This window comes from Kosakonia oryzendophytica, assembly GCF_027886705.1.
Taxonomy (GTDB): Bacteria; Pseudomonadota; Gammaproteobacteria; order Enterobacterales; family Enterobacteriaceae; genus Kosakonia; species Kosakonia oryzendophytica.
In genome coordinates this window covers 3,387,013-3,502,355 of sequence record NZ_CP115659.1, presented here as the reverse complement: position 1 = coordinate 3,502,355, position 115,343 = coordinate 3,387,013, and the positions used below count along the sequence as shown (strand labels likewise).

Sequence of the window (115,343 nt, the reverse complement as noted above, 5' to 3'; positions counted from 1 at the left end):
GTAATAGCGATGCGCTGGCACTGCAGTTGCACAGTAGTCTGCCGCTGGATTACCACAGCGTTAATCCCTACACCTTTGCCGAGCCGACATCGCCGCATATTGTCAGCGCGGATGTGGGTGAGCCGATTGAGGCAAAGGTCATGTCTGCCGGGTTACGCACGCTCTCTGAGCAGGCGGAATGGCTGCTGGTGGAAGGCGCAGGCGGTTGGTTCACGCCATTGTCCGAGACGCTGACCTTTGCCGACTGGGTCGTGCAGGAGCAATTGCCGGTGATCCTTGTGGTCGGGGTCAAACTGGGCTGCATCAATCATGCGATGCTGACAGCGCAGGCAATACGGCAGGCGGGTTTAACGCTGGCAGGCTGGATTGCGAATGGTGTGGTGAAACCGGGTAAACGCCATGCTGAATATCTGGCGACGCTTCGGCGCGTGATGCAGGCTCCGCTGATTGGCGAAATCCCCTGGTTTGCCCACGCGCCGGAAAAAGAGAGAACGGGTCATTATCTTGATCTCAGCGTGCTGAATCCGGTGTCATCCAGTGTGACAACATCCGATCGTCCAGTTGCTTAACTTCCCCTTCGGCAACGCTACGCCCCCGGTGGAGCAGACAGAAGCGATCTGCGACCCGGCGGATAAAGGCAAGTTGTTGCTCAGCCAGTAAAATAGTGATGCCGAAGTCCTGGTTAAGCCGGACGATCAAATTGCCCAGTTTATGCACAAATGCCTGGCCCAGACCGCGCGTTGGCTCATCAAGGATTAATAACCGCGGGTGCGTCACCAGCGCTCGCGCCATTGCCAGTTGCTGCTGATTATCTTCCGACAACCCCGCGCCCCGGGTCTTACGCAGCGTGTACAGTTCCGGGAAGAGATCGTAGATATCCTGACTCACCGCATTGCGTGCTGCACCTCCGGCCATCATGGCAATATGCAGGTTCTCCTCAACGGTCAGTTGCGAAAATATTCGCCGGTCTTGCGGCACATAACCCATTCCCATAGCGCAGCGATGTTCAGCCCGCACATTCAGCAGGTCTCGCGGCGGCGCGCCAGCTTCCTGCCAAATCATGCTGCCGCTCTCAACGGGTAAATAGCCGGTAATGCAGTTTATCAGCGTGGTTTTGCCCATTCCCGGCAGCCCGATGACGGATGTGCAGGCGCCGGGGGTTAAATCAAGGTCGATATTCCATAAGGTATGCTGGTTACCGTAATACTGGTTCACTGCGCGTAAGCTCAACATGGTCCGCTCCTTCTTCCGGATCTAGTGACACAGGGATAGTGCAAAAGGCTTGCCAGAACGTAAAAAAGGCTTTTTTTTCGGATACGACCGATCTCACTGGTATTTAAAATGCCGGAAAGGGAGATAGCAGGGAAAAATCCTGCACTTTGCCAGTGCTTGTAGTGACGAATGGTGGTGCAGCAAAGCTACGAAGTGTGAGAAGGATCTCATGCGGATCTCGCGCTTCGTTAGCTGATAATAATCAAAAAGAAGTGATAAAAATTTTTTAATCTCCCCGACCTGGGACGGAATGGGAATTTGGCGGAAGGCGGACTATCCGGCCTGGCGGCAGTTATCCACTATTCCTGTGGATAACCTTGTGTATTAGAGTTAGAAAACGCACGGCAAGCGAGAAGGGACGCGGCTTGCGCCTGAATTGGTGCGAAACACGGCTTTTTGTTATTCTTTTTTAATATCAATTGGTTATGTAAAATCAATGCCTGTAAGAAAAGTGTCACTGGGTGCCACAAAACTTTCACCGACTGGCTTGACAATTGTTAAAAGAGAAAAAATTCTGGGGATAACCGGAAAGGTTTGGTGTTTTATCTTGCTGACGAAGAAATTTCAGGCGCGAACCTGTGTCCTAACCCCGGGTAGAACAAATTGAGTAATCCGCTACTGTTTTTTCATCCAGTATTATGAGTTGGCAAAAGTAACCAGGGTGAGTAAAATATGTTACCTGCTCGCTCACTCCTTCATCAGGTAGCCGTCCATGAGTAAACCGTTCAAACTGAATTCCGCTTTTCGCCCTTCCGGCGATCAGCCTGAAGCTATCCGTCGCCTCAAGGAAGGCCTGGAAGACGGTCTCGCGCACCAAACGTTGCTTGGGGTAACGGGTTCAGGAAAGACGTTCACCGTCGCCAACGTCATTGCCGATTTGCAACGTCCCACTATGGTGCTGGCACCCAACAAGACGCTGGCCGCGCAGCTATACGGTGAGATGAAGGAGTTTTTTCCGGACAATGCCGTGGAGTATTTCGTCTCCTACTACGACTACTATCAGCCGGAAGCCTATGTTCCCAGCTCGGACACGTTTATCGAAAAAGACGCCTCGGTTAACGAACATATCGAGCAGATGCGCTTGTCGGCAACCAAAGCGCTGCTGGAGCGACGTGATGTGATTGTGGTGGCATCGGTATCGGCGATTTACGGTCTGGGCGACCCGGATTTGTACCTGAAAATGATGCTGCATTTGACCAAGGGGATGATTATCGATCAGCGTTCGATTCTGCGTCGCCTGGCGGAGCTGCAGTACACCCGTAACGATCAGGCTTTCCAGCGCGGTACGTTTCGCGTTCGCGGCGAGGTGATCGATATTTTCCCCGCAGAATCGGACGATCTCGCCCTGCGCGTGGAGTTGTTTGATGAAGAGGTCGAGCGTCTGTCGCTGTTTGACCCGCTCACCGGGCATGTGGAATCGACGGTGCAGCGTTTTACCATCTACCCGAAGACGCACTACGTGACGCCGCGTGAGCGCATCGTGCAGGCGATGGAAGAGATCAAAGTGGAGCTCGCCGAGCGGCGCAAGTCGCTACTGGCGAACAATAAACTTCTGGAAGAGCAGCGACTCAGCCAGCGCACGCAGTTCGATCTGGAGATGATGAACGAGCTAGGTTACTGCTCCGGGATTGAAAACTACTCCCGCTTTCTCTCCGGTCGCGGACCGGGCGAACCGCCGCCGACGTTGTTTGACTACCTGCCAGCCGACGGGTTACTGGTCATCGATGAATCCCACGTTACCATTCCGCAAATCGGCGGTATGTACCGTGGCGACAGAGCACGTAAAGAGACGCTGGTAGAGTATGGTTTCCGCCTGCCTTCTGCGCTGGATAACCGTCCGTTGAAGTTCGAAGAGTTTGAAGCGCTTGCGCCGCAGTCAATTTATGTTTCCGCAACGCCGGGCAACTACGAGCTGGAAAAATCGGGTAACGAAGTGATTGACCAGGTGGTGCGCCCAACCGGTCTGCTTGATCCGGTGATTGAAGTGCGGCCAGTAGCGACGCAGGTTGACGATTTGCTGTCGGAAATTCGTAAACGCTCGGCGATTAACGAACGCGTGCTGGTCACGACCCTGACCAAACGGATGGCGGAAGATCTCACCGAATACCTTGAAGAACACGGCGAGAAGGTGCGCTATCTGCACTCCGATATTGATACTGTCGAGCGTATGGAGATTATCCGCGACCTGCGTCTGGGCGAGTTTGATGTGCTGGTCGGCATCAACTTGCTGCGTGAGGGGCTGGATATGCCGGAAGTGTCGCTGGTGGCGATCCTGGATGCTGACAAAGAGGGTTTCCTGCGTTCTGAACGCTCGCTTATTCAGACCATCGGGCGCGCGGCGCGTAACATTAACGGCAAGGCGATTCTGTACGGCGATAAAATCACGCCGTCGATGGCGAAGGCGATAGGGGAAACCGAACGCCGCCGCGAGAAACAACAGCGCTACAACGAAGAGCACGGCATTACGCCACAGGGCCTTAACAAGAAAGTGGTGGATATTCTGGCGCTGGGCGAAGGGCTGGCGAAAACCCGGGCGAAAGGGCGTGGAAAATCCAGAACCCCTGCTCAGGTGGAAGCAGCCGAACTGGCGCTGACGCCGAAAGCGCTACAGCAGAAAATCCACGAGCTGGAAGGGCAGATGATGCAGCACGCGCAAAATCTCGAGTTCGAGGAAGCGGCAAAAGTGCGCGATCAGTTACACCAACTGCGGGATCTGTTTATTGCCGCGTCATAATTTGCACTCCGTCACACATTAAGGCGAACCGGCAGGCTCGCCTTAATGTTGACTTAATACTGCGCTGACACACTAGCTTCCGCTTTACTGGAGGAGAGTGTGATGCAACAAATGAATCTTCGTGAGTTTTTCGCCGTCGCTTTTGCGCTGGCGTTAATTATTGGTTTCAGCCACCTGTGGGTGCTGACGTATTGATCATACTCCGCGGGCTGTCGGGCGAAATTTAACCCAGGCCCGCACGCCGGACGCTGTTTTCCGGTTGTGCAAAAAGAACTGAGCCTCATGCAGTTGCGCGATGCGTGACACGATGCTCAGCCCCAGCCCGGTGCCGCCGTAGCGGCTATCCATACGCACAAAGGCTTTGCTTAGCTCGCCGCTGCGACTCTCGTCTATCCCCGGACCTTCATCCTCAACGGCCAGCACCGGCGTTGCCGCGCGCTCAATGTGGATAGAGATAGTCGAGCCAGCAGGACTGTAGCGGTGCGCATTTTCTACCAGGTTTCTCACCAGCACCCGCAACAGGGTCGCATCTCCGGAAACCGGAATGGTTTGCGCATTATCAGGTAACGCTAATTTCTGCTGCCGCCCGGCAAGCATTGTTTCCAGTTCGCTTTGAATAGGCAGCACGACGTCTTCCAGCAGCATCACCTGCTGATAGCTGCCCGCTGAAAAAGATTGCCCGACTCGTGCCAGTTGCAGCAGTTGCGCAATGTTCTCGGTCATCTGGTCAAGGCGTTGCACCAGCGGGTCGACAGGGATGCCGCTGGTTTTTGCCATCAGCTCGAGATGCAGTCGTAACCCGGCCAGCGGGGTGCGCAATTCATGAGCGACATCGGCGGTAAACAGACGTTCCCGTTCCAGCGTCAGCGTCAGACGAGAGACCAGCTCATTGATCGATGAAGTCACGGCTTCCACTTCACTGACGCTGTTATTGAGCGTAATGGGTTGCAGATTATCCGGGGTGCGTTTATTCAGCTCCTGCTGGAGCTCCGATAACGGGCTGGTGATGTTTTTGACCGCCTGCATGCAGATCAGCAACGCCAGGCCCACAATCAGCAGACTGGGCACCAACAGGCTGGCGACCGCTTCACGTACTTCATGTTCAACCTGTTTGTGATTGTTGTGGTTATGCATGGCGCTTTGCACCAGCAACTGGATCTGCTCCTCGCTTTCATGCCACAGCCAGAAGACACTGATTAACTGGCAAAACACCAGAATACCGCCAATGGTTAGCAACAACCGGCGGCGCATGCTCCAGTGCCTGAAATCGAAGATCGCCATAACTCAGTCCCGGTCCCCGGCCTGCACCAGCATATAGCCAAACCCTCTGACGGTGCGGATCCGGGACTTCCCAATTTTATCCCGCAGGTTATGTATATGGACTTCCAGCGTATTGGTCGAGGGTTCGTTATCCCAGTTGTAGATATCGTTGTAGAGGATTTCTCTGTGCACCGGGCTGTCGGCTTTTAGCATCAGACGCGACAGCAGAGCGTACTCTTTCGGTGTTAAGTCCAGCAACTGGCCGTCCCGCCATGCCTGGCGGCGGGTGACGTTCAGCGTCAGGTTGCCGTGCGTGATTTCGTTGTCACCCTCATTATGGCGACGGCGCAGCAGCGCACGGATGCGGGCATTCAGCTCATCAAGGGCGAAGGGTTTGACCAGATAATCGTCCGCACCGGTATCCAGCCCGGTAACACGATCCTCCAGCGTATCGCGTGCGGTCAGGATCAGTACCGGCTGGGTGAACTTTTCCCGACGCAGCCGGGTGAGCAAATGTAAACCGTCTTCATCCGGTAGCCCTAAATCGAGCACGATGAGACTGTAATGCCCGTTAGCCAGACACAGCGTGGCTTCATGCGCAGTAGAGACGCCATCGCAGGCGTATCCTTCACTCTGCATGGCCAGGATCAACCCCTGCAACAGCAGGGCATCGTCTTCAATTACCAGAATTTTCATTTAGCCTGCTCCCGGCATGACGTTAACAGATCGTCCTGGGCATGGTACTCCTTCGTGCTGACGCCCAGTATACCCAACAGGGTCGGGAAGAGATTATCTTGCGAGACTTCCCGCTCCCGTGCATTTTTTTGCAGACACTGACTATTTATGCCGTAACGCTGTTGATAGTCATCAGACAGCCAGATCAGCATCGGCACATGTTTTTGTGTTTCCGGTGCAATGGAATACGGCAAACCATGCAAATAAACGCCATTTTCACCCAGTGATTCCCCGTGGTCGGAGAGATATACCAAGCTGGTGGTAAATTTTTCCTGTTTTGATTGCAGCAATTTAATCGCTTTATCAACAATATAGTCGACGTACAGAATAGTATTATCGTAAGTATTGACCAGTTGCTGCTGTGAGCAGGTCTGAATTTCATTGGTGTCGCAGGTCGGCGTAAATTTACGGAACTGCTTCGGGTAGCGGTTGTAATAGGTCGGCCCATGGCTACCAATGGTGTGCAATACGATTATCCCGTCGCCCTGCAAGGCATCAATATAGTCTGCAAGACCGCGGAATAAGATCTCATCCTGGCACTCCCCTTCAATGCAAAGGTCTGACAGGTTTAATTGTGTCATATCCTGGGTCGGCACCCGCGTACATGCGCCTTTGCAACCACCGTCGTTTTCATTCCACAGCACCTTAATCCCGGCGCGCTGAATAATATCCAGCAACCCTTCCTGATGCGCGGCAAGCTGGTCGTCGTAATGGGCGCGCCCCATACCGGAAAACATGCAAGGTACGGAAATTGCCGTCGCTGTTCCGCACGAGGCGGTATTCGGGAAATAGGCGACATTGTCCTCTTTTAACAGCGGGTTAGTTTCTCGCTCGTAACCGCCCAGAGAGAAGTTCGCCGCACGGGAGGTTTCCCCCAGCACCAGAATAGTGAGGTTTTTCCGCGGGCCGTTTTGCATTTCCGGACGCTGACGTGCATCTTCGCCTATTTTCACCAGCGGTAAATTGGCGGTTTGGTTATGGGAATACCATGACAGGGATGCAGCAATGGAATTTGACGGACTCAGTGATTTCACCAGCTCTTTATTATTACGAAACAGCGAGGCGTAATCTTTATAAAACAGCAACGCCACCAGCACGATGATCAACGCAGAAATGACCACGCTGATAATGCGCAATGTGATACTGCGCAGGGCGGAACGTGCGGGCTTAATTTTTATCCACCAGGCAATGATAATCGCCAGTACGGCGGTTGATAACAACGTCAGCACCATTTTTGTCGACAGCAGCGCGAAACTTTCCGCTGGTGTGGTGTCGAGAATATTGGTGATCATCGAGCGGTCAATAATGATGCCGAATGTCGAAATAAAATATTGCGCGGCAGCGCTGACCAATACAAACAGGGTAATGATCAGGCGATCGAGGAAGACAAATGACGCCAGTGACAGCACAATATTAATCACGCTGAACGCCACCAATGGCATGGAAAGAAACACCAGCCAGTTACGTAATGAGTTAACCGGTAGCAGGGTGAAAACCTGATGATAAAAAACGACATTCAGGGCCAGTGCGATATAGAGCGCAAAGAGGATAATAAACGTGAGGCGGCTTAAGGTCGGCCGACGAAAGTGAAACATAGCTTACCTGGATCCTGCAAAGAATGTGACACAAGGATGACCGTTTTTTTTTAAGACAACCTTAAGAAATTAAGAAAGGTATCGGCAGGTCGCAAAATTAACCTGCCAGGGGGTTAGCCGAGTTGCTGCACCGCTTTTTCCAGCGCGGCGCGCAGTAGATGACGATCGTGGCGATAGGGAATATCGCTGGCTTCCAGTATGTCCTGAATGATCAGGCGATCGCTGACGTTGCTGACATCCACTTTCGGCCCAACAATAGCGGCATCAATAATTTTTCTGCCGACATACTGCTCCATAATGGCCAGTTTATCGCTCAATTTCAGGCTGGCAGCCGCCGGGCTTAACTCTTTACCCAGGTTCGCAATATAGACCACTGGCGCTGGCGTGCGGCGCAATGCTTGCGACAAATCCTCCAGCAGTAGCAACGGCAGCAAACTGGTATAAAAACTGCCTGGGCCGATTAAAATTAAATCCGCTTCGGCAATGGCCTGCACCGCTTCGCGAGTGGCATGCACGTTTGGAAACAGCATTAATTCCTGAATTGGCGCGTGCAATTGATCGATATTCACTTCGCCATAAACATGATGTCCTTCGCTGTCGGTAGCCATTAAATCGACAGGCTGTTCCGACATCGGAATTAAAAACGCGTCCACCTTTAATAAATTGCGAATTAAATTGATGGCTTCCAGAGGCCGCACGCTCAGGTGGTCCAGCGCCTTTAACATCAAATTTCCGAGGTTATGCCCGGAAAGTTCACCATTACCGCTAAAACGATACTCAAACATGGCCGACGCCACGCTCGGTTCGGTGATTAACTGGTTCAGACAGTTGCGCATATCACCCCAAGCGATCCCGCCTTCAGAGCGTCGAATACGCCCGGTTGATCCGCCGTTATCCGTGGTGGTGACAATACCGGTAAGGCGCGAGCCCAGCGAAGAGAGCGAAGACATCACACGCCCGAGACCATGCCCGCCGCCCAGCGCGACAACACGATCCAGGTCTGCAAGTGTGCGATTACGCATAGTGATTCCTTATGAAGAATTATCCCGATACGTTAGCGCAAATACCACCAAAAGACGATGCCGCGCAGAGTGGAAAATGACACATATCAAGGCAAAAACGCGATTTTCACGTACTCTGTATTGGAAATGCACGATCATGTCGCTATATATGGCTTTATATAGCGATTATCGTGATAGCGAAAGCGTGACTATCGCGCTACTATCGCCATAAGCAATGTTAGCGTGACTAACAAAATATACACTCAAGCCTTTGCGCCTAAGTCGAAAGATACGGGGCACTGGCCGTGACGGAGCCCGCAACGGTTCACGTCGCCAGGGTGCAGGAAGAAATGACTGCATCTCCCGTACTTGGAAAGGTGTAAATGACTTCACAACTTACCGATGCGTTCGCGCGTAAGTTCTATTACTTGCGTTTGTCGATCACTGATGTGTGCAATTTTCGTTGCACCTACTGTCTGCCGGACGGTTACAAGCCGGGCGGCATCAACAACAACGGCTTTCTCGGCGTTGATGAGATTCGTCGGGTCACACGCGCCTTCAGCGCCATGGGCACGGAAAAGGTGCGCCTGACTGGCGGAGAGCCGTCGCTGCGACGCGATTTCCCCGATATTATCGCCGCGGTGCGTGAAAACAGCGCTATCCGCCAGATTGCCGTCACCACCAACGGTTACCGGCTTGCCCGTGATGTCGCTCTGTGGCGCGATGCCGGGCTCACTGCCATTAACGTCAGCCTCGACAGTCTCGATGCCCGCCAGTTTCATGCCATTACCGGTCAGGATAAGTTTCAGCAGGTGATGGCCGGTATCGACGCCGCCTTCGCCGCAGGCTTTGCCAAAGTCAAAGTCAACACGGTACTGATGCGCGACGTTAACCATCACCAACTCGACACCTTTCTGGCGTGGATCAAATCGCGTCCTGTCCAGCTACGCTTTATTGAACTGATGGAGACCGGAGAGGGCAGCGAACTGTTTCGCAACCACCATATCTCTGGCATGGTGCTGCGCGATCAACTGCTGCAACGCGGTTGGATCCATCAATTGCGCCAGCGTAGCGACGGCCCGGCGCAGGTGTTTTGCCACCCGGATTACGCCGGTGAAATCGGCCTTATCATGCCTTATGAAAAAGACTTCTGCGCCAGTTGCAATCGCCTGCGTGTGTCGTCTACCGGCAAGCTGCACTTATGCCTGTTTGGCGATGGCGGCGTGAATTTACGCGACCTGTTACAAGACGATGCCCAGCAAGCAATGCTGGAACAGCGTATTGCCTCCGCACTGACGCACAAAAAGCAGACGCACTTCCTGCACCAGGGCAATACAGGCATTACGCAAAACCTTTCATACATTGGCGGGTAATCGCCGCAAGGAGAATGAGATGAGTCAGGTCAGCGCTGAGTTTATTCCAGTGAAATTGGCTATTCTGACGGTTTCTGACCGTCGCGGCGAAGAGGATGATACCTCCGGCCACTGGCTGCGCGACGCCGCGCACGAAGCTGGTCACCAAATAGTGGATAAGGCGATAGTCAAAGAGAACCGTTATGCCATTCGCGCACAGGTTTCCGCGTGGATCGCGCGCGACGACGTGCAGGTGGTATTGATCACTGGCGGTACGGGCTTCACCGACGGCGATCAGGCACCGGAAGCGTTGCTGCCGCTGTTTGACCGTGAAATCCAGGGGTTCGGCGAAGTCTTCCGTATGCTCTCCTTTGAGGAGATTGGCACTGCAACACTGCAGTCCCGTGCGGTGGCGGGCATTGCCAATAAGACGCTTATTTTTGCCATGCCCGGGTCGACCAAAGCCTGTCGTACCGCATGGGAAAACATCATTGCGCCGCAGTTGGATGCGCGTACACGTCCTTGTAATTTCCATCCCCATATTAAGAAATAAGTTATGTCACAACTGACCCATATTAATGCCGATGGCGAAGCGCATATGGTCGATGTCTCCGCGAAAGCGGAAACCGTACGCGAAGCCCGCGCTGAAGCATTTGTCACCATGTTGCCGCAAACACTGGCCATGATTATCGACGGTAGCCATCACAAAGGCGATGTGTTCGCGACCGCGCGCATTGCGGGGATCCAGGCGGCGAAACGCACCTGGGAGTTGATCCCGCTGTGCCACCCGTTGCTGCTGAGCAAAGTGGAAGTGCAGTTGCAGGCGCAGCCGGAACACAACCGTGTACGCATTGAAGCACTGTGCCGCCTGACCGGGAAAACCGGCGTGGAAATGGAAGCGCTTACCGCCGCCTCCGTTGCGGCGCTGACCATTTACGACATGTGCAAAGCCGTGCAGAAAGATATGGTGATTGGCCCTGTGCGTCTGCTGGCGAAAAGCGGCGGCAAGTCAGGGGATTTCAGGGTGGAGAGCGATGATTAAGATCCTTTTTTTCGCGCAGGTACGCGAACTGGTGGGCTGTGACAGCATGGCGTCTGATACCGTCTTTCCCACCGTCGAGGCACTGCGTCAGCATCTGGCGGCGCAAGGTGAACGCTGGGCGCTGGCGCTGGAAGAGGGCAAATTACTGGCAGCGGTCAACCAGACGCTGGTCAGTTTTGATCACCCACTGAGCAGCGGCGATGAAGTGGCATTTTTCCCACCGGTGACCGGAGGCTAAAATGAGTGAAACACGAATTTGCGTCGATCATGCCGCTTTCCATGTCGGCGATGAGTATAACTGGCTGGCGTCCCGTGATGAGGACGGTGCGGTGGTCACCTTTACCGGCAAAGTGCGTAACCACAATCTCGGCGACAGCGTTAGTGCGTTGACGCTGGAACACTATCCTGGGATGACCGAACGTTCCCTGGCGGAAATTGTCAGTGAAGCGCGCGCCCGTTGGCCGCTGGGCCGGGTAACGGTCTACCACCGCATTGGCGAGCTATGGCCGGGCGATGAAATTGTTTTTGTCGGCGTCGCCAGTGCCCATCGCAGCAGCGCGTTTGATGCCGGGCAGTTTATTATGGACTACCTGAAAACCCGCGCACCTTTCTGGAAGCGCGAAGCCACCCCGGAGGGCGAGCGCTGGGTTGAAGCACGCGACAGCGACAAGCAGGCGGCAAAGCGTTGGTAATGCATTGAACCGGGATGTGTTAATCTTATTAAGCGTTAGCCCATTATTCAGGAGTGACTATGGACCGTTATCCTCGTTCTGACTCTATCGTCCAGCAAACCCGCAGCGGGTTGCAAACCTATATGGCGCAGGTGTACGGCTGGATGACCTGCGGTCTGTTACTGACCGCGTTCGTTGCCTGGTATGCTGCCGGTAACGATGCTGTCATGGCGCTGGTGTTCTCCAGCCAGATTACCTTTTTTGGCCTGATCATCGCGCAACTGGCGTTGGTATTTGTCCTCTCCGGGCTTATTCATAAGCTGAGTGCCGGGGTGGCAACCTCGCTGTTTATGCTCTATTCGGCGTTAACCGGCCTGACACTGTCCAGCATTCTCTATATCTACACCGCGGAGTCCATCGCCGCGACCTTTGTGGTGACCGCCGGGATGTTTGGTGCCATGAGCCTGTATGGCTACACCACCAAACGTGACTTAAGCGGCTTTGGCAATATGCTGTTTATGGGCCTGATTGGTATTGTTCTCGCCTCACTCGTCAACTTCTGGCTGAAGAGCGAAGCCCTGATGTGGGCGGTGACCTACATCGGCGTGGTGATCTTTGTTGGCCTGACAGCCTATGATACGCAAAAGCTGAAAAACATCGGTCAGCAAATCGACCTCAGCGATGCTTCACAACTGCGTAAAACCGCCATTCTCGGCGCATTGACGCTGTATCTCGACTTTATCAACCTGTTCCTGATGCTGTTGCGTATTTTCGGCAACCGTCGCTAAGGCTTTTGTCGAAAGCCGGACAGGCGAAGCGCCACCAGATAGTCAAATCCCGGCTCCGGCCGGGATTTCTTTACCTGCCAGGTAGCAGGGGATCAAGGAGGATAATGATGAAACCCTTTGGCTGGATACAGCCGCCGCAGATCGCCCCGACAGAGCTGATAACGTGCGTGTGTCTGTGGCTGGCGGCGGGAATGGTATTGAGTCTTGGCGCTGCCTGGTGGGTGTTGGACGTGATGCCGGTTCGCGCATTCTCCGAACATGGCTGGCTGATTGCTGTACTGACGATCCTGTGGTTTGCGTGCGGTCTCATCCTTAATCTGTTTTTCACGCGTTTCGGTACCCGACTGGCGTTCTGCTGTTTGTGCGTGATGAGTATGCTTACTGGCTTGCTGTTTGCCAGCGTCTTCACGTTGGCCTCTCTGGCGCTGGCGTTTGCCGTGGTTGGCGGGATGTTCCTCACCAGCGCGGCGCTGACCCGTTTCACAGGGACAACGCTTCGTGGCGGTGGCTTCTATTTTGTGATGGTCCTGATCGGGCTTGCCCTTTCCGCGCTGGTCAACACTCTGCTGCACAGCAGTGTCTGGTTGTGGATCGGTAGCCTATCGCTGGTGCTGCTGTTCAGCCTGACGACAGCGTATCAAACACCGCGTATCAACGCGTCTGCCCGTGAGCTGTATCACCGCAATTTTACCACCGTACAATGCTGCGCTATTCGTGGCGCGCTGGCGGTGTACCTGGGAATGAGTGTGGCGCTGTTTGAGATCCTCAGGCTATTGGCGGAGATCCTCACGGCTCTGTCTCCCGGTAGCGGTGGGTCTTCCCGCTGATTCGCTACGGTTTCGCCAGGGTTTGCTCATTTTTCTTGCGCAGCGCTTTTGCCCGGCTCTCCAGCAGCAAATAGCACATCAGCGCCAGCAACAGCGGCAGAAAGTAGTAAAGCACGCGATACGCAAGCAGGGCGGCAATAATGGTCCCCTGAGAGACATGTTCACCCGCCAGAAGCGCAATAAAAACGGCCTCCAGCACGCCAATACCCGCCGGAATATGCACAATTACCCCGGCGATACTGCTCACCAGCAACACGCCGAGCACAAAGAAGAAATCTGCCTGCATGCCCATCAGCAACCAGATGATAGCGCCCATCGCCATCCAGTTGGCGCTGGAAATCACCATCTGCAAGACGGCAAACCGCCACGATGGCAGTACCAGTTTGTGCCCTTTGACCGTCATGTGTCGGCGTTTGGCAAAAGCGCAACTCCACACATAGAACGCAATCACCAGTAACAACACGATGCCAATAATGCGCAGCGTACGCTCATCGATATACCAGTGCGCCGGGATCTGCACTATGCCAAAGGTAAAAATCAGCCCACCGAGCAGAATGTAACCCAGCCAGTTGGTGGTAATGCTTAAGGAGAAGATACGTGTGATGGTGCTGCCTGGCAGCCCAAGCCGGGAGTAGAGCCGGTAACGCATGCCGATACCGCCCACCCAGGTACTGAGCGTCAGATTGAAGGCATAACAGATAAACGACACCAGCATGACCTGGCGTTTGGCCAGTTTGTGCCCGCACCAGGCGCGTCCCATCAGATCATAACAGCCGTAGATCAGGTAGCTGATAATCACCAGCGCGATGGCACTGAGTAACGCCGTGCGGTTGTAATCACGGATCACCGTCCAGACATCATCCCAGTTCACTTTCCGGGCATACAGCACCAGCAACACGGCAACGGCGATAAAGAACACGCCGGTGAGGATTTTTTTCGCCAGCCGCCAGCGCGGATGAGATTTCGACATCAGGGCTTCACCTCTGAGTTCTCGATCCGATCCTGGGTCTCCATTTCAGGTTGCACCGGAGCCGCTACCTGCGCCAGTTTCGGTGTGTGCGCGGGGAGCCAGCCGACCATCGCCGGAAAGTGGCGCAAAAAGTGGAATACCACCACACTTTTGGCCAGATTCCACCAGGTGCGTTTGGGCGCCATCGACTCATCCACCCGCAGGCAGTCCTGGGCAATAATGGTATGAAGATTCTCCCGCAACGTCTGGTTAAATTCACGATCGTGAATGATCAGATTGGCCTCCAGGTTCAGTGACAGACTCAACGGATCAAGATTGCTTGAGCCGACTGTGGCCCAGTGATCGTCCATTAGCGCGACTTTGCCATGCAGCGGGCGACGGCGGTATTCATAGACCTGTACGCCCCCTTTTAGCAGGTAGTTGTAAAGCAGTTCGGCGCCGACCTTGACGATCGGCATATCCGGTTCGCCCTGAACAATCAACTTCACCGAGACACCGCGCCGCGCGGCATTACGCATGGCATGCAGCAAGCGATAACCGGGAAAGAAGTAGGCATTGGCGATCACCACCTCCCGCCGGGCATTGGCCAGCATTTTCAGGTAGTGGCGTTCGATATCATCGCGGTGCTCGTCGTTATCACGCCAGACAAACAGCGCCTGCGCTTCCCCCGGTTTGCGGTTCTCTTCCGGGCGGTGACGACGGCGCCGCCACCAGCGTCTTGCCGGTGCGTTTTCCGGTAGGTTTTCCAGCTCAAACTGTAAAATGTCTTCCACTACCGGGCCTTCAACACGTACGGCGTAATCCTGCTTCGCTTCCGGGCCATAACTGGTCACATGTTCGGCGGAATAGTTAATGCCGCCAACAAACGCCACCGTGTTATCGATTACCACAATTTTGCGGTGCATGCGGCGAAACAGGTTTGTGCGCATCCCCAATAGTCGCGGGCGCGGATCGTAGTAGCGGAAAACCACTCCGGCGGAGGTTAGCTCGCCGACAAACTGTTCGCTTAAGTCCGGCGACCCATATCCATCCAGCAACACTTCAATGCTGATGCCGCGCCGCGCTGCGCGGAGCAAAGCCTGCTGCAACGCCCGGCCAACGTCATCTTCAAACCAGATAAAGGTTTCGAGGATCACCCTTTGCTGCGCCTGTGCGATAGCCTCAAACAGCGCCGGATAGTAGTTGTCTCCATTCTCCAGTAACTGGATGCGGTTTCCTTCCTGCCAGCTGCATTTCATAAATGGATCTCCGCGCTGAGAGGAGCATGATCGGAGAGATGCCGCCAGTTGCGCAGCGGCAGTGCCGTCGGTGCGCTGGCATTGGCGTTTTTGACATAGATTCTGTCGAGGCGCAGCATCGGGAAGCGCACCGGAAATGTGCGCGCCGGGCGACCATGGGCGCGGGTGAAGATCTCTTCCAGCCCGGCCTGGATTTTCAGCGGATGGTTGGCGCGAAGCCGCCAGTCATTAAAGTCACCTGCTACCACGACCGGCTCATTTTCCGGCAAGGCATTGACCCATTCCGCCAGCATGGTGAGTTGCGACTGGCGGTGCGCTTCCCGCAGACCCAGATGCACACACATGACGTGCACCGGCTGCCCGAAATCCGGCGGCACGATACGGCAGTAGAGCATGCCGCGTTTTTCGCTGCCGTCGATGGAGACATCACGATTTTCATAATGCTCAATCGGAAAGCGCGACAGCACGGCGTTACCATGATGCCCTTCCGGATAGACGGCATTGCGACCGTAAGCGTAATCGCTCCACATGGTATCGGCGAGAAATTCGTAATGGGTCGTATCCGGCCAGTTCTCCACATGCAACGGGTGCACTTCGTGCGCGCCCATCACTTCTTGCAGGCAGACAATATCGGCGCTGACCGTGCGCACGGCATCGCGAAGCTCAGGCAAAATAAAGCGCCGGTTAAACGCGGTAAAGCCTTTGTGGGTATTAATGGTGAGCACTTTCAATGAAAAATGTCGCGCTTGTTGGGTCATAACTCTCCTGCCAGCGTCACTCTCCTCAATGAAATAAATTGTAGTCCCTGTCACAAAAAAAGGCGGGGTTACGGAATTTTCCGTAAATGCGAGTACTCTTCTAACAGATAAAAATCCTTCAGGAGAGTGGCCATGAAGTGGCAACAACGCGTTCGCGTCGCGACAGGTCTGAGTTGCTGGCAGATTATGTTGCACATGCTGATTGTGGCGGTGCTGGTGATGGGCTGGATGAGCGGCGTGCTGGTGCGCGTTGGCCTGGGCTTGTGCGTGCTGTATGGTGTGACCGTGCTGCTGATGCTGTTCTTACAGCGCCACCACGACGCACGCTGGCGTGAGGCTGGCGATGTGCTGGAAGAGCTGACGACTACCTGGTATTTTGGCGCGTCGCTGATTGTCATCTGGTTACTTTCCCGCGTACTGCAAAACAACGTTCTGTTGGCTCTCGCCGGGATGGCTATCCTTGCCGGCCCGGCGGTGGTTTCGCTGTTAACGAAAGAGAGAAAACTTCCCGCTAAATCGTTCGGTTTGCCTCAAAGCGGCAATGCAGCCAATCCCCGCGAACATCGGTAACGCTGAGCAATAACGCCAATGCTGATGCGCGCCGGGTTACATAATTTTCCGTCTGAACAGCGCATACGCGACTGACCCCGTGGTCGCTGCAATCACCAGCAGCGGCCAGACGCTCTGCCAGACAATCGTGAAGCTGGCATCTTTCAAATAAATCTGTTTGGTAATGTCGGTAAAATGCCGGATGGGGTTGACCCAGGTTAAATCCTGCAACCAGACAGGCATATTTTCGACCGGCGAGACATAACCGGAGAGCAGGATCGCCGGCATCATAAAGACAAACACACCGATGAACGCCTGCTGCTGGTTGGCGCAGAGGGACGAGATCAACAGGCCGAAACCCACCAGCGACAGGCCATAAATCAACATCGTGAAATAGAACAACAGCAGTGAACCGGCGAAGGGGATGTGATACGCCAGAATCCCGACGCCGAGCACGATGCTGGCCTGAAAGGTGGCGACAATCAGCGCCGGTACGGCTTTGCCGACAAAGATTTGCCAGGTGGCCAGCGGCGAAACCAGCAGTTGATCCAGTGTGCCCTGCTCACGTTCGCGCGCCACCGACAGCGATGTCACAATCATTACGCCGATGGTGGTGATCATGGCAATCAGCGACGGCACCACAAACCATTTATAGTCGAGGTTCGGGTTATACCAGTTGCGTATCACCAGTTCACTGTTGTTGGGCTTTTTCTGCCCGCGTATCAGCTCTTGCTGGTAATCTTTGACGATTTGCTGCAGATAATTGGCCGCAATTTGCGCACTGTTGGAGTTACGTCCGTCGAGGATTAACTGCATTGGCGCGGTGACGCCGCTATCCAGGTTGCGCGAGAAATCCGCCGGGAAGCGCACCAACAACAGTGCTTGTTGCGTATCAAGCGTCGGACGGATCGCTTGCGGGTTTTTCAGCAGCAGAACATGGGTAAACGCTTTAGCACGGGCAAAACGCTGGGTTAACTCCACCGCATGTTTGCCGTTGTCTTCGTTGTAGATAGCGATGGTGGCATTCGTCACTTCCAGCGTGGCCGCGAAGGGGAACAGCAGCACCTGCAACAGCACCGGCAGCACCAGAATGGCGCGGGTTTGCGGTTCGCGCAGCAGCGACTGCAACTCTTTGCGGATTAGCGTCAATAAACGGTGAAACATGGCTTTTCCTTAATCCAGTCTGCGTTTCGTTTTCAGCCATGTCAGGCCGATAAACATCGTTGCCGAGGCCACCAAAAACAGCACATTCACCATCAGCACCACCGGGATATTGCCCGCCAGAAAGAGACTTTGCAGAGTGCTGACGAAATAGCGCGCCGGAATGATATAGGTCACCGCGCGGATCACCGCCGGCATGCTGTCGATCTGAAAAATAAAACCGGACAGCATAATCGACGGTAAAAATGCCGCATTCAGCGCCACCTGCGCCGCGTTAAACTGATTACGGGTAACGGTCGAGATCAGCAGGCCCATCCCCAGCGTACTGAGTAGAAACAGGCTGGTGATAAAAAACAGCACCACTAACGAACCGCGATAAGGCACGCCGAGAATAAAGACCGACACCAGCATGCACAGCAGCATCGCCAGCATGCCGAGAAAGTAGTAGGGGATCAGTTTGCACAGCAGCAGTTCCGCCCGCGTCACTTCCGTCGACAGCAATGCCTCCATGGTGCCACGCTCCCATTCGCGCGCCACCACCAGCGATGTCAGGATCGCGCCTATCACCGTCATGATAATGGTGACGGCCCCCGGGATAATAAAATGCTGGCTGATGGCTGCCGGGTTAAACCAGTAGCGCGTCTGAATGTCGATCAACGAGTCGAAGGTTTCGCCACGATCGTCCGCCCGTTGCTGCTGCCAGAGTTGCCAGATCCCCTGAAGATAACCCTGCACAAAGTTAGCGGTGTTCGGTTCGCTGCCGTCGGTGATCACCTGAATCGGCGCGGTATCGCCGGGGCGCGCCATCTGTGCGTCAAAATTGACCGGTACCACCACCAGGCCGCGAATACGCCCGGCCTGCATCATCTGGATCAGTTGCTGGCGGTTATCGCTGATGGTGGCATCAATAAACGGCGAGCCGGTCAGCGTATGGGTGAAATCCAGCGCCTCTTCGCTGTGCTGCTCCAGCAGCACGCCGACGCGCAGCTTGCTGGAGTCCAGGTTGATGCCGTAGCCAAAAATAAACAGCAACAACAACGGGATCACGACCGCTATCAGCCAACTGCTGGGATCGCGCACAATTTGTCGTGTCTCTTTCACGCACAGCGCGCGTACGCGCCGCCAGGATAACGCGTTAAGGCTCATTATGATGCTCCTTATCCCAGTTATGGATCAGCGTGATAAACGCCTGTTCCATGGTGGGATCGGGCGTGTCGGCGTCGGCCGTTTGCGCCTTTAGTGCGTCCGGCGTACCGCTGGCGATCAGCTTTCCGCGATACACCAGCCCAATGCGATCGCAATATTCCGCCTCATCCATAAAGTGGGTGGTGACCATCACCGTCACCCCTTTTTCCACCATGCTGTTGATATGCAGCCAGAACTCACGGCGCGTCAGCGGGTCGACCCCGGATGTCGGTTCGTCGAGAAACAAAATATCCGGCTCATGCATTAAGGAGCAGGCCAGCGCCAGGCGCTGTTTAAAACCGAGCGGCAATTCATCTGTGGCATGGTCGGCAATGCTTTTTAAACCAAATGCCTCGCTCATGCGGGTGATCTTCTCATTCTGCGCCCGCCCGCGCAGGCCATAAACGCCAGAGAAAAAGCGCAGATTTTGTTCCACCGTCAGGTTGCCGTAGAGGGAGAATTTCTGCGCCATATAGCCCAGGTGCTGGCGTGCTTTACCGGAGCTGACTTTCAGATCCATATTCAATACCAGCGCCTGGCCGTCCGTTGGCACCAGCAGGCCGCACATCATTTTAAAGGTGGTGGATTTTCCGGCACCGTTAGGGCCAAGCAGACCAAAGATTTCCCCGCGTTTTACAGCAAAGTTCACATGGTCGGTGGCGGCAAAGTCACCAAATTTTTTGGTCAGGGATTTGGCTTCGATCACCGTTTCCTGCGCATGACCTTCTACCGTATGCAGAATTGATCCGAGTGGTGATTCTGCGGTTCCCGCGCCGCCAAGCAGATCGATAAACGCATCTTCAAAGCGCGGCGCGGTCGGCGCGATGTCTAAAGGGGGCATATTTTCAGCGGCCTGGATCTGCTGCGCCTGAGCCTGTTTTTTCAGGATCATGCGCACCGAGCGCCCCTGGATCATCCCATCGCTGACCTGGGGCTGCTTCAGCAGCCGACGTAGCAACCGGCGGTTATTCTCCTGCGGGCTGGAAACCAGAAAACTGCGCCCGGCCATGGTCTGCGTCAACGCTTTCGGTTCGCCCTGGTAGAGCAATTCCCCTTCGTTCATCAGCAGCACTTCGCGGCACTGTTCGGCCTCATCAAGATAGGAGGTGCTCCAGAGAATCAACATCCCATCACCGGCCAGTTCATGCACCATTCGCCACAATTCGCGACGGGAGATCGGATCGACGCCGACGCCAGGTTCATCCAGCAACAGCACTTTCGGTTCACCGACCAGCGTACAGGCCAGCCCGAGCTTCTGTTTCATACCGCCGGAGAGCTTCCCGGCCAGCCTGTCAGTAAACGGAGCGAGGGCGGTAAATGCCAACAACCGTGAAAATGTCTGCTGCCGTTTTTCGCCGGTGACGCTGCGCAAATCAGCGTACAGATTGAGGTTCTCCATCACCGTCAAATCTTCATACAGGCCAAATTTTTGCGGCATATAGCCCAGCATGGCGTGCAGTTCACTGTCGTTGCGTATCGGGTCCAGTCCCATCACCTGCGCGTTGCCTTCATCCGCTTTCATTAAGCCTGCAAGCATGCGCATCAGCGTGGTTTTCCCGGCACCATCCGGCCCGACCAGCCCGGTGACGTAACCGGCGTTAATGGTGCAGTTGAGTTGCGCCACGGCGGGTTTATCCATGCCGGGAAAGCGTTTTACCAGCCCGTGCAGATGGATGGTCGCCTCACTCATGACGCGCCTCGTTAAAATGGATAGTGACTGGCATGCCCTGGCGCAGTGTGTCGTCGGCATCGGTGACGATAATGCGCAGGCGATAGACCAGGTCGGTACGTAAATCCGGGGTTTCAACGGTTTTGGGCGTAAATTCGGCGGTCGGGGAGACAAACCCGATTTTGCCGTGATAGGGCTTGTTTGGGCGACCGTCAGTGTACAGCGTCACCTCCTGACCGGGCTGCGCTTGTTGCAAATTACGCTCATCCACATAGGCGCGTATCCATACCGGGCGGGTTAAGGAGAGCGTCAGCACTGTTCCGCCCGCGCTGAGCATACTGCCGGGTTCCACCGCGCGGGTCAGCAGCGTGCCGTTCGCCGGGGCGATAAGCGCGGTGTCCTGCAAATCCAGTTGTGCCTGCGCCAGTGCGGCTTCTGCCTGTTCGAGGCCGGCTTTGGCCTGAGCAATTTCTTGCGGGCGGTTCCCGGCGCGATACTGGCTCAGTTTATCCTGCGCGGATTTCAGCGTGGCCTGTGCCTGATCCCGTGAGGATCGTGCATTTTCCAGGTCATTGGCCGGAATCGCATGACTTTTTATCAACCCCAACTGGCGCTGGTAGTAGTTCTGCGCGTAATCATACGCTGCACGTGCCTGATTCACGGCGGCAACAGCCTGGGCTATCTCTTCATCGCGGTAGCCCGCCGTCGCCAGCGAGTATTTCGCCTGCGCGGTGGAGACATTGGCCTGCGCTTGCAAGAGGGCATTTTCATACGGCGCTTTGTCTAGTTCACCCAGCAACTGGCCGCGTTTAATGGTGTCCCCTTCATCCACCGCCAGCGAGGCCAGTCGACCGCCCACGCGAAAGCTCAGATTGACCGTGCGGATATCAACATTGCCATACAGCGTCAGGCTGTTTTCCTGTTTGCTTTGATACCACATCCAGCCGCCGCCCAGCACGGCAAGCACTATAATCGCAACTACTATCACCACGACGGGCTTTTTCATTACTCGGGACTCCTGTGCGTTAATCCTTGCAAAATCAAATCGATATGGCAGGTGATGACCTGAAAAATCAGCGACGATTTCTCGGCATCGAATTGTGTCCATCCGGCGCGCAACAAAAAGGTTTCCCGCCCGAGACGAAACGCGAGAATTTCCCCCAGTAGCGCGTGGGTATGAATAATGGTTTGCGTATCGCCTGCGTCGAGGCCGGTATAAGCCGCAAGCAGGCGGGTCAGGTGGCTGTGTAACGGTGCAATTACCTGGTCATGCACCAGTTGATAGGCGCGGGTGGGAGAGAGCTGCTCACGGGAGATAAATTTACTCAGGTTGAGCGTTTCGTCATGCGTCAGCAGGGTGATCATACTTTTACATGCCCGGTGGATCAGTTCGCGTATGGCCTCTTTATCCGGAACGGGATGGGCGAACAACGCTTCCGCCGCCTGTGCGTGAGGGCGGAAGTTTTCATGAATAAAGTCGGCTATCCACTGTGCGCAGGCGAGGTAGAGATCGTCTTTGGAACCAAAGTAGTAGGTAATGGCGGCAATATTTTGCCCTGCCTGCGCGGCGATATCCCGGGTGGTGGCGTGTAAGCCGTATTCACCAAATTGCGCGAGTGCGGCGGCAATAAGCTGGCTTTTGGCTTGTTCACCTTTGCTGGTTGTCGGTGTCGTATTCATGGGCGCAATAATAATTAATCAATCGATTGATTAACTTTAGGGGGAGTTTTTGTGCTTGTCCAGCCTGGGCTGAACGAATCTCCCGCTGCGCTTTCTTTGTGGGATATTTTATGCGTGCGATCACAAAAGCTGATACACTCCGCCCCTTCATGGCATTGTGGTTTTTGTCATCAATCAAATTATTATCTCCTCGAAAACTACACCTGTGACAGGTCGGGGCGGTGCGGAGTTGTTATGTCATTTGATGCCCTTGGCCTGAATCCGGATATTCTGCGCGCGGTCGCAGAGCAGGGTTACCTTCAGCCAACCCCTATTCAGCAGCAGGCGATCCCGGCTGTGTTGCAAGGCCGCGACCTGATGGCCAGTGCCCAGACGGGTACCGGTAAAACCGCCGGTTTTACCCTGCCGTTGTTGCAGCGTTTGATCCAGAGCGAGCCGCACGCGAAAGGCCGTCGTCCGGTGCGTGCGCTGATCCTGACGCCGACCCGTGAACTGGCGGCACAGGTGGGTGAAAACGTTCGTGAGTACAGCAAATACCTGAATATCCGCTCTATGGTGGTGTTTGGCGGGGTCAGCATTAACCCGCAGATGATGAAGTTGCGCGGCGGCGTAGATGTGCTGGTAGCGACACCCGGGCGTCTGTTGGATCTGGAACACCAGAATGCACTGAAACTCGATAGTGTGGAAATTCTGGTGCTGGACGAAGCCGATCGCATGCTGGATATGGGCTTTATCCACGATATTCGCCGCGTACTGGCGAAGCTGCCGGCTAAACGCCAGAATCTGCTCTTTTCCGCGACCTTCTCGGATGAGATTAAACAGTTGGCGGAAAAACTGCTGCGCAACCCGCTCGAAATTGAAGTGGCGCGCCGCAACACCGCGTCTGAACAGGTGACGCAGCATGTTCATTTCGTTGATAAAAAACGCAAGCGTGAACTGCTGTCACAGATGATCGGCGAGGGTAACTGGCAGCAGGTGTTGGTCTTCACCCGCACCAAGCATGGCGCCAACCATCTGGCTGAACAACTGAACAAAGACGGCATTACCAGCGCCGCTATCCATGGCAATAAAAGTCAGGGCGCGCGTACCCGTGCGCTGGCGGATTTCAAATCCGGCGATATTCGCGTGCTGGTGGCGACCGATATTGCCGCCCGTGGTCTGGATATTGAAGAGCTGCCGCACGTGGTGAACTATGAGCTGCCCAACGTGCCGGAAGATTACGTGCACCGTATTGGCCGTACCGGCCGTGCGGCTGCAACCGGTGAAGCGTTGTCGCTGGTGTGCGTTGATGAGCATAAACTGCTGCGCGATATTGAGCGTCTGCTGAAGAAAGAGATCCCACGCATTGCATTAGCGGGCTACGATCCGGATCCGTCAATCAAAGCCGAACCCATTCAAAATGGTCGCGGCCAGGGCGGTGGTCGTCAGGGTGGTGGTCGCGGGCAGGGCGGTCGTGGTCAGTCAGCACCGCGTCGCACCGATGGCGAAGCGCAAAAACCGCGCACACCGCGCCGTAGTGAAGGCGGGGCCGCTAAGCCGGAAGGTGGGCGCCGTAGCGAAGGTGGGGCAGGTGGACGTCGTCCTGATGGTGGTGCGACCAAGCCAGCAGGTGGACGTCGCCTTGACGGCGGAGCCGCTAAACCAGCAGGTAATGCATCCCGTCGTCGTCCGCGCAAACCGTCTGCCGCGCAGTAATCGTCTGATTCTGCCGATCAGATAAACGCCATCCGGCATTCATTTGCCGGGTGGCGTCTTTGTCTTATCGGGCTTGCAAATTCGTTTTCGTCCTCTACAGAATCCCTCCGTTACTGGCGATAACCTGTTGATACCATTCAAAACTCTTCTTCTTACTGCGCTTCAGGGTGCCATTGCCGTCGTTGTCTTTATCCACATAGATAAAGCCGTAACGTTTTTTCATTTCACCGGTACCGGCGCTCACAATGTCGATGGGCCCCCACCACGTATAGCCCATGATATCGCAGCCATCTTCAATGGCTTCCGCCATCGCCTGAATATGGCGGCGGCCATAATCAATACGCGCCAGATCGTTAATTTGCCCGTCAGCATCGGGTTCATCGACGCCGCCGTAGCCGTTCTCCACAATAAACAGTGGCTTACGGTAGCGATCCGCCAGTTCGTTACAAACAATACGGAAGCCCTGCGGATCGATAGGCCAGCCCCATTCTGTTTTTTCCAGCCAGGGATTATCCAGCCCGGCCGTTCCGCCGGTATCAATGCGGAACTGCCCGCCAGTCTGATGCAGTACGCTGCGGTAGTAACTAAAGCCAAGGTAATCGGAAGGGTAATCCGCCAACAGTTGCCGATCCCCCTCGGCAATCTCCAGCGCTACCCCCAGTTCGCGGAACAGTCGCGGGGCAAAAGCCGGGTATTGACCGAACATCATCACATCAGAGAAAAACAGTGAACGACGGCGCAACTGCATCGTGGAGAAGATGTCTTCCGGGTTACAGGTGGCCGGGTAGACAGTGCTCAATGACAACATGCAGCCAATTTTCGCCCCCGGGATAATCTCATGACACAGCTTGTTCGCCAGCGCATTGGCGACAAACTGGTGATGGTTAGCCTGCCAGATAGTTTGTGCGCTGGCGTCAGCATCTACCGCGCCGGTGGCGAAGGGCATGCGGTTCATGTTGTTCAGCTCATTGAAGGTCATCCAGTATTTGACCTTGCCTTTATAGCGGCGGAAGACCGTTTCGCAGTAGCGGGCAAAGAAATCAATCAACTGACGGTTCTTCCAGCCGCCGTACTCCTGATACAGCGCCAGTGGCGTTTCGTAGTGGGAAAGCGTAATAACCGGCTCGATGCCATACTTCAGCAACTCATCAAACAGAGCGTCATAAAAAGCCAGCCCGGCTTCGTTGGGCGTGGTTTCATCACCGCGCGGAAAAATGCGCGACCAGGCAATCGAGGTACGAAAGCATTTGAACCCCATCTCTGCGAACAGCGCGATGTCTTCTTTGTAGCGATGGTAGAAATCAATCGCTTCGTGGCTGGCGTAATAGAGATTCGGGTCAATCACCGCATCATGTTTGCCGGAAGCGATACCGCCGCGCACCACGTCGGCAATCGATGGCCCTTTGCCATCCTCGTTCCATGCGCCTTCGGCCTGGTTGGCGGCAATCGCACCGCCCCATAAGAAACCTTTCGGGAAAACAGCCATTTCCGCTCCTTAATTCGTCAAATCTTCGCCGTTGGAGGCAATCAGTTTTTTATACCAGTGATAACTTTTCTTCAGCGAGCGGGCCTGGGTGCCGTTGCCCATATCATCCTGGTCCACATAGATAAACCCATAGCGTTTGGAGATTTGCGCCGTGCCGGCGCTGACCACATCAATCGGCCCCCACCAGGTATAGCCAAACAGATCAACGCCATCGCCGATGGCTTCCCGCATCTGCTCCACGTGCTGGCGCAGGTAATCGATACGGTAATCGTCATCAATCGAGCCATCCGGGTTAACTGTATCCACTGCGCCCAGCCCGTTTTCGGCAATAAACAGCGGTTTCTGGTAGCGGTCATACAGCTGGTTTAAGGCAAGACGCAACCCTTTCGGGTCAATCTGCCATCCCCACTGGCTGGTGGGGAGGTATGGGTTGCGGATGCCGCCAGTCACCATATTGCCTTCCGCTATTTCCAGTTTTTCCGGGTGCGCACTAACGGTGCTCGACATGTAGTAGCTAAAGGAGACGAAATCGACCGGGTGCTGGCGCAGGATCTCATCATCGCCGACCACTTTTTGCAGCGTAACGCCTTTCTCCGCCAGCATGCGATCGGTATAGGCCGGGTAGTAGCCGCGCGCTTGCACATCGCTAAAGAACAGCGACACGCGCTGCATCTCTTCACAGGCCTGCAAATCATCCGGATGGCAGGTGTGCGGATAGAGCATCTGGTAGCTGATCATGCAGCCGACCTGCGAGCCGGGAATAATGGCATGGCAGGCTTTGGTGGCCAGTGCGCTGGCGACAAACTGATGGTGCGCGCCCTGGTATTTATCCTGTTCGAGATGCGGATTGTCCTCTTCGATCACCCCAACGCTGACATACGGGTGATGTTTCACGCAGTTGATCTCGTTGAAGGTCATCCAGTACTTCACTTTTTTGCGGTAGCGGGTGAAGACCGTGGTGGCGAAACGCACGTAGAAATCGACCAACTGGCGATTCGGCCAGCCGCCGTAGTCGGTGACCAGCGCCAGCGGCATCTCGTAGTGCGACAGCGAGACAATCGGTTGAATACCGTGCGCCAGTAGTGTATCGAACACCTCGTCGTAGAATTTCAGTCCAGCTTCGTTCGGCGTGGTTTCATCGCCGCGCGGGAAGATGCGCGTCCAGGCAATCGACATGCGAAAGCACTTAAAACCCATTCCGGCGAACAGGGCGATATCCTCTTTAAAGTGGTGGTAAAAGTCGTTGCCTTTGCGTTTGGGGTAGTATTTTTTGCTGTCCGGATCCTGCGCTTCACGTACCTGCGCGTGGGTCATGCCCAGCCACTGATCGAGCCAGCGTTCGCGGGGCATATTGCTATCGAAGGTGTAAACATCAGAGACCGATAGCCCTTTTCCTCCCACGTTCCATGCGCCCTCCAGCTGGTTAGCGGCCGTGGCGCCGCCCCATAAAAAACCGTCCGGAAATGCTTTCGAAAATGCCATACGTCTGCTCCTTACGCCGCTGTCGCGGTCAGTGTGAGAAATGCGTCCCGGCTGGCGACATCGCCCTTTGCTTTTACCGGGCTGATATCGCCGTACTGTTCACTGTTGGTGACCACAACAATCACGCTGGGGTCGATGCCTTCGGCTTTCAGCGCCGCAAGATCAAAGCTCACCAGTAAATCGCCCACCTCGACTATCTGCCCGGCAGTGATGTGGCTGGTAAAGTGGCGTCCGCCCAGCTTGACGGTGTCGATACCGATATGGATCAGGATTTCTGCTCCGGTATCGCTTTGCAGCGCCAGCGCATGGTGGGTTTCAAACAGCGACGCCACCTTGCCGTTAACGGGCGAACGTAACTCGCCACTGGTGGGGTAAATCGCCAGGCCTTTGCCAAAAATTTCATCGGCGAAGACCGGGTCGCTGAGTGTGCTCAACGCTTTCAGTTCACCACTGACAGGGGCAAACAGCTTCTCTTCGCTGCGTGCCACCGGCATCGGGCTGATGCCGGCAACCACCGTCTCTTCAAATCCGAGGATCACCGTGACCACGGCGGCGCAGGTAAACGAGATGGCGATACTGACCAACGCCCACAGAAAAGTGGGGCCAACCAGAGCCGGAAGACCGGGCAGACCGCTGAGCGCAAAGGCATACGTTTTCACCCCCATTGCCATGGCGAAACCGCCGCCGCAGGCACCGCCAATCAAGGCGGCGGCAAAGGGGCGTTTATAACGAATATTGATGCCGTACATCGCCGGTTCGGTAATGCCCATTGCGGCGCTGAAGCTGGTGGTCAGCGCCAGCGACTTCAGTTTCCGGTCTTTGGCGCGCAGGAATACGCCAAAAGCCGCGCCAGCCTGGCCGAGGTTGGCAACATAAAAGAGGATCTTGAACGGATCGAAACCCATCTGGCTGATGTTGTTGATCATGATGGGCACCAGCACATAGTGCATGCCGGTGATAATGATCATCGACAGCGTGCCGCCCACCACCACACCTGCGACGATACCCATATTTTCCACCAGCCAGATAATGCCGCCAGACAGCGCGTTACCGGCAAAAATACCCAGCGGACCAATGGCGATAAGCGTGATGGGGGTGACAATCACCAGGCTCAGCAGCGGGACAAACATCGTTTTCAACACGCCGGGCATGATGCGGTCAATCCACTTTTCCACCCGACTAAGGAGCCAGACCGCCAGTAAAATCGGGATTACCGTAGAGGCATAATTGACCGTGGGTACCGGCAGGCTCATAAAATGCACTGGCGCGCCGGATTTAAACAACGTTTGAAGTGCAGGGTGGAAGAGGGCGGCGGCCAGCGCGACGGCAACGTACGGGTTGGTGCCGAATTTATTGGCAGCGCTGAATGCCAGCGCCAGCGGCATAAAGTAGAAAACGCCGTCGCTGATCGCCAGCAGGATCTGGTACGTTTGATTACTGGTCTCCAGCCAGTGCATGGCGACCAGCAGCGCCAGCACCCCTTTGAGAATACCGGCCCCGGCAATGGCCGGAATGATGGGCGAAAAGATGCTGGATAGTCCCTCCAGCACGACGGAAATCGGATTTCGGCGTTTGCCATGCTGCACCGCGCCGCCGGATGAGACTCCTGGCAGTTTTGCCAGCAGCGCTTCGCACAAGGGGGCAACGTCGTTGCCGATAATCAGTTGATACTGGTCGCCTGAAATATTCACGCCTATCACGCCTTCCAGCGCTTCCAGCGCCGCACGGTCAGCTTTGTCGTGATCTTTCAGTAAAAAACGCAGACGGGTGATGCAGTGAAACAGCGACAGAATATTATCCTTGCCGCCGATCCGGGTAATGATCTGCTGCGCGGTATCCTGATAGTTCATGGTCATTCCTCCAGACTGACGCCTGCATTGCAGGTGTCATAACAATTACCGGTGATAAACCGGCGCGTTGCTCTTCTGGGGTTTGCCTGATTTAACAGTAACAAGCCTGGAAAGAATATTTTTTACGACTCTGCCCGTTGCACGACGTTTTCGATATGCACGGTCAGGTAGAGCTTTTCCGAGTTGCTCATGGTGTGGTGATAATTTTTACCGACAAACTCATTAATGGCGTCAACGCACTTCAGGGTTGTCTGATAACGACGCTGCACCATGGCAAATAATTCCTCGTCGTCATTATTTAATACCACTCCATCAATCACCCGCTGGGCGAAAAACTTTAAATGGGTAATAAAGCGTTGATAATTCAGACTGTGCTCATCGAGCGGCAGACTGAAAAAGTATTTAACGATATTCTGCAACTGGTAAATAAGGCGCGTAATCTGCGTGGTTTTACCCATCGTGTCGTTCAGTCCGGCGTTCACAATATGCAGGGCGATGCTACAGGCTTCGCTATCGGGTAATAATGTACCGGTGCGGGCCACTACCATGCCCAGAGCCTGGCGGGCGATGCTATATTCTGCGGTATAGAAATGGCGCACTTCCCACTCCAGTGGATTGGGCAGCACTTCGCTGTTCTGGCTGCGTTGCAGGGCGAAATGAAGATGATCGGCCAGAGTAACGTACAGGCCTTCACTTAATTTATGCGGCAGCGTTGTGCGCGCCAGGGCGACGATATCGTCGGTCAGTTGCAGTATTTCTACCGGCACTTCGCTGATCAAATCTTTGAAGCGGGCAGAGATCTGCGAATCCTGCAGCCGGAATATTTTTTCGATGGCCTGGGTATCCACGCTGGCACCGGTGTGGGTATTAAACCCAAGACCGCGGCCGGTAAGAATAACCTCAAGCCCACGCTCATCAATGGCGCTGACAACGTTATTATTTAATATTTGTTTGACCAGCATCGCCAACTCCTGCAAACAAAAACGGGCAAAACGTAAATACAGCCGCGGACGGATTTGTCCTCATAGTCTGCATTTAGGTTTTGCCCGATATTCGGTAACAAGCGTAATGCAGGTAAAAACTAGCATCGCCCGAATAAATGATCAACGCGTCGCTCAGGGCATAGATGGCCAGATGTGCCAAATTGTGATCGGCGCTGCGAAAAATATCCTGTATTTGCAACCGGAGGGATATTTCCAGGCGACCGCTTCCGGCATTGCAAAAACCGTTACCCCCAGGGCGCTAAAAATGCCACAATAGTGGCTGTTTATACAGTATTTCAGGTTGTCGAATGGCCCTTACCGCCGCGTTAAAAGCGCAGATTGCCGCCTGGTATAAGGCGTTGCAACAACAGATTCCGGACTTTATTCCCCGCGCCCCGCAGCGGCAGATGATTGCCGATGTGGCGAAAACGCTGGCGGGTGATGAAGGGCGGCATCTGGCGATTGAAGCGCCAACCGGCGTCGGGAAGACCCTCTCTTATTTGATTCCCGGCATTGCCATTGCCCGCGAAGAGCAAAAAACGCTGGTCGTCAGCACCGCTAACGTTGCCTTGCAGGATCAAATCTTCAGCAAAGATCTGCCGCTGCTGCGCAAAATTATCCCCGACCTGCGCTTTACCGCCGCCTTCGGGCGCGGTCGCTACGTGTGCCCGCGCAATCTCGCCGCGCTGGCCAGCTCTGAGCCGAACCAGCAGGATCTGCTGGCGTTTCTGGATGATGAGCTAACGCCGGGGAATCAGGAAGAGCAGAAGCTCTGCGCGGCGCTGAAAGTGGATCTCGACAGTTATAAATGGGACGGCCTGCGCGATCATACCGACAAAGCCATAAGTGATGAGTTATGGCGGCGTCTCAGCACCGATAAAGCCAGTTGCCTTAACCGCAACTGCCACTACTACCGCGAATGCCCGTTTTTTGTCGCGCGTCGTGAAATTCAGGAAGCGGAAGTGGTGGTGGCGAACCATGCGCTGGTGATGGCAGCAATGGAGAGCGAAGCAGTACTGCCGGAGCCGAAAAATCTGCTGCTGGTTCTGGATGAAGGCCACCATTTGCCGGATGTCGCGCGGGACGCCCTGGAGATGAGCGCAGAGATTACTGCCTCCTGGTACCGCCTCCAACTCGATCTGTTCTGCAAACTGGTGGCAACCTGTCTGGAGCAGTTCCGACCAAAAACCATGCCGCCGCTGGCGATCCCGGAACGGCTGAATGCCCACTGTGAAGAGCTGTATGAACTGATCGCGTCGTTAAACAACATACTCAATCTCTATCTTCCTGCGGGTCAGGAAGCCGAACACCGTTTTGCGATGGGCGAACTGCCGGATGAGGTAATGGCTATCTGCCAGCGGCTGGCGAAGCTGACCGAGATGCTGCGCGGCCTGGCGGAGCTGTTTCTGAATGATTTAAGCGAGAAGACCGGTAGCCACGATATCGTCCGTCTGCATCGCGTGATCCTGCAAATGAACCGCGCGCTGGGCATGTTTGAAAGTCAAAGTAAGCTATGGCGGCTGGCCTCCATGACGCAAGCTTCCGGCGCGCCGGTGTCGAAGTGGGCCACGCGGGAAGTGCGCGACGGGCAACTGCATATGCTGTTTCATTGCGTTGGCATTCGCGTGAGCGATCAGTTGGAAAAGCTGCTTTGGCGCAGCATTCCGCATATTGTGGTGACCTCCGCTACTCTGCGTTCGCTGAACAGCTTTAATCGTTTGCAGGAGATGAGCGGCCTGAAAGAGAAGGCCGGAGACCGTTTTGTTACGCTGGATTCGCCGTTTAACCATGTTGAGCAGGGCAAAATCGTCATTCCGCAGATGCGTTATGAGCCGCTGATTGAAAATGAAGAGCAGCATATTGCGGAGATGGCGACCTGGTTTCGCCAGCAGGTGGAAAGTAAAGCGCATCCGGGGATGCTGGTGCTGTTCGCCAGTCAGCGGGCGATGCAGCTCTTTTTGAGTTACGTGACCGATCTGCGTTTGTTGTTACTGGTGCAAGGGGATCAGCCACGTTATCGACTGGTGGAACTGCACCGTAAACGCATTGATGGCGGTGAACACAGCGTGCTGGTCGGTTTGCAATCTTTTGCCGAGGGGCTGGATTTAAAAGGGGATTACCTGACGCAGGTGCACATTCATAAAATTGCCTTTCCGCCCATTGACAGCCCGGTGGTGATCACCGAAGGCGAATGGTTGAAAAGCCTGAATCGCTATCCGTTTGAAGTCCAGAGCCTGCCCAGTGCGTCATTCAATTTGATCCAGCAGGTGGGGCGACTGATTCGAAGCCACGGCTGCCATGGCGAAGTGGTGATTTACGACAAGCGCCTGCTGACCAAAAGCTATGGTAAACGCCTTCTCGATGCGCTGCCGGTGTTTCCTATTTCACAACCGGCGATGCCGGACGTTATAGTGAAGAAACCAGAACAAAAGCGCCGCAGGCGCCGTTAACGATGTGAGCACGCAAGGAGTTCCCATGGATTACCGCACCATCATTAAAGAGATTGGCCGGGGAAAGCATCACGCCCGAGATCTCGATGTTGACACCGCACGTGGTTTGTACACGCACATGCTGAATGGCGATGTGCCGGATCTGGAAATGGGCGGCATCCTGATTGCCCTGCGCATCAAAGGGGAAGGCGAGGCGGAAATGCGTGGCTTTTACGAAGCGATGCAGCATCACACCATCAAACTGACACCTCCGGTGGCAAAACCGATGCCGATTGTGATTCCCAGCTACAACGGCGCACGCAAACAGGCAAATTTAACGCCACTGCTGGCCATTCTGCTGACGAAGCTCGGCTTTCCGGTGCTAGTGCATGGGGTGAGCGAAGATCCCACCCGCGTGGTCACCGAAACGATTTTCACCTTGTTGGGCATCCATCCCACGCTGCACGCAGGTCAGGCGCAGGCGCGTCTGGAAGGGCATCAGCCGGTCTATGTTCCGGTGAGCACACTCTGTCCGCCGCTGGAAAAACAGCTGGCGATGCGCTGGCGTATGGGGGTACGCAACAGTGCGCACACGCTGGCGAAACTGGCGACACCGTTTGAGAAATCAGCCGCGTTGCGCTTGTCCAGTGTTTCGCACCCGGAATATATCACCCGTGTTGGCAAATTTTTTGCCGATATCGGTGGGCGCGGTTTACTGATGCACGGGACGGAAGGGGAGGTCTATGCGAATCCGCAGCGTTGCCCACAGATTACGCTGATCGATGCGCAGGGCGAGCGCGTGTTATTTACCCGCAATGATGCGCCTGAACAGGTGTCGCCTGAAGGAGTGGCAAAAGACGCTGAGAGCACTGCCCGCTGGATAGAGCGCTGCATTGCCGGGCGCGAAGCGGTGCCTGAATCATTGAAGATTCAGTTGGCTTGCTGCCTGGTCGCAACGGGTGAGGTGGAGACGCTGGAAGCGGGTCTTGCACGGGTGGCGGAAAGTTTTTAACAAAAAAAAGCCCGTCACATTCCTGGACGGGCAAACAACAGGGTAACAACAGGGTCAATGAGGGTGGAGCATCCCCAGCGGAGGGTTAGTTCGCCGGGGGGTAGAACAGGGGGTTATTTGTAGATAACCGCAGTGCCGCTCATTTTGTTATTGCCGTTAGCGGACGTAATGCTGTAGCTGGATGCACCAGCTGCTTTTGCTTTTTCAGCCAGTTTGGCTTCAAGGCCATCCAGCGTGTCAGCGTTGTTGACAGACACGACGCCGATTTTGTTCAGGTTTTCGGCCTGCGCCGGGCTGACGGATTGCGCCGCGAACGCACCAAAAGAGAGGGTGGACAGGGCGATGGCAGCAACAGCATATTTGATGGTTTTCATGGTTAATCTCTCGCAGGTTATTCTGTGTATGGGACGATGTTCCGTCGATGTGATAAGTATCACGCTTTTTCGCAAGAGATAAAATCGAAGAGAATTGACAGCCTTATTCTAAAAAATTGAATAAGAAATAATCGATTGAATTTAAAGACATTTATTGATGAAAAACCGGCGTTTTGCAGTTGAGGCGCAGGGTGAACAATTTTGCGGCACATTTTGCTACGTGGCAGGGGAAAATCTGTGGATGTAAAAGCAAGCGCTTGCGCTGGTTACAAACGTCAGGAACGGTCAACGAAGCTGGCTATCTTTCGATCCTCGGCGATTATATCCTGAAAATGTAGAGTTATGTAAATCTTTCTTCTGTTGGCAAACCACGCATAAACGCACCCCGGGGATCGCGTTGCGACGCGCTTCCGGGATCGGTTCACCGCACTCCTCGCACTCCGTCAGGCTTTCCCCTGTCGGTATGTCGCGGCGGGCGCGGGCGACCGCATCTTCAATGGTACTGTCGATCTGTTGCTGTACTGCATCGTCGTTTGCCCAGCCTGAAGCCATAATGTCGTCCTCCCTATGAGTAAGTATAGCCACTCAGGCCGGATACACGCCTTACCGGTTATCCGGGCGAATCAGATCAAAGCGCAACGCTTCACTGATGCCGTAATAGGCCGATGGGCCACCTGCGCGCAATACTGGCTGGGCTTTTGCCGTCTGGTAAATCCCCTCTTCCAGCAGTGATTCATCGATATGCACTGCGACAACCTCCCCCAGCACCAGCCAGGTATCCAGTGCCGTGCCGTTGGCAGCCGTCAGTTGAATACATTGCGACAGGCGACATTCAAAGTTAACCGGGCTCTCCGCCACGCGCGGCGCACTGACAAGGCGGCCTGTTACAGGCGTCAGACCAGCCCGGGCAAATTCATCTTCGCCATGCGGTAAAGAGGCGGATGTTTCGTTCATGCGTACGGCCAAATCGCGGGTGGTCAGATTCCAGACAAACTCTCCGGTTTCGTTGATATTGCGTACGCTATCTTTCCAGCCGCTGCTGGCGAAGCCGATGATGGGCGGACGATAATTGAAGCAGTTAAAAAAACTGTATGGTGCAAGATTACGTCGGCCCTGGCCATCCAGAGACGCTATCCAGCCAATAGGGCGGGGACCAATAATCGCATTCAGCGGGTCGTGCGGCAGGCCGTGGCCTTTCGCCGGTTCATAAAAGTACATAGTGCTTCCGGGTAATGGAAAAAGTTTCTTCAGCCTCACTTATTTACCCGGCCAACGTCAACGGGTATCTTACGCCGCTGCTAACAGGAGAATGCCATGAATGCCCAGAAGCCGGGTCTGCACCCGCGTAACCGTCACCACAGTCGCTACGATCTCGATGCGCTGTGCGCCGTAACCCCGTCATTGCGCGACTTCATCATCGCCAACCCCAACGGCGAGGCAACAATTGATTTTGCCCGGCCACAGGCGGTGAAAGCCTTAAATAAGGCGTTGCTGGCGCAATTTTATGGTGTGCGTGAGTGGGATATTCCGGACGGTTTTCTTTGCCCGCCCGTTCCCGGGCGCGCCGACTACCTGCATCATCTGGCGGATGTGCTTGCCGAAAGTCATCAAGGGCAGATCCCGACCCAGGCCAGCGTGTTGGATATTGGGACGGGGGCAAACTGCATCTACCCGCTGATTGGCGTGCATGAATACGGCTGGCGTTTTACCGGTAGCGAAACCAATGACGCCGCCCTTGCCAGCGCACAGGCGATTATTAGTGCTAATCCGGGACTTAGTCGGGCGGTGCGTTTGCGCCGCCAGAAAGATTCGACGGCGGTGCTTAGCGGTATCATTCATAAAAATGAGCAGTATGACGCCATCATTTGCAACCCGCCGTTTCACGATTCTGCGCAAAGCGCACAGGCGGGTAGCGAACGTAAACGGCGTAACCTCGGGCAGTCTGCTGAGGGTGCGCTCAACTTCGGTGGTCAGCAGCAGGAGCTCTGGTGCGAAGGCGGGGAAGTGGCTTTTATCCGCACAATGATTGCTGAAAGCCCGCAGTTCGCGCGCCAGGTGTTGTGGTTTACCTCGCTGGTGTCGCGCGGCGATAACCTGCCTGAGTTGTATCGTGCTTTGACTCAGGTCGGCGCAGTGAAAGTGATAAAAAAAGAGATGGCCCAGGGGCAAAAGCAGAGTCGCTTTATTGCCTGGACCTTCCTCGATGACAACCAGCGTCAACGCTGGGCGCAGACGCGTTTTAAAGCGTAGGTTCGACGGGCGGTTGCGGGCCAGCGGATGCGGCTGGCTGCGTGTGTGGGGTACTGCCTGGCGCAGGCAGTACCTGATAGGTTTGCACCGGCGGCCGTACATCCGCCAGATCGAAATGTTTTTTCACCATCGTGTCGAGGGCAAAACGTACTGTCCACTGTTTCAGCGGCAGCGTGGTAAAGGTCACGCGCAGGGTAAAGGCCGTATTGCTCAGCCCGACCAGCCCGGCAAATGAGGGCTCACCGATAATCAGCCCGCGAATATCTTCTTTTTCCATCAGTTCGGCAACGGCATCTTTCAGCGCCTGGTTCGCTTTGTCTGCGTCTTCATGGCGGTCAACATCATAATTCGCCACCACGGAGCCAATTCCGCGCACGAAGTTCGCGAAGGTGGTGATCGATGACCACGGAATAATATGGTATGCGCCGGTATCCTGGCGTACGCCAACGGAGCGAATTGACATCCGTTCCACGGTGCCGGTGAGCGGGCCAATGGTGACCAGATCGCCGGTGTTCATGCCATTCTCGAACTGGATAAATATCCCGGTGATAATGTCTTTCACCAGCGTTTGCGAACCAAATGAGATAGCCAGTCCCAGCGCCCCGGCACCCGCCAGCAGCGGCGCGATGTTAACGCCAATTTCCGACAGCACAATCATTACCGTAATGGTGCTGATCACGACTGCCAGCGCGTTGCGAAACAGGGTCAGCAGAGTGCGGGTACGTGCGCTGGGTAGCGGGCGTCCATGAATGTCCGAAGCCAGACGGTTTTCTATCAGGCTGGCCAGCAGCGTCCAGCCTACTGCGGAGAAGAAGAGGATCAACACAATACGGATCAGAATATCGACCGTCTTCTCCCCTGCGCCATAGGTCAGCCATTGCCAGACATCAAACAGTCCCCACGCATTGAGCAGCAGCATGATCGTGGCGCAAACCACCAAGAAGCGCGCCGTTTTCAACGTTGCGGATAACCAACCATTAAGCCGCTTTTGCAGCTCCGGATAGTTGCGTTGCACTTGCGGCGAGAGGGTGATGGTTTTATTCAGCCAGCGCGATAATACGCCAGAGATAAACGCGGCAATACTGAGGATCGCGAGACTGTTAACGGTCGCGCCCATCATAAATTTCAGGCTATTGCCGGGATCGAACAGTGAGAAGAAGAACAGCACAATAAAGTAAGCGCTGGCCAGCCAGTGCCAGATCAGCGCGAACGCGCGAATAAACAGGCTGAAAAAAGCCAGTGAGTGATCGGCCAGCACGGTGAGGTTATGCTGGATCGTCTTTTTATTATGAAAAATCAGATACAGCGCCCAGACGGTGATACACAGCATAATCACCACGTTCGCCAGTGCGCCAAATTGTACGTTCACCTGGTTTGAAATAATCGGCACTGCCACCAGTAAACCGTAACCGATCAGGCTGCTCAGCGCGCTCAGGCGCAGATGCCAGTAGCGGGCTGTCTCATCGGCAATGCGAAACGGGCGCAGTTCCGGAATGCGCGGGCAGAACACCAATCGTAATATAGCTTTAAAAAACTCAATCAGGGCAAAGGCGTTCAGGAACAGACTCTGCTGAAAAGCAATGGTGCGGTTGCCAGCATTGAGACTGGCGCTGAGCAACTGCCCGATAAACAGCGTCAGCGCCAGCAATAGCAAATCAATAATAAACGCGCCGATGATCATCGCAGGTAGCTGCAGCCAGTTGCTGCGCTCGCGATTCTTCTTGCGTCCCCATGTGCCCATCTTGCGATACAACGGAGAAACACAGGTGCGCACCAGTAACCAGAACGCGAATACCAGTACCGCCAGCAGCAGGAAATAGGTCGCTGCATGGGTAAACGTCTGCGGGTTGAAGGATTTATGCGGAGAGCCTGTGATATTGCGGTAGAGCTGTGCAAAGCGCGACGCCAGCTCGTCACCATAATAGCGGCTAATTTCCGTGACATTCTCCAGCACGGTCTTTTGCTCTTTCACCTCGGGCGGGGTGATGAGCGGCACAGGCTCCTGTGGCGGCGTTGTCGCGACTTTGCGTAACTGATCGATAAGTTCTTTGCGCGAGTCGTCATTTTCCAGCACATCTGCCAGCGCGGCATAGGCCGCTTTTTTCTGCTCGATGTTCGGTTCAGTCGTCTGGGCGGTTGATGGTGTGCTGGTTGTCGCCGTTGTCATACCGGGAATTGTCGCCGCATGAAGCGGCGCGCACAGCAGGCCAATCAGTAATAACATCCACGGCATAGGCTCCTCCGGTGAGAAAATCCCGCAAAATGATAAGTATAGATGCCGTAATGCCTCGCAGAGGAATTGGGATAAATCCAGAAAAGGGGGATAAAAAAGCCCCTCATGATGAGGGGCCGATGTTATCAGGAGACGTGTTGCAGGAACTCTTGCAGGCGTGGGCTCGGTGGATTTTCAATAAGCTGCTGCGGGTTGCCATCTTCGGCAATACGGCCTTTATCAATGAAAATCAGGCGGGAAGCCACTTTCTCGGCAAAGCCGATTTCGTGAGTGACGATCACCATGGTCATGCCTTCTTCGGCCAGATCCTGCATCACTTTCAGGACTTCGTGGCGCAGTTCCGGGTCGAGCGCAGAGGTTGGCTCATCAAACAGCATCATTTTCGGTTTTACCGCCAGCGCGCGGGCAATCGCCACGCGTTGCTGCTGGCCGCCGGACAGCTCAGACGGATAGTGGTGAGCACGCTCCGCGAGACCCACTTTTGCCAGCAGCTCTTTAGCGAGTTTTTCAGCGTCCTGTTTTGTCGCGCCGCGTACGCGCAGCGGGCCGAACATGACGTTTTCCAGCGCTGTCAGGTGCGGGAACAGATAAAACTGCTGGAACACCATGCCGGCTTCCTGGCGGATAAGACGCTCGTCTACTTTCGGATCGTTAACTTTCAAACCATCGACGATCAGTTCGCCGCTGGTGATCTCTTCGAGCTTGTTGATGCAGCGTAACAGCGTCGATTTACCGGAGCCGGAAGGCCCGATAATTACCACCACTTCACCCTGGGTAATACTCAGATCAATGTTGTGCAGCACCTGGGTCTGGCCAAAGTGCTTGGAAACGTTTTTAAATTCAATCACAGGATTTTCATCCTTCTTTCAAGACGACGCAGAATAAAGCTCAGAACCAAAGTAATGATCAGATAAACCACCGCAACGGCGCTCCAGATCTCCAGTGCGCGGAAGTTGCCGGCGATAATCTCTTGCCCCTGGCGGGTCAGTTCAGCGACGCCGATAACAATAAACAGCGAAGTATCTTTGATGCTGATGATCCACTGGTTACCCAGCGGCGGCAGCATACGGCGCAGCGCCAGCGGCAGGATCACGTGGCGAATGGTTTCACCGCGTGATAAACCCAGCGCCAGGCCCGCTTCACGGAAGCCTTTATGGATCGAGAGTACGGCGCCGCGGGTAATTTCCGCGATGTAGGCACCAGAGTTGATCATGATGGTCACGACCGCTGCGCTAAACGGGTCGATACGCAAATCGTTGAACGCCATTGGCAGGGCAAAATAGATAAACATGACCTGCACGACGATGGGCGTGCCGCGGATAACTTCAATAAATACCAGTGCGATGTGGTTGGCGATCCAGCCGCCAAAGGTGCGTGCGAAACCAGCCGCAAGGCCGATAATCAACCCGCCAATTAAGCCGAGGACCGAGATCCACAACGTCATTTTCGCCCCTTCAATCAGAAGCGGAATGGCGGGCCAGATGGCGCTCCAGTCAAACTGCATGATGTGTTCCTGTATACCGTGGTTATATCAAATGTATCAGGGGCGAAAGCCGCCCCTGAGGTGTAACACTTTAAATTTTATAATAATTATTTAGGTTCGGAACCGAACCATTTTTTGTAGATTTCGTTGTACGTGCCGTTGTCACGCAGGGTTTTCAGCGCACCGTTCACTTTTTCACGCAGGGCATCGCTGCCTTTCGGGAACGCAATACCATACTGCTGTGCTTCCAGAGACTCGCCTACCGCTTTGAACTGACCATTGCCTGCTGTTTTGATGAAGTACAGGATGTTTGGCGTATCGTGCAGTACCGCATCAGCGCGACCGGTGCCCAACTCCATATAGGCGTTATCGATGTTCGGGAACTGGCGCAGATCTTTGGTTTTGATGTTGGCTTTCGCGTAATCAACAGAACCGGTGCCGCTCTTCACAGCCAGTACTTTGCCATCAAGATCTTTCACGCTTTTTACGTCGTTGTTGTTGGCTTTGACCATTACCAGCAGACCGCTTTTATAGTAGCCGTCGGAGAATTCGATCGCTTTTTTACGCTCTTCGGTAATGGTGATGCCTGCCAGCGCCAGGTCAACGTTTTTGGTTTGCAGCGCAGGGATGATGCCGCTGAAGTCCATCGGCTTCAGTTCATAATCCAGTTTCAGCTCTTTAGCGATAGCTGCCCACAGATCCACGTCGAAACCAACGTATTTGTCACCCTGTTTGAACTCGAAGGGAACGAAGGCGGTATCGGTTGCAACAACCAGTTTTTTGTCAGCAGCCTGAGAAGAAACAGCAAAGGCGAGAGCGAGTGCAGCAAGGGAAAATTTCAATACAGACTTCATAGTTTTTCCTTTTGTATCCGGGGAGCGAGCCCCTGCGAGAATGAACGCAGTATGAAAAAATCATGCCAGGTTTACAACCTATTGTTTTGTAAAGGCGAAGCTTTACACGGTTGCACAATAAGTGTAGCAACATTGTTGTTATGCACCATTTTGAGTCACTGATTTGGTGCAATTCAGCAAGATGGCCTGTTTTGCTTCTATTTAGCGCGCAATTCGCACGTAAAACAATCTGTTGTTAACAATTTTGTGATGTGATTATTACGTAGCAGTAACTTATGGCGAGGGGGAGGGGGAAAAGTGTGCACCATAAAAGTGCAAACCCCCTCATATGAAAGCGAGGGGGCATTGATAATGCTTATGGATTATTCAATATTGGATTCGATGAACCACAGGAATTTATCCAGATCGCGTGACGCCGCGGTAAAGATATCTGCGGTGTCTTCGTCTTTTGCTTCGCTAATGGCTTTACGCACATCATTTGCCACGATGGCGTAACGGTCAGCCAGCTCTTTCAGGTGATCCTGCACGCTGTGAATATCCAGTGGGTAGCTTTTCAGCGCCGTTTTGCTGTTGATCACCTGCGTGGTACCGAGCGCTACACCGCCCAGCTGTACGGCGCGTTCCGCCATGGTGTCAAGGTGATCGACCAGCGCAGTACGGAAGCCATCCAGCATTTCATGAACGGCAATAAAATTAGCACCGCGCATATTCCAGTGGGCCTGTTTCGTGATCAGCGACAGGTCAATGAACTGGATCACCTGGCGATTCAGCAACTCAACGGTCGCTTTTTTATCGCTATCCGATACATCGTTACGGGTATAAAGCAGATTAGACGCTTTCGTTTTTACCAGTTTAGCGGTACTCATAATCTCATATCCTCTTGATGTTTGTGTCCCAGGTAATTACCGAAACTAAGTATAGCACCAGATTAAGATTTTCTGATTTGGCTGTGCCTATCGGTTCAATAGCAGAAGCTATATAGCGGATGGTTTTGTGAGGGTTTAATCTTAATTGATTGAATTTAAATAAAAATTAAATTCTATTGCAGGCTATGATGTCTCTTTAACTCTAATTAAAGAGAAATGTACATAAAGGTAAGAAATAATGTCTGTTTAACCATGCCGTTATTCAGCGTGAGGATTATCCCACGCTGAATAATAATTATTTAGCCAATATCCACTTCTTTGATTTTACCTTCCCGTCGCAGCGTGAGCGTTGATCCCATCGAGGCAATGACAATCGCCATTAGCGCCAGCACCTGCTGGGCGGTGAGCGTCTCGCCGAGGAAAATCATGCCGGACATTGCCGCCAGTGCCGGTTCCATACTCATGAGCGTACCGAAGGTGCGGGTCGGCAAACGGGTCAGGGCAATCATCTCAAGCGAGTAAGGCAGTGCGGTCGATAAAATAGCCACGGCGATACCCAGTGGTAATACCGACCAGTGCCACAGCAACTCCCCGGACTGGAATGCACCAAGGGGGACAAAAATCAGTGCAGCAATCAATGAACCCAGCGCCACGGTCGCCGGACCATGTTCTTCGCCTGCGCGCTGGCCGGAAAGAATGTACACCGCCCAACAGGCACCCGCGCCCAGCGCCAATGCGGCACCGGTCAAATCCACGTGGGAAACGTTTTCGCCCAATGGCAATAAGTACCACAGGCCGAGCACTGCCAGTACCACCCAGATAAAATCCACCGCGCGGCGGGAAGAGAATAATGCCACAGCCAGCGGGCCGGTGAACTCCAGCGCAACGGCAACACCCAGTGGTACGGTCTGAATCGAGAGATAGAACATATAGTTCATGCCGCCCAACGACAGCCCATAAAACAGCAGTGGCAGGCGCTGTTCCGGTGTGAAGCGCAGGCGCCAGGGTTTGAAAATAATCGCCAGGATGCACGTGCCCAGCGCTAGTCGCAGCGCCGTGACACCCGACGCGCCCACCAGCGGAAATAGCGATTTCGCCAGCGATGCGCCGCCCTGAATGGAGATCATCGCAATAAGAAGCACAATAACCGGTAGCCATACCGGCATGGTACGAGACAGCCCAGGCATCCTTTCTCCCGTCAATTTATGTCAATTGAAAGTAAAACAATCAGTCTACTTGAATTACCCCCGGCCGGTTGAGCGTTTGTTGAAAAAAAGCAGGGGCAATATCCGTAGAATAGAGCACATCTGGTGGTTAATTAACCTGTCCTTTTAGGAATTATCCGGATGAACGTGCCATTTGTAAGGCATCATAATGGTGTGTTATGCGGAGAAATGACTGTTTTTTGAAAGAGTTGGTCAAGGGCAGAAACGTTCTGTTACATGAAATGACGCTTTAGACATCGTTTCGCGCAAAGAGTTTCTTAACAATTTTTGATATATTAAAAACGTAGGACGTAGGATTTACTTGAAGCACATTTGAGGTGGTTATGAAAAAAATTGCATGTCTTTCAGCACTGGCCGCACTTCTGGCGGTATCCGCAGGTTCTGCAGTTGCAGCAACATCTACCGTAACCGGTGGTTATGCTCAGAGCGACGCGCAGGGCATCGCGAACAAAACTAACGGTTTCAACCTGAAATACCGTTACGAGCAAGACAACAACCCGCTGGGTGTGATCGGTTCCTTTACTTACACTGAAAAAGACCGTACCGAAGACAGCGTCTACAACAAAGCTCAGTACTACGGCATTACCGCTGGTCCGGCTTACCGCATCAACGATTGGGCAAGCATCTACGGTGTTGTCGGTGTTGGCTACGGTAAATTCCAGCAGACTGAAGCAGTGGCTAAAACCTCTGACACCAGCGATTATGGCTTCTCTTACGGCGCTGGTCTGCAGTTCAACCCGATGGAAAACGTTGCTCTGGACTTCTCCTACGAGCAGAGCCGTATCCGTAGCGTTGACGTTGGCACCTGGATTGCCGGTGTTGGTTACCGCTTCTAATCGCTTCGGCGATATAAAAAATCCGCCCATTGGGCGGATTTTTTTTGTCTGCAGTAAACGCAAAAGCTTAACGGCGACTGCGTGTTTCGAAGATATCCGTGCCCAGATGGTTGTAGTCAACTTTCTGTAACTTAAAGTTGGTAATGTAAGCCGGGCTGGCTTTTTGTTCGGAAATAAAACGGTAAGAATTTTTAATCTGCTCGGTGGAGATCCCCGTCCATTGCGAGAAGAAGCTCAAAAAGTCGTTCGCTGAGCGACGCGCTTTAATCACCCGATGCGTTTTATCATCACTGGACAGCACCATAAATGGCACCTGGAAGTTTTGCTGGAAGTGGTCGTCATGCGCCAGATACTGCACCTCTTTGCCGCGCTCTTTAAACGCCAGTCCATGATCGGAGAAGTAGACCATAGAGAAACTGTCGCCGGTATTCACCAGTTGTGAGTACAGTTTGCCGAGCAGATCATCGGTCTGGGTAATGGAGTAGAGATAGCAGGAAGTCTCTTTCGACTGCACAAACTCGTTGTATTTCCCACCAGTGCGGTCGCAGGCTTGCGGATGCGAACCCATCAGATGCAGCACAATCAGTTGCGGTTGTTTGCGGGCAGTTGAAAAGACCTGCGCGGTCATCTTCAGCAGATCTTCGTCACGGGCGTTTTTGTTTGCTTCAAAATCACCGTTTTTCAGGAATTGCACCTCATCGGCGCGTTTCGCGATGCTGGCAATGGCGGTGTCATATTCGCCAATCTGACCCTGGTTCGAGAACCACCAGGTCTGGAAACCCGCGCGGTTCGCCAGCGTAACAAAGTTATCCTGATACTGGGGCTCGCCATTCACCACGCGGTTTAATGTCAGACCGAGGGATTTTTGCGTTGAACCGCTGGCTGAGATGTAATCCATGAACAGGTTGCCATTCACCTGACTGGCGAAAGGGGTGTTGTTCCAGTGGCCGCCAAAAGCGCCCATAGCGTCACGGCGCACGCTTTCGCCAATCACCACAACATAGGTATGGTATTTCGGTTTTACCGCCAGCACATTCCAGGTGTCTTTCATGCGCGAGAGTTGCGCCATGTTCTCCTGCTCTTTCACAACTTCGTAGTTGTTTACCGCTACATCGCGCACAAAGCGCAACACCGGAACGCCGGTATCGTATAAGCGAAACTCGAAGCCATGAAAGTGGTTTTGCACCGGGCCGATAAAGTAGGAGCCGACGCAAAAAATAACGCCCATCGTGTCCCATTTCAGCCACGGTGTTGAGGGTGTGGTCACCCGGCGGCGCAGCGAAACGATACCGAGCGCGAAAATAAATACGCCAATGGCGTAGTGATACCACGGAAAGATAGTCAGAATTTCCGTCGACTCTTCCATATTGGTCGAGTGCAGCGCCAGCAGGGTATTAAAGTTTGGTGCGCCATACGCCTGGCCAAACGGGAAATAGCACGCGGCAACCAGAGAGGTAATGCCGATGAATATTTTCTGCGCGCGTGGGGCATGACGCCACAGTACCAGCAAAGCGCAGGTAAAGACGACCGCGTACAACACACTAAATTCGTAACCAAGAGCAGAATTGATCACCATTGACTGGAGAAAATAGAAACCCGTCCACGGGTTAATCGTATGACTACGGAACGTAACGGATTCTTTAAGAATTAGGCTCATTGATGACTATCGCGAAAACGCCATGTGCTCACCCTGGCGTAAGGGTCAAAACCTGCCGGACAGTGCGCGTGAAGAGGGGAGGGGGTCCGCATCTGCGAGCCGCAATTTGTGCAGGGCAGCGCAAAGATAAAGCGAGGCACTAAGAAGGTCAACACCCGCTAAGCGGTTGTTTTGAGAGAATGATTGCAAATCCAGCAAAAATACCCGGATTTTTAGATGAATTAGCCAGTATGACGGGGAATTGTGACAGAAAAATGAAGCGGCGTACCGCGACGCCGCATTAGTGTGAAGGGTTATCGTTGTTTTGCTGCGGTTTGCCGTTAATCATATCGCACAGCATATTCAACAGCATTAAACGCACTTTAAAGGGAGAGTGACTAAACACGCGCATACACCTCTTAAACTCATTCATCTTCTCCTCCTTACGTTTGTCCCCTCTCCATCCATGAAAGGTGAGTACATTACATACAGATATAGCACAGGCTATGTTGTATAGCTATGGCTATTACGTTAATTTTTTGTGCTGGTTCACGGATGGTTTACAATGGCGCTTCTCTTATATGATGCTGCACAGGCGTCACACTGTCAGAGGAAGCACAATGAATCGTCGCGCAGGTAAGCAAACAATAAAAAAAGTGACGCTGGTAAATGTTGAAGAACATGTTGAAGGCTTTCGCCAGGTACGCGAAGCGCATCGCCGTGAGCTGATTGACGACTATGTCGAACTGATTTCTGATTTGATCCGCGACGTGGGCGAAGCCCGCCAGGTGGATATGGCGGCGCGTCTTGGCGTCTCGCAGCCCACTGTCGCCAAGATGCTGAAAAGGCTGGCGACGGTGGGTCTGATTGAGCAGATTCCCTGGCGCGGCGTGTTCCTCACCCCTGAAGGGGAAAAACTGGCGCAAGAGAGCCGCGAACGCCACCAAATTGTTGAAAGTTTTTTACTGGTGCTCGGGGTTAGCCCGGAGATCGCCCGCCGCGATGCCGAAGGCATGGAACACCACGTGAGCCAGGAAACACTCGACTGTTTCCGCCGCTTTACGCTGCAACATGAGCAATCCCCTGAATGAACATGCCGTTTTTCCGCGCCCTGGCGCGTGACCGCTTTTTACACCTCTTACTCGTCATTGGCATTGCGCTCTGTTTTGCCGTTCCCTTTGCGCCAAAAAACTGGCCTGGCGCCATTGACTGGCACACGATTATCACCCTTAGCGGTTTAATGTTGCTGACCAAAGGGGTGGAGTTGAGCGGTTATTTTGATGTGATTGGGCGGCGAATGGTGCGCCGTTTTCATACGGAGCGGCGGCTGGCCATGTTTATGGTGCTGGCGGCCGCGCTGCTCTCCACCTTTCTGACCAATGATGTCGCGTTGTTTATCGTCGTCCCGCTGACCATCACGCTAAAAAAGCTGTGTGAGATCCCGGTCAACAGGCTGATCATTTTTGAAGCACTGGCGGTTAACGCCGGATCGTTGTTGACCCCGATTGGCAACCCGCAAAATATTCTGATCTGGGGCCGTTCCGGGCTCTCTTTCCCGGCCTTTATCTGGCAGATGACGCCATTGGCGCTGGCGATGATGGTGACCCTGCTGGCGCTGTGCTGGTTCTGTTTTTCCGCAAAAGCGCTGAACTACCATAGTGGCAGCAAAACGGCGGACTGGCAGCCAAAACTGGTATGGAGCTGCCTCGGTTTTTATCTCATCTTTATTACCGCACTGGAGCTGAAGCAGGAGCTGTGGGGGCTGGTGCTGGTCGCGGCAGGATTCTTGTTGCTGGCGCGCCGGGTCGTGCTAAGTGTGGACTGGACACTGCTACTGGTGTTTATCGCCATGTTTATTGATGTGCATTTGTTGATCCAGCTCCCTGCGCTGCACAGTGTGCTCACCAGCGCCAGTCAGCTTTCGTCACCGGGATTGTGGTTAACGGCGATTGGCCTGTCGCAGTTTATCAGTAACGTACCTGCCACCATTTTGCTGCTCAACTATGTGCCGCCAGACACCTTGCTGGCCTGGGCGGTGAATGTGGGTGGCTTCGGTTTATTGCCTGGATCGCTGGCCAATCTGATTGCTTTACGGATGGCAAATGACCGCCGTATTTGGTGGCGCTTCCATCTCTATTCCCTCCCTATGCTGCTGTGGGCCGCGCTGGTCGGCTACGGATTATTCTTATTCAGATAGTGCTGATTTGTCAGTTTATCCTGGCAAATGTATAGCAACCGCCTAACTTTAGGTAACGGCGCACCCCTGGCGCCGTTACCTGACAGGACTGTTGCGATACTATGGCAGAAAACACAACGCATCCTGACGCCGTTCAGGACAATGACAAAGACGATAACAACGCACGTAAACGCCCCGGAAAGAAGCCCTTGATCATTCTCGCCATTGTGGTTGGCGTCATGGTGATTGTTGCGCTGGTATGGTGGTTGTTAACCCGCAATGAAGAAACGACCGATGATGCTTTTACCGATGGCGATGCGGTAACCGTTGCGCCGAAAGTCGCGGGCTATGTCACCGAACTGCGGGTGAAAGATAATCAACGGGTGAAAAAGGGCGACCTGCTGGTGGTCATCGATCCTCGTGATGCAAAAGCCCAGCGCGACCAGGCGCAGGCGCAACTGGGTCTGGCAACGGCGCAGTTACATCAATCAGAGGCGCAACTGGCGCTGTCAAAAGTGCAGTACCCGGCGCAGCGTGATGAAGCTCGTGCTCAGGTGCTGAAAGCCAAAGCTGACCTGGCGAACGCCGAAGCGGCGTATCGTCGCCAGCGCGGCGTCGATCCCCGGGCAACTACGCAACAGAACATCGATAGCGCCAACGCCCAGTTACGCAGTGCGCAGGCGCAACTCGCCAGCGCTCAGGCACAGCTGGAAGTGGCGGAACAGGTGCAGTTGCAGATCCGCCAGCAGGAAACCAATGTCGAAGCCCGCCAGCAGCAAGTTGAACAGGCCAAAGCGCAGTTAGAAACCGCCACGCTCAATCTGTCGTGGACGGAAGTGCGCGCGCCGTTCGACGGCTTTATCACCAAACGCAATGTGCAAAACGGTACGCTGGTACAGGCAGGCACCGCGCTGTTTTCGCTGGTTTCACCAGACGTATGGGTGGTGGCGAACTTTAAAGAGTCGCAACTGGCGCGTATGCGTCCGGGTAACAAAGTGAGTGTCAAAGTGGATGCCTGGCCGGATATGGTGTTGGAGGGGCATATCGACAGCATCCAGCAGGGCAGCGGATCGAAATTCGCCGCGTTCCCGTCGGAAAACGCCACCGGTAACTTTGTCAAAATCGTGCAGCGCGTACCGGTGAAAATCGTCATTGATAAAGGACTGGATGCAAATAAACCGCTGCCGCTGGGCCTCTCCGTTGAACCGAAGGTGACGCTGGAATGACCGATCACAGCCACGATAACTGGCGACCAGCCAGCAACCCGTGGGCGGTGGCGTGGGTGGTCACCCTTGCGGTGTTTATGGAGATCCTCGACACCACTATTGTCAACGTGGCGCTGCCGCATGTTGCCGGGTCACTCTCCGCCAGCTATGACGAATCAACATGGGTGCTCACCAGTTATCTTGTGGCGAACGGCATCGTGTTGCCGATTTCGGCTTTTCTGAGCCGCGTGTTTGGTCGCAAGCAGTTCTTTCTGATCTGTATTGTGATGTTTACCCTCTGCTCGTTTCTGTGCGGGATCGCCACGGAACTGTGGCAGATCATCCTGTTTCGCATTCTGCAGGGCTTTTTTGGCGGTGGGCTGCAACCGACGCAGCAATCGGTCCTGCTGGATTATTTTAAACCGGAGGATCGCGGTAAAGCTTTCGGCCTCTCGTCTATTGCCATTATTGTCGCTCCGGTGATGGGACCGACCTTGGGCGGCTGGATCACTGACAACTACTCCTGGCGCTGGGTGTTTTTTATCAATATTCCGGTCGGCATTGTGACCGTGCTGGCGATTTATCAGTTACTGGAAGATCCACCGTGGGAACGTAAATCGAAGCAGAAACTGACCATCGACTGGCCGGGTATTGGGCTTATTGCCCTTGGGCTGGGCTGTTTGCAAGTGATGCTCGATCGCGGTGAAGATGAGGACTGGTTCAACTCTGACTTTACCCGCATCTTTGCCGTGCTGACGGCAGTCGGTATTGTCGGGGCCATTTACTGGTTGTTGTATGCCAAAAAACCGGTGGTGGATTTGCGCACAATGGCGGATAAAAACTTCGCGATCTCCAGTTTGCTGATGGCGGGTATGGCGATGATCCTCTATGGCAGTTCGGTGGTGATCCCGCAGCTGGCTCAGCAGGATCTCGGCTATACCGCGACATGGTCCGGGCTGGTGCTTTCGCCTGGCGCGGTGTTAATTGTGTTGACCATTCCGCTGGTGCTCAAGCTGATGCCAGTGGTGCAAACGCGCTGGATCATTGCTTTTGGTTTCTTTTGCCTGGCGGCTTCGTTCTGGTGGTCACGCACCTTAACGCCGGATATCGACTTCGAAACGCTGATGCTGTTTCGCAGCGCACAGTCTATTGGTCTGGGATTTTTGTTCGTGCCGCTCACGACCATTGCGTTTATTACTATCCCGCGCCAGCTCAATGCCGATGCCGCCGCGCTGTTCACGATGTTCCGCAATGTCGCAGGTTCGGTAGGCATTTCGTTGTCGACTGCAGCGATCACCGAACGCGCGCAGGCGCACAGTGCGCATTTAGCGGAACATACCTCGCCGTTTAGCGAACCCTTCCAGCAGGCATTGCGTGCGTCGGCGCAGGCTATTCACAATTTCACTGCCCTGGCGGGGGATCCCCTCTCCACGGCCAGCGGGCAGATGTACAAGGCCATGATCGCCCAGGCGCGGTTTCTGGCCTATATCGATGTCTTCACGCTGCTGAGTGTGGTGGCGCTGTTACTGATCCCCTTTTGTTTATTGCTGTCGCCGATCAAAAGCGAAGGCAGCGCAGGAGCACATTAACTATGCCGGGACGTCTTTGCGTACTCTTTCTCTCTGTCTGGCTTACAGGTTGTGCTGTAGGGCCGGATTACCAGGCCGCGAGGCCACAAACCCCGGCACGTTGGCACGATCCGGGGGATGCGTCGGTCGGCTCGCAACCCTCTGCGCAGGCAATCAATCCCCGCTGGTGGACCACGTTCCGCTCGCCACAGCTGAACAGTCTGATTGAACGGGCGATCGCCGGGAATCTGTCGCTCCAGCAGACGGTACTGCGTATTGCGGGGGCGCGTGAGCAAACTAATCAGGCTGGCGGCGCGTTTCTGCCCTCGGTCAACGGCACGCTGAAAGCCACCCGTCAGCAGTTGGGCATTGAAGGGGAGCTGAAATCCCATAATGTGGAAGGGCAATTGCAGGATGCGGACCCGGCCATTACCAGTGCATTGGGCGCATTAACCCAGCCGGTGAATCTGTACCAGGGCAGTTTTGATGCGCAGTGGGAACTGGATCTGTGGGGCAAAGTGCGCCGCCAGGTGGAAAGCGCACAGGCGCAGCAGCAACAAGCGATTGAACAACGTAATGATGCGCTGGTTTCGCTGGAGGCAGAAGTGGCGCGCACGTGGCTGCAACTGCGCGGCGCGCAACGCATTATTGCCACGCTACAAACCCAGATCGACAGTGCGCAACAAACGTTCGAACTGACCGATAACCGGCAGAAAGGCGGCCTGTCGCCGCAACTGGATGTGGAAAATGCCCGCGCTCAGGTCGGCAATCTTGAAGCGCAGCTTCCGCAATACCAGGCGCAGGAACGGCAGGCGATGAATGCGCTGGCGATCCTTCTTGGTAAACCACCTGGCGCGCTGGATAGCGAATTGCGTAACCCTCAGCCCTTACCGGCATTGCCGGACAGTGTACCGACCGGCATTCCGTCCACGCTGGCACGACGTCGTCCGGATGTGCGGGAAGCGGAAGCCAGCCTGCACGCCGCCACGGCGCAGATTGGCGTGTCGGTTGCGCAACTGTTCCCCAGCCTCAGTCTGAGCGGCCAGTTTGGCCTGCGTAATAGCGAAACCAACTGGCTGACCGACTGGAGCAGTCACTTCTACAGCTTTGGTCCGCAGGTCTCGATCCCGATTTTCCAGGGCGGTCGTCTGGTCTCCAGTGTCAAACTGGCCCGAGCGCAGCAGGGCGCGGCGGTGCTGAATTATCGTCAAACGGTGCTGACAGCGTTGGGCGATGTGGAAAACGCGCTGGTTAGCTATCGCACCGATCAGCAGCGTGAGGCCGGACTGGATAAAACCATCAGCGCGTTGCAAAACGCGTTCTCACTGGCCAGCGACAGTTATCGTCAGGGGCTCGCCAGCTTTATTGATGTGCTGGACGCTCAGCGCCAACTGGCGCAGGCCAGCCAACAGCGCGAACAGGCGCGGGTGCAGAACAGCCTTGACCTGGTGGCGCTCTACAAAGCGTTAGGTGGCGGCTGGGAACCCTATCAAAATGTGCAACTCCCTGATTATCCTGTGTTTGGCGATGCGCCTCGCGGATAATCAGAGAATTGGGCAAGAAACAGGCAGGATCCTCACATTCGCCGCCACGGGGGATTGCGTATAACTGTCTGCGTCAACTAACAGATGAGGAGACGCCAACATGCGCTACAAAAAACTGGGCAATACCGGACTGTTTGTTTCTGAATTATGCCTCGGCACCATGACCTTTGGCGGTGAAGAGGGGATGTGGGGTCAAATTGGCCAGTTGCAGCAAGCGGAAGTCGACAGGCTGCTGGGCCGCGCGCTGGATGCCGGGATTAACTTTATTGATACCGCTAACGTTTACTCGAACGGGCGTTCAGAAGAGATCACCGGGCAGGCGCTGAAGAACCTGAAAGTGCCGCGTGAAAATGTCATTGTCGCCACCAAAGTGTTCGGTGAAACGGGCACCGCCGGGGTGAACTCGCGGGGTAGCTCTCGTTATCACATTATTCACAGCGTGAAAGAGAGCCTGCGCCGTATGCAGCTGGACCATATCGATCTCTATCAGTTACACGGTTTTGACCCTGCCACGCCGATGGAGGAAACACTCGCCGCGCTGGACAATCTGGTGCAGCACGGGCATGTGCGCTATATCGGTGTGTCGAACTGGGCGGCGTGGCAAATCGCCAAAGCGCTCGGTATTTCAGAACGGTTGGGGCTGGCGCGTTTTGCCTCGCTACAGGCCTATTACACCATCGCCGGGCGCGATCTGGAGCGCGAACTGGTGCCGATGATGCAAAGCGAAGGCGTGGGGCTGATGGTCTGGAGCCCGCTGGCCGGCGGTTTACTGAGCGGCAAATACAGTCGTGATGGTCAGGGCGAAGCGGGGAGTCGCCGCCTGACGTTTGATTTCCCGCCGGTGAATAAAGACCGGGCTTTCGATTGTGTGGATGTGATGCGCACCATTGCCGACAGCAAAGGGGTATCCGTGGCGCAAATCGCACTCGCCTGGTTGCTGCACCAGCCGGTGGTGAGCAGTGTGATCATTGGCGCGAAACGTGAAGCGCAACTGGATGACAACATTGCCGCTACTGCTGTTCGCCTGAGCGACGACGAATTGCAACAGTTGGATGCTGTGAGCGCACTGCCACGCGAATACCCCGGCTGGATGCTGGAGCGTCAGGGGGAATACCGTCGTAATCAATTGAAACAACAGTAAGTTATACCCTTTACAGTCGCCCGGTGGCGCTTCGCTTACCGGGCCTGCAATTATCACTTACCGCGTCTACTCGCTGTACCCGCCCATCACGCCATTCGGCAAATCTTTCGAAAACCATCACAAAACTGCACTCTTTTTTTGCCTGCTTTTTCGCCATCGCCTATATGACTAGTCATATGAATTAAATGACTAGTCATGGAGAAAGTGCGATGAACAAAACATTACCGACCGGTTTTTTATGGGGAAACTCCGTCTCCAGCATGCAGACTGAAGGGGCATGGAATGAGGGTGGAAAGGGGATGTCGGTCTACGATATCCGCGCAGCCAGCGAATTTGCCTCCGACTGGAAAGTTGCCACTGATTCTTACCACCGGTATCGCGAAGATTTCGATCTGATGCAGGATCTGGGTATGAATTGCTACCGTTTTCAGATTTCCTGGAGTCGCGTCTGTCCGCAGGGCGATGGCGCGTTTAATGAGGAGGGCATCGCTTTTTATGATCGCTTTATTGACGATCTATTGGCGCGGGGTATTGAACCGATGGTGTGCCTTTATCACTTCGATATGCCGCTGGCGCTGGCGCAGCAGTACAACGGTTTTGTCGACCGCCGTGTGCAGGATGCCTTTGTTCGTTATGGCAAAAAGATGATCGACTGCTTCGGCAGCCGCGTGAAGTACTGGCTGACGTTTAACGAACAGAATATTTACCACATGCCGGGCGCGTTTCAGGTTGGCGGCTACCTCAAGGGGGAGAAAACCCTGAGAGAGCTGTACCAGATCCAGCACCATGTGATGATGTCGCATGTGCTGCTGACCCATTATTTGCACGACACGCAGCCCGGCAAGCTGATGGGCGGTATGCTGGCGCACCAGTTAGTCTACCCGGCGACCTGCAAACCCCGTGATGTGTTCTGCGCCATGCAATATGACGAGTTCATCAACCAAAATCTGTTACGGGTTTACGCCGGTCAGGGCTACAGCCCGGCCGTGCTGGCGGTGGTGGATCGCGAAGGTTTTCGCGATATCTACCGTGACGAAGACCTCGCGCACATCGCGCGGGTGAAAAACGATTTTATGGCCTTTAGCTATTACGCCAGCAAAACGCTGGACAGCGACGCTATTGCTCCGGGTACGCCAGTGAATGACTACCTGCAACAGGGCGATAAAGCCAACCCGTATCTTGCAGCTACAGAGTGGGGCTGGCAAATCGATCCGCTGGGTTTCCGCGCCATTATCAGCCGCTATTACAACGACTGGCGGTTGCCGGTGTTTCCCATTGAAAACGGTATCGGCGTGATTGAAGAGTGGGATGGCGTAAACCCGATTAATGACGACTACCGTATTGCCTACCACCGTGATCATCTGCAAGCGATGCAGGACGCCATCTTTGAAGACGGCGCCCAGGTCATTGGTTACCTCGGGTGGGGGCTGATCGACATTCTCAGTTCGCAGGGTGATATGCGTAAGCGCTATGGCGTGGTGTATGTGAACCGTGAAAACCACGATCTGAAAGATATGCAACGCGTACCGAAAAAGAGCTACCGCTGGTTGCAACAGGTGATCCGCAGCAACGGCCGCGATATGTAAACGTGATGGATTGAGGGAGGCATCGCAATGTCTGATACGAAAATGACGCCCAATATGCAGTCGTTTGTCGATAAGTTTGTGGATTTCTCCGCCCGCCTGGCGAATCAGGTGCACTTGCGTTCGCTGCGCGACGCGTTTGCCGCCGTGATGCCCATTTTTATCCTCGCCGGGCTGGCGGTGCTGATCAATAACGTGATCTTTCCCTGGGTGTTCGAGGGGGAAACACTGGCGCGCTTTAAGGTGTGGGGCGAAGCGGTGATCAATGGCACGCTGAATATCGCAGCGCTATTGATTGCGCCGATGACAGCCTGGTCACTGGCGCGCAATAAGAACTTCGGTAACCCGGTCTCCGCCGTGGTCATTGCGTTGTGCAGCTTTATTATCATGATGCCAATGCACCTCGACGTTGTGCCTGTGGGGGGGAAAGCCAGCGTAACTGTCAGTCAGATGCTCTCTTTCACCAATATTGGTTCCACCGGGATTTTCGCCGGGGTGATTATCGGTCTGCTGTCAACAGAGTTGTTTATCCGCGTGGCCAGCGTGAAGAAATTCACTATTTCGTTGGGGGATAATGTGCCGTCGGCAGTGGGACAATCCTTCTCGGCGCTGATCCCGACCATTATTACGTTATCTGCGTTTGCCATTGTGGCGGCGTTGCTGGCCAACCTGCTGAACACGGATTTGATCCACCTGATCACCACGCTGATTCAGCAACCGTTACGGCAAATCAACACCAGCCTGCCGGGGACGCTGTTCATCTACAGTTTCGGCAACTTTCTGTTTACGCTGGGGATCCACCAGACGGTGGTGAATGGGGTGATCCTTGAACCACTCTTATTGATCAACACCAACGAGAACATGCTGGCCTTTGCTAACGGGCAGCCCATTCCGCATATCATCAACAGCATTTTTGTGCCGACGTTCGGCATGATTGGTGGTACCGGCAGTACGATTTCGCTGCTGTTGGCGATCTTTATCTTCGCCCGACAGAAATCGGCGAAGCAGGTAGCGCGGCTCGCTATTTCTCCCGGTCTGTTCAATATTAATGAACCGGTGATTTTCGGTTTACCGATAGTGTTCAACTTGCCGCTGATGATCCCCTTCGTGCTGCTTCCGGCGATAGGCATCTGGTTTGGCTGGCTCTGCACTACGCTTGGCTGGATGTCGCGCTGCGTGGTGATGATCCCATGGACAACGCCACCCGTGCTGAGCGCCTGGCTGGCAACGGCAGGGGACTGGCGTGCGGTGGTGGTGCAGTTGCTGATCATCATCTTTGGTGTATTCTTCTACCTGCCTTTCCTCAAAATATCTGAGCGAGTGGCCTTGAGAAACAATGGGATAGACTAAAACAGCAGGAAGGGATATGGCGGCAAAATACATCACTATTGCGCGGGAAATAAAGCGCCGCATTCTCAGTCAGCAGTATTCCGCCAGTGCCCCCTTGCCGGACCAGTTTGCGCTGGCGGCCGAGTTTGCCACCAGCCGGATGACTATTCAGCAGGCGATGCGGCAGCTCATTGTAGAGGGACTGGTCTACAGCCGTCAGGGGCAGGGCACCTTTATTCGCAAAAATTTCCTGCAGCAGTCGCGCTGGGACCTGCCGGGCAGTGATTACTTTGGGGCGACCAAAACCTGGGAAAACGTCGGTGAAGTCACCAGTAAAATTATCCGCTTTGAGTTACGTTTCCCGACGGAAAAAGAGCAGGCGTCTTTGCTGCTAGGGCCGGACGACCCGGTCTATGATTTTAATCGCTTGCGTTTGCTGGAAGGTGAGCCCGTGTCGCTGGAATTTACCCTGATGCCAGTCAATCTGGTGCCGGGACTCAATCGTGGGCATCTGGAAAGCTCGGTGTTTCGTTATGTGCAGGAGGAGCTGGCGCTGAAGATCATGGGTTCATACCGCATTGTGCGGGCATTGAAACCTGGCGCGGAAGATAAGCAATATCTTAACTGCGACGACACCGATCCGGTTCTGGAAGTGGAGCAAGTGATCTATCTGGAAGATGGCACGCCGCTGGAGTACGCCCACTGTCATTATCGTTACGATCACGGCGGGGTTATTGTGGTCAATAACGGATAAAAAAAAGCGGAGCATCTTCTCCGCTTTTTTACCGGGTGTTCGCTGCGCCTTACTCTCCAGGCCGGATATGCGTCGCGCCATCCGGCCAGGCAGGCCAGCAAACCTCAGGTTAGTTCAAACGCACCGGCATACCGGAACGGTTCTGCACCGCCTGATCAACCACGTTCTGATCAACGTCAGACTGACCGGTAACGGCTTGTACGGCTTTGGTCAGCGCAATAGGCACAATCTCACCGCCGGTGAACTGCGCTTCGGTGGTGGACAGCGGGTTGTGTACTTCGATGTAGCGGCTGCCATCCGGTTCCGTCGTGGCTTTTACCGGCTCATCAATGAACTGTACGCGCGTACCGACCGGCACGTTATCGAACAGGAATTTAATGTCGTCGTTACGCAGACGCACACAACCGTGGCTTACGCGCAGGCCGATACCAAAGTTGGCGTTAGTGCCGTGGATGGCGTACAGGCGGCCGATATAGAGCGCGTACAGACCCATCGGGTTATCCGGACCGGCCGGGACAACAGGTGGTAGCGGTTGACCCATTGCAGCGTATTCTGCGTGCATTTTGGCGGTCGGCGTCCAGGTTGGGCCGTTCTTCTTACGCTCAACTTTGGTGGTCCAGGCAATCGGGGTATCTTTGCCCAACTGGCCAATACCGATTGGCAGTACGATCACCGTGTGAGTGCCTTGCGGGTAGTAGTAGAGACGCATTTCCGCGCTGTTAATGACAATCCCTTCGTGAACCGTGTCCGGCAGAATCAACTGCTGCGGAACGTTCATGACGGTACCGCCTTTCGGCAGATAAGCATCAATGCCCGGGTTGGCTTCCAGCATGTTGGACAGACCCATCTGGTATTCCGCCGCAAAATATTCCAGAGGCTGTGTATTGCCCTCCGGGATAGTCACGATCTGGTTCTGGCCAATCAGACGGCTACCATCAGTCGGCAGCGGATAAGTAACAGCAGACGCGCTTTTGCAAAATCCCACGACAGCAAAGGCCGCCGCGAAAAGGGTTGTTAATTTCATGTTCATGTTGTGCGAGATTTTTGCCACACAGGCCATTGGGTTGAGAATGCAGGAAGCGCATTATATGTGCATTCCACCGTCCAGGGAATTCAGATGTGTACGAAATCACACTTTTTTCCCTTTGGTTGCAGTTTAGCGGACAGACAGCGAACAGGAATCTCATTCGGATTTGTGGCATAATAGGGTGTTTGTCACATATTTCAGGATACTTCCGTGTTAGTCACCAGCAACGTCACCATGCAGTTCGGCAGCAAGCCGCTGTTTGAAAATATTTCCGTCAAATTTGGCGGCGGCAACCGTTACGGCCTGATCGGCGCCAACGGGAGCGGTAAATCCACCTTTATGAAAATCCTCGGCGGCGACTTAGAGCCGACACTGGGGAACGTCTCTATCGATCCTAACGAGCGCATTGGTAAGCTGCGTCAGGATCAGTTTGCCTTTGAAGCGTTCAGCGTGCTCGACACGGTTATCATGGGCCACGCTGAACTGTGGGCGGTGAAGCAGGAACGCGACCGTATTTACGGCCTCGCAGAAATGAGCGAAGAGGACGGTTACAAAGTTGCCGATCTCGAAGTGCAGTACGGCGAAATGGACGGTTACTCCGCTGAAGCGCGTGCGGGTGAGCTGCTGCTGGGCGTTGGCATCCCGGTTGAACAGCATTACGGCCCAATGAGCGAAGTCGCTCCCGGCTGGAAATTGCGTGTTCTGTTGGCGCAGGCACTGTTCGCGAACCCGGACATTCTGCTGCTCGATGAACCGACCAACAACCTGGATATCGACACCATCCGTTGGCTGGAGCAAGTGCTGAACGAGCGTGACAGCACCATGATCATCATTTCGCACGACCGTCACTTCCTCAACATGGTGTGCACGCATATGGCGGATCTCGACTACGGTGAGCTGCGCGTCTACCCGGGCAACTACGACGAGTACATGACCGCCGCGACCCAGGCGCGTGAGCGTTTGCTGGCTGATAACGCCAAGAAAAAAGCGCAGATTGCTGACCTGCAATCTTTCGTTAGCCGCTTTAGCGCTAACGCCTCTAAATCGCGTCAGGCCACCTCTCGTGCTCGCCAGATTGATAAGATCAAACTGGAAGAAGTGAAAGCCTCCAGCCGTCAGAACCCGTTCATCCGCTTTGAGCAGGACAAGAAACTGTTCCGTAATGCGCTGGAAGTGGAAGCACTTGCCAAAGGCTTTGATGACGGTCCACTGTTTAAGAACTTCAATCTGCTGCTGGAAGTGGGCGAGAAAATTGCCATTCTGGGGGCGAACGGTGTGGGTAAAACCACCATGCTGAAAACGCTGGTGGGCGAACTGCCGGCCGACAACGGCACGGTGAAATGGTCGGAAAACGCGCAGATTGGCTACTACGCGCAGGATCACGCGGAAGATTTCGACAACGATCTGAGCGTGTTTGACTGGATGAGCCAATGGAAACAGGAAGGTGACGACGAGCAAGCGGTGCGCAGCATCCTTGGTCGTTTGCTGTTCAGCCAGGACGATATCAAAAAGCCGGCGAAGGTGCTGTCCGGTGGCGAGAAAGGCCGCATGCTGTTCGGTAAGTTGATGATGCAAAAGCCGAATATTCTGGTGATGGATGAACCGACCAACCATCTGGATATGGAGTCCATCGAGTCGCTGAACATGGCGCTGGAGATGTATCAGGGCACGTTGATCTTTGTTTCTCACGATCGCGAATTCGTGAGCTCACTGGCAACGCGTGTGATTGAGATTACGCCGCAACGCGTGGTGGATTTCTCCGGGAATTATGAGGATTACCTGCGCAGTCAGGGTATCGAGTGATTTTTACCCTCACCCCGGCCCTCTCCCTGAAAGGGAGAGGGAGATAACAATCCGCTTCCCTGTGATGCTGGTGCCGGTGTTTTACCCTCGCCCCTACAGGGAGAGGGAGAGGGAGATGCCAATCCGCTTCCCTGTAATGCTGGGCCGGTGTTTTACCCTCGCCCCTATAGGGAGAGGGAGATGCCAACCCGCTTCTCTGTAATGCTGGTGCCCGTGTTTTACCCTCTCCCCGGTGATGCTGGTGCCCGTATTTTACCCTCTCCCCTATGGGGAGAGGGCAGGGTGAGGGGAAATTACGCCAGTATCCACTCGTTTGCCGCCACACCATTGACACGCAATGTGCGCTTATCACTGGCCGGCAGCGTCACTTTCAGGGCTTTCCACGCCGGGCGGTAGTCGCCGCGCGTGCGTATCCGCAGATCCACCTCGCTGCCGGTGCAGACCATTTCCCACTCCAGCCACAGCGCATTGCCATCTTTATAACCCCAGGATTCACCATCATCTTCAAACAGCAGCCCGTCGGAACGCCCCGAGCCTTTGACCGGGAACAGTTGCAGTTCACGGGTCGTGTCCGCTTGCGCATCCACGTGGGTAATGCGCGCACTCAGCGGCAAACCGGCACCGGCGCGCACCAGCAGTGGCAGGGTTTCCAGCGGAGCATTCAGCGTTATCCACTGGCCTGGCGCATACCAGGTCCCGCTGTAGAAATCATACCAACCGGTGTCATTGGCCGGCAGCCAGACACGGCGCTCGCGCTGTCCTGGCTCCACCACGCTCGCAACCAGAATGTCACGACCCAGCAGGAAGTCATCGCACTCCTCAAAGGTTTGCGCGTCATGCTCGTGATCGAGGAACGTGGGGCGCAGCATCGGTTCATCATCGGCGTGCGCTTGCCACAACAACGTATACAGGTACGGCAGCAGGCGGTAGCGTAATTCAATCGCACTGCGGATGGCCGGGGTGATGGCCGGGTACATCCACGGCTCGTTCACCGTCTGGTCGTCATTCCAGGAGTGAATGGTAAAGCGCGGATGCATCACACCGTTTTGCACCCAGCGAACAAACAGTTCTGCGTCCGGTTTATCGCCGGAGAAACCGCCCACGTCATGACCCACGTTATACAAGCCGGACAGGCTCATCCCGAGGCCCATCCGGGTGTTGTAGCGCAAGGTATCCCAGTTGGTGCGGTTGTCGCCACTCCAGGTTTGTACATAACGCTGCATCCCGGCGCAGCCGGAGCGCGAGATCAGGTACGGGCGTTTTTGCGGTGCGAAACGTTGCTGGGCTTCCATTGACGCTCGCATCATCAGCAGTGGCATCACCGGGCGAATATGTTTGATGGCGATTTCACGGCCAAATCCCTGGCAACGCGCTTCGCCGTCCCACACTTCAAACTCGTTATTGTCGTTCCAGGTAGAGTCAATACCCATTTCCAGCAATTGTGTGGTCACGCCTTCCTGCCACCAGGCTACGGTCTGCGGATTGGTGAAATCAAGATGGGAGCCTTCATCATCCCAGAAGCTTGAACGTTCTGGCGCATTGGTTTCAGAGTCGCGAATAAACAAGCCTTTTTCCGCCACCTCGTTGTAACGTGGGTGATCCTGCAACAGGCAAGGTTTGATATTCGCCGCCAGTTTCAGCCCGGCATCGTGGAATGCCTGGGTCATTACTTTCGGTTGCGGCACCTTGTCATAGTTCCAGTTAAAGACATAACGCTTACCGTTGATCGAGGTATAGCCGGAAGAGAGCTGGAACGAATCGCACGGAATGGCGTGTTCTTCGCACAGGCGAATAAAGTTCATCAGCTGGTTTTGCGCATCCGGCGCGTCAGTGTAATGCATGGTTGAACCGCTGTAGCCCAGGCTCCATTTCGGTCCGAACAGCGTTTTCCCGGTTAGACGTACAAAGGCTTTGGTGACATCCAGCGCGCGTGCGCCGGTAAACAGGTAGTAATCGATATCGCCCGCTTCCGCCTGCCAGCGGCGATAGGCAGTGTGGTAGTTATCGATCTCATTGCCCAGATCCAGCCAGCAGTTGCTGAGGTTGTCATAAAACAGGCCATAGCTGATATCGTCACGGCGGGTCAGGGTAAACGGGATATGTTTGTACAGCGGATCGGTACTGGCCGCGTTATAACCCATGGCATCAAGGTTGCGCATTTCGTAGCGCTGACCGTTACGTTGCAGGTTGCCGGCTTTTTCGCCGAGGCCATAAAAACGTTCCTCTTTTTTACGGCTCAGATAGTGCGCGACGCCATCGCCGTGCGCATTCAGCAGATAGGCGCTGGTCGGGCGATCCCCCGCCAGCCACTGCCACTCACCCGCGTCATTACGGTAGTGCCACTCCAGCCACAGCGGTTGGTGCACGGTCACCCGTAACTGCGCGCTTTGCACCGTCAGCGTATCCTGCTGCTCAGTGAGCGACCATGTAGGCAGACCGAAACCGGATAAATCCTCGCGGGAACGGCCTTCCCATGGCACATCTTCACCCGGCGCAATGCTCCAGGTTCTGTCCAGCGCCAGCTCGCCCTTACGCTTTAGCAGTACGCGGAACAGGTTCTCCTCAAGGATATACAGGCACAGCGTATGTTGCCCGTCCACCAATAGCTCAACGTGGTGAGCCGCCTGTTTTTGCAACGTCCAGTTCTTCAGGGTTTTCATATCAGACATCCACAATCATGCGCGTTTTGCGCGACGTTCAGCAATAAATGCCACCAGGAAAATAGCGCCAATCAGGTCAAAGAAACCCATAGCAATAAACAGCGGGTTAAAGCCGATTTTGTCGGCGGTAACGCCAATTAACAGCGAGAAGAGGAAGCTGGCGATCCACGCCGCGGAGCCGCGCATTCCATTCACGGTCGCCATCTGGCCTTTATCGAACGACTCCACCACCAGCGCACTTAGCATGCAGGAGATGATTTGATGACCAAAACCGCCAATCGAGATCAACACGATGGTGATGTACGGATCCCGGGTGATAGCGACAATGGCTAACGAAATCATCAGGAATGCGCCGGTGACGGAGCTGGCAACCACGGAGTTAACGCGGGTGCAGCCAAACCAGCGGGTATAGAGTTTGGTCAGGTAGCCGCTCGCTACGCTACCGAGGTCGGCGGCAAGGAACGGCAACCAGGCGAACATGGCGATCTGTTTCAGATCCATACCGTGCTCTTTTGCCAGATAGAGCGGTACCCAGAAGCTCAGCACCGCCCAGGCAGGCTCCGCCATAAACGCCGGGATGGCGATCCCGTAGAAACGTTTGTTTTTCGACACCGTTTTCAGTGCGGTCAGGAAGGGCAGCTTGACGGCTGGCGGTTCATTATCCTGCTGGATAAACGCCAGTTCATCTTTACTCAGGTTCGGATGTTTATCCGGATTGTGGTAAAACGCCCACCACAAAATGACCCACAGCAGCGCCAACACGCCGGTAAACATAAAGGCGCCCTGCCAGCCAAAAGAGGCATGAGCAAAGTAGATGATGGGCGGTGCCAGCATTGCACCGATGGAGAAACCCACCCCCGCCCAACCGGCAGCGACCGGGCGTTCGGATTTCGGGAACCATTCGCCGATGGTTTTGGCGTTCGCCGGGGTTGCCGCGGCTTCTGATGCGCCCATGGTGAAACGCAATATCGCCAGGTGCAGCCAGCTACCTGCGCCAGCATGGAAAATACAGGCCAACGCCCAGATAATGGCACACACCATAAAGCCGAGTTTCAGGCCAACCACATCAATCAGCCAGCCGCAGAGTGGCTGAAAGAGGGTGTAAGCCAACTGAAACGCACCGACAATCCACGAATATTGTTCTGTGGTAATGCCGAGGCTGGTTTTCAGTTCCGGGGCCAGAATACCCAGCGAGTTACGGGTGATATAGTTCACCGTCACGCCGAATAAAAACAGCACCAATACCCACCAGCGTAGTTTTTTGACTATCCGGCGGCTCTTGCTGGCCGCCATTTCGTTGTTGATTCCCTGGCTCATTCTTTTCTCCGCACATCGTCTTGTAGGGAAGTCGAAGCGCGCCACCCGGAATGTGTTATACCGGATTGGTTCGCGTGATGATTTTTTTCCGTTTATGTCGTTATTTCACATACAACTAGTATGGAAGTTGTACGACATGTTTACGTTAGGCGAGAAAGATCGGCAGCCATAGCGGATTTTGTGCAAGGATTCCCATTAATGATGCTTATCATGGGGCAAAATCCATTTCAGGCCATGAATATATGGGTTGTTGCCTCATGAAAATTTTCCCATTTCGGAAACGGAGCAAGATCACAGAATGGATAAAAAGCTCAAAATCAGCGAAATTGCCCACCGGACCAACCTGTCGACCAGCACCGTTTCCCGCGTGCTGGCGGGAAAGGCGAACACCAGCGAAAAAGCCAGGGCGGCAGTGCTGGCGTGTGCTCGCGAGCTGGGCGTCATGGAGGGGATTGCTGCCGGGCGTTTGCTGCTCAATAACCTGATCGTTTTCGCACCGCAACGGGCTTTTGATGAACGTTCTGACATCTTCTATTACCGCGTTATTCAGAGCATTAACAAAGCATTGGATCCCCATGAAGTGCGGCTGCGTTATTGCGCACTGGAAGAACTGGACAGCGATGCCAATGAATTCCTTGCACGTATGAATGCGCCGGAAACCCAGGCGGCGATCCTGTTAGGCATTGACGATCCGCATATTCATGAGCTGGCGGCGGATCTCGGTAAACCCTGCGTGCTGATCAATTGCCGCGACAGGCGTATGCGTCTGCCATCTATTGCACCGGATCACCAGACGATTGGTGAGTTTGCCGCGCGCTATCTTTTTGATATGGGCCATCGGGACGTGGTGAATGTCATGTGCCTGCGTCGCTATACCATGGATTTGCGCCTGGCCGGGATCAAAGCTGCCTGGCAGCAACAGAATCTGCGCTTTAACAGCAAGCGGGATCTGATCACCGTTCCGAGTTTTAGCGCCAAAGAGGCTGAGTTACGGGTGGCGGAGTGGCTGGACTCCCCGGCGAATAAGCTCACACCGACCGCGTTTCTGGTGGGCGGCGATTTTATGGCGGAAGGGACGGTGCGCGCGTTGCAGCAGAGGGGATTGCGCGAGCCGCAGGATGTGTCGGTGATGAGCATTGATGCGTTTAATCTGGCGGCCATTCAGGATGTGCCGCTCACGGCGGTACACGTACCGCGTGATGAACTGGGTATTGAAGCGGTGCACTTGCTGCAACAGCGGCTGATCCGCCCGCAAGCGCCGACCGGTTCGTTACTGCTTAACGGCCTGCTTGCGGTGCGTGAGTCGGTACGGCGGATACGCCCTGGGCAGCAACGCACCGCCGTGGAGCGCGAAGGGTTATACGACGCTTAAATGTCGATGCCCAGCGCGTGTTTACCGTGCCTGTTCAGATCGTTTAGCGTGAAGCGCCCTGACCAGTCGCTTTCGTAGTTTTCGCGAGGAAAGTCCCCCGGTGATGCGCCTTGTTCCAGGGCGACTTTCACTTTGCGTGCATAGGCGAGGTTTTTCTCGCACAGCGGCGCGGCAGGAATGTACATCACATTGCCCCAGCCCTGCTGGTTGGTGACCGGTGCGACGGCGTGGATCACATCACAATGCCACCACACCGAATCCCCGGCCTCCAGCGCAGGAATGCTGGTCAGCGCCGCGATCAGCAGCGGATGCCACTTCTCTGAAACCGGCAGAACGCGTCCCGGTGCAACACCGCACAGCTCCTCATCTGGCACATCGTCGAGCAACGGGCGCAACAGGATATACGCCATCGCTTCCGGGATCGGCACCACATGCAGCAAACCCTGTCCAGGGATCATATCCGACAATGCTGTCCAGCCCTGGAAGGTACGAAATACCGAGCATTTGGTGGTGTTATCCACGGTGTACTCTTCTACTTCGGTACGGTGCGCGGCATTCCACGGATCGTACTCCTCCGGTTTGCCACTAAACACGCTGGCGAAAACACGCTGATAGGCTGGTAACAGCCAGCGCTCCAGTGCGCCGGAATCGGTATGCGCGCCGAGACCTTTCGAGGTGGTGCCTGGTGGGCGGCGGCGGATGCGGTCCGGGTAGATCACGCTCACATCCGGATCGAACCACTGTTTTCCTTCACTTTCAAAGCGCCACAACCGGTTCAGAAACGATTGTACGGCGGCCATTTCGTCGCTCTGACGCGCCTGCATTTGTGCTTGCGACCAGTAAATGGGGTAAATTTCCGGGCGCGAAGCCTCCAGCGTGCCAAAAAAGCTGTCGCCCGGCCCTTTGTAGAGATCGTCAAAGTGGTTCTGATCAAGGTAATCGAGCATTGAGCGATCCCAGCCGAGCGCCTGTTCGCGGGGGAAATGCCCTTTAATTACCGCGCATCCACGCTGTTTAATCTGCGCCCGCTGCGCTTCGGTTACCCGCCCGTTAGCAATATCGGCGAAGGGGATCTGCGGCCAGACGGCGTCTCCCTGCGCCTTCAGGTCGTTAATCTCAGCCACGCGGGCGGCAATCCGTTCGCTCAGTTGGTTAAAGACGGCCTGTACATCACCAATCTGCGCACGCAGTTCTTGTTTCATCTGACGAATGGACGCTTGGTGATCGGTGGGCAGCGTCTCGTGGGTAAAAGTCATATGAACCTCTCAATCTTTCATTCGAAAGCCATTTAAGTTACATATGATAATTTAAGTTAAAAATAAGTTAATGCAAGTTTAAAAACTTGATGGGGAACACAAAGCGGAAAAGTGACAAGGCAGAAAAAGCCGGAACAGACGCTCCGGCAGAAGATTAGCGGTTAAACGGGGCGGTATGGTCGAGGACGGCCTGAATCACATTCAGTGCGCCCTGATGATTGTTGTCATCGGTCTGGTGGCGAGCAATGGCCTTGATCGCCTCACCGGCATTGCCCATGGCAAAGGAGAGATCGGTCATACGCAGCATCTCGGCGTCATTGCCGCTGTCGCCAATGGTCACACACTGCTGTGGTGAAATCTGCCAGCGTTTGAGCAAGCGGGTAATGCCGTTGGCTTTATGCAGTCCGGGAATAATTAAATCGACAAACCCAAAACCGCTGGTGACAGGTTTCATGATGCCATCGAGTGAGACATGCAGTTCATCAATCAACTGTGGGATTTCACTGTCCGGCAGGTTAAGTGAGAATTTAAACAACGTGTCGTCAATTTGCTGGAAGTCATGTACCGGTTTTAAACGGTAGTAGTGCTTCGACATCAAATCGACAAATTCCGCCGGGGCATTTTCGCTGACATAAGCGCTTTCCAGACCGCAGGCGACAAAGTTGAGACTCCTGTCTTTCAGCAGCTCACCAATCACCACTTGCGCCTCGTGGCGCGTCAGCTCGCCATGGAACAACTGTTGACCGTGCTCATACACCAGCGCGCCGTTTTCGGCGACAAAGGAGATGGTCTCTTTCAGCTCCGGGAAAAAGGAGATCAGCTGGTAATACTGGTTGCCACTGGCGACCACAAACTCAATACCGCGCTGCTGAAGTTGTTTGAATTGCGCCATAAAGCGTGTGCGATCGTACTGCTTGGCGTCATCAAGGAAAGTTCCGTCCATATCCGTGACGATAACTTTGACGGTCATACCTGGCTCCTGAATGTAACTACGACGAGTAACATTCTAGAGAGAATGTGAGCCGATGCACAAATTTTATTTCGAATGAAAGTGGAGGGTTAAGAAACGGGCGGGGAAGAGAGGAATGTTGCGGTAACCCTCACCCCGGCCCTCTCCCTGGAAGGGAGAGGGAGAAAACCGTTCACCCTTCGCCATGGGGAGACGACCAGAGGAAGGGGAATGCCGCACCGGCCGGTTCCCTCTCCGCTGTGAGGAGAGGGTCAGGGTGAGGGGGATATATCACAATGTATGTTCGGTGCGGGCAATGATATCGTCCTGCGCCTCCGGCGACAGGGCAGTAAAGAATGCTGAATACCCGGCCACCCGCACCACCAGATCGCGATACTGATCCGGATGTTTTTTCGCATCAATCAGCGTCTCGTGCGACACGATGTTGTACTGAATATGCCAGCCTTTATGCACCTCAAAGAACGTCCGCAGCAGCGCCATCAGTTTTTGCCGGTCGCTGTCGTTAGTCAGCGTGGCGGGGTTTAACTTCTGATTGAGCAACACACCACCAAGGATTGCGCCGACCGGCAGTTTACCCACCGAGCTGATAACCGCCGTTGGCCCAAGGTGGTCTGTGCCGGAGGCCGGGCTGGCCCCTTCCGCCAGCGGCGTTTTCGCTTTACGCCCGTCCGGTGTCGCCATGGTGGCGGCGCCAAACGGTACGTTAGCGGAGATGGAGGAGGTTCCGGCGTAATAATTACCGCCAATCGGGCCGCGACCGTAGCGCGGATTGTGATACTGCTTCAGCTCATCAATATAGGTTTGATAGGCGCGTACCAGTAACGTATCGACACTGTCATCATCGTTGCCGTATTTTGGCGCGCTGTTTATCAGTCGCTGGCGGAGTTGCTCGTGCGTCAGGCCGTCAAAGTCTTCTGCCAGCGCTTGCGCCAGTTGCTGTTGCCCGATAAGTCCCTGGTCAAAAACCAGCTTTTTCACTGCCGCCAGGCTGTTGCCGAGGTTGGCGATACCGACCTGCAAGCCGGACACCCAGTCATATTTAGCGCCCCCTTGTTTAATGCTTTTTGCCCGCTCAATGCAGTCATCTACCAGCGTGGAGCAGAGAATATCCGGGACGTTCTCTTCCAGCATGGTGTCGACCACATACTCAATTTCAATGGATTTACGCGTGTAGTAGCGGATCTGCCGATCCCAGGCGTGCATCACGTCATCAAAACCAGGGAAATTCCCTTCGGACAGCGCCTGAGTTTGCGGCAGGAACACTTTCCCGCTGGTGGCATCGCGACCGCCTTCCAGCGCTGCCAGCATCACACGGGCGAAGTTGATAAAGCTCATGCCGGTACAGCGGTAGCCCCACTTGCCGCCGACCGCGGTTTCGATACAGCCAATTGCCGCGTAGTCGTACGCATCCGCAGGTTCAACGCCGAGTTTGATAAATTCCGGGATCACGATTTCATCGTTATTAAACGCAGGCATGCCGAAACCGCAGCGGATCACCTGCACACAGGCGTCAAGAAAGTCATTGCTCATCCCGGCATGGTAACGCACGCTGAGGTTCGGTTGCGTGGAGCGCAGGCGACCGCAGGACTCAAGGATGGCGTAAGAGAGCGGGTTGACCGCATCCTGGGCTTCGCCGTTGCGCCATAGCTGACCGCCGATGGTCACATTCTGATACAGCGGGCTGCCCGCAGAGGCTTTAGAGTGCGAACCGGAGCGGATTTTGTTCACCTCCAGCAGCTTCAGCCAGCAGCTGTGCAACAACTCGATAGCCTCTTCCCGTTGCAACGACTGCTGCAACTCCACATCGCGGCGATAATAAGGGTAGAGATACTGATCCATTCGACCGAACGACACCGAGTGGCCGTTGGATTCTATCTGCAAAATCAATTGGATGAAGTAGCACAATTGCAACGCTTGCCAGAAGGTTTTCGGTGGCTCATGGGCAATCACCCGGCAGTTTTCCGCGATTGCCAGCAGTTCGTTGCGGCGCTGTTCACGCGGCTCTTCGCTGGCCATTTTACGTGCAAGGTCGGCAAAGCGTTCAATGTGCAGGCTGACCGCTTCCAGCACGATATCAATGGCTTTCAGGAACTGCTCACCGTGCAGATCCTCCAGCACCGTCAGGTTAATGCGTGTGCGGCGCTCATCGACTTGATGGCGTAGCCCGTCAAGCCCCCGTTCCAGCAGCAGCGGAAAGTTCACTGCCAGATGGGCATCGCCGGAGGTCATATTGCCTTCCGCTTTAATGATACCCGTCTCCAGCAGCGCTTTTTGTTCATCGGTAAACATGCCGTAACAGCGATCCTGCACGGTCTGGCCGCGCCACCACGGGCAAATGTCATGCAGCACGCGTTTATTCTCGTCACTGACGGCAAACCCCGCACCGGGGCGGTCCGCCAGATCATCAATCTCTTTTTCGATCCATGAAACGGTGTACTCCGGAAAGATTGGCGCGGCGCGGACTTCGCTGGCCTGGTTACCGATAATCAGCTCATCGTGTTTGATCCAGATAGTGCGCTGCGCCAGGTGGTGGGCCAGCGCCAGTGCACGGCGCACCGGGATGGGTTTATCCAGATGCTGCTGGTAGATATGGGTGTAATGGCGTGCGCGTTCGGTGCAGACCGGCGGTTTAACAATATGTACCAGCGCGGTTTTATGCGCCTTGATGCGGTCGGTCAGCGTGTTCAATTGCAGCGTAGTCATCGTTTTATCCTCGTAATGTCGCGGTCAGACCGCTCAGGCGGGCTTTGTGCTGAGCAAAGTCCAGCAATTGCGGATCATCAAGCGGCTTCTCAGGGGCCGAGTAGGGTTCGCCGAGCAGGTGATATTTATTGATGCCCAGCGTGTGATACGGTAGAAAATGGATATCGCGAACCTTTAATACCTCTGCGGCAAAGGTCGTGATAGCGCTGATGGACGCGGTATCGGCGTTGAAACCCGGGATCAGCGGTACGCGGATAATGATCTGTTTGCCCGCCTGCGCCAGGCGTTGAAGATTGTTGAGTACGCGCCTGGCACTGCCGTCGGTCCACTGGTGGAATAGCGCCTCATCCACATGTTTTAAATCCGCCAGGAAGAGGTCAACAAACGGCAGCGAAGGTTCAATATAGCGCCAGGGCACATGCAAACAGGTTTCCACCGCCGTATGGATGCCTTGCTGGTGGCTGGCCTGTAACAACGCCTGCGCCAAGTCTGGTTGCATAAACGGCTCACCGCCGGACAGGGTCAACCCGCCGCCACTGCGATCATAAAACGGCTTATCGCGCAGGACGGTTGCCATGATGTCATCAACGGATTGCTCTTCTCCGCAAACAGTCAACGCCTGGGTTGGACAGCAGTGCGTCAGGGCATCCAGGTGTGTGTCATTGAGCTTTTCCCGGTGGATCAGCATGCCATTCAGCGCCTGCTCAATTACCTGCGGGGCCGCTTGCTGGCACAGAGTGCAGCCTGCAAGGCACAACCGCGCATCAAACAGTAACTCCCGCGTGCGTGCCCGGCTTTCCGGGTTCTGGCACCAGCGGCAGCGCAACGAGCATCCTTTCAGGAACACGACCGTGCGGATGCCGGGGCCATCATGGGTGGAATAGCGCTGAATGTTGAAAATCATAACCGTCTCCATATTGCATATGAAGATTAAATTACTTTCGAATGAAAGTTATTTTGACAAAGGTCAATTCTCTGACGGGTTGCGGAGGGTGGGGTCTAAAGTATGGGAACGGTCACATTTTGGCGCTTCTGCTGGCTGTCCTGGCCAGGTTTACAGGCCGGATAGCCTCGCACCATCCGGCACTCAGGCGTTAGTCGCCACACACCTCACAGGTAGGGTTGCGCAGCAGTTTCATTTCGCGGAACTGGCAGGTCATCGCATCGTACATCACGATTTTCCCCGCCGCTGGCGTGCCATAGTGGGTCAACACTTTGATGGCTTCCATCGCCTGTAATGAACCTATGACGCCGACCAGGGGTGCCATCACGCCTGCTTCCACGCAGGTGAGGGCGTTTTCGCCAAACAGACGGCTCAGGCAGCGGTAACAGGGCGCGTTATCTTGCCAGGTAAAGACGCTGATCTGCCCTTCCATGCGGATAGCGGCACCGGAAACCAGCGGCGTTTTATGCCGGAAGCACCCCACGTTTAACTGATTGCGGATGGCGACATTATCGGTGCAATCCAGTACCAGATCATGTGCGGCAATTTGAGCAAACAGGTCCGCTTCATCCAGCAATGCATTTAACGTTGCGTAGCGCACATGCGGGTTAATACGCAGCAGCGCGTCACGGGCGGAGTCGACTTTCGCCATGCCAATGCTCGCATCGCTGTGCAGCGTCTGGCGTTGCAGATTGGAGAGCGCCACGGTGTCGAAGTCCAGTAGCGTCATCTGACCCACCCCGGCAGCGGCCAGGTACTGCGCCGCCGCGCAGCCCAGCCCGCCAAGGCCCGTCACCAGTACGCGTGCGGCTTTTAACCGCTCCTGACCGTCAAAATCAAAGCCGCGCAGAATAATCTGGCGGTTATAGCGCATCATCTCCGCATCACTGAGTTCTTCGACCATTGTCAGCCTCCGAAGAGATGATTGAACATCTCCACATCCACCCATTCACCCGCTTCAACGTTGCCGCGTTCGCGCTCCAGCACCACAAAGCAGTTACCCTGGCTGAAGGAGCTGAAAATATGCGAACCCTGATGCCCGGTACTGCGTACTTCCAGCGTGCCGTCTTCGCCACGGCTTACCACACCGCGCTGGAAGTCGAGACGCCCCGGCGATTTTTTCAGGCGTTCTGTCGCCCGGGCGCGAAAACGCAGCGGCTGCACAGGCGCAGTATCGCCACTCAGTTTTGCCAGCAAGGGCTGCACGAGTTGGTAGAAGGTAAGGGTTGCTGAAACCGGGTTGCCAGGCAGACCGCAGAACCAGCTGTGGCTGAGTTTGCCAAAGGCGAACGGTTTACCGGGTTTGATCGCCAGCTTCCAGAAGGCAATTTCACCCAGCTCATCCAGTATGGTTTTGGTGTAATCCGCTTCGCCCACGGACACGCCGCCAGAGCTGAGCACCACATCGGCCTGGCTATCGGCAGCGATAAAGGTCTCGCGCAATTTCTGCGGATCGTCAGGAATAATCCCGAGGTTAATGACCTCGTAGCCCAGTTGCGCCAGCATCAGGTGTACTGACAGGCGGTTGGTATCGTAAATTTGCCCTTCTGCCAGCGGTTGCCCTGGCCGTTGCAGCTCATCCCCGGTGGAAAAAAGTGCCACACGCACTTTACGCACGACCGGGATGTCGGCAATGCCCAGCGACGCCAGTACCGGCAGTTCGGCCGCGGTCAGTTTGGTGCCCGCAGGAAAGACGCACGCACCTTGTTGGATATCTTCACCGGCGCGGCGGATATTCTGATTTTCACGCACATTGGCGGTAAAGCGGATCCCCGCATCGCTCTGTTCCGTCTGTTCCTGCATCACCACCGCATCGCACCCGGCGGGGATTGGCGCACCGGTCATAATGCGCACGCAGGTCCCTGTCGGCCACTCGCCGTCGAAGGGCTGCCCGGCAAACGCTTTACCGGCGACCGGTAAAGGTGTTCCGCTGCGCAGGTCGGCGAGACGCACAGCGTAACCATCCATCGCTGAGTTATCAAAACCTGGTACATTCAGGGGAGAAATAATATCCTGCGCCACCACGCGACCAAAACAGGCCGTCAGCGGTAGGGTTTCGCGGTCGTTTAGCGGCGTAATGCGTGACAACATCTGAGAGAGGGCCGTATCAAGCGACATCAGGCCATGTGAGGATTCCATATTTATTATCCAGTCAACGCGTTGAAGCGCTTATTATGGCAGAAAAGGACCCGTGTCTGAATGCCTTACGCCTACCCCATTGTAATCACGTCTCTTTACATCGTTGTAACGACTTTCTATATTCAGAAATCTTCGCAGACAAAGTAAAACCGGGCGAAAACTATGGCAAAAGCAGTCATTGCAATACACGGCGGGGCCGGGGCGATCGCCCGCGCCAGGATGAGCCCGGAGAAAGAGCAGCGCTATGCGCACGTGCTTTCGTCGATCGTGGAGGTCGGGCAACGCATGCTGGAGGCCGGTGAAAGCGCACTGGATGTGGTGACCGAAGCGGTACGACTACTGGAAGAGTGCCCGCTGTTTAACGCCGGGATTGGCGCAGTCTTCACTCGTGATGAAACCCATGAACTGGACGCGTGCATTATGGACGGCAATACCTTGCTGGCGGGCGCGGTGGCGGGCGTCAGTCGTCTGCGTAACCCTATCCTTGCAGCGCGTCTGGTGATGGAGCAAAGCCCGCATGTACTGATGATTGGTGAAGGCGCTGAGCAGTTTGCCTTCTCCCACGGTATGGCCGCGGTATCGCCGAGTCTGTTTTCCACACCGGAACGTTTTGAGCAGTTACTGCAGGCACGTGATGCGGGGCTAACGACGCTTGATCATGGCTCTGCGCCGCTCGATGAAAGCAGTAAAATGGGGACTGTCGGCGCAGTGGCGCTGGACAAGCATGGCAATCTGGCGGCGGCGACTTCCACGGGCGGTATGACCAACAAACTGCCTGGGCGCGTGGGAGACAGCCCGCTCCCCGGCGCCGGGTGTTATGCCAACAACGCCAGCGTGGCGGTCTCCTGTACTGGCACGGGCGAGGTATTTATCCGTACGTTGGCGGCTTACGATATCGCCGCATTGATGGATTACGGAGGCCTTAGTCTGCACGAAGCCTGTGAAGCGGTGGTGATGGAAAAATTACCGGCGCTGGGCGGGAGTGGCGGGCTAATCGCCATCGATCGGGAAGGTAACGTCGCTTTGCCGTTTAACAGTGAGGGGATGTATCGCGCCTGGGGCTATGCGGGTGATACGCCAAGCGTAGGCATTTATCGTGAATAAGGAGTCTGGGGTGTCGCAAGGGTTTGAGGCTGAAGCAGAGGTTGTGCTTGATGTCAGCAATTTGCAGATCGGGTTTCGCGATGATAAACAAATCACCCCGGCGGTACGTCATCTCTCTTTCTCGCTGAAACGGGGCGAAACGCTGGCGATTGTCGGTGAGTCCGGTTCCGGCAAATCCGTGACTGCCTTATCGCTGTTGCGCTTGATTGAACAGGCGGGTGGCGAAGTCAGTTGCGATCACATGTACCTGACACGCCGCAACCGGCAGAAAGTGAATCTGACCACGCTCTCAGCATCGCAAATGCGCAGCGTGCGCGGGGCGGATATTGCGATGATTTTCCAGGAGCCGATGACCTCGCTCAACCCGGTGTTTCCGGTGGGTGAGCAGATTGCCGAGTCGATTCGCCTGCACCAGAAACTGGGGCGCGAAGAGGCATTAATTGAAGCGCGGCGGATGCTCGACCTGGTGCGTATTCCCGAATCACAGTCTATTCTTTCCCGTTTCCCGCACCAGCTTTCCGGCGGGATGCGCCAGCGTGTGATGATCGCAATGGCGCTGTCGTGCCGCCCGGCGGTGTTGATTGCTGATGAACCGACCACTGCGCTGGATGTCACCATCCAGGCGCAGATCCTGCAACTGATCTCTGTGTTGCAAAAAGAGATGTCGATGGGGGTGATTTTTATCACCCATGATATGGGCGTGGTGGCGGATATCGCCGACCGTGTGCTGGTGATGAACCAGGGTGAAGCGGTGGAAACCGGTAGCGTGGAACAGATTTTCCGTAATCCACAGCATCCTTATACCAAAGCGTTGTTGACTGCCGTGCCTAAACTGGGCGCGATGAATGGTCGCGATCTGCCGCGGCGCTTCCCGCTGATTTCAGCCAAAGACCCGCTGCATCAGGAAGCGGAGATCGAGCAGGATACCGTGGTGCCGGGCGAGCCCATTTTGCAGGTGCGGGATCTGGTGGCGCGCTTCCCGTTGCGCAGCGGCATTCTCAACCGCGTGAACAAAGAAGTGCATGCGGTGGAGGGGATCAGTTTTGATTTATGGCCCGGCGAAACGCTGTCGCTGGTGGGAGAGTCCGGTAGCGGCAAATCGACGACTGGGCGGGCGCTGCTGCGGCTGGTGGAGAATCAGGGCGGCTCGATTACCTTTAACGGTGAGCGCATTGATACCTTGCCTGCCGGTAAACTGCAGCGTTTACGCCGGGATATTCAGTTTATTTTCCAGGATCCGTACGCGTCGCTCGACCCGCGCCAGACGGTAGGTGATTCGATTATTGAACCGCTGAGGGTACATAACCTTCTCGGCGAAGAAGAGGGGCGAAAACGGGTCACATGGCTATTGGAACGTGTTGGGTTGAAACCGGAGCATGCGTGGCGTTATCCGCACGAATTTTCCGGTGGTCAACGCCAGCGTATTTGTATTGCGCGGGCGCTGGCGCTTAACCCGCGTGTGGTGGTGGCGGATGAAGCCGTCTCGGCACTGGACGTCTCTATCCGCGCGCAAATCATTAATCTGTTACTCGATCTGCAGCGCGAGTTGGGAATAGCATTTTTGTTTATTTCTCATGATATGGCGGTGGTGGAGCGCATTAGCCACCGGGTTGCGGTGATGTATCTCGGGCAAATCGTGGAGATTGGCCCGCGTCGTGCGGTGTTTGAGAACCCGCAGCATCCTTATACGCGTAAATTGATGTCGGCGGTTCCCGTCGCCGACCCGGCGCATCGTCATGCGCAGCGCGTGTTGTTGTCTGATGACATGCCCAGCAATATCCGCAAACGCGGCGAGTCGATGCAGCGTGTACAGCTGCAGAACGTAGGGCCGGGGCACTTTGTTGCCCGCTCCACGCCCGGCAACACGCAGTCCCGTTTTTAACTGAGCACTGGCAGGGTTTTTCTGGAGAACAACATGACACAATGCGTTTCACGTAACGGGCTGGTCGCGCTTGGTGTGATATCTATGCTGATCGCTGCCCCAGTCCTTGCCGCGAAAGACGTGGTTGTCGCCGTGGGATCCAATTTCACCACGCTCGATCCTTATGACGCGAATGACACCCTGTCACAGGCCGTGGCGAAATCCTTTTATCAGGGACTGTTTGGCCTTGATAAAGAGATGAAACTGGAGAATGTCCTGGCGAAAAGCTACACCGTCTCCGACGATGGGCTGGTGTACACCATTACGTTGCGCCAGGGGGTGAAGTTCCAGGATGGTACGGATTTCGATGCCGCCGCGGTGAAAGCGAACCTCGATCGTGCCAGCAATCCGGCGAACAGCCTGAAGCGTTACAACCTGTATAAGAACATCGACAAAACCGAGGTGGTTGATCCCTCGACGGTGAAAATCACCCTCAAACAGCCGTTCTCGGCATTTATTAATATTCTGGCGCACCCGGCGACGGCGATGATCTCTCCGGCAGCACTGAAAAAATACGGCGACGATATTGGTTTCCACCCGGTGGGCACCGGGCCGTACGCGTTTGAGGCCTGGAACCAGACCGATTATGTGAAGGTGAAGAAGTTTGCGGGCTACTGGCAAAAAGGCCTGCCGAAGCTGGATTCTATCACCTGGCGACCGGTGGTGGATAACAACACGCGTGCGGCAATGCTGCAAACCGGGGAAGCACAGTTTGCTTTCCCTATCCCTTACGAGCAGGCGGAAGTCCTCAAACGCAACAGCACGCTCGAGCTGGTCGCCAGCCCGTCGATTATGCAGCGTTACATCAGTATGAATGTGACGCAAAAACCGTTTGATAACCCGAAAGTACGCCAGGCGATTAACTATGCCATTAACCGTCAGGCGCTGGTAAAAGTGGCCTTTGCCGGGTACGCCACGCCAGCGACGGGCGTTGTACCGCCAACTATTGCCTACTCGCAGGATTACCCGGCGTGGCCCTACGATCCGGCTAAAGCGCGGGAATTGCTGAAAGAGGCGGGTTATCCGCAAGGGTTCAGCACCACCTTGTGGTCTTCGCATAATCACAGCACCGCGCAGAAGGTGCTGCAATTTACCCAGCAGCAGCTGGCGCAGGTGGGCATTAAAGTGCAGGTGACAGCGATGGATGCCGGGCAGCGTGCGGCGGAAGTGGAAGGTAAAGGGCAGAAAGAGAGCGGGGTGCGAATGTTTTACACTGGCTGGTCTGCCTCAACCGGAGAAGCAGACTGGGCATTATCGCCGCTGTTTGCCTCCTGGAACTGGCCGCCAACTCAGTTTAATACCGCTTTTTATCGTAACCCGCAGGTGGATAAAGATTTTACCGATGCGCTGAAGACAACCAGCACGGAGACAAAAGCACGTCTGTATAAACAGGCGCAGGACATTATCTGGCAGGATTCTCCGTGGGTGCCGCTGGTTGTGGAAAAACTGGTTTCGGCGCATAACAAGAAGCTGACCGGGTTCTACATCATGCCGGATACCGGGTTCAGTTTTGACGATGCTGATTTGCAACCCTAACGCATTCCCCCTTGCAGGACCGCGGGGGGCATGGAACGAGCGATGCTGAATTATATCATCAAACGCCTGCTTGGCCTGGTTCCGACATTATTGATCGTGGCTGTGCTGGTGTTTTTATTTGTGCATTTATTACCGGGCGATCCGGCGCGACTGATTGCCGGGCCGGAGGCGGACGCGCAGGTGATCGCCATGGTGCGCAGCCAACTGGGGCTTGATCAACCGTTGTGGGTGCAGTTCTGGCACTACATTACCAATGTGGTGCAGGGGGACTTCGGGATCTCAATGGCTTCCCGTCGCCCGGTGTCGGAAGAGATCGCCAGTCGCTTTATGCCCACGCTGCTGCTAACCCTTACCAGCATGGGTTGGGCGATGCTGTTTGGTCTTGGGGCGGGGATTGCTGCCGCAGTGTGGCGTAACCACTGGCCGGATCGCCTGGGTATGGCGTTGGCGGTGACCGGCATCTCCTTCCCGGCTTTTGCGCTGGGGATGGCGCTGATGCAGCTTTTCTCCGTTGAGCTGGGCTGGTTGCCGACCGTGGGGGCGGATAGCTGGCGGCACTATATTTTACCCTCTCTGACGCTGGGCGCGGCGGTCGCAGCAGTGATGGCGCGCTTTACTCGCGCGTCATTCGTTGAGGTGCTGAACGAAGACTATATGCGTACGGCCCGCGCGAAAGGCGTGAGCGAGCGCTGGGTTATCCTCAAACATGGCCTGCGCAACGCGATGATCCCGGTGGTGACGATGATGGGGCTGCAATTCGGTTTTCTGCTTGGCGGATCGATTGTGGTGGAAAAAGTCTTTAACTGGCCGGGATTAGGGCGATTGCTAGTGGACTCCGTTGAGATGCGCGACTACCCGGTAATCCAGGCGGAAGTTTTGCTCTTCTCGCTGGAGTTTATTCTTATCAACTTAGTGGTGGATGTGCTCTACGCCGCCATTAACCCTGCGATCAGGTATAAGTAAGGATGCGACTGTTAAACTGGCGTCGACAGGCGATTTTAAACGCCATGCCCGTGGTCAAACCGGGCCATGTGCGCACCCCATGGGATGAGTTCTGGCGACGTTTTCGCCGCCAGCCGCTGGCGATGACCGCCGGACTGTTTGTGCTGTTGTTGATCCTGCTGGCGATTATCGCCCCGTGGATTGTTCCGTTCGATGCGGAAAACTACTTTGATTATGACCGCCTGAATGACGGCCCGTCACTGGTGCACCTGTTTGGTGTTGATTCTCTCGGGCGTGATATTTTTAGCCGCGTACTGGTGGGGGCGCAGATTTCGCTGGCCACCGGGGTGTTTGCCGTGTTGATTGGCGCACTGATTGGCACGGTGCTGGGGCTGCTGGCGGGCTACTACGAAGGCTGGTGGGACCGAATCATCATGCGCATCTGCGATGTGCTGTTCGCTTTCCCCGGTATTCTGCTGGCGATTGCGGTGGTGGCGGTGATGGGCAGCGGAATGGCGAATGTGATTATCGCCGTGGCGGTATTCTCGGTTCCGGCGTTTGCCCGTCTGGTGCGCGGCAATACGCTGGTGCTGAAACAGCAAACCTTTATTGAATCCGCCCGCAGCATTGGTGCCAGCGATGCGGTGATCCTGTTCCACCATATTCTGCCAGGCACGGTGTCGTCGATTGTGGTCTATTTCACCATGCGTATCGGCACCTCGATTATCTCTGCCGCCAGCCTTTCGTTTCTGGGGATGGGGGCACAGCCGCCGACGCCGGAGTGGGGCGCAATGCTGAATGAAGCGCGGGCCGATATGGTGATAGCGCCGCATGTTGCGCTGTTTCCGTCACTGGCGATTTTTTTGACCGTGCTGGCGTTTAACCTGCTGGGAGATGGTTTGCGCGACGCACTGGATCCGAAGATTAAGGGATAGTGCTGGTTTCCCCTCACCCTAACCCTCTCCCCGAAGGGGCGAGGGAACCGTTCGGTGCGGTTTTGTTGATTCCCGCTTCGCTCAGTGACAACGGGAGATAGTGCTTTTCTCCCTCTCCCTCAGGGACAGAATGGAGGAGAGACAAACGCGCGGTGCGGTTTTGTTGATTCCCGCTCCGTACAGCGGCAGCAGGGGATAGTGCTTTTCTCCCTCTCTCTTTCAGGGACAGAGCGGAGGAGAGACAAACGCGTGGTGCGGTTTTGTTGATTCCCGCTCCGCACGGCGGCAACGGGAGAAAGTGCTTTTCTCCCTCTCCCTTTCAGGGAGAGAGCGGAGGAGAGACAAACGCGCGGTGCGGTTTTGTTGATTCCCGCTCCGTACAGCGGCAGCAGGAGATAGTGCTTTTCTCCCTCTCCCTTTCAGGGAGAGGGGTGGGGTGAGGGTTAAAACGATTTAAACCCGGGTGCCCCATAGATCATATTCGTCGGCGTTTTCCACTTTCACACGGACAACATCGCCCGGCTTCACAGCGGTTTCGCCGTTCAGGTAGACGGCACCGTCAATTTCCGGTGCATCTGCCATGCTGCGACCAATCGCACCTTCGTCATCCACTTCATCAATAATCACCAGGATTTCGCGACCGATTTTTTCCTGCAAACGTTCAGCAGAGATCTGCTGTTGCAGTTGCATAAAGCGGTTCCAGCGCTCTTCTTTAATCTCTTCTGGCACCTGATCCGCCAGTTCATTGGCGGTAGCGCCTTCGACCGGGCTGTATTTGAAGCAGCCGACGCGATCCAGACGTGCTTCTTTCAGGAAATCGAGCAGCATCTGGAAATCTTCTTCGGTTTCACCCGGGAAGCCGACGATAAACGTAGAACGCAAGGTCAGCTCCGGGCAGATTTCACGCCACTGCTTGATGCGCGCCAACTGCCGATCGACAGAGCCCGGGCGCTTCATCAGTTTCAGAATGCGCGGGCTGGCGTGCTGAAGCGGAATATCCAGGTACGGCAGGATTTTACCTTCGGCCATCAGCGGAATAACATCATCCACGTGCGGATAGGGGTAGACGTAGTGCAGACGCGTCCAGACGCCGAGTTTCGCCAGTTGCTCACACAGGCCGACCATGCTGGTTTTTACTGGCTCGCCGTTGTGGAAGCCCATACGGTGTTTAACGTCAACGCCGTAGGCGGAGGTGTCCTGAGAGATCACTAACAGCTCTTTCACTCCGGCATCCACCAGACGTTTGGCTTCCGCCAGTACATCGCCAATCGGGCGGCTGACCAGATCGCCGCGCATCGAGGGGATGATGCAAAAGGTGCAGCGATGGTTGCAGCCTTCGGAAATTTTAAGATAAGCGTAGTGACGCGGCGTCAATTTCACGCCCTGTTCCGGCACCAGGCTTAAGAACGGGTTGTGTTTCGGTTTCGGTACATAATGGTGAACATGGGAAAGCACCTGCTCGTAGCTGTGCGGTCCGGTGATTTCCAGCACTTTCGGGTGCACTTCGCGGATCTGATCTTCTTTTGCGCCCAGGCAGCCGGTGACGATCACTTTGCCGTTTTCGTTCAACGCTTCGCCGATGGCTTCCAGCGACTCTTGTACTGCGCTGTCGATAAAACCGCAGGTGTTGACGATCACCATATCGGCATCGTCATAGGTAGGTACAACGTCGTAGCCTTCGGTACGCAGTTCGGTAAGGATACGTTCAGAATCCACCAGGTTTTTCGGACAACCAAGAGAGACAAAGCCGATTTTCGGCTGCAGGTTCACATTGCTCATAGTTCAAAAAATAATCAGTTATAGGATGCTTAGGGCAGGGATTGTACAGGTCTCCGGGCAAAATTTATAGCGATTAAAGCGGTGCGGTGTGCTTCGGTGTGTGTCTGCAAATAGCAGTTGGCTGCATACCGTGTCAGGTTTGTTGTTTGGTATATATCAAGACAGCATCGCCTGGATGAGGTTGAGTCGAGAAAGGTAATCTCTGTTTCGGCAGCGCTGCCATAACGTTATCTCGTTCTCTATGAAAGGAATGTTAACCATGAAAACCAAATTACATGCACTCTTCCTGCTTGGTTTCCTGTCGTTTGGAAGTCAGGCCGAATCTTTCGTAATCGGCGCTAAGGCGCATTGTATTTATCCACCGCTAAGTAATGTGCAAGTTCAGGTCGGTACAGCATTGCAATTCCAGCTGGCACCTGGCACATATAAAATGTCATTGCCCTCTAATAACATGAGTTGTATGAACGGTTCGTTAGCGAATGGCTGCAACATCAGCACTATTTATTTGCAGGGAGGGCTTGGCAACGCTCGCTGGGGAACAACGCTGGGTAATACACCAATTACGGTGAATGTACCTACGCCGGCAACGTTTATGGCGTTTGTCACTGATGATAACTGCGTTGATAACACCGGATACGCCACGATTCAGGCGGATAAGATCCAGTAAAATATCAAAAAATTCTACCAACGCCGCACGTATTTAAGTGCGGCTTTTTTGTGCCTGGAGTTTAATTTAGGGTGATATTAAAATCCTATATAACCGAAGAGAGTGGTATTTTTATATTACATCGACATGCATATATGCTGTGATATTTCATTCTGTTAATATGCTTTCGCAAAGCAGGTCAGGAAAATCTCAAAATAACAAATTATTGGGGTGATGTGTGTTTATTATCTTCGGGTGGTTAAAGGAAAGTTGCAGAACTCCGTATTTTATTAACAATTATTGTTATAATTGTGGTTGTGAAAAATCATGGGGGCTCTATTCTGAGACAGAGTGGGTGACTTTTTTTTGATATTAAGACAATCCCTTTTTTAATAAAAAGAAAAGTCTTTTGCGAGCGGTGCGGAGATGAAATTAATGTCTCATATGTTAATTTTTTTCTCATGCATAAAAATAAAGAAAAGCTGGGTTCCTGGATGGAGGATCTTCAGCTGGCAAGTAAAACTGAAAATCAACGAAAATATTTAATTGAGCGAAGAAAAAATAGTATAAATGAGTAGAGGGAATGATTTATATAACCAGTGCATTATGTCGCGTGTGGCATAAATTCGAGAGTGGCATCTTGCATATCAGGAATTTCCGCTGTGGTGTAATGAACCAGACTGTATGGGAATAGTGCTGATAGTGTCGGTTTTATAACGTTTAAGCTGGCTGCCTGGTAAACGTGAAAATGAGATGTGTCGTTGCGTTTATAAAAAATCTATTTCTCCTCTTACATCGTTTTACAATTGACAGGCTGAATAATAGATGGTTGTATTGTGCAACTACCTATTCTGAACGGGTCATACCATGGCAGCACCTGAGCTTATCAACGACATCCGTGTGGCATCGCGTCAGATGGTTCGTGAACTGGGATTTATGAACAGCACGCTTGCCGCTACCGATTACTCTCCCTCGGCAGTGCATACTCTGCTGGAAGTAGGAATGCGCGGCTCCGTCACTGCTGCACAACTGGTGCAACTGCTTGGTTTGGAGAAGTCCAGTGTCAGTCGAATGCTGGCGAAACTCATTCGTGCGGGCGAATTACAGGAGGTACCGCTGGCGGAGGATGCACGGTACAAGAAGCTGGTGCTGACCGCACAGGGAAAGGAGAGTGTATCTCGCATAAACAGCTACGGTGAGACGCGTGTGCAGCAAGCGATGGAGTACCTGGATCCCGCCCGGCAAAGTATGGTAGCTAGCGGCCTCTCAGCCTATGCTTCTGCACTGGAAGCCTGCCGGAAAGGCACGCCACTTCCTCCTGGCGACAAGCCTGACATTATCACCGGTTATCTGCCGGGGATGATTGGCCGTATCAGCGAAATGCATGCGAACTACTACTCGAACCATTATGGTTTTGGGTATTTTTTTGAGAGCAAAGTGGCTTCGGGCCTGGCCGAATTTGCTGGCCGACTGGAAAGCGAGCGCAACAACATTTGGCTCGTGGTTCTGGATGGGCGGGTGATTGGATCGGTGGCTATTGATGGGGAAGACTTGGGAAATAATGAAGCACATCTGCGCTGGTTTATTCTCGATGATATATGTCGTGGTACTGGCATCGGTCGCCAGTTGCTTGCCCGCGCGATGCAGTTTTGCGATGAGCAACAATTCTCAGCAGTCCAACTCTGGACCTTTAGTGGTCTTCACGCTGCACGACGTCTTTATGAATCTTTCGGCTTCAGGCTGACCAGGGAATGGCAGGGTGAGCAGTGGGGACGTTCTATGCTCGAACAGCAGTTCACCCACGCGATGGAGAGGGGATAAGGCGTAACGTTTCATAGCCGGGCCTGGCAGAATGCTCATGCTATTAAGGTGTGGGGAGAAAAAAGGCGCAGCATCGTGCGCCTTTGTGTTTATTTTTTTACCGCAGAGAGTAACTGATTGGCTGTGTCCGTATTACGGGACTCAGAAATTTTTGTTCTGTGCGATTCTTTTGCTGCTGTCGCCCAGTCCTTTTTATTAACAGCGGCATTGAAAGCGGGGAAGGCACTTTTAAGCTTGCCGATCCCCAGATTAAATCCCATATCCACAAGGGCAGTTTTTACGCCATCAGGAAAACTATCATAGTCTGAATAGAGTCCGCGCAAACCCGCCTCTGTGGTTTGAACATCTTTGATACAGGTTTCAATAACTGCTTTATTTGTTAAATGAGCCAACGTCCAGGCTTTAGGGTTTGCTTTAATAGCATTAAATGCTGTAGTTATATCTTTATCACTCGCCGATACTTCCGTGTCTTCATCATCACCGTGCCCGTGAGTGGTATGTGTGCGGGTGAAGGGTAATGCCAGCGCTGCGGTAAGATTAACAATTAAATGTCCGATGCCAACGGTAATATTTCCTTCGCTATCCTGATACATGGCGTTTTTAAAACCCTCATGAACACTCAGGTTCGTTGTGCACATCGACATATAAGTGCCACTGTACTCTTTGGTGCTAACAACAACGATTTTAGTTTTATCGGTTACGCCCCCGACGGCATCGCGACTCCCGTCACCATTGGACGTTGTTCCTCCGGGTTTGTTATTACCATCAAAAGAACAAATTGGACCGCTCCACGTATCATGGACGGTGCAGGTATCATCATATTCAGACATGGCTGTTCCTCATTGATTTTCATTTTTTGGTGAATAATGTTTCTCTTTTATTGTCTGTCTGGATTTCTTCTGAGTGACGTGAATAACATCCCCGTACAACAGAAATTCACAGAAAGCACAATGAGGTCACTTTATTCTCAGAAGAGCTTGCAAAGAAAACGAAGTCGGTTGTAACAGCATCAGCACTTCACCAATAGAGGTTTTTTTTCGGAAAAGAGTGAGCGTGTAAGCAAACGTATTTTTTTTGTTCTGCTGGTATATTTTTTGGCTAAAAAAAGGCCACCTGAAGGTGGCCTGTATATTCCTGGTTAAATATAAGGAATCTTCTTTTTATCCTCTATTCGCACGCCGCAAACAGATGATTTATGCCGCCTTCCAGCCAGGCGGAACATTTTTTGGCGCTGTCCGGTACTTTCAACGTGACGGTCTCTTTCGTGCCTTTATACTTGCAAACAAGATAAAAAGGCACTTCGCCCGTACTGTCGTAGAAGGGGTAACCTCTTATCGTCCACACCGTATCGTCTTCGGTATCCGGGATTAATTCACCACGTTCTTCAGGAGGCCCGCTAAAAAGGCTGACATCGCTCAATCGGTGAGGTTTATTTTTAATCTGTAGTGTTGTCGGGCAGACGATTTTTTCTGCCATTGCCGTCGCTGAGAACAAAAGTATAGTGCTTAAGAGTATTGCTTTATTACACAGCATGATGGTTTTCTCTTGCATTTGTCATTCGCGAATCCTCATCAATAGTAGTTTTTTTCTATTTTTATCCTGGATGAAACATGTTGCGTGTGGCCGTTATGTGATTTACTCTTTAAGTAATATTAACTTGCCTCCAGGTGTCTCTGAATAAATTTTATTACCAATGCCATAATATATTTTTTTATTTAAGTTACCACTAATGTTCATAATTCCATCATTGTAAACACAGTTTTCTTTATTTTTAATGTCATCAAAACAGTGGTAGTCATCAATGCTACCATCGTTACTGCCTGTTGGCAGGCTTTTATATCCACCAAACCGCATGATCACTACCGTGAAACTCTCAGGGTTTTCAATAAGATGGTATTTCTCTTGAAGGTGAACTCTATTTTTCTTCCACCAATTAATTTTACCCTCATTGGTGATGGGGGCATGATCCAGATAAACTAAATGGTTGTCGACCCTGACAACCTTTGTGGGCAGAAAGAACAACCAGAGGATACAGGTTGCTAGTATAAATATGCCTGTGATTAATGTTTTTTTAAGCATTGTTTTCGCCACTTATTGTTATCCTTGCATTAAAATTAGTGAAGAAAGGTTTGTAAGAAAACTTGCAATAGCGTTGTAGGACAAACCAAATACGAAAGAAACTTATCGTATTAAATTTAAATTTGCTAATATCTTCTTGATCCAGACCAAAATGATCCTGTGCTTTGAAATGAATCGTTGCAGTATATCGATTTTCTTGGAATACAATGGATTCAATAATGATTTCAGTGCTGTTGATATCATGTACTGATATTCCTGGACCGTTTATGCAATTTTGCCAACCTACAAATTTTGGCAAATGAACTAAGGAAAATACATCAATAAAGGATTCCTTGCTTAATTGCCTGGCATTAAAATCGTGAGTGCTCAGAACATATTGTATGGCAGTTAAAATATTGCCATCAGATTTATCGTTAAGTATCATTCGATTGTAAGCCTGATCCAATTGCAAGTCCCTGTAATCGGCACCATTTTTATATTGCATGTGATTTATTAATTTAGTTATTAAACCCTGGTGTGTGCCGATAAAAGAGAAAGCTCGTGATTGATTTCTTAGTTCGTCGAAAAGTATAGCTATAACTTTTTCTTTAGAATAGGCAGGGAGATTGCGTAGAGCTGGATGATCATAAGGGGAGTGAAAAGTAGACCAATCGACTAATGATGAAACCTGATGGAGATGAAACTTTGACTTGAGAGTTTTTTCGTCCATGTCTCCACATTGCATATCATCAGCGCTATGATCATTAAAGGGTTTCTTAGTGATGAAAATCGTTAACGGTCGATCAATTCCATGCATTTTTAATCCATTCCTTTGCTATCTTCAATTCCATTGAAGATAGCATTATACAATTTTCTTAAAAAGTATGTAGGATTTTGAAAAACCTTCTTATTCAGATGGATACCAGAAATTGCGGGAATGACGACTTCACTTGTCTTCACACCAAACATCATTCAAGGAACCCAAAATCTGGCTATATTAGCTCTGTTCAAAATTATGGTGATGCTTGTTACTGGCAATTTCATACCTGTTTTACTGCACCAGCCAACGATGACGATACGATGTTGGTCAGTCTGTGACGCATTGATGAGCGTTGCATGTCAGGGACTGAAATAGCTATTCTCCCAGTCACTGAGACAACAGATGCAGCATGCAAGAAAGCCTCTGATATAGTTTTTCTCGGGACGAACATAAGCGATACTAAGCAAGACTTTTATTATCTGTGACTGTTAATTCCCAATATTTGTAACCGAGGTGAATTTTCCCTTTTCAATGAATAGAAATTCAATTTCACTTATTAGAAATAAGCTTGCTGCCATTGCAATGATATTTTGTCGTTATCGAAACTGTGAGGTGGAAGTTGATTCTCTGGGATTCATCATAATTAACAATGCTATCTCAGCTAAGAGGTGAACGGCGTTTGCTTTTGTTTTGGCATCCGATGAAGCGTTTCTCCAGCTACTTATGTCAATACCAATGAAAACGATAACCGCGCCAGCCTTAATGCTCCACCCTGGCACGCTATTCGCCTGGAACGGCAGACTTTTTTCTGAAGTCACCCGGCCACTGGCGGCATAAGCATCAGGATACGGTCGCTCCGCCAGATTAACAGGATACTTCCGCAAGTGAAGCACACTGCTATTTACCTTCCCTGATACTCTTCTGACTCTCCGCCTCGTTTCTCTCTTAAAATATTGCAATTAGCAATCATTCTCATTAATGTGCGTGACGTGTTGCCACGTTCACGGCTGGCAACGTTTTCATCGTAGGGTCATGAACACAAGGAGAGGGCGGAAATGAATCCAGGGTTATGCAACAGGGAACATCTGCGCATCGTGGTACGTCTGGCGGCGTTTTTTACCTTGCTCTTCTGCACGGTAAGCAGTTACGCCAGGCCTGATATGTCTCCGCTGGGGCCAAATATTGCCGATAAAGGGTCCGCTTTTTATCACTTCTCCGTCAGGACTTTTGATTCCACCGATGGCAAACGCCATTACAAGGTGTGGACCGGAATTCCCAATAAAGCACCGCCAGCATCGGGTTACCCGGCGGTGTATCTACTGGATGGCAATGCGGTGATGGACCGGTTGTCTGACGCATTTTTGCAGACATTATCGCAACACAATCCGCCCGTGATCGTGGCTATTGGTTATCAAACGCCTCTGCCCTTTGACCTTGAGTCCAGAACCTGGGATTACACACCTCCTGCGGAGGGAAATGAACAAGTGCTTCGCGGCAGGAAGGGGGGCGGAAGCCAGGCGTTTCGGCAGCTTATTGAGCAGACCATTGCGCCCCAGGTCGAGCAGCATACCGCTATAAATCCCCATAAACGTGCATTATGGGGGCACTCCTATGGCGGATTATTTGTGCTGGATGCGTATTTATCTTCGAGAATATTCACAGCCTACTATACCGCCGTTCCCTCAATTGACCATAACAATGTTGCGCTGCTGAATCAGATAACGCATACGGAAAAACAACGCGTCAGCCATAAACAACTCTGGTTGATGGAAGGTGATGGCGAACAGCGGGTCAGGGAGAAGGGCAATCACCTGGATGTGCTTAGCGCCATACGTGAAACGGCTTCCACGCTGCGCGATAACGGCACTGCGGCAACTTTCTTGCTGTTTCCCGGGCTGACGCATGGTGAAATGTTCACCGCCTCGTTTCAGGCCGCGCTGCAACGTATCGCCACGGAAGAGTAAACCTGCGTGCGGTAGCCAATAAACTGCCTTACCTCTGCGATAGTGCTTTTTTCGAATTATCTTATAGGCTCAATAAAAACAGCATGATAAATAACCGGGTTTTTACAGGGAGTCTGACATCGTGATCCAAATGCAGATGGTCTATGACGATGCTGCGCGCAAAAGCGGCAAAGCGACGCTTACGGTATATGGCGTCGGGAGTTTTTCTGTGTTGTCGGGCCGTGAGCAATATATCAATAATCCCAACTGCGCCTGGATTTCAAACTACGGCTCAATCCCTGTTGGTGAGTACTGGATTGTGGATATGCCCAGCGGTAGTTTTGCCAACAGTGTACTGCGTGAGTTGAAAGACTGGGTGAATAACACAGACCATTCGCAGTGGTTTGGCTTATTCAGCACGCAGACGATGAGCGACAGCGTGTTCGTTAATGGCGTCAAACGCGGTCAGTTCCGCCTCCATCCGTTACGGCCTGACGGTTCCGGCGAGTCCTGGGGCTGCATCACTTTTTACCGCGTACCGGATTTTAATGTCGTCAGAAGCGCGTTACTGCGCAGTGAAAAAGTCGCTGTACCCGGCGGCAATGGTTTACAGGCTTATGGCAAAGTGACCGTAAAAGGAACAGCGGATTATGCGAACTGCAATCTTTAAGATCCTGGCGGGGATCCTGTATGTAATTATCGCTTTCGTGATCGTGGCGAAAGTGAAACCGGTTAACGATTTCTATCTATGGTCGTCAGATAACCTTTTCGAACTGCTGTGGCGGAAGAAAATCCTCACCGGCAATTACGAGTGGGGTAACGATCCCGCCAGCACCATCATGTTGATCGTGCTGGTGGTGGTGATTGCCTGGCTGCTGGCATTGATTGTCAACACGATTCGCGCCCGCCGCGTACGCTGATTTCCGGCAAGCCTTAGCGCTTGCCACCAATAATTACATACCCCATCTTCGCTTCCTCGCACAACGGATCACCGCAGCCGCAGAGGTCAATCGCACTGTGCACCGCGTATTTATACCCGGCGAGGAAGGGGGCCATATCGATATTGCTCTCATCGTAATTCCAGTAAAACGCGATGCACCAGAAAGAGCGCATTGGCTGGTACTGCGCCAGCAATTGCAATTTGGTGTAATCCTTATTCAACACGCGCCGCAGGGTGCTCAGCTTTTTCACGCACTTTAATTCGACGTAAATATCCTGTTCGGCTTTTTTGCTCTCACGTTTTAATACCAGATCAACGGACATCACCTGCTTTTTCTCGCTACCAGGCAGCAGCAGCGAAAACTGTTTTTCCCGTTCACAGCGAAATAGTGGGTGAGACTGAAAATAGTATTGCAACTCAATTTGCAGCCACTTTTCCCAGTCATTGATCGTGCCATTGATCATTTCCATTTTATTGAGCACCTCATCGTCGGCTAAAAATGCCTCCAGTGAGGTTTCAATTTCCAAAAAATCCCGATTGTCGCCGCGCATGGAACGGTTTCCTTGTAAAAAGCATTCATCCGTTATCGACCTTTATGGCAACTTTCTTTAAACAGCCTGAAGCGGATACGTCATATCGATGCAACGAAGTTTTGCTTTGGCAAGGCCAGAGTAATGCGTGTTTTCCCGCACAAAGGTAAAGCCATGCTTTTCGTAAAATGTTCTGGCATTGGGTGTCGAGGATAAAACAAGCTGTTTAATACCGCGCTGGCGAGCTTCATTTTTAATCGCATCAATAATCAATCCTGCGAGGCCGTTACCGGTATATTCCGGCAAGGTGAAAATTGCCTCAACGCTCTCTGACGAAAGATCGAGAAAACCGGTGGCAACAATCACCCCATCCGATGTGCTCGCTACAAAAAAAGGGTTGTCCGCCATAATGCGTAAAAAATGTTCCGGCAGGGTATCTGGCGTCCATGCCTTAATCACGTCCGGGGCGTAGCTGTTTGCGCATCCGTAACGAATTGACTGGTTGCGGACATACCAGCACTGTTCTGCTTCATCCGGCTCTGCATATCTGATTTTCATATTCCCTCGCCTGTCACACCCCACTGGCCAACGATTTTATCTGGATTTACACCATCCCATTATTCCCATGACGCAAAAACGCCGGGCGCTGGTTTAAACGTTCAAACCATGCGTCGATGGCCGGTACATCCGGGTGATCAAATGGCGTCATCTTCCATCGGTTGACCGACAGACCCAGCACCACATCCGCCAGCGTAAAGGTGTTACCCGCCGCAAAAGCGCCGGTACGTTGCAACTGCTGTTCGAGAATGCCGATGCAGTGGTTCCACTCCTTAATGCCAGCGGCAATGGCCTGTTGATCGTTATAGGCCGGGTTTTTGCGTCCCAGTGCCGGGAAAACATAGCGCCAGGCGTTATTAAATTCGGTCGCCTGCCAGTCCATCCAGTGCTCGACATTGGCGCAGGCTTGCGGCTCGCCAGGTAACAGGTCGTCACGCCCGGCTTTGCGCACCAGGTAACGGCAAATGGAGTTGGATTCCCAGAGTGTAAAATCCCCGTCGATCAGTACCGGCACCATTGCGTTCGGGTTTAACGCACGAAACCAGTCGGTTTCCGTGGAGGCAAAACCGCTGCCGTAATCCTCCTGAATATAATCAAGACCCGCCTCTTCGCAGGTCCACAGGACCTTGCGCACATTAATCGATGTCGTTTTACCCAGAATCTTAAGCATGGTGCTGATACCCGTCCCGTGTGATTAATCGTTTAAAAACAATACACCAGCTATATACATTTGCACCACCGGGCGTGCAGCACCAGCGTGGTGCACTGCCTTGTGGTGGCTCACCAAAACAGGGATATCGTAGCGGTGCCTATCACTAACATCATGAGAAAAAAGGCAAAACACTCTGGCACAGGCCTTGCAGAAGTAAACAGGCAGTGCAACACACAATATGAAAAATAGCTGGCTAGGGTTCCGGTTCACCTGTGTGAATGTCTGGTCCAAGAGCTGGCGACCTCTGCGAGGTTACACGGCGGGACAAAAACCCGGGAGACAGCAGCACCATTGGGTGTCGCGCTGCCCCTAACTTTTTGTGCCAACCAGAGGTCAAGAATGAAGAAATCTTCCTTACTCCGCACGCTTGTGCTGTCGCTGGCAATGCTGGTCAGTCTCCCCACTTTCGCCGCCGTCAAAAAAGAGTTCAATGTTTGCTGGACCATCTATGCCGGATGGATGCCATGGGGCACCCTCAGCAGTAGCAAAATCATTGATAAATGGGCCAGCAAGTACGGCATCAAAATCAATGTCGTTCAGCTCAACGACTATATCGAATCCATTAACCAGTATACCGCTGGCCAGTTTGATGGCTGCACCATGACCAATATGGACGCGCTGACGATTCCGGCTGCTGGCGGGGTGGACAGCACGGCGCTGATCCTCGGCAGTTACTCCGAAGGCAATGACGGCGTCGTGATGAAAGGCGAAGGCAAGACGCTGAAGGACCTGAAAGGGATGAAGGTCTACCTGCCGGAACTCTCTGTTTCTCACTATCTGCTGGTGCGCGGGCTGGAAAAAGCCGGGCTGGCGGAAAAAGATGTGACCGTCGTGAACACCTCCGATGCCGATATTGTCTCGGCCTTCGCCACGCCGAATGTGCAGGCCGCTGTGGCCTGGAACCCGCAACTGTCGGTCATTAAAGCCACACCGAAAACCAGCGAAGTCTTTAGTTCTTCGCAGGTACCGGGCGAGCTTATCGACATGATGGTCGTTAACAGTGAAACCCTGAAAGATAACCCGGCGTTGGGTAAAGCGCTGACCGGCGCATGGTACGAAATGATGGGCCTGATGAAAGCCGGAGACACCAACGTGCTGAACGCGATGGCGGCGGCTTCCGGTACCGATCTGCCGGGTTACCAGGCGCAACTGAAAACCACCCACCTGTTCTATACCCCAGCGGATAACGTCGCCTTTGTCACCTCGGCTGAACTGGCGAAAACCATGCAGCGCGTGGCGTCGTTCTCCTTTGCTAAAGGTTTGCTGGGTGACGGCGCGCAGAGTGCGGATTTTATCGGCATGACGTTCCCCGGCAATGTCACGCAGGGCGATGCGAATAACGTGAAGCTGCGCTTTGATGACAGCTTCGTGAAAATGGCCGTTGCCGGCAAGCTGTGATAACTGACGGAGTTCGCCATGCGACAGATTAACCGCCATCCTGGTTCCGGTATGCGGATGATGCTCATCTTGCTGCCTTTCGTCCTGCTGCTGGCCGCGTATTTTATGGGCTCAGCGGTAAGGCTGGAGGCTAATCCACAGGACAAGCTGTTACCGGGCCTGCAACAGATGCTGGAGGCACTCTCACGGATGGCGTTTACCCCGGACAAACGCAGTGGTGAATACCTGTTCTGGGTGGACACGCTGGTCAGCCTGGCGCGCTTGCTGCTCGGGCTGAGTATCGCCTCGCTGCTGGGCTTGTGCATTGGCGTCACCGCAGGCGTGTTTCCGTTGTGGCGGGCATCGCTGTCGCCTTTGATGACGGTATTGTCGATGATCCCGCCGCTGGCGATATTGCCGGTGCTGTTTATCGTCTTTGGGCTGGATGAATTATCGAAAGTGATGCTGATTGTCATTGGCATCACGCCGATGCTGGCCCGCGACCTCGAACACCGCGCGTGCGAGATCCCGCCGGAGATCCTGATCAAAGCGCAAACGTTGGGGGCGAACAGCTGGACGCTGGTGCTGCGCGTGGTGCTGCCACAGTTACTGTCGCGGCTGCTGACTTCGCTGCGCCTGCTGCTCGGGTCGGCCTGGCTGTTCCTGATCTCCGCCGAAGCCATCTCATCGACTGCCGGACTGGGGTATCGCATTTTTCTTGTGCGCCGCTATATGGCGATGGACGTCATTATCCCCTATGTCCTGTGGATCACCTTGCTGGCATGGCTGATGGATCTTGCGCTGCGTCAGTTACACAAAACCTGTTTTCCCTGGGCGGAAGGGGGGAAGGCATGAGCTTTATCACCATCAACAATATCTGGCAGGAATATGGCGACCATGTGGTGCTGGAACGCCTGAATTTGCAGGTAAAAGAAGGGGAGTTCTGCTCAATGGTCGGTGCATCCGGCTGCGGCAAATCCACCTTTCTGCGTCTGTTGCTTGGGCAGGAAGCGCCGAGTCGCGGCAGCATCACGCTGGATGGCAAACCACTGACCGCAGAGCCGGACAGCAGTCGGGGCGTGGTATTTCAGCGCTACTCTGTCTTCCCACATCTGACGGTGCTGGATAACGTCACCATTGGTATCGAACTGCCGCAATCTCCGCTATTTGGCCGCCTCTTCGGGGCGAAAAAACGCGCCGCGCGTGAACAGGCGGCGCAGATGCTGGAGAAAGTCGGCCTCGGCCACGCGTTGCAAAAATACCCGGCGCAACTCTCCGGTGGGATGCAGCAACGTTTGGCCATCGCCCAGGCATTCATTATGCAACCGCGCGTTTTACTGCTGGATGAGCCGTTTGGCGCGCTTGACCCCGGCATTCGTAAAGATATGCATGCGCTGCTGTTACAGCTATGGGGCGAAACCCGCATGACCGTCTTTATGGTGACCCACGATCTGTCGGAAGGCTTCAACCTCGGCACCCGTTTGCTGGTGTTCGACAAGGTGCGTATCGATCCGCACGCCCCCCTGGCGTATGGCGCGCGCATCACTTACGACATCCCGCTCAATGAGACGCGGCTCTCCGCGCTGAGCGGCACGAGGCCCGATAACGTCTATGCATTAAGGAGTTAATTCATGACCACAAACATAACCCCTGTCACCCTGCGGGATGAGATCCTGCCGGGCGGCGGCCACCTCTCTTTTGTGCTCAAACGTGGGCAAATCCTGCGTATGACCGACATCGAAGGTGGCGCAAATGTCAGCCTGATGATGCTGAATGCCCATGAAAAAAGTGAACGTCTGAACTTACCGGACACGCTAAAAGGCCAGCACACGGCGCGCCTGACCGCCGGGCACTGTTTCTACTCCGATATGGGGCGCGTCCTGGCCGGGATCACGGCCGACACCTGCGGCTGGCACGATCCTTTTGGCGGTGTGCTGAATGCCGCCGAAGTGGCAGAAAAGTACGGACAGGGGCGCTATCAGGAGCTGCGCAACGGTTTCTTCCGTAACGGTACAGACAACCTGTTGGTCGAAATGGGCAAATGGGATCTCAACCTTGAAGATTTACTGATGGTGGTCAATTTCTTCAGCAAAGTGGCGGTGGATGACAACGGTCAGTTCAGCTTCCACCACGCACATTCGCAACCCGGCAGTTACGTTGAGTTGTTCGCACCGATGGATGTGCTGATGGTGCTGACGGCGCTGCAACACCCGATGGATCCCTCGTCAGAGTATGCGCCACGCCCGGTACGGCTGAGCTGGCGACAGGCGGAAGACCCGCAGGCGGCGATTAACGCCTTACTGACGCGCCCGGAAAACGAGCGTGCTTTCACCAATACCTACCTTTTCGCCCTGTAAGGAGTCATATGATGAGTGTCGTCAGTGAAAAACAGGTCTCACACGCCGCCTTCCGCCATGTGATCCCGGCAGGAGAACCGTATCTGTTTGAAGTGAAAAAAGGCCAGACGCTTCGTCTGCTTGATCTGGAAGGTAACCAGGCGGTGGATACGCTGTTCTATAACGCCGACAACCCCCGCGAGCGTTACGATCCGCAACGGACGCTGCGCCGCCAGAATAACGCTTACCTCACCACAGGCAGCGTGCTCTGGTCCAATATGGGCAACCCGCTGCTGACCCTTGTTGCCGATACCTGCGGTCGTCATGACACCCTTGGCGGTGCTTGCGCACAGGAGAGCAATACCGTGCGTTATGCGCTGGACAAGCGGCATATGCATAGCTGTCGCGACAATTTTCTCTGCGCCTGTCTGCACGATGGCCGCCTGCAAAAGCGCGACATTGGCGCAAACATCAACTTCTTTATGAACGTGCCGGTAACCGCGCAGGGTGGCCTGACCTTTGAGGAGGGGATTTCCGCGCCGGGCAAATACGTTGAGCTGCGCGCCGAGTGTAATGTCATTGTGCTGATCTCCAACTGTCCGCAGCTCAATAACCCCTGCAACGGCTGGAACCCGACGCCTGCCGAGGTGCTGATATGGAACTGACGCCAACCCGCTGGCAGCGCCTGCGTCTGGCGCTGTATCACCTGTTTGCTGTTCGCGCCGGGCGCATTTTGTCGTAACCGATTTTTCCCCATGGACGACCATGCGGTGAGCCGACTGTCGGCGGGACGACCCGCCACCATTGAGTCTGATCTATGTTTACGAAATTACTGATCGCGAACCGTGGGGCGATTGCCTGTCGTATTCTGCGTACGCTGCGGGCAATGAAGGTGGGCGGCGTGGCCGTCTATTCCGATGCGGATATCAGCAGCCTGCACATTCGCGAAGCCGACGAAGCGCTGAGCCTTGGCGATGGCCCGGCAGCACATACCTATCTGGTTACAGAAAAGATCATTGCTGCTGCCAAAGCCAGCGGCGCACAGGCGATCCATCCGGGGTACGGTTTTCTCTCGGAAAACGCCGCTTTCGCCGAAGCTTGCGAAGCGGCAGGGATTGCGTTTGTTGGGCCAACTCCTGAGCAACTGCGTGTTTTTGGTCTGAAACATACCGCTCGCGCACTGGCGAAAGCGCATGGTGTGCCGATGCTGGAAGGCACCGAATTGCTGGCAGACGTTGGCGAAGCGCTGCATGCCGCCAACCGTGTTGGTTATCCGGTGATGCTAAAAAGCACGGCGGGTGGTGGTGGTATCGGTATGCGCGTCTGCTATAGCGCCGCTGAATTAAGCGAGGCCTTTGATGCGGTGGTGCGACTAGGGAAAAACAACTTCAGCGATGCCGGTGTGTTTATCGAAAAATACATTGAGCGTGCGCGTCACCTGGAAGTGCAACTGTTTGGCGACGGCCATGGCGAGGTTATTGCACTGGGAGTGCGCGATTGTTCCGTGCAGCGCCGCAACCAGAAGGTGCTGGAAGAGACGCCAGCACCGAATCTGCCCGCAGGCATGGCGGAGGCGCTGTGCGCGGCCGCAATCAAACTGGGCAAAGCGGTCAGTTATCGCAGCGCTGGCACGGTGGAGTTTGTCTACGACAGCGACGCGCAACGCTTTTACTTTCTTGAGGTAAACACCCGCCTGCAGGTTGAACATGGCGTGACTGAACAGGTGTGGGGCGTCGATCTGGTTCGCTGGATGATTGCGCTGGCCGCGGGCGAACTGCCGCCACTGGCAACACTGTACGCGGGGCTGAAACCACACGGGCATGCCATCCAGGCGCGTGTGTATGCCGAAGATCCTGGCCGTCAGTTCCAGCCGTCGCCGGGCTTGCTCACCGACGTGGCGTTTCCGGCTGAGGATCGCCAGAGCCTGCGTATTGACCGTTGGGTGGAAGCCGGGTGCGACGTGCCGCCCTTTTTCGACCCGATGCTGGCAAAAATCATTGCCTGGCAGCCGACACGTGAGGCCGCCATTCGCGCGCTGCACACCGCCCTGGGCGAAACCCGCCTTTACGGCGTGGAAACCAATCGCTGTTATTTGCAGCAGATTTTAACCTTTACGCCTTTTGCCTGCGGTGAACCCTGGACCCGTTGTCTGGAAGGACTTCGCTATCAAGCCACCACGCTGGAGGTGCTGAGCGCCGGGACGCAAACTACGGTACAGGATTATCCGGGGCGTGTCGGTTATTGGGCCGTTGGCGTTCCGCCCTCCGGACCGATGGATAGCCGCGCGCTGCGCCTGGGCAACCGCCTGTTGGGCAATGATGACACTGCCGCCGCGCTGGAGATCACCCTGAGTGGGCCGACGCTGAAATTTAACTGTGACGCGCAACTGGTCGTGACCGGAGCGCCGATTGCGTTGACGCTGGACGGGCAGCCTGTATGCAGCAATCGCGTATTTCGCGTACGCGCCGGGATGATCCTGCATATGGGCGACATCAGCGGCGACGGCGTGCGCAGTTACCTGTGCCTGCGCGGTGGACTCAGCGTGCCGGATTATCTGGGCAGCAAAAGCACCTTTACGCTGGGGCAGTTTGGTGGCCATGCCGGGCGCGCACTGCAAACCGGCGATGTGTTGCATCTGTCGCCGCTGACCGCGCCGTGCAACGACGCGGAATTGCCGCCTGCATTACACACGATACTGGCCCCGGTGCGTGAACTGCGGGTGATTTATGGCCCGCACGGTGCACCGGAATATTTTACCCCGGCCTCTATGGCGACCTTTTTTGCCACCGATTGGGAAGTGCACTTCAACTCCAGCCGCACCGGGGTACGACTGATTGGCCCGAAACCGGAGTGGGTGCGCGACAGCGGCGGCGAAGCCGGGCTGCACCCGTCGAATATTCACGACAACCCGTACGCCATTGGCGCGGTGGATTTTACCGGTGATATGCCGGTGATCCTCGGGCCGGATGGCCCCAGCCTGGGCGGTTTTGTCTGCCCGGTAACCGTCATAGAGGCGGATTTGCACACCGTCGGGCAGCTGAAAGCGGGTGACAAAGTGCGTTTTATTCCGGTGGATATTGCCACTGCGCGCCGCCTGGCGCAGGCCGAATCCGCGCAAATCGCCGCGCTACAACCGGTTAATACACCCTGGCAGCCGATAGAACCGGGTTCGCCGATCGTGCTTGAGTGCGGTGAGGCAGACAAGCGCCTGGTGGCGCGTTTATCCGGCGATACGCACCTGCTGCTGGAGATTGGTGAGCCGGAGCTGGATCTGGTGCTGCGTTTTCGTGCGCATGCATTGATGCAGGCGCTGGAAGCACTGGCGCTGCCGGGGGTGATTGATCTGACGCCGGGGATCCGGTCGCTGCAAATCCACTATCAGCCGGAGGCGTTGACTCTGGCGGCGTTACTGGACACCGTTGCCGGGCAGTGGAGCCGTGTGTGTGAGCGTCAGAACCTGGATGTGCCGTCGCGTGTGGTCTGGCTACCGCTGTCGTGGGACGACCCCGCCTGCCAGAAAGCCATCGACAAATACATGACCACCGTGCGCCGCAATGCGCCCTGGTGTCCGAGCAACCTTGAGTTTATCCGTCGGATTAACGATCTGGCGAACATTGATGACGTCTACAAAACGGTGTTTGATGCCCGCTACCTGGTGATGGGATTGGGGGACGTGTATCTGGGCGCGCCGGTGGCGACGCCGCTCGACCCGCGCCACCGGCTGGTGACCACCAAATACAACCCGGCGCGCACCTGGACGGCGGAAAACTCTGTCGGTATTGGCGGTGCGTATCTCTGCGTATACGGCATGGAAGGGCCGGGTGGTTACCAGTTTGTCGGCCGTACGCTGCAAATGTGGAATCGCTACCATACGGTGGACGATTTTGCCGGTAAGCCGTGGCTGTTGCGCTTCTTTGATCAGATCCGTTTCTACCCGGTTTCCGCTGATGAGTTACTGACTATTCGCCGCGACTTCCCGCTGGGACGCTACCCGTTGCGCATTGAACAGACCACCCTGAACCTGGCGGATTATCAGCAGTTTCTCGCCGATGAAGCACCGGGGATTGCGGCGTTTCGCCGCCAACAACAAGGCGCATTTGACGCTGAACGTGAGCGCTGGATCGCCAGTGGTCAGGCACATTTTGACAGTGCCGAAACGAGGGGGGATGAAGGCGACGACGCACCGTTGCAGGCGGGGCAACTGGGCGTGGAAAGCCCGGTTTCCGGGAACCTGTGGCAGGTCAATGTGCAAGAGGGTGCCGCGGTATGCGAAGGCGATGTGCTGGTGGTTCTGGAGTCCATGAAAATGGAGATACCGTTACTTGCCACGCACAATGGCGTGGTAAGCCAGGTGCGCGTTCAGCCCGGCAGCCAGGTGCGTGCGGGACAATGTGTAGTGGTTCTGGAGAAAACAGCATGATGCATCCCTTTGATTTACGTCTTAACGTACTGGCGCAGGCTTACCGTGATGGTCGTTTAACCCCGCGTGAAGTGCTGATGACCGTGCGCGAGCGGGCCATCACGCTCAACCCGACCTTTAACGCCTTTATCCATATTCTCAGCGAGCAGGAGCTTGAGCCGTATCTGGCGGCGCTGGATGATGTTCCGCCTGCTTCGCTGCCGCTCTACGGTGTGCCATTTGCCATTAAAGATAATATCGATCTCGCCGGTATTGCGACCACGGCAGCATGCCCGGCATTCGCTTATACCGCCACGGAAGATGCCACCCTCGTTGCACAGTTAATTGCACTGGGTGCGATTCCGCTGGGCAAAACCAATCTGGATCAGTTCGCCACCGGGCTAAACGGAACGCGCTCACCGTACGGCGCATGCCGTAACAGCGTACATGCCGATTATCCGGCGGGTGGCTCCAGTGCCGGTTCTTCGCTGGCGGTAGCATTGGGGGTCGCCAGCTTCGCGCTCGGCACAGATACTGCGGGTAGTGGACGCGTTCCTGCTGCGCTGAATAACCTGGTCGGGCTGAAAGCCACCAAAGGCTTACTCTCAACGGCCGGAGTGATCCCGGCCTGCCGTACGCTGGACTGTGTGACTTTTTTCACGACCACAGCGGCGGAAGCCAGTCAGTTACTGGCACTAACGGCCAGTCACGATCCACGTGACGACTACAGCCGGACAAATCCGGCGTGGAATGGCGCACAGGCGTTCGGTACGCCAGAAGTGGGGTTCCGTTTTGGCGTTCCGGACACGCTGGAGTTTTTCGGCTGTACGCAGAGTGAAGCGCTGTTTAACGCTGCCAAAGCACGATTAATGGCGCTGGGTGGCGTGCCGGTCACTATCGACTTTGCGCCGTTTCTTGCTGCGGCGAAACTACTGTATGAGGGGCCCTGGGTCGCCGAACGCTACCACGTGGCCGGTGCGTTAATTGAACAGCAGCCGGAGGCCGTATTGCCGGTGATCCGTGCCGTGCTGAACAAGGCACCCGGCACTGACGCGGTGGCGACGTTTGATGCACAATACCGATTGCAGCACTACAAAGCGCAATGTGATGCCATTCTGGCGAATCTGGAATGCGTACTAACGCCAACCTATCCCCGCCCGGTAACGTTGGCGGAGTTGGCGGCGGAGCCGGTCAAACGTAATTCGGATCTGGGCTATTACACCAACTTTATGAACCTGCTGGATTACGCAGCAGTGGCGGTGCCTGCCGGGGTCATGGAGAACGGATTACCTTCCGGCGTAACGCTGTTTGGCCGCGCGTTTACCGATCAGTATTTGCTGAGTCTTGCCGATGCCTTCCAGCGCAACCAGTCACTGGCGTTGCCAGGCGGACGCCAGATCGACCTTGTGGCTCCGGCGGGGACAGCAACGAATGATCGAATGCAGATTGTCGTCTGCGGCGCGCATCTTGATGGTCTGGCGCTGAATGGGCAACTGCGCCAGCGGGGCGCGATACTGCGAGGTGCCGCGCACAGCGCGCCCCGTTATCGCCTGTATGCACTGGCGGACGGTAAACGACCCGGCATGGTACGTGATGCTCAGCACGGGGCGGCGATAGCCGTTGAAGTGTGGGATCTCCCCTCCAGTGAAGCAGGTTCATTTCTTGCCGGTATTCCCGCCCCGTTGGGACTGGGTAAGGTTGAGCTGGAGGACGGGCGCTGGCTGACCGGATTCATTTGTGAGGATTATGGTTTGCAAGGGGCGCTGGAGATCACGGCGTACGGCGGCTGGCGCGCATGGCTGGATCGCGGAATGTAAAGGATAACTGGCGTGTTCAAATATTGACCTCACGCATACTTTTGCGCAAAAAATGCTCATATGATGGATTGCCCATTGGCTGACAAGGGAGGAACCAGTATGACCGTTGACGAAATGGCACGACGTCTTCTTACGAAGTTGGTGACTTGCAGAAGCGACCTTGCCGGCTATATCCAGTTGTTGAAAGCAAAGGGGTATATGTCGGTTAGTGAAACCGATCGTCTACGTGAACGTTTCTTTGCACTTGCACTGGAGATTCGCGATAAAGGGGAACGGCTCAGCCAGATGCCGGACCGCGATGCCCGCGGCGCCCTTTATCGTGCGGAGGAGGCCCTCTCCTCGGCGGCAGTCTGTTTGATGAGTGGACGGCAGGATTGCCCTACCTACATCACGGTGAATGCCGACAAACTCGAACGTTCTTTGAATGTCCTCAGCTATTGCGTTCAGTACTTGAGTGAGCGTGCACCGTTGGAGGAAGCCTGAGATCAGAGAATGGGGGGAAATTTCCCCCCTTCTTGTTGATGAATGATCGTTCAGGTTGTTGTTTGATGTTCTGCTCTTCCCACTCCTGCTACCTGCTTAAGTTTTTGTAAAAATCGCTCTCTGAAACGGCATGCTGGCTAACCTTTATCCAGACTAATGGATGAAGACAGGAACGCCGTATGCGCCATATCCCTCTGTTATTACTCTTTTTTACCTCTGTACTGTTTGCTGCACCCGCCGCAGTAAACGTCACCGTGCTGCAAACCAAACTCGATCACCCGTGGTCGTTGGCCTTCTTGCCAGAGAAGCAGGGCATGTTGATCACATTACGAGGGGGGCAATTACGCCACTGGCAGGAAGGGAAAGGATTATCTGACCCGATTAATGGAGTGCCGAACGTGTGGGCGCATGGGCAGGGGGGATTGCTGGATGTGGCGTTGGCACCGGATTTCGCACAATCGCGCCGGGTATGGCTCAGTTATGCTGAAGCGGGTCAGGAGGGTAAAGCGGGGACGGCGGTTGGCTATGGGCGGCTCAGCGAGGATTTACGGCAACTTGAGGATTTCCGCACTGTGTTCCGCCAGCAGCCGAAACTCTCTACCGGCAACCACTTCGGCGGACGGCTGGTGTTCGATAGCAAAGGGTATTTGTGGGTGGCGCTGGGGGAGAATAACCAGCGTATCACCGCGCAGGAGCTGGATAAGTTGCAGGGCAAACTGGTGCGGTTGACGGATCAGGGGCAGGTCCCGAACGACAACCCGTTTGTGGGTAAGCCGGGTGCGCGCCCGGAAATCTGGTCTTATGGCATCCGTAACCCGCAGGGGATGGCGATGAATCCGTGGAGTCAGGCGCTATGGCTGAATGAGCATGGGCCGCGCGGCGGCGATGAGATTAACATTCCGCAAAAGGGCAAAAATTACGGCTGGCCTCTCGCCACCTGGGGCATTAATTACAGTGGACTGAAGATCCCGGAAGCGAAGGGTGGGATTGTCGACGGTACCGAACAGCCGATTTTCTACTGGGAAAAATCTCCGGCCATCAGCGGCATGGCGTTCTATCACGCGGCACAGTTCCCGCAGTGGCAACACAAACTGTTTATTGGCGCGCTGAAAGAGAAAAATGTCATCGTGATGAGCGTTAATGGCGACAAGGTCCGGGAAGATGGCCGCATTCTCGGCGATCGCGATCGGCGCATCCGCGATGTGCGCGTTGGCCCCGACGGCTATCTCTATGTCTTAACGGATGAGTCGGATGGCGAACTGTGGAAAGTCAGCCCGGCAACGACACCGTAGCGGATGTTGCCGGGCGCTCACGCCACCCGGCTATTGATTTAACGGGTCGGCATCAGGTGACCGGGATCATCACTGTATTTCGGAACCCCGGACGTTCACAGAGTTGCGCGTACCAACGCTGCAAATGGGTGTGCGGGCCCCAGTTCAGACCGGGAATATTGTACAGGTTGTAAATAAACGGCCCGACGGCAATATCGCCGCACCCAAAGGCATCGCCGGAGAGCCACGGCTGTTTGGCCAGGGCATCGTCCAGCAGAGTAAACATCCCATCCAGCGCCTGTTTTGCGGCGTCGATTGCAGCATTGTCGCGCTTTTCTGGCGGCGTGCGCACTAAGCCCATCAGCACCGGGCCATGTTTGGGTGCCAGCGTGCTCAATGCCCAGTCCATCCACTTATCACCCTGCGCGCGTATCGCCGGTTCTTCAATCCACAGGCGGCGCTGCCCGTACTGCGCAGCCAGATAACGCAGAATGGTGTTCGATTCCCACAGTACCGCGTTGGTTTCGTCATCGCGCAGCAGCGGCACCAGGCCATTTGGATTCATTGCCAGGTACGCGGCATCGTGGTTGAGCCCATACTGCCCGCCCGCCAGAATATGCTCGTACGGCAACTCCAGTTCTTCCAGCATCCAACGTACTTTTTTGACGTTGGTCGAATTATTCCTGCCCCATAGCGTTATCATTTCCCACCTTTTGCAAGTGAATCGTTGTGTGCCCTAATGGTGAGATAAAGTTAACGTTCTGGCAACGGCTGTGAAAAAGATTACGTCAACGGGGCGCAACGCGGTGTTATTGCGTAAACTTGAAAAACTTTACCCATTGATGGTTTTTTTCACTTCGTTTGTGCGCTATTACTCACGGTTTGTTACGGCACGGCATTGTGACGTTTTTTGAATGGATACTCGGGTGGCCTATATGACGCATTTCTCTTTATCCCTTCGCGGCCTGGCTGCAGGCTCTGCGCTGTTGGTTCTTTTCACTCCTTCACTGTATGCGGCTGAACAAACGCCGGGTGCGCCGCCGGTAGAGGCCAGAGCGTGGATCCTGATGGATTACGCCAGCGGCAAAGTGCTGGCGGAAGGTAACGCCGACGAGAAACTCGATCCCGCCAGCCTGACCAAACTGATGACCAGCTATGTGGTCGGCCAGGCGTTGAAAGCCGGAAAAATTCATCTCACCGATACGGTTACCGTCGGCAAAGACGCCTGGGCGACCGGCAATCCGGTGCTGCGTGGTTCCTCGTTGATGTTCCTTAAGCCGGGCGATCAGGTTTCGGTCGCCGATCTCAATAAAGGCGTGATTATTCAGTCCGGCAATGATGCCAGCATCGCCATTGCCGATTATGTTGCCGGTAGCCAGGATTCGTTTGTCAGTCTGATGAATAGCTACTCACAAAAGCTTGGTCTGACCAACACCACCTTTAAAACCGTTCACGGGTTGGATGCGCCGGGGCAGTTCAGCACTGCGCGTGATATGGCGCTACTGGGTAAGGCGTTGATCCGCGATGTGCCGGATGAGTATGCCATTCACAAAGAGAAAGACTTTACCTTCAATAAAATCCACCAGCCCAACCGTAACCGGCTGTTGTGGAGCACCAGTTTGAATGTCGATGGAATGAAGACCGGGACCACCGACGGGGCGGGTTACAATCTGGTGGCCTCCGCCACACAGGGTGATATGCGGCTGATTTCCGTGGTGTTGGGCGCGAAAACGGACCGTATTCGCTTTAATGAGTCGGAAAAACTGCTGACCTGGGGCTTCCGCTTCTTTGAAACGGTGTCGCCCATCAAACCCGATGCCGTCTTTGTGAACCAGCGCGTGTGGTTTGGTGATAGCAGTGAGGCGAAGCTGGGGGCCGGGGATTCCGGTGCGGTGACGTTGCCGAAAGGGCAGCTAAAAGATTTGAAAGCGACTTACACGCTCACACAGCCGCAGCTTGAAGCACCGCTGGCGAAAGGACAGGTCGTTGGCACCATCGACTTCCAGTTGAATGGCAAAACCATTGAGCAGCGTCCATTGGTGGTGATGGAAGCGGTGGGCGAGGCCGGTTTCATTGGCCGGATGTGGGATTTCGTTCTGCTGAAATTCCACCAGTTGTTCGGCGGCTGGTTCTCCTGACGGTAACAGGCCGTGCCCCGGTGGGCACGGTCAGTACATCAGCTTGATCTGGTACGTTTTGGCCGCGTTGACCAGGCTCTCATCCGGTCGGCAATCGCTCACCAACACATCAAACTGGCTGAGCGGCCCCATGCTGGCCTGGCGTACCTTACCAAATTTGCTGTGATCCACCACCAGCACATGAAACTGGGCATGAGACATCGCCCAGTGTTTTACCGGCAATTCTTCCAGGTTAAAGCAGGTCGCGCCCTGCTCGGCATGCACGCCTGCTGCCGAATAAAAGGCGATATCCGGGCGCAGGTTGCTCAGCGTCTCGTTGAAGTTCAGCGGTTTAAAAATGGCATTGCTGGCGTGAAACTCACCGCCGCAAAGGATTGCGCGGCACAACGGTTTTTCCTGTAGCGCGAGAAAGGTATTCAGGGAGTAGCAGACGCCGGTAAACGGCAGGTCGTGGTGAATGGCTTCGATGATCCACGGCGTGGTGGTACCGCAGTCGAAAAACGCCATCTGATGGGGCTGCAGCAGGCTTGCAGCCAGCTCCGCCGCACGGCGTTTCTCTTCCACCAGGCGGGTTTTCTGATCGCTGAGCAGATAGTGGCCAGCGCTGCGTGGTTCCAGCACAATATAGCCGCCCAACAGCACCACCGGTGCGCTATTGGCGCTGAGATCGCGGCGAATGGTCATTTCGGATACGCCCAGCAGCGCCGCCGCTTCTTTCAGATGCAGCTTATCGCTGCGTTTCAGCGCCGCCAGTAGCTGGCCAATCCGTTCGTCACGTCTTGTTTCCATATTTCCCCTGAATAAAAGAAAGCCCTGCATTGAGCAGGGCGTTCATCTTACCTTTGCCGTGTGGCTTAGTCACGCACCCAGCCGCGGCGGATCGGCATCGCAAAGCACAGGCGATAAATCTGCTGGACGCTGCGGTAGATGGCCGGACCAAACGACTGCCACAGGATCTGCGCTGTCAGACAACCACCGATGCCAACCAGCAGCGCGCCGAGCATATCCAGCGGCCAGTGCACGCCAAGGTAAACACGCGACCAGGCGATGGTCAGGCCGGTAATCATCAGTAACACGCCGGACCATACACGGTGCCAGGCCAGGAAGGCGACGGCAAAGGTGAAGATCACGGTGCCGTGGTCGCTCGGGAAGGAGCTGTCCGGTGCGTGATGCAGGAAGTTATAACCCACGCGATCGGCAAACGGACGATCGTGCGGAAAGATGTGCCCCAGCAACGCAGAGAAGCAGAGGCTGACGAGGATCGCCATTGCCACTTTGATCACCAGTTGGCGTTGGGCAGTCACCTGACTGCGCGGCCCCCACAACCAGAGACCCGCTGCCAGCAGCGGAACGATGCTAATCAAATCGCTGGCGGCAAACCCGGCAAAAGCAATCAGCCCGTGCGGTGAGTCGGGGGTGGCATTAATCCAGTAAAATAGCGTGTAATTCAGGCTCTCTAACATACTCTTGTTACTCTTTGATTAAGCTATCGAAAGTGAGGCGAAAGCGCTCACCTTAAAAGTGGCGCGCTGGACGGTAAAGGGGTTTTGTCTTACTCCTCTGAGAGTTAGACGAATCCTGGAGAAACCGTTAACAGAATTACCTTACGCCAGGGGAGTTAAGCGAACCTTAAACGGGTGAAAATGTGCTTTATTTAACAGGCGACCGAGAATTCTCTACCGCCACACAATGGCTTTGATTACACTCGGCGCGATTTTTCACAGGATGATGAGACCGCATGATGCAAAACCACTCCCTTTCAGGCCAACGCCTGGGCCGACAGGCGCTGTTATTTCCGCTCTGTCTGGTGCTTTACGAATTCTCGACGTATATCGCCAACGATATGATCCAACCCGGCATGTTGTCGGTGGTGGCGCAGTACAACGCGGGGATCGAATGGGTGCCGACGTCGATGACCGCCTATCTGGCGGGCGGTATGTTCTTACAGTGGTTACTGGGGCCATTGTCAGACCGTATTGGCCGTCGCCCGGTGATGCTGACTGGCGTGGTGTGGTTCATTGTGACCTGTCTGGCAACATTGCTGGCGCAGGATATTGAACAGTTCACGCTGCTGCGTTTTTTACAGGGCATCAGCCTCTGCTTTATCGGTGCTGTCGGCTATGCAGCGATTCAGGAGTCGTTTTCCGAGGCGGTGTGCATCAAGATCACGGCGCTGATGGCGAATGTGGCGCTGATTGCGCCGTTGCTTGGCCCGCTGGTTGGCGCAGCATGGGTGCATGCTGCGCCGTGGGAAGGGATGTTTGTGCTGTTTGCGGTACTGGCGGCGTTCGCCTTTGTCGGTCTGCAACGCGCGATGCCGGAAACGGCCACCCGGCTGGGTGAGACACTGTCGCTTAAAGCGCTGTGGCGCGATTACGCCGAAGTGATGAAAAACCTGCGCTTCGTGGCGGGCGCGCTGGCGACCGGCTTTGTCAGCCTGCCTTTACTGGCGTGGATAGCGCAGTCGCCGATCATTATTATGAGCGGTGAACAACTGAGCAGTTATGAATATGGGCTATTGCAGGTACCGATTTTTGGCGCACTGATTGTCGGTAATCTATTGCTGGCGCGGCTCACGTCCCGCCGCACCGTGCGGGCGCTGATTATGATGGGGGGCTGGCCGATTGTCGCCGGGCTGATACTGGCTGCGGTGGCGACGGTCGCCTCCTCCCATGCGTATTTATGGATGACTGCCGGGTTGAGTGTATATGCCTTTGGCATCGGGCTGGCGAACGCCGGGCTGGTGCGCCTGACGTTGTTCGCCAGCGAGATGAGTAAAGGTACGGTTTCAGCGGCAATGGGCATGCTGCAAATGCTCATCTTTACCGTGGGCATTGAGGTCAGTAAGCACGCGTGGTTGACAGGGGGCAATGGCTTGTTCAGTCTCTTCAATCTGGCGAATGGCCTGCTGTGGTTAGGCCTGATGGTGGTGTTCCTGCGCGATAAGCGGGTGGGCAATTCACTGGAAGGATAAGCAACGCGGCATCCGCTCAGGCGAATGCCGCATCCGGATCAGTAGCTTTCGGCTTGTGCGTTTGGTGCCGGTTTGGCTACGGCACGGGCAACCAGTGCCGCAATCAGCATCAGACTAAGCACGACCAACATGGCGCTGCGCAGACCGTAATGCTCGCCCAGGAAGCCTAACAACGGTGGGCCGACGAGAAACGCCAGATAGCCCGTGGTTGCGACCACGCTGACACGGGTTGGCGCATCCGGGCCTGTGTCGCTGGCGGCGGAAATGGTTAGCGGGAAGCCGAGCGATGCGCCCAGTCCCCAGAGGATCACCGACACGCCCGCCACCCAGGCGCTATCAACAAAGATAATCAGCCCAATGCCCAGCGCACCCATGATGGCGCTGGCGCGTACCACCGCCACGCGGCTGTAACGATCGATAAACCAGCCACCGGTGAAGCGCCCGACCGTCATGCCGAGGGTAAAACCGGCGTAGATTAACGACCCTGAAGTCGGGCTAAAGCCGTGACCGTCCACCATTAATAACGGTAGCCAGTCATTGGCGGAGCCTTCAGCAAAGGCCATCGCCAGCACCACCACGCCTATCAGCAGCAGTTGGGTATCTCGCCAGAAAGGCACTCCTTTTTTCCCGTGTGCGTTGTCTTCCTCAGAGTCCCGTCCGGTGCCATCGGGAATGGCGGCAATCGCCAGCATAATCGGCACAATCACCGCCAGACCTGCCAGCAGGATATGCAAATTTGCCGCGAGGCCGATCGCGGTTAACGTCATGCCGATGCCCGCGCCAACCAGCGTGCCAAGGCTGTAAAAGCCGTGCATCATCGGCAGTACGGTTTTATTCATCTCTCGCTCGACCACCGCGCCTTCAATGTTCATTGCTACTTCGCCCGCGCCCAGACTGCCGCCAAACACGGCCAGTCCGGCGGCGAACAACAGTGGCGATGCGAACCAGAGCGCAACACTGAGGAGCAGCACACCCAGCACGGAAAATGACATGCTGGCGCGGATGACGTTACGTGCGCCAAAGCGTTTGACCAGCCAGGCGGAGGAGAGAATACCGCTCATCGAACCGATCGACAGACCGAACAGCACCACGCCCATTTCGGCGGTGGAAACCGAGAGAATGTCGCGAATAGCCGGAGTGCGCGTCGCCCAGGAAGCCATCAGTAAGCCGGGGATAAAGAAGAAGGTGAACAGCGCCCATAAGCGATTTCTCAGGGCCTTGCGGGATCCATTTGCAGTCATAGCGTCACAGTGGGCAGTAAAAAGGTGAGACAACAGTAGCAAGGAAGTGTACATTTGTACATAAATCAGTGAGAGGACTTATGGCCCGACGACCCAATGATCCACAGCGGCGTGAACGCATTCTTGATGCGACGCTGGAGACGATTGCCGAACACGGTATTCAGGCCGTCACGCACCGGAAAATTGCCAGCTGTGCGGACGTTCCGCTGGGTTCGATGACCTATTACTTCGCCGGTATCGATGCGCTGCTTGAGGAGGCGTTCACCCGCTTTACACAGCAGATGTCTGCGCAGTATCAGGCATTTTTCGCGGGTGTCGACAGCCCGGCGCAGGCCTGTGATGCGGTGACCGAATTAATCTATGGCGCGCAGGTGACCACCGCGCGCAATATGGAACTGATGTACCAACTCTATGCGTTTATGAACCGCCAGCCGGCGCTAAAAAGCGTGATGCAAAACTGGATGCGCGCCAGCCAGACTACGCTGGAGCACTGGTTCGATCCGGTCACCGCCCGCGTGCTGGATGCGTTTATCGAAGGCATGACGTTGCACTTTGTGATTGACCGCGCGCCCCTGAGCCGGCAGCAGATCCGTTCAATGATCGGGCGCATTGCCGGTTTGTGAGACGGCTTCTTCTCCGGCGGGCTTTATTCAACGCGGGTGACATCGGGATGTTGCTCGCTGGCTGCTTCATGGAAAATATCCCCCAGCCAGCCGGGGATTTCCGCTTCGCTTAATTCATCAGGAATGATGATGTTATACAGTCGGGAGTGCTTGCCTTCATTCCGGTCTACCCGGAACACCTGCCAGCTTTCCGCCACGCGTTTTACCCCCAGATAACGGCCAAAAACGTTATAAATCAGCATTGTCTTATTTTTCCTCCGCTGTCGGTTAACCTGCTTATAACATAGAGAATTGTCACGAAAATCAATTTTGCTGGTGAATAAAATCTCGCCAGTTTTGGCGATGCCGCCTATTCTTTGGGAGCAAAAATGATCAACAGCATGGTGTATTAACCCTCCGGGAACCGCAATACAAGGACAACTATGATGCTATCGTTCAGCCAACTCTGGGATAACCATCCCTATCCGGAAAGCCCCTGTGACAGCTCTTTCGTCAACCAGTGCGCCATCAGAATGGGCGTTGCGCTGGAGAAGTCGGGCGTTAACCTCAGCATTTATCATGGCGCAAAATGTTATCCGGGGTTTGGTCATAACCCTAAACATGTGCTGCGCGCGCAGGAACTTGCCACCTGGTTACTGGGACGACATGATCTGGTAGGGAAAGCGGTGAAGAAAAAATCCGTTACCCAGTCGGACTATGCCGGTAAAAAAGGGATCGTGTTCATTCAGGATGGTTGGGGATCAACCGATCATATTGATGTCTGGGATGGCAGTAAGATGTTAATGAAAGGCGGAAGTCCTGATTATTTTGCCTTAGGGAAAGAGGTCTGGTTTTGGGAGTTGCTATGACGAAGATGATCCATTACGCCTGTGGCGCGGCGGCGCTGTTGTTGGTGAGCAACCTGAGTTATGCAGAGCCTGCCGCGACGGACAGCTTTGCCTGGCAGGGCCATGAACTGGCGTTAGGGCAGGCACAGGGTAAATGCCAGTTGGAGATTGCTTCCCAGGGGAAAGCAAAACAGACGCACGCGCTGGATTTGACGCCGCCTTGCTATTTTTTGCGCCGTGGAGAAGCGGAACCCCTGCATTATGCTTATCCAAAACAGCATATTAAGGCGGCGTTTATTATTCTGGGTAACCCGTTGTCGGCGGATGAGCTGAAAACCTGGAATGTCTCCGCCACGATGCAATGTGGAACACAGGGCCAGGGGCTGCTGTTTAGCGGGAAAGATTTTCGCCTGAGCACTAAGTCGCTTAACCGAATGCTGTTGTGCAAAGACAAAGGGACGGATGAGAAAAATTTCCGCTTTCTGAGCCAGTAATGGCAGAATTGCATGAACAAGGGCCGAAAGGCCCTTTTCTGATGCGCGCTTCGTGAGCGGCGTAAAAAAGAGAAAAAAGCGAGCAGGGAACGATCGTGAATATCATCATGTGGATGTTGTCATCGGCGGCGTTTTTCGCCTGGATCTTTGGTATTACTTTAAAAAATCCCTTTAGTACCAATGCAAAGCATTTTGGTTTGCTGATTGTAGTGCACCTGGTGCTGAGTATTGCCGCCATTGAGCTAAAAAAACGCGGTGTGGTGATATTGCGCCATGAGGATAGTCTGTGGCTGCGTGAAGGCATTGCGCTGGTGCTGAAATGCTATATGGCGCTGGTGTTGATTGTGATGTCGAGCTTTATGATCGCCCTGACTGGCAAAGGCGCACAGCAGATGACCCATTTCCATAAAACCTATAACGCAGCCAACCTGCACCGTAACCCGCTGAAATTCTACCTTCGGCAGGAGCCTGCCATCGTCTGGGGCTATCGGCTGTTTTTTCTTGTGGGTGGGGTTTATGTCCTGTGGGCTATCTGGTTCCGCCTGCCGTTTTAATGTGAGCCTGCGCACACTGGGCGGGACGCATTCAAAATTTAGATGAATTTCATTCAGTTATTGGGTTTGACGCTAAAAAAAGAGCCAGAGTACTCTCCCTGCTGACAAACATTGCGTAAGCCACTGGCTTTTCAGGCGACAAACAGAATGGAGATCTCAATGAGGCGAGGACGATTCAATATGGCGGGTTTGCTGCTGATGGCAGGCATCTCAGGTTCAGCATTTTCAGCCATGCAGGCGTTGCCAGGCAATACCCCAGGCGCGGAGGTGATTAAGGTCGAAAAATCACGCGGGCAGGTGGATTTAATCAGTAATGTGGTTTATTCCCAAATCCGCGATGTGCGTGCGATTCGCCAGTTAAAAATGTCGCTGTTGGTGCCCCGTACCGGCGATCTGAAGCCTGCCGTGGTCTATTTCCCGGGCGGAGGGTTCACCAGCGCAGATTATGACAAGTTTATTGAAATGCGGCTGGCACTGGCGCAAGCGGGATTTGTGGTCGCTGCGGCGGAATACCGCGTGGTGCCGAATACTTTCCCTGCGCCGGTGGAAGATGGTAAAGCCGCAGTGCGTTACCTGCGCGCGCATGCCAACGAGTACAACATCGACCCGGAACGCATCGGCGTGCTGGGTGATTCGGCCGGCGGCTGGATGGCGCAGATGTTGGGTGTCACCAACGCAGAGAAGGTATTTGATAAAGGCGATAACATGGAGCAACCGTCAACGGTACAGTCGGTCGCGACGTTATATGGCATTTCAAACTTGCTGAATATCGGCGAAGGGTTCCCGGAAAATATTCAGCAGGTGCATCGCTCCCCGGCGGTGACCGAAGCCCTGTTGGTGAATGGCGCGGCATTCCGTCATTTCCCCGGCGCGACCATCGACAGCGACAAACAAAAAGCGTTGAATGCGAGCCCGATGGGGCATATTAGCGGCCACGAACCGCCATTCCTGATTATGCATGGCAGCGCCGATACGTTAGTGTCGCCACGCCAGAGCGCGCAGCTTTATAACGCGCTGAAAGATAAAAACGATAAGGTGAAATACATCCTCGTTGACGGGGCAGAGCACGGCGATATTAGCTGGTTCCAGCCCGCAGTGATTGACACGGTTGTGACGTGGTTTAAACAGACCTTAGGTGCGCCGATAAAGGGGAATAACACCGCCGCCGGTAAAAACGGTAATCTCTGACACGTTGTGCACACTAAAGCAACCGGATGAGCGGTTGCTTTTACCTCTCTTTTTTCGCTTTCGTGAGGTATTCATTATCTCTGAACGGGTTATGCCTGGCGTAATTATCTATACTCCACATCACGTGTTCCCATTCAACAGGATGTCCCGTGTTAGCCAATATTCTTGTCGCTGTCGTTGCTGTTATACATCTCTATATTCTTGTTCTCGAAATGTTTTTATGGGATACGAAAACAGGTCGTAAGGCATTTAATCTCAGTGCCGATTTTGCCCGCGAGACCCGCGTACTTGCCGCGAACCAGGGGCTCTACAATGGCTTTCTGGCAGCAGGGCTACTGTGGGGATTATGGCTGGGTGCCAGCGGCGTTCAGGTTCTCTTCTTTTTCCTGCTCTGCGTGCTGGTTGCCGGGATTTTCGGTGCGGTGACAGCCAGCCGTAAAATACTCTATGTGCAGGCGCTTCCGGCGCTGCTTGCGCTGATTGCACTGCTGGCCCGTTAAGTAACAAATGGGCTGGTTAATTAGCCCCTTTCACGGAATGCGTGCGGCCAGGTTTTTTCGTAGTAATTTTTCATTTCGGTTTCGTCGAGGGAGAGCGCTTTTTTTAAATGCGATGACCCGAGGAGAACCGGCACCTTTGTAGAAGAAAAAAACGGGCACCGGGTCGCATGACTCCATCAATTTTCATGGCGATATCAACACCAGACGGGTTGGGAAAATATCACCACAACGTATACCCTGCCAGAAAAGGTAGGGATATATGTCATTGATTTACGCTAAGTAAAAATGCTTTCTAAGAATTATCTTAATCAATAAAACGTCTTCATTTCCTGCTTGCTTATCTTTCAGTGTGCCACACAATATCACCCGATAAACCTTATGGAGATCAGCAGGGAATGGCGTACATAGCAGCAACACCACGAGCATATATTGGGCAATCAGTTGGTAGCGGTCAGTGTGTGGCGTTTACACAAAAAGCAGCCAATATGCCTCGCACTGCAAACTGGAAGCGCGGTGCTCTGGTGAAAGGGAATATGAATATCGCTCCGGGAACAGCGATAGCGACGTTTGATGATAATGGGCAGTATGGCAACCATTCGGATGGACGCTCTCACGCGGCCATATATATGGGACAAGACTCAACCGGTATACAGGTATTGGATCAGTGGGTAGGGCATGGCTTTGACAATAAGACGGGAGCACGTATTCCAGTTCCTTCACCTGTTAGCCCACGCACAATTTTTTTCCGGCACGCAACTCGCGCTGAGAATAATGGAGCGAATTATTATGTCGTTGAGTAAGCCACTGATATTAAGCGTTGGTATGTTGCTTTTTACACCTTTTGTGATGGCTGCATCTACTGTAAAAACAACATGCCCGGAATCGCTGGAAATCAACAATAAGTCATACACTATGAGTGAAGTGGATCTTTTCCAGGGGTTGCCGGTAAAACAGGGTAGGTTGATGCCCGATACTCTGGACGATATGGTATGGACGCTGAAAGATTATCAGGACTATGCAAAAGAGATGAACATGCCTCTCTATCTGGTTTGCCGTTATAAAGGGACGGATAAAACAGTCACATTGCAAGTGCCCGTTACTGCAAAAAAATGCTCAGCATGGTTTAGCAACGGGAAATATGCAGCCTCTTGCGAATAATACCTTATTAGCAATACATGCCCCGGCAGGATGATTACCGAGGGCAACTTTCCTCGCTCTCTCCGTAAATTCTGGAACGATAAATGTCGTTCAAAAAATGGGGCTTAACGCGCTGGAGAAAACGGGAATGTTGTGGAATAGAGCAGTACTGTTAAGTGGCGCTATTATGCTTTTCTCGGGGTCTGTGTTTGCAGAAAAAGTAAGTTGCCCTGATGTTTTAACCATTAATGCTAAAAATTACAGAATGTATTACGCCGATGTTTTTGTGGGCCCCCCGTCCGAACGCGCATCTTTGTTACCTGATACCGATGACGAGATGGTATGGACACTTCAGGACTCACAGGATTATGCAAAAGCGCACAATACTTCTATGTTTCTCGTTTGCCATTATAAAGGAACGGACAAGACCATTACGGTAAGAGTCCCAGTGACCGCGAAAAAATGCACAGTGTGGTTTGAGAGTGCTAACAATCACGATCACGGTGATTGTGAATAGAAATTTTTGCAATCAGCAGCCTTTTTAGCGCCCTGGATAACGGAGTCATTCCTTGCCTCCATTTTCATACGCAATGAGAGTTAAAACGGATGCAACGAAACGCTGTACGGATGCGATCTAAAAGTGCTGGAGAAAATGATTATGTTGTGGAGTAAGACACGACGTTTAGTCGCTGCTATCTCGCTATTTTCTACAGTCGTATACGCTGAAAAAACAACCTGTCCTGAGGTCTTAAAGGACGGCGGAAAAATATATCGAATGAACAAGGTCAGCGTTTTTGAAGGTGAGCCAGAAAAACGGGTCGACTTAATGCCTGATACAGACGACAACATGGTCTGGACGCTAAAACCCTCTCAGGAAAATGTGAAGGCACAGCACACGGCTATGTACCTTCTTTGTCGGTACAAGGGGACAGATAAAACAACGACATTGAAAATCCCGGCGTCGGCGAAAAAATGCACGGCATGGTTTGGGGACAACAAAAAACAGTTTTATGCTGCTTGCGAATAACATTAACTGAGCATGCCTGATGTACTGCCATTTTGCCGCCATGACAACGGGTGTCGGTTGTTCTCAGGCAACAAAAAACCCATCAACCTTGAACCTAAAT

108 protein-coding genes and 2 riboswitches (1 of these 110 running past the window's edge) are annotated in these 115,343 nt (G+C 54.2%); of the genes, 57 read left to right on the top strand and 51 right to left on the bottom strand.

Features of this window, described 5'->3' with window-relative positions; genetic code table 11:
* On the top strand, positions 1-569 hold the 3' portion of the coding sequence (gene bioD, locus O9K67_RS16970) for a dethiobiotin synthase (protein WP_061494527.1). The gene continues 154 nt to the left of window position 1, outside the view; the window shows 569 of its 723 coding nt (coding positions 155-723); its start codon lies off the left edge, out of view; it ends in the stop codon at positions 567-569.
* On the opposite strand, the gene O9K67_RS16965 is transcribed toward bioD, so the two are convergent.
* Complete coding sequence (locus tag O9K67_RS16965; protein WP_061494528.1) at positions 511-1,233, bottom strand: ABC transporter ATP-binding protein; 723 nt, start codon at positions 1,231-1,233, stop codon at positions 511-513. The two genes, bioD and O9K67_RS16965, sit on opposite strands and share 59 nt — an antisense overlap.
* A 751-nt stretch (positions 1,234-1,984) precedes the next feature.
* On the opposite strand from O9K67_RS16965, the gene uvrB reads away from it, so the two are divergent.
* On the top strand, positions 1,985-4,006 hold the full coding sequence (gene uvrB, locus O9K67_RS16960; protein ID WP_061494529.1) for an excinuclease ABC subunit UvrB: 2,022 nt from the start codon (positions 1,985-1,987) through the stop codon (positions 4,004-4,006).
* Positions 4,007-4,201: 195 nt separating this feature from the next.
* On the opposite strand, the gene pmrB is transcribed toward uvrB, so the two are convergent.
* The 4 genes from pmrB to yvcK all read right to left on the bottom strand — a co-directional run bounded on the left by pmrB (position 4,202) and on the right by yvcK (position 8,618).
* A complete protein-coding gene (gene pmrB / locus O9K67_RS16955) occupies positions 4,202-5,287 on the bottom strand; it encodes a two-component system sensor histidine kinase PmrB (RefSeq protein ID WP_061494530.1) in 1,086 nt (361 codons plus the stop codon).
* Positions 5,288-5,290: 3 nt separating this feature from the next.
* Positions 5,291-5,962 carry a two-component system response regulator PmrA gene (gene pmrA / locus O9K67_RS16950; protein WP_061494531.1) on the bottom strand — a complete coding sequence of 224 codons (672 nt, stop codon included), beginning with the start codon at positions 5,960-5,962 and terminating at the stop codon, positions 5,291-5,293.
* The gene (gene eptA / locus O9K67_RS16945; RefSeq protein ID WP_061494532.1) at positions 5,959-7,596 is read right to left on the bottom strand and encodes a phosphoethanolamine transferase EptA; all 1,638 of its coding nucleotides are present in this window, start codon (positions 7,594-7,596) and stop codon (positions 5,959-5,961) included. The genes pmrA and eptA overlap by 4 nt, the downstream gene beginning before the upstream one ends.
* Positions 7,597-7,709: 113 nt before the next feature.
* The gene (gene yvcK / locus O9K67_RS16940) at positions 7,710-8,618 is read right to left on the bottom strand and encodes a uridine diphosphate-N-acetylglucosamine-binding protein YvcK (protein ID WP_061494533.1); all 909 of its coding nucleotides are present in this window, start codon (positions 8,616-8,618) and stop codon (positions 7,710-7,712) included.
* 227 nt (positions 8,619-8,845) lie between these two features.
* A riboswitch (molybdenum cofactor riboswitch) is annotated at positions 8,846-8,993 on the top strand.
* On the opposite strand from yvcK, the gene moaA reads away from it, so the two are divergent.
* The 7 genes from moaA (at position 8,981) to O9K67_RS16905 (ending at position 13,277) form a co-directional block, all read left to right on the top strand.
* Positions 8,981-9,970, top strand: coding sequence for a GTP 3',8-cyclase MoaA (gene moaA, locus O9K67_RS16935; protein ID WP_061494534.1), 990 nt, complete (start codon positions 8,981-8,983; stop codon positions 9,968-9,970). Its footprint overlaps the riboswitch before it by 13 nt.
* 19 nt (positions 9,971-9,989) lie before the next feature.
* Complete coding sequence (gene moaB / locus O9K67_RS16930) at positions 9,990-10,502, top strand: molybdenum cofactor biosynthesis protein B (RefSeq protein WP_061494535.1); 513 nt, start codon at positions 9,990-9,992, stop codon at positions 10,500-10,502.
* Positions 10,503-10,505: 3 nt separating this feature from the next.
* On the top strand, positions 10,506-10,991 hold the full coding sequence (moaC, locus tag O9K67_RS16925) for a cyclic pyranopterin monophosphate synthase MoaC (protein WP_061494536.1): 486 nt from the start codon (positions 10,506-10,508) through the stop codon (positions 10,989-10,991).
* The gene (moaD, locus tag O9K67_RS16920; RefSeq protein ID WP_061494537.1) at positions 10,984-11,229 is read left to right on the top strand and encodes a molybdopterin synthase sulfur carrier subunit; all 246 of its coding nucleotides are present in this window, start codon (positions 10,984-10,986) and stop codon (positions 11,227-11,229) included. The genes moaC and moaD overlap by 8 nt, the downstream gene beginning before the upstream one ends.
* A 1-nt stretch (position 11,230) precedes the next feature.
* Positions 11,231-11,683 carry a molybdopterin synthase catalytic subunit MoaE gene (moaE, locus tag O9K67_RS16915; protein WP_061494538.1) on the top strand — a complete coding sequence of 151 codons (453 nt, stop codon included), beginning with the start codon at positions 11,231-11,233 and terminating at the stop codon, positions 11,681-11,683.
* A gap of 59 nt (positions 11,684-11,742) precedes the next feature.
* On the top strand, positions 11,743-12,450 hold the full coding sequence (locus O9K67_RS16910) for a Bax inhibitor-1/YccA family protein (RefSeq protein ID WP_061494539.1): 708 nt from the start codon (positions 11,743-11,745) through the stop codon (positions 12,448-12,450).
* Between the two features lie 104 nt (positions 12,451-12,554).
* Positions 12,555-13,277 (top strand): Bax inhibitor-1 family protein, encoded by a 723-nt coding sequence (locus O9K67_RS16905; RefSeq protein ID WP_271044607.1) that lies wholly within the window; start codon positions 12,555-12,557, stop codon positions 13,275-13,277.
* A gap of 4 nt (positions 13,278-13,281) precedes the next feature.
* Here O9K67_RS16905 and O9K67_RS16900 read toward each other — a convergent pair whose 3' ends face one another.
* The 3 genes from O9K67_RS16900 to O9K67_RS16890 are packed head-to-tail and all read right to left on the bottom strand — an operon-like array spanning position 13,282 to position 16,243.
* Positions 13,282-14,247, bottom strand: a complete 966-nt coding sequence (locus O9K67_RS16900) for a lysylphosphatidylglycerol synthase domain-containing protein (RefSeq protein WP_061494541.1) — start codon at positions 14,245-14,247, stop codon at positions 13,282-13,284.
* Positions 14,247-15,485 (bottom strand): cardiolipin synthase ClsB, encoded by a 1,239-nt coding sequence (gene clsB / locus O9K67_RS16895; RefSeq protein ID WP_061494542.1) that lies wholly within the window; start codon positions 15,483-15,485, stop codon positions 14,247-14,249. Before clsB ends, O9K67_RS16900 begins: the two co-directional genes overlap by 1 nt.
* Entirely contained in the window at positions 15,482-16,243 is a 762-nt protein-coding gene (locus tag O9K67_RS16890) for an endonuclease/exonuclease/phosphatase family protein (RefSeq protein ID WP_061494543.1), read from the bottom strand. The genes clsB and O9K67_RS16890 overlap by 4 nt, the downstream gene beginning before the upstream one ends.
* 132 nt (positions 16,244-16,375) lie before the next feature.
* Here O9K67_RS16890 and O9K67_RS16885 point away from each other — a divergent pair, with 132 nt between their 5' ends.
* Complete coding sequence (locus tag O9K67_RS16885; protein WP_061494544.1) at positions 16,376-16,813, top strand: YbhQ family protein; 438 nt, start codon at positions 16,376-16,378, stop codon at positions 16,811-16,813.
* Between the two features lie 36 nt (positions 16,814-16,849).
* Here the strand turns inward: O9K67_RS16885 and O9K67_RS16880 are convergent, their stop codons facing one another.
* The 6 genes from O9K67_RS16880 to O9K67_RS16855 are packed head-to-tail and all read right to left on the bottom strand — an operon-like array spanning position 16,850 to position 22,665.
* Positions 16,850-17,956, bottom strand: coding sequence for an ABC transporter permease (locus O9K67_RS16880; protein WP_061494545.1), 1,107 nt, complete (start codon positions 17,954-17,956; stop codon positions 16,850-16,852).
* 9 nt (positions 17,957-17,965) lie between these two features.
* Positions 17,966-19,099, bottom strand: coding sequence for an ABC transporter permease (locus tag O9K67_RS16875; protein ID WP_061494546.1), 1,134 nt, complete (start codon positions 19,097-19,099; stop codon positions 17,966-17,968).
* Complete coding sequence (locus O9K67_RS16870; protein WP_061494547.1) at positions 19,089-20,828, bottom strand: ATP-binding cassette domain-containing protein; 1,740 nt, start codon at positions 20,826-20,828, stop codon at positions 19,089-19,091. Before O9K67_RS16870 ends, O9K67_RS16875 begins: the two co-directional genes overlap by 11 nt.
* Positions 20,821-21,813, bottom strand: coding sequence for a secretion protein HlyD (gene hlyD, locus O9K67_RS16865; RefSeq protein WP_061494548.1), 993 nt, complete (start codon positions 21,811-21,813; stop codon positions 20,821-20,823). Before hlyD ends, O9K67_RS16870 begins: the two co-directional genes overlap by 8 nt.
* Positions 21,813-22,487: a transcriptional regulator CecR gene (cecR, locus tag O9K67_RS16860; protein ID WP_061494549.1), complete on the bottom strand. Its 675-nt coding sequence runs from the start codon at positions 22,485-22,487 to the stop codon at positions 21,813-21,815. The genes hlyD and cecR overlap by 1 nt, the downstream gene beginning before the upstream one ends.
* Positions 22,456-22,665, bottom strand: coding sequence for a hypothetical protein (locus O9K67_RS16855; RefSeq protein WP_139109649.1), 210 nt, complete (start codon positions 22,663-22,665; stop codon positions 22,456-22,458). The genes cecR and O9K67_RS16855 overlap by 32 nt, the downstream gene beginning before the upstream one ends.
* 56 nt (positions 22,666-22,721) lie before the next feature.
* Here O9K67_RS16855 and rhlE point away from each other — a divergent pair, with 56 nt between their 5' ends.
* A complete protein-coding gene (rhlE, locus tag O9K67_RS16850; protein WP_061494550.1) occupies positions 22,722-24,182 on the top strand; it encodes an ATP-dependent RNA helicase RhlE in 1,461 nt (486 codons plus the stop codon).
* A 94-nt stretch (positions 24,183-24,276) separates the two neighbouring features.
* Here rhlE and O9K67_RS16845 read toward each other — a convergent pair whose 3' ends face one another.
* The 4 genes from O9K67_RS16845 to licT form a co-directional block, all read right to left on the bottom strand.
* Complete coding sequence (locus O9K67_RS16845) at positions 24,277-25,668, bottom strand: glycoside hydrolase family 1 protein (RefSeq protein ID WP_061494551.1); 1,392 nt, start codon at positions 25,666-25,668, stop codon at positions 24,277-24,279.
* A 9-nt stretch (positions 25,669-25,677) separates the two neighbouring features.
* A complete protein-coding gene (locus O9K67_RS16840) occupies positions 25,678-27,150 on the bottom strand; it encodes a glycoside hydrolase family 1 protein (RefSeq protein ID WP_061494552.1) in 1,473 nt (490 codons plus the stop codon).
* An 11-nt stretch (positions 27,151-27,161) separates the two neighbouring features.
* Positions 27,162-29,000 carry a beta-glucoside-specific PTS transporter subunit IIABC gene (locus tag O9K67_RS16835; RefSeq protein ID WP_061494553.1) on the bottom strand — a complete coding sequence of 613 codons (1,839 nt, stop codon included), beginning with the start codon at positions 28,998-29,000 and terminating at the stop codon, positions 27,162-27,164.
* A gap of 122 nt (positions 29,001-29,122) precedes the next feature.
* Positions 29,123-29,962: a BglG family transcription antiterminator LicT gene (gene licT / locus O9K67_RS16830; RefSeq protein ID WP_061494554.1), complete on the bottom strand. Its 840-nt coding sequence runs from the start codon at positions 29,960-29,962 to the stop codon at positions 29,123-29,125.
* A 329-nt stretch (positions 29,963-30,291) separates the two neighbouring features.
* On the opposite strand from licT, the gene dinG reads away from it, so the two are divergent.
* A complete protein-coding gene (gene dinG / locus O9K67_RS16825) occupies positions 30,292-32,433 on the top strand; it encodes an ATP-dependent DNA helicase DinG (protein WP_061494556.1) in 2,142 nt (713 codons plus the stop codon).
* Positions 32,434-32,458: 25 nt separating this feature from the next.
* Entirely contained in the window at positions 32,459-33,424 is a 966-nt protein-coding gene (gene ybiB / locus O9K67_RS16820; RefSeq protein WP_061494557.1) for a DNA-binding protein YbiB, read from the top strand.
* A 113-nt stretch (positions 33,425-33,537) separates the two neighbouring features.
* Here ybiB and ybiJ read toward each other — a convergent pair whose 3' ends face one another.
* The 3 genes from ybiJ to O9K67_RS16805 form a co-directional block, all read right to left on the bottom strand.
* Positions 33,538-33,798: a DUF1471 family protein YbiJ gene (gene ybiJ / locus O9K67_RS16815; protein ID WP_061494558.1), complete on the bottom strand. Its 261-nt coding sequence runs from the start codon at positions 33,796-33,798 to the stop codon at positions 33,538-33,540.
* 285 nt (positions 33,799-34,083) lie between these two features.
* Positions 34,084-34,350: a DksA/TraR family C4-type zinc finger protein gene (locus O9K67_RS16810; RefSeq protein WP_061494559.1), complete on the bottom strand. Its 267-nt coding sequence runs from the start codon at positions 34,348-34,350 to the stop codon at positions 34,084-34,086.
* Positions 34,351-34,401: 51 nt separating this feature from the next.
* Positions 34,402-35,016 (bottom strand): flavin reductase family protein, encoded by a 615-nt coding sequence (locus O9K67_RS16805; protein ID WP_061494560.1) that lies wholly within the window; start codon positions 35,014-35,016, stop codon positions 34,402-34,404.
* Between the two features lie 96 nt (positions 35,017-35,112).
* On the opposite strand from O9K67_RS16805, the gene rlmF reads away from it, so the two are divergent.
* Positions 35,113-36,048, top strand: a complete 936-nt coding sequence (gene rlmF / locus O9K67_RS16800) for a 23S rRNA (adenine(1618)-N(6))-methyltransferase RlmF (RefSeq protein ID WP_061494561.1) — start codon at positions 35,113-35,115, stop codon at positions 36,046-36,048.
* On the opposite strand, the gene ybiO is transcribed toward rlmF, so the two are convergent.
* The 6 genes from ybiO to rhtA all read right to left on the bottom strand — a co-directional run bounded on the left by ybiO (position 36,038) and on the right by rhtA (position 42,671).
* The gene (gene ybiO, locus O9K67_RS16795) at positions 36,038-38,281 is read right to left on the bottom strand and encodes a mechanosensitive channel protein (protein WP_061494562.1); all 2,244 of its coding nucleotides are present in this window, start codon (positions 38,279-38,281) and stop codon (positions 36,038-36,040) included. The two genes, rlmF and ybiO, sit on opposite strands and share 11 nt — an antisense overlap.
* Before the next feature lie 125 nt (positions 38,282-38,406).
* Entirely contained in the window at positions 38,407-39,129 is a 723-nt protein-coding gene (gene glnQ / locus O9K67_RS16790) for a glutamine ABC transporter ATP-binding protein GlnQ (RefSeq protein WP_061494563.1), read from the bottom strand.
* Positions 39,126-39,785: a glutamine ABC transporter permease GlnP gene (glnP, locus tag O9K67_RS16785; protein ID WP_061494564.1), complete on the bottom strand. Its 660-nt coding sequence runs from the start codon at positions 39,783-39,785 to the stop codon at positions 39,126-39,128. Before glnP ends, glnQ begins: the two co-directional genes overlap by 4 nt.
* 86 nt (positions 39,786-39,871) lie before the next feature.
* Positions 39,872-40,618 carry a glutamine ABC transporter substrate-binding protein GlnH gene (gene glnH, locus O9K67_RS16780; protein WP_061494565.1) on the bottom strand — a complete coding sequence of 249 codons (747 nt, stop codon included), beginning with the start codon at positions 40,616-40,618 and terminating at the stop codon, positions 39,872-39,874.
* A 362-nt stretch (positions 40,619-40,980) separates the two neighbouring features.
* Complete coding sequence (dps, locus tag O9K67_RS16775) at positions 40,981-41,484, bottom strand: DNA starvation/stationary phase protection protein Dps (RefSeq protein ID WP_061494566.1); 504 nt, start codon at positions 41,482-41,484, stop codon at positions 40,981-40,983.
* Positions 41,485-41,783: 299 nt separating this feature from the next.
* The gene (rhtA, locus tag O9K67_RS16770; RefSeq protein ID WP_061494567.1) at positions 41,784-42,671 is read right to left on the bottom strand and encodes a threonine/homoserine exporter RhtA; all 888 of its coding nucleotides are present in this window, start codon (positions 42,669-42,671) and stop codon (positions 41,784-41,786) included.
* Positions 42,672-43,033: 362 nt separating this feature from the next.
* Between rhtA and ompX the strand changes: the two genes are divergently transcribed.
* A complete protein-coding gene (gene ompX / locus O9K67_RS16765; RefSeq protein WP_061494568.1) occupies positions 43,034-43,546 on the top strand; it encodes an outer membrane protein OmpX in 513 nt (170 codons plus the stop codon).
* Positions 43,547-43,613: 67 nt separating this feature from the next.
* On the opposite strand, the gene O9K67_RS16760 is transcribed toward ompX, so the two are convergent.
* The gene (locus O9K67_RS16760) at positions 43,614-45,203 is read right to left on the bottom strand and encodes a phosphoethanolamine transferase (RefSeq protein ID WP_061494569.1); all 1,590 of its coding nucleotides are present in this window, start codon (positions 45,201-45,203) and stop codon (positions 43,614-43,616) included.
* Positions 45,204-45,483: 280 nt separating this feature from the next.
* Positions 45,484-45,615: a manganase accumulation protein MntS gene (gene mntS, locus O9K67_RS16755; RefSeq protein WP_061494570.1), complete on the bottom strand. Its 132-nt coding sequence runs from the start codon at positions 45,613-45,615 to the stop codon at positions 45,484-45,486.
* Between the two features lie 187 nt (positions 45,616-45,802).
* On the opposite strand from mntS, the gene mntR reads away from it, so the two are divergent.
* The 9 genes from mntR to O9K67_RS16710 all read left to right on the top strand — a co-directional run bounded on the left by mntR (position 45,803) and on the right by O9K67_RS16710 (position 56,482).
* Positions 45,803-46,273: a manganese-binding transcriptional regulator MntR gene (mntR, locus tag O9K67_RS16750; protein WP_061494571.1), complete on the top strand. Its 471-nt coding sequence runs from the start codon at positions 45,803-45,805 to the stop codon at positions 46,271-46,273.
* Positions 46,270-47,379 carry an anion transporter gene (locus O9K67_RS16745; protein ID WP_061494572.1) on the top strand — a complete coding sequence of 370 codons (1,110 nt, stop codon included), beginning with the start codon at positions 46,270-46,272 and terminating at the stop codon, positions 47,377-47,379. The genes mntR and O9K67_RS16745 overlap by 4 nt, the downstream gene beginning before the upstream one ends.
* Before the next feature lie 101 nt (positions 47,380-47,480).
* Entirely contained in the window at positions 47,481-48,584 is a 1,104-nt protein-coding gene (locus tag O9K67_RS16740) for an HlyD family secretion protein (RefSeq protein ID WP_061494573.1), read from the top strand.
* Entirely contained in the window at positions 48,581-50,152 is a 1,572-nt protein-coding gene (locus O9K67_RS16735; protein ID WP_061494574.1) for a DHA2 family efflux MFS transporter permease subunit, read from the top strand. The genes O9K67_RS16740 and O9K67_RS16735 overlap by 4 nt, the downstream gene beginning before the upstream one ends.
* Positions 50,153-50,154: 2 nt before the next feature.
* Positions 50,155-51,675 carry an efflux transporter outer membrane subunit gene (locus O9K67_RS16730; RefSeq protein ID WP_061494575.1) on the top strand — a complete coding sequence of 507 codons (1,521 nt, stop codon included), beginning with the start codon at positions 50,155-50,157 and terminating at the stop codon, positions 51,673-51,675.
* A 100-nt stretch (positions 51,676-51,775) separates the two neighbouring features.
* Positions 51,776-52,816 carry an aldo/keto reductase gene (locus O9K67_RS16725; RefSeq protein WP_061494576.1) on the top strand — a complete coding sequence of 347 codons (1,041 nt, stop codon included), beginning with the start codon at positions 51,776-51,778 and terminating at the stop codon, positions 52,814-52,816.
* Between the two features lie 209 nt (positions 52,817-53,025).
* Positions 53,026-54,402: a glycoside hydrolase family 1 protein gene (locus O9K67_RS16720; protein WP_061494577.1), complete on the top strand. Its 1,377-nt coding sequence runs from the start codon at positions 53,026-53,028 to the stop codon at positions 54,400-54,402.
* A gap of 27 nt (positions 54,403-54,429) precedes the next feature.
* Positions 54,430-55,749 (top strand): PTS sugar transporter subunit IIC, encoded by a 1,320-nt coding sequence (locus O9K67_RS16715; protein ID WP_061494578.1) that lies wholly within the window; start codon positions 54,430-54,432, stop codon positions 55,747-55,749.
* A gap of 16 nt (positions 55,750-55,765) precedes the next feature.
* Positions 55,766-56,482, top strand: a complete 717-nt coding sequence (locus O9K67_RS16710; protein WP_061494579.1) for a GntR family transcriptional regulator — start codon at positions 55,766-55,768, stop codon at positions 56,480-56,482.
* A 109-nt stretch (positions 56,483-56,591) separates the two neighbouring features.
* Here O9K67_RS16710 and ldtB read toward each other — a convergent pair whose 3' ends face one another.
* The gene (gene ldtB / locus O9K67_RS16705) at positions 56,592-57,512 is read right to left on the bottom strand and encodes a L,D-transpeptidase (protein WP_061499904.1); all 921 of its coding nucleotides are present in this window, start codon (positions 57,510-57,512) and stop codon (positions 56,592-56,594) included.
* 207 nt (positions 57,513-57,719) lie between these two features.
* Here ldtB and O9K67_RS16700 point away from each other — a divergent pair, with 207 nt between their 5' ends.
* On the top strand, positions 57,720-59,312 hold the full coding sequence (locus O9K67_RS16700) for an ABC-F family ATPase (protein ID WP_061494580.1): 1,593 nt from the start codon (positions 57,720-57,722) through the stop codon (positions 59,310-59,312).
* Between the two features lie 293 nt (positions 59,313-59,605).
* Here the strand turns inward: O9K67_RS16700 and O9K67_RS16695 are convergent, their stop codons facing one another.
* Both O9K67_RS16695 and O9K67_RS16690 read right to left on the bottom strand, forming a co-directional pair.
* Positions 59,606-61,972 (bottom strand): glycoside hydrolase family 31 protein, encoded by a 2,367-nt coding sequence (locus tag O9K67_RS16695; RefSeq protein WP_061499907.1) that lies wholly within the window; start codon positions 61,970-61,972, stop codon positions 59,606-59,608.
* Positions 61,973-61,987: 15 nt separating this feature from the next.
* Positions 61,988-63,289 carry an MFS transporter gene (locus O9K67_RS16690; protein WP_061494581.1) on the bottom strand — a complete coding sequence of 434 codons (1,302 nt, stop codon included), beginning with the start codon at positions 63,287-63,289 and terminating at the stop codon, positions 61,988-61,990.
* Between the two features lie 298 nt (positions 63,290-63,587).
* Between O9K67_RS16690 and O9K67_RS16685 the strand changes: the two genes are divergently transcribed.
* The gene (locus O9K67_RS16685; protein ID WP_061494582.1) at positions 63,588-64,661 is read left to right on the top strand and encodes a LacI family DNA-binding transcriptional regulator; all 1,074 of its coding nucleotides are present in this window, start codon (positions 63,588-63,590) and stop codon (positions 64,659-64,661) included.
* On the opposite strand, the gene O9K67_RS16680 is transcribed toward O9K67_RS16685, so the two are convergent.
* The 6 genes from O9K67_RS16680 to moeA form a co-directional block, all read right to left on the bottom strand.
* Entirely contained in the window at positions 64,658-65,917 is a 1,260-nt protein-coding gene (locus O9K67_RS16680) for a DUF1479 domain-containing protein (RefSeq protein ID WP_061494583.1), read from the bottom strand. The two genes, O9K67_RS16685 and O9K67_RS16680, sit on opposite strands and share 4 nt — an antisense overlap.
* Before the next feature lie 154 nt (positions 65,918-66,071).
* Complete coding sequence (locus O9K67_RS16675) at positions 66,072-66,887, bottom strand: Cof-type HAD-IIB family hydrolase (protein WP_061494584.1); 816 nt, start codon at positions 66,885-66,887, stop codon at positions 66,072-66,074.
* Between the two features lie 270 nt (positions 66,888-67,157).
* Positions 67,158-69,590, bottom strand: coding sequence for a formate C-acetyltransferase/glycerol dehydratase family glycyl radical enzyme (locus O9K67_RS16670; RefSeq protein ID WP_061494585.1), 2,433 nt, complete (start codon positions 69,588-69,590; stop codon positions 67,158-67,160).
* A gap of 4 nt (positions 69,591-69,594) precedes the next feature.
* Complete coding sequence (locus O9K67_RS16665) at positions 69,595-70,494, bottom strand: glycyl-radical enzyme activating protein (RefSeq protein WP_061494586.1); 900 nt, start codon at positions 70,492-70,494, stop codon at positions 69,595-69,597.
* A gap of 190 nt (positions 70,495-70,684) precedes the next feature.
* Positions 70,685-71,437 (bottom strand): molybdopterin-synthase adenylyltransferase MoeB, encoded by a 753-nt coding sequence (gene moeB, locus O9K67_RS16660; protein ID WP_061494587.1) that lies wholly within the window; start codon positions 71,435-71,437, stop codon positions 70,685-70,687.
* Between the two features lie 2 nt (positions 71,438-71,439).
* Positions 71,440-72,672: a molybdopterin molybdotransferase MoeA gene (gene moeA / locus O9K67_RS16655; RefSeq protein WP_061494588.1), complete on the bottom strand. Its 1,233-nt coding sequence runs from the start codon at positions 72,670-72,672 to the stop codon at positions 71,440-71,442.
* Between the two features lie 162 nt (positions 72,673-72,834).
* On the opposite strand from moeA, the gene iaaA reads away from it, so the two are divergent.
* From iaaA to gsiD, 5 genes are read left to right on the top strand one after another with little or no spacing between them, the layout of a single operon-like run.
* Positions 72,835-73,776: a beta-aspartyl-peptidase gene (gene iaaA, locus O9K67_RS16650; RefSeq protein ID WP_061494589.1), complete on the top strand. Its 942-nt coding sequence runs from the start codon at positions 72,835-72,837 to the stop codon at positions 73,774-73,776.
* 10 nt (positions 73,777-73,786) lie between these two features.
* Positions 73,787-75,658, top strand: coding sequence for a glutathione ABC transporter ATP-binding protein GsiA (gsiA, locus tag O9K67_RS16645; protein WP_061494590.1), 1,872 nt, complete (start codon positions 73,787-73,789; stop codon positions 75,656-75,658).
* A 33-nt stretch (positions 75,659-75,691) separates the two neighbouring features.
* Positions 75,692-77,233, top strand: a complete 1,542-nt coding sequence (gene gsiB / locus O9K67_RS16640; RefSeq protein ID WP_061494591.1) for a glutathione ABC transporter substrate-binding protein GsiB — start codon at positions 75,692-75,694, stop codon at positions 77,231-77,233.
* Between the two features lie 42 nt (positions 77,234-77,275).
* Positions 77,276-78,196, top strand: a complete 921-nt coding sequence (gene gsiC / locus O9K67_RS16635; protein WP_061494592.1) for a glutathione ABC transporter permease GsiC — start codon at positions 77,276-77,278, stop codon at positions 78,194-78,196.
* A 2-nt stretch (positions 78,197-78,198) separates the two neighbouring features.
* Positions 78,199-79,110 (top strand): glutathione ABC transporter permease GsiD, encoded by a 912-nt coding sequence (gene gsiD / locus O9K67_RS16630; protein ID WP_061494593.1) that lies wholly within the window; start codon positions 78,199-78,201, stop codon positions 79,108-79,110.
* A gap of 453 nt (positions 79,111-79,563) precedes the next feature.
* Here gsiD and rimO read toward each other — a convergent pair whose 3' ends face one another.
* Positions 79,564-80,889: a 30S ribosomal protein S12 methylthiotransferase RimO gene (rimO, locus tag O9K67_RS16625; protein WP_061494594.1), complete on the bottom strand. Its 1,326-nt coding sequence runs from the start codon at positions 80,887-80,889 to the stop codon at positions 79,564-79,566.
* Positions 80,890-81,148: 259 nt separating this feature from the next.
* Between rimO and O9K67_RS16620 the strand changes: the two genes are divergently transcribed.
* Positions 81,149-81,556 carry a hypothetical protein gene (locus O9K67_RS16620; RefSeq protein ID WP_071889957.1) on the top strand — a complete coding sequence of 136 codons (408 nt, stop codon included), beginning with the start codon at positions 81,149-81,151 and terminating at the stop codon, positions 81,554-81,556.
* An 846-nt stretch (positions 81,557-82,402) separates the two neighbouring features.
* A complete protein-coding gene (locus tag O9K67_RS16615; protein WP_061494596.1) occupies positions 82,403-83,356 on the top strand; it encodes a bifunctional helix-turn-helix transcriptional regulator/GNAT family N-acetyltransferase in 954 nt (317 codons plus the stop codon).
* Between the two features lie 89 nt (positions 83,357-83,445).
* On the opposite strand, the gene O9K67_RS16610 is transcribed toward O9K67_RS16615, so the two are convergent.
* The 4 genes from O9K67_RS16610 to O9K67_RS16595 form a co-directional block, all read right to left on the bottom strand.
* The gene (locus tag O9K67_RS16610; protein WP_271044606.1) at positions 83,446-84,186 is read right to left on the bottom strand and encodes a glycoside hydrolase family protein; all 741 of its coding nucleotides are present in this window, start codon (positions 84,184-84,186) and stop codon (positions 83,446-83,448) included.
* A gap of 337 nt (positions 84,187-84,523) precedes the next feature.
* On the bottom strand, positions 84,524-84,907 hold the full coding sequence (locus O9K67_RS16605; protein WP_245191411.1) for an STY0301 family protein: 384 nt from the start codon (positions 84,905-84,907) through the stop codon (positions 84,524-84,526).
* An 84-nt stretch (positions 84,908-84,991) separates the two neighbouring features.
* Positions 84,992-85,447 carry a DUF943 family protein gene (locus O9K67_RS16600; RefSeq protein WP_271044605.1) on the bottom strand — a complete coding sequence of 152 codons (456 nt, stop codon included), beginning with the start codon at positions 85,445-85,447 and terminating at the stop codon, positions 84,992-84,994.
* Positions 85,428-86,231: a DUF3289 family protein gene (locus O9K67_RS16595; RefSeq protein ID WP_061494597.1), complete on the bottom strand. Its 804-nt coding sequence runs from the start codon at positions 86,229-86,231 to the stop codon at positions 85,428-85,430. Before O9K67_RS16595 ends, O9K67_RS16600 begins: the two co-directional genes overlap by 20 nt.
* 998 nt (positions 86,232-87,229) lie before the next feature.
* On the opposite strand from O9K67_RS16595, the gene O9K67_RS16590 reads away from it, so the two are divergent.
* The 3 genes from O9K67_RS16590 to O9K67_RS16580 all read left to right on the top strand — a co-directional run bounded on the left by O9K67_RS16590 (position 87,230) and on the right by O9K67_RS16580 (position 89,037).
* Positions 87,230-88,138 (top strand): alpha/beta hydrolase, encoded by a 909-nt coding sequence (locus O9K67_RS16590; RefSeq protein ID WP_061494598.1) that lies wholly within the window; start codon positions 87,230-87,232, stop codon positions 88,136-88,138.
* Positions 88,139-88,268: 130 nt separating this feature from the next.
* Positions 88,269-88,787 carry a DUF2778 domain-containing protein gene (locus tag O9K67_RS16585; protein ID WP_061494599.1) on the top strand — a complete coding sequence of 173 codons (519 nt, stop codon included), beginning with the start codon at positions 88,269-88,271 and terminating at the stop codon, positions 88,785-88,787.
* Positions 88,768-89,037 carry a hypothetical protein gene (locus tag O9K67_RS16580; RefSeq protein WP_061494600.1) on the top strand — a complete coding sequence of 90 codons (270 nt, stop codon included), beginning with the start codon at positions 88,768-88,770 and terminating at the stop codon, positions 89,035-89,037. The genes O9K67_RS16585 and O9K67_RS16580 overlap by 20 nt, the downstream gene beginning before the upstream one ends.
* Before the next feature lie 13 nt (positions 89,038-89,050).
* Here the strand turns inward: O9K67_RS16580 and O9K67_RS16575 are convergent, their stop codons facing one another.
* The 3 genes from O9K67_RS16575 to O9K67_RS16565 are packed head-to-tail and all read right to left on the bottom strand — an operon-like array spanning position 89,051 to position 90,815.
* The gene (locus O9K67_RS16575; RefSeq protein ID WP_061494601.1) at positions 89,051-89,608 is read right to left on the bottom strand and encodes a hypothetical protein; all 558 of its coding nucleotides are present in this window, start codon (positions 89,606-89,608) and stop codon (positions 89,051-89,053) included.
* 57 nt (positions 89,609-89,665) lie between these two features.
* A complete protein-coding gene (locus O9K67_RS16570; RefSeq protein ID WP_061494602.1) occupies positions 89,666-90,145 on the bottom strand; it encodes a GNAT family N-acetyltransferase in 480 nt (159 codons plus the stop codon).
* Between the two features lie 46 nt (positions 90,146-90,191).
* On the bottom strand, positions 90,192-90,815 hold the full coding sequence (locus O9K67_RS16565; protein ID WP_061494603.1) for a glutathione S-transferase family protein: 624 nt from the start codon (positions 90,813-90,815) through the stop codon (positions 90,192-90,194).
* A gap of 224 nt (positions 90,816-91,039) precedes the next feature.
* A riboswitch (guanidine-I (ykkC/yxkD leader) is annotated at positions 91,040-91,138 on the top strand.
* 58 nt (positions 91,139-91,196) lie between these two features.
* Here O9K67_RS16565 and O9K67_RS16560 point away from each other — a divergent pair.
* The 9 genes from O9K67_RS16560 to O9K67_RS16520 all read left to right on the top strand — a co-directional run bounded on the left by O9K67_RS16560 (position 91,197) and on the right by O9K67_RS16520 (position 102,561).
* Entirely contained in the window at positions 91,197-92,255 is a 1,059-nt protein-coding gene (locus O9K67_RS16560) for a putative urea ABC transporter substrate-binding protein (protein ID WP_061494604.1), read from the top strand.
* An 18-nt stretch (positions 92,256-92,273) separates the two neighbouring features.
* A complete protein-coding gene (locus O9K67_RS16555; protein ID WP_061494605.1) occupies positions 92,274-93,089 on the top strand; it encodes an ABC transporter permease in 816 nt (271 codons plus the stop codon).
* Positions 93,086-93,862, top strand: coding sequence for an ABC transporter ATP-binding protein (locus tag O9K67_RS16550; protein WP_061494606.1), 777 nt, complete (start codon positions 93,086-93,088; stop codon positions 93,860-93,862). Before O9K67_RS16555 ends, O9K67_RS16550 begins: the two co-directional genes overlap by 4 nt.
* Positions 93,863-93,865: 3 nt before the next feature.
* The gene (locus tag O9K67_RS16545) at positions 93,866-94,591 is read left to right on the top strand and encodes an urea amidolyase associated protein UAAP1 (protein WP_061494607.1); all 726 of its coding nucleotides are present in this window, start codon (positions 93,866-93,868) and stop codon (positions 94,589-94,591) included.
* Between the two features lie 11 nt (positions 94,592-94,602).
* Positions 94,603-95,235: an urea amidolyase associated protein UAAP2 gene (locus O9K67_RS16540; protein WP_134318609.1), complete on the top strand. Its 633-nt coding sequence runs from the start codon at positions 94,603-94,605 to the stop codon at positions 95,233-95,235.
* A 152-nt stretch (positions 95,236-95,387) separates the two neighbouring features.
* Positions 95,388-98,990, top strand: coding sequence for an urea carboxylase (uca, locus tag O9K67_RS16535; protein ID WP_061494609.1), 3,603 nt, complete (start codon positions 95,388-95,390; stop codon positions 98,988-98,990).
* Positions 98,987-100,786 (top strand): allophanate hydrolase, encoded by a 1,800-nt coding sequence (gene atzF / locus O9K67_RS16530; RefSeq protein ID WP_061494610.1) that lies wholly within the window; start codon positions 98,987-98,989, stop codon positions 100,784-100,786. The genes uca and atzF overlap by 4 nt, the downstream gene beginning before the upstream one ends.
* Positions 100,787-100,885: 99 nt before the next feature.
* Positions 100,886-101,269, top strand: a complete 384-nt coding sequence (locus tag O9K67_RS16525; protein WP_061494611.1) for a biofilm formation regulator BssR — start codon at positions 100,886-100,888, stop codon at positions 101,267-101,269.
* Between the two features lie 179 nt (positions 101,270-101,448).
* The gene (locus O9K67_RS16520) at positions 101,449-102,561 is read left to right on the top strand and encodes a PQQ-dependent sugar dehydrogenase (RefSeq protein ID WP_061494612.1); all 1,113 of its coding nucleotides are present in this window, start codon (positions 101,449-101,451) and stop codon (positions 102,559-102,561) included.
* A 52-nt stretch (positions 102,562-102,613) separates the two neighbouring features.
* On the opposite strand, the gene O9K67_RS16515 is transcribed toward O9K67_RS16520, so the two are convergent.
* Positions 102,614-103,243, bottom strand: coding sequence for a glutathione S-transferase family protein (locus tag O9K67_RS16515; RefSeq protein ID WP_061494613.1), 630 nt, complete (start codon positions 103,241-103,243; stop codon positions 102,614-102,616).
* Between the two features lie 232 nt (positions 103,244-103,475).
* On the opposite strand from O9K67_RS16515, the gene dacC reads away from it, so the two are divergent.
* Positions 103,476-104,678, top strand: a complete 1,203-nt coding sequence (dacC, locus tag O9K67_RS16510) for a serine-type D-Ala-D-Ala carboxypeptidase (protein WP_061499919.1) — start codon at positions 103,476-103,478, stop codon at positions 104,676-104,678.
* A gap of 30 nt (positions 104,679-104,708) precedes the next feature.
* On the opposite strand, the gene deoR is transcribed toward dacC, so the two are convergent.
* Both deoR and ybjG read right to left on the bottom strand, forming a co-directional pair.
* Positions 104,709-105,467, bottom strand: coding sequence for a DNA-binding transcriptional repressor DeoR (gene deoR / locus O9K67_RS16505; protein WP_061494614.1), 759 nt, complete (start codon positions 105,465-105,467; stop codon positions 104,709-104,711).
* A 65-nt stretch (positions 105,468-105,532) separates the two neighbouring features.
* Complete coding sequence (gene ybjG / locus O9K67_RS16500; RefSeq protein WP_061494615.1) at positions 105,533-106,141, bottom strand: undecaprenyl-diphosphate phosphatase; 609 nt, start codon at positions 106,139-106,141, stop codon at positions 105,533-105,535.
* A gap of 278 nt (positions 106,142-106,419) precedes the next feature.
* Between ybjG and O9K67_RS16495 the strand changes: the two genes are divergently transcribed.
* The gene (locus O9K67_RS16495; RefSeq protein ID WP_061499924.1) at positions 106,420-107,652 is read left to right on the top strand and encodes an MFS transporter; all 1,233 of its coding nucleotides are present in this window, start codon (positions 106,420-106,422) and stop codon (positions 107,650-107,652) included.
* 38 nt (positions 107,653-107,690) lie between these two features.
* On the opposite strand, the gene O9K67_RS16490 is transcribed toward O9K67_RS16495, so the two are convergent.
* Positions 107,691-108,893: an MFS transporter gene (locus tag O9K67_RS16490; RefSeq protein ID WP_061494616.1), complete on the bottom strand. Its 1,203-nt coding sequence runs from the start codon at positions 108,891-108,893 to the stop codon at positions 107,691-107,693.
* An 80-nt stretch (positions 108,894-108,973) separates the two neighbouring features.
* Between O9K67_RS16490 and O9K67_RS16485 the strand changes: the two genes are divergently transcribed.
* Positions 108,974-109,516 (top strand): TetR/AcrR family transcriptional regulator, encoded by a 543-nt coding sequence (locus tag O9K67_RS16485; RefSeq protein WP_061494617.1) that lies wholly within the window; start codon positions 108,974-108,976, stop codon positions 109,514-109,516.
* 23 nt (positions 109,517-109,539) lie between these two features.
* Here O9K67_RS16485 and O9K67_RS16480 read toward each other — a convergent pair whose 3' ends face one another.
* Complete coding sequence (locus O9K67_RS16480; protein WP_061494618.1) at positions 109,540-109,758, bottom strand: DUF7661 family protein; 219 nt, start codon at positions 109,756-109,758, stop codon at positions 109,540-109,542.
* Between the two features lie 180 nt (positions 109,759-109,938).
* Here O9K67_RS16480 and O9K67_RS16475 point away from each other — a divergent pair, with 180 nt between their 5' ends.
* From O9K67_RS16475 to O9K67_RS16440, 9 genes are all read left to right on the top strand, one after another.
* Positions 109,939-110,364, top strand: coding sequence for a type VI secretion system amidase effector protein Tae4 (locus O9K67_RS16475; RefSeq protein WP_071889960.1), 426 nt, complete (start codon positions 109,939-109,941; stop codon positions 110,362-110,364).
* Positions 110,361-110,837 (top strand): hypothetical protein, encoded by a 477-nt coding sequence (locus tag O9K67_RS16470; RefSeq protein WP_061494619.1) that lies wholly within the window; start codon positions 110,361-110,363, stop codon positions 110,835-110,837. The genes O9K67_RS16475 and O9K67_RS16470 overlap by 4 nt, the downstream gene beginning before the upstream one ends.
* A gap of 95 nt (positions 110,838-110,932) precedes the next feature.
* On the top strand, positions 110,933-111,391 hold the full coding sequence (locus O9K67_RS16465; protein ID WP_061494620.1) for a hypothetical protein: 459 nt from the start codon (positions 110,933-110,935) through the stop codon (positions 111,389-111,391).
* 159 nt (positions 111,392-111,550) lie between these two features.
* Entirely contained in the window at positions 111,551-112,579 is a 1,029-nt protein-coding gene (locus O9K67_RS16460; RefSeq protein WP_061494621.1) for an alpha/beta hydrolase, read from the top strand.
* Between the two features lie 149 nt (positions 112,580-112,728).
* The gene (locus O9K67_RS16455) at positions 112,729-113,079 is read left to right on the top strand and encodes a DUF1304 domain-containing protein (protein ID WP_061494622.1); all 351 of its coding nucleotides are present in this window, start codon (positions 112,729-112,731) and stop codon (positions 113,077-113,079) included.
* Between the two features lie 395 nt (positions 113,080-113,474).
* The gene (locus tag O9K67_RS16450; protein ID WP_071889962.1) at positions 113,475-113,879 is read left to right on the top strand and encodes a BPSL0067 family protein; all 405 of its coding nucleotides are present in this window, start codon (positions 113,475-113,477) and stop codon (positions 113,877-113,879) included.
* Positions 113,761-114,237, top strand: a complete 477-nt coding sequence (locus O9K67_RS16445) for an STY0301 family protein (RefSeq protein ID WP_333780527.1) — start codon at positions 113,761-113,763, stop codon at positions 114,235-114,237. Before O9K67_RS16450 ends, O9K67_RS16445 begins: the two co-directional genes overlap by 119 nt.
* A 97-nt stretch (positions 114,238-114,334) precedes the next feature.
* Positions 114,335-114,733, top strand: a complete 399-nt coding sequence (locus O9K67_RS24705; protein ID WP_333780513.1) for an STY0301 family protein — start codon at positions 114,335-114,337, stop codon at positions 114,731-114,733.
* Positions 114,734-114,874: 141 nt separating this feature from the next.
* Positions 114,875-115,243, top strand: coding sequence for an STY0301 family protein (locus O9K67_RS16440; protein WP_061499938.1), 369 nt, complete (start codon positions 114,875-114,877; stop codon positions 115,241-115,243).
* Positions 115,244-115,343 lie beyond the last annotated feature (100 nt).

Coding starts and splice junctions, on each gene's coding strand:
- O9K67_RS16880 (WP_061494545.1), bottom strand. CDS start 17,956: ATGTTTCACCGTTTATTGACGCTAATCCGCAAAGAGTTGCAGTCGCTG.
- ybiB (WP_061494557.1), top strand. CDS start 32,459: ATGGATTACCGCACCATCATTAAAGAGATTGGCCGGGGAAAGCATCAC.
- rlmF (WP_061494561.1), top strand. CDS start 35,113: ATGAATGCCCAGAAGCCGGGTCTGCACCCGCGTAACCGTCACCACAGT.
- licT (WP_061494554.1), bottom strand. CDS start 29,962: ATGCTGGTCAAACAAATATTAAATAATAACGTTGTCAGCGCCATTGAT.
- O9K67_RS16675 (WP_061494584.1), bottom strand. CDS start 66,887: ATGACCGTCAAAGTTATCGTCACGGATATGGACGGAACTTTCCTTGAT.
- O9K67_RS16690 (WP_061494581.1), bottom strand. CDS start 63,289: ATGAGCCAGGGAATCAACAACGAAATGGCGGCCAGCAAGAGCCGCCGG.
- hlyD (WP_061494548.1), bottom strand. CDS start 21,813: ATGAAAAAGCCCGTCGTGGTGATAGTAGTTGCGATTATAGTGCTTGCC.
- O9K67_RS16760 (WP_061494569.1), bottom strand. CDS start 45,203: ATGAGCCTAATTCTTAAAGAATCCGTTACGTTCCGTAGTCATACGATT.
- moaE (WP_061494538.1), top strand. CDS start 11,231: ATGAGTGAAACACGAATTTGCGTCGATCATGCCGCTTTCCATGTCGGC.
- O9K67_RS16745 (WP_061494572.1), top strand. CDS start 46,270: ATGAACATGCCGTTTTTCCGCGCCCTGGCGCGTGACCGCTTTTTACAC.
- ldtB (WP_061499904.1), bottom strand. CDS start 57,512: ATGAACATGAAATTAACAACCCTTTTCGCGGCGGCCTTTGCTGTCGTG.
- moeA (WP_061494588.1), bottom strand. CDS start 72,672: ATGGAATCCTCACATGGCCTGATGTCGCTTGATACGGCCCTCTCTCAG.
- glnP (WP_061494564.1), bottom strand. CDS start 39,785: ATGCAGTTTGACTGGAGCGCCATCTGGCCCGCCATTCCGCTTCTGATT.
- O9K67_RS16840 (WP_061494552.1), bottom strand. CDS start 27,150: ATGGCATTTTCGAAAGCATTTCCGGACGGTTTTTTATGGGGCGGCGCC.
- yvcK (WP_061494533.1), bottom strand. CDS start 8,618: ATGCGTAATCGCACACTTGCAGACCTGGATCGTGTTGTCGCGCTGGGC.
- O9K67_RS16565 (WP_061494603.1), bottom strand. CDS start 90,815: ATGCTTAAGATTCTGGGTAAAACGACATCGATTAATGTGCGCAAGGTC.
- ybiO (WP_061494562.1), bottom strand. CDS start 38,281: ATGCCGTGGATGTTATTACTGATTGGCCTGCTGTGCGCGCCGCTTCAT.
- O9K67_RS16605 (WP_245191411.1), bottom strand. CDS start 84,907: ATGCAAGAGAAAACCATCATGCTGTGTAATAAAGCAATACTCTTAAGC.
- O9K67_RS16615 (WP_061494596.1), top strand. CDS start 82,403: ATGGCAGCACCTGAGCTTATCAACGACATCCGTGTGGCATCGCGTCAG.
- O9K67_RS16890 (WP_061494543.1), bottom strand. CDS start 16,243: ATGACCCAACAAGCGCGACATTTTTCATTGAAAGTGCTCACCATTAAT.
- ybjG (WP_061494615.1), bottom strand. CDS start 106,141: ATGTTAGAGAGCCTGAATTACACGCTATTTTACTGGATTAATGCCACC.
- eptA (WP_061494532.1), bottom strand. CDS start 7,596: ATGTTTCACTTTCGTCGGCCGACCTTAAGCCGCCTCACGTTTATTATC.
- iaaA (WP_061494589.1), top strand. CDS start 72,835: ATGGCAAAAGCAGTCATTGCAATACACGGCGGGGCCGGGGCGATCGCC.
- O9K67_RS16610 (WP_271044606.1), bottom strand. CDS start 84,186: ATGTCTGAATATGATGATACCTGCACCGTCCATGATACGTGGAGCGGT.
- ybiJ (WP_061494558.1), bottom strand. CDS start 33,798: ATGAAAACCATCAAATATGCTGTTGCTGCCATCGCCCTGTCCACCCTC.
- glnH (WP_061494565.1), bottom strand. CDS start 40,618: ATGAAGTCTGTATTGAAATTTTCCCTTGCTGCACTCGCTCTCGCCTTT.
- O9K67_RS16485 (WP_061494617.1), top strand. CDS start 108,974: ATGGCCCGACGACCCAATGATCCACAGCGGCGTGAACGCATTCTTGAT.
- O9K67_RS16470 (WP_061494619.1), top strand. CDS start 110,361: ATGACGAAGATGATCCATTACGCCTGTGGCGCGGCGGCGCTGTTGTTG.
- dps (WP_061494566.1), bottom strand. CDS start 41,484: ATGAGTACCGCTAAACTGGTAAAAACGAAAGCGTCTAATCTGCTTTAT.
- rhtA (WP_061494567.1), bottom strand. CDS start 42,671: ATGCCTGGGCTGTCTCGTACCATGCCGGTATGGCTACCGGTTATTGTG.
- dinG (WP_061494556.1), top strand. CDS start 30,292: ATGGCCCTTACCGCCGCGTTAAAAGCGCAGATTGCCGCCTGGTATAAG.
- O9K67_RS16900 (WP_061494541.1), bottom strand. CDS start 14,247: ATGTCGAAATCTCATCCGCGCTGGCGGCTGGCGAAAAAAATCCTCACC.
- rhlE (WP_061494550.1), top strand. CDS start 22,722: ATGTCATTTGATGCCCTTGGCCTGAATCCGGATATTCTGCGCGCGGTC.
- dacC (WP_061499919.1), top strand. CDS start 103,476: ATGACGCATTTCTCTTTATCCCTTCGCGGCCTGGCTGCAGGCTCTGCG.
- moeB (WP_061494587.1), bottom strand. CDS start 71,437: ATGGTCGAAGAACTCAGTGATGCGGAGATGATGCGCTATAACCGCCAG.
- O9K67_RS16845 (WP_061494551.1), bottom strand. CDS start 25,668: ATGGCTGTTTTCCCGAAAGGTTTCTTATGGGGCGGTGCGATTGCCGCC.
- O9K67_RS16805 (WP_061494560.1), bottom strand. CDS start 35,016: ATGTACTTTTATGAACCGGCGAAAGGCCACGGCCTGCCGCACGACCCG.
- mntS (WP_061494570.1), bottom strand. CDS start 45,615: ATGAATGAGTTTAAGAGGTGTATGCGCGTGTTTAGTCACTCTCCCTTT.
- moaA (WP_061494534.1), top strand. CDS start 8,981: ATGACTTCACAACTTACCGATGCGTTCGCGCGTAAGTTCTATTACTTG.
- uca (WP_061494609.1), top strand. CDS start 95,388: ATGTTTACGAAATTACTGATCGCGAACCGTGGGGCGATTGCCTGTCGT.
- O9K67_RS16525 (WP_061494611.1), top strand. CDS start 100,886: ATGACCGTTGACGAAATGGCACGACGTCTTCTTACGAAGTTGGTGACT.
- moaB (WP_061494535.1), top strand. CDS start 9,990: ATGAGTCAGGTCAGCGCTGAGTTTATTCCAGTGAAATTGGCTATTCTG.
- O9K67_RS16715 (WP_061494578.1), top strand. CDS start 54,430: ATGTCTGATACGAAAATGACGCCCAATATGCAGTCGTTTGTCGATAAG.
- O9K67_RS16575 (WP_061494601.1), bottom strand. CDS start 89,608: ATGCGCGGCGACAATCGGGATTTTTTGGAAATTGAAACCTCACTGGAG.
- O9K67_RS16740 (WP_061494573.1), top strand. CDS start 47,481: ATGGCAGAAAACACAACGCATCCTGACGCCGTTCAGGACAATGACAAA.
- O9K67_RS16440 (WP_061499938.1), top strand. CDS start 114,875: ATGTTGTGGAGTAAGACACGACGTTTAGTCGCTGCTATCTCGCTATTT.
- O9K67_RS16580 (WP_061494600.1), top strand. CDS start 88,768: ATGCGAACTGCAATCTTTAAGATCCTGGCGGGGATCCTGTATGTAATT.
- moaD (WP_061494537.1), top strand. CDS start 10,984: ATGATTAAGATCCTTTTTTTCGCGCAGGTACGCGAACTGGTGGGCTGT.
- O9K67_RS16480 (WP_061494618.1), bottom strand. CDS start 109,758: ATGCTGATTTATAACGTTTTTGGCCGTTATCTGGGGGTAAAACGCGTG.
- O9K67_RS24705 (WP_333780513.1), top strand. CDS start 114,335: ATGGGGCTTAACGCGCTGGAGAAAACGGGAATGTTGTGGAATAGAGCA.
- O9K67_RS16710 (WP_061494579.1), top strand. CDS start 55,766: ATGGCGGCAAAATACATCACTATTGCGCGGGAAATAAAGCGCCGCATT.
- O9K67_RS16670 (WP_061494585.1), bottom strand. CDS start 69,590: ATGACTACGCTGCAATTGAACACGCTGACCGACCGCATCAAGGCGCAT.
- O9K67_RS16570 (WP_061494602.1), bottom strand. CDS start 90,145: ATGAAAATCAGATATGCAGAGCCGGATGAAGCAGAACAGTGCTGGTAT.
- O9K67_RS16550 (WP_061494606.1), top strand. CDS start 93,086: ATGAGCTTTATCACCATCAACAATATCTGGCAGGAATATGGCGACCAT.
- O9K67_RS16835 (WP_061494553.1), bottom strand. CDS start 29,000: ATGAACTATCAGGATACCGCGCAGCAGATCATTACCCGGATCGGCGGC.
- O9K67_RS16460 (WP_061494621.1), top strand. CDS start 111,551: ATGAGGCGAGGACGATTCAATATGGCGGGTTTGCTGCTGATGGCAGGC.
- O9K67_RS16695 (WP_061499907.1), bottom strand. CDS start 61,972: ATGAAAACCCTGAAGAACTGGACGTTGCAAAAACAGGCGGCTCACCAC.
- gsiB (WP_061494591.1), top strand. CDS start 75,692: ATGACACAATGCGTTTCACGTAACGGGCTGGTCGCGCTTGGTGTGATA.
- uvrB (WP_061494529.1), top strand. CDS start 1,985: ATGAGTAAACCGTTCAAACTGAATTCCGCTTTTCGCCCTTCCGGCGAT.
- O9K67_RS16585 (WP_061494599.1), top strand. CDS start 88,269: ATGCAGATGGTCTATGACGATGCTGCGCGCAAAAGCGGCAAAGCGACG.
- mntR (WP_061494571.1), top strand. CDS start 45,803: ATGAATCGTCGCGCAGGTAAGCAAACAATAAAAAAAGTGACGCTGGTA.
- O9K67_RS16875 (WP_061494546.1), bottom strand. CDS start 19,099: ATGAGCCTTAACGCGTTATCCTGGCGGCGCGTACGCGCGCTGTGCGTG.
- pmrB (WP_061494530.1), bottom strand. CDS start 5,287: ATGGCGATCTTCGATTTCAGGCACTGGAGCATGCGCCGCCGGTTGTTG.
- O9K67_RS16595 (WP_061494597.1), bottom strand. CDS start 86,231: ATGCATGGAATTGATCGACCGTTAACGATTTTCATCACTAAGAAACCC.
- O9K67_RS16450 (WP_071889962.1), top strand. CDS start 113,475: ATGGCGTACATAGCAGCAACACCACGAGCATATATTGGGCAATCAGTT.
- O9K67_RS16680 (WP_061494583.1), bottom strand. CDS start 65,917: ATGACTTTTACCCACGAGACGCTGCCCACCGATCACCAAGCGTCCATT.
- O9K67_RS16590 (WP_061494598.1), top strand. CDS start 87,230: ATGAATCCAGGGTTATGCAACAGGGAACATCTGCGCATCGTGGTACGT.
- O9K67_RS16620 (WP_071889957.1), top strand. CDS start 81,149: ATGAAAACCAAATTACATGCACTCTTCCTGCTTGGTTTCCTGTCGTTT.
- O9K67_RS16475 (WP_071889960.1), top strand. CDS start 109,939: ATGATGCTATCGTTCAGCCAACTCTGGGATAACCATCCCTATCCGGAA.
- clsB (WP_061494542.1), bottom strand. CDS start 15,485: ATGAAATGCAGCTGGCAGGAAGGAAACCGCATCCAGTTACTGGAGAAT.
- O9K67_RS16545 (WP_061494607.1), top strand. CDS start 93,866: ATGACCACAAACATAACCCCTGTCACCCTGCGGGATGAGATCCTGCCG.
- O9K67_RS16810 (WP_061494559.1), bottom strand. CDS start 34,350: ATGGCTTCAGGCTGGGCAAACGACGATGCAGTACAGCAACAGATCGAC.
- O9K67_RS16965 (WP_061494528.1), bottom strand. CDS start 1,233: ATGTTGAGCTTACGCGCAGTGAACCAGTATTACGGTAACCAGCATACC.
- O9K67_RS16720 (WP_061494577.1), top strand. CDS start 53,026: ATGAACAAAACATTACCGACCGGTTTTTTATGGGGAAACTCCGTCTCC.
- atzF (WP_061494610.1), top strand. CDS start 98,987: ATGATGCATCCCTTTGATTTACGTCTTAACGTACTGGCGCAGGCTTAC.
- O9K67_RS16490 (WP_061494616.1), bottom strand. CDS start 108,893: ATGACTGCAAATGGATCCCGCAAGGCCCTGAGAAATCGCTTATGGGCG.
- deoR (WP_061494614.1), bottom strand. CDS start 105,467: ATGGAAACAAGACGTGACGAACGGATTGGCCAGCTACTGGCGGCGCTG.
- ompX (WP_061494568.1), top strand. CDS start 43,034: ATGAAAAAAATTGCATGTCTTTCAGCACTGGCCGCACTTCTGGCGGTA.
- pmrA (WP_061494531.1), bottom strand. CDS start 5,962: ATGAAAATTCTGGTAATTGAAGACGATGCCCTGCTGTTGCAGGGGTTG.
- O9K67_RS16520 (WP_061494612.1), top strand. CDS start 101,449: ATGCGCCATATCCCTCTGTTATTACTCTTTTTTACCTCTGTACTGTTT.
- rimO (WP_061494594.1), bottom strand. CDS start 80,889: ATGAGCAATGTGAACCTGCAGCCGAAAATCGGCTTTGTCTCTCTTGGT.
- gsiC (WP_061494592.1), top strand. CDS start 77,276: ATGCTGAATTATATCATCAAACGCCTGCTTGGCCTGGTTCCGACATTA.
- O9K67_RS16905 (WP_271044607.1), top strand. CDS start 12,555: ATGATGAAACCCTTTGGCTGGATACAGCCGCCGCAGATCGCCCCGACA.
- O9K67_RS16885 (WP_061494544.1), top strand. CDS start 16,376: ATGAAGTGGCAACAACGCGTTCGCGTCGCGACAGGTCTGAGTTGCTGG.
- O9K67_RS16725 (WP_061494576.1), top strand. CDS start 51,776: ATGCGCTACAAAAAACTGGGCAATACCGGACTGTTTGTTTCTGAATTA.
- O9K67_RS16540 (WP_134318609.1), top strand. CDS start 94,603: ATGAGTGTCGTCAGTGAAAAACAGGTCTCACACGCCGCCTTCCGCCAT.
- O9K67_RS16515 (WP_061494613.1), bottom strand. CDS start 103,243: ATGATAACGCTATGGGGCAGGAATAATTCGACCAACGTCAAAAAAGTA.
- O9K67_RS16735 (WP_061494574.1), top strand. CDS start 48,581: ATGACCGATCACAGCCACGATAACTGGCGACCAGCCAGCAACCCGTGG.
- O9K67_RS16555 (WP_061494605.1), top strand. CDS start 92,274: ATGCGACAGATTAACCGCCATCCTGGTTCCGGTATGCGGATGATGCTC.
- O9K67_RS16685 (WP_061494582.1), top strand. CDS start 63,588: ATGGATAAAAAGCTCAAAATCAGCGAAATTGCCCACCGGACCAACCTG.
- O9K67_RS16870 (WP_061494547.1), bottom strand. CDS start 20,828: ATGAGTGAGGCGACCATCCATCTGCACGGGCTGGTAAAACGCTTTCCC.
- gsiD (WP_061494593.1), top strand. CDS start 78,199: ATGCGACTGTTAAACTGGCGTCGACAGGCGATTTTAAACGCCATGCCC.
- O9K67_RS16495 (WP_061499924.1), top strand. CDS start 106,420: ATGCAAAACCACTCCCTTTCAGGCCAACGCCTGGGCCGACAGGCGCTG.
- O9K67_RS16665 (WP_061494586.1), bottom strand. CDS start 70,494: ATGATTTTCAACATTCAGCGCTATTCCACCCATGATGGCCCCGGCATC.
- cecR (WP_061494549.1), bottom strand. CDS start 22,487: ATGAATACGACACCGACAACCAGCAAAGGTGAACAAGCCAAAAGCCAG.
- O9K67_RS16730 (WP_061494575.1), top strand. CDS start 50,155: ATGCCGGGACGTCTTTGCGTACTCTTTCTCTCTGTCTGGCTTACAGGT.
- O9K67_RS16910 (WP_061494539.1), top strand. CDS start 11,743: ATGGACCGTTATCCTCGTTCTGACTCTATCGTCCAGCAAACCCGCAGC.
- O9K67_RS16560 (WP_061494604.1), top strand. CDS start 91,197: ATGAAGAAATCTTCCTTACTCCGCACGCTTGTGCTGTCGCTGGCAATG.
- moaC (WP_061494536.1), top strand. CDS start 10,506: ATGTCACAACTGACCCATATTAATGCCGATGGCGAAGCGCATATGGTC.